The sequence below is a fragment of the Nonomuraea sp. NPDC004702 genome (assembly GCF_053601695.1).
Genome location: NZ_JBSGCE010000021.1, coordinates 1 through 111,828 on the forward strand (window position 1 = coordinate 1; position 111,828 = coordinate 111,828).

The 111,828-nt window shown below is 73.1% G+C and carries 106 protein-coding genes (1 of these 106 only partly in view); 64 read left to right on the plus strand and 42 right to left on the minus strand.

The features are described from left to right. The 5 genes from ACWEJ6_RS25355 to ACWEJ6_RS25375 all read left to right on the plus strand — a co-directional run. Positions 1 to 1,018: ABC transporter permease subunit (locus ACWEJ6_RS25355; RefSeq protein WP_452426600.1), on the plus strand; the 1,018-nt coding region annotated here is incomplete at its 5' end. A 4-nt stretch (positions 1,019 to 1,022) separates the two neighbouring features. Next, complete coding sequence (locus tag ACWEJ6_RS25360) at positions 1,023 to 1,853, plus strand: carbohydrate ABC transporter permease (protein ID WP_387655910.1); 831 nt, start codon at positions 1,023 to 1,025, stop codon at positions 1,851 to 1,853. A gap of 51 nt (positions 1,854 to 1,904) precedes the next feature. Beyond that, on the plus strand, positions 1,905 to 2,963 hold the full coding sequence (locus ACWEJ6_RS25365; protein ID WP_452426603.1) for a Gfo/Idh/MocA family protein: 1,059 nt from the start codon (positions 1,905 to 1,907) through the stop codon (positions 2,961 to 2,963). A 31-nt stretch (positions 2,964 to 2,994) separates the two neighbouring features. Continuing rightward, positions 2,995 to 3,852 carry a fumarylacetoacetate hydrolase family protein gene (locus ACWEJ6_RS25370; RefSeq protein WP_387680419.1) on the plus strand — a complete coding sequence of 286 codons (858 nt, stop codon included), beginning with the start codon at positions 2,995 to 2,997 and terminating at the stop codon, positions 3,850 to 3,852. Positions 3,853 to 3,964: 112 nt separating this feature from the next. Continuing rightward, positions 3,965 to 5,707, plus strand: a complete 1,743-nt coding sequence (locus ACWEJ6_RS25375) for a leucine-rich repeat domain-containing protein (RefSeq protein ID WP_452426605.1) — start codon at positions 3,965 to 3,967, stop codon at positions 5,705 to 5,707. A gap of 147 nt (positions 5,708 to 5,854) precedes the next feature. Here ACWEJ6_RS25375 and ACWEJ6_RS25380 read toward each other — a convergent pair whose 3' ends face one another. Further along, entirely contained in the window at positions 5,855 to 6,103 is a 249-nt protein-coding gene (locus ACWEJ6_RS25380) for a heavy-metal-associated domain-containing protein (RefSeq protein ID WP_452426607.1), read from the minus strand. Positions 6,104 to 6,252: 149 nt separating this feature from the next. Here ACWEJ6_RS25380 and ACWEJ6_RS25385 point away from each other — a divergent pair, with 149 nt between their 5' ends. From ACWEJ6_RS25385 to ACWEJ6_RS25430, 10 genes are all read left to right on the plus strand, one after another. Further along, positions 6,253 to 7,203 carry a helix-turn-helix transcriptional regulator gene (locus ACWEJ6_RS25385; protein WP_364341404.1) on the plus strand — a complete coding sequence of 317 codons (951 nt, stop codon included), beginning with the start codon at positions 6,253 to 6,255 and terminating at the stop codon, positions 7,201 to 7,203. An 81-nt stretch (positions 7,204 to 7,284) separates the two neighbouring features. After that, positions 7,285 to 7,638 carry a GntR family transcriptional regulator gene (locus ACWEJ6_RS25390; RefSeq protein ID WP_452426610.1) on the plus strand — a complete coding sequence of 118 codons (354 nt, stop codon included), beginning with the start codon at positions 7,285 to 7,287 and terminating at the stop codon, positions 7,636 to 7,638. Continuing rightward, positions 7,635 to 8,609: a hypothetical protein gene (locus ACWEJ6_RS25395; protein ID WP_452426612.1), complete on the plus strand. Its 975-nt coding sequence runs from the start codon at positions 7,635 to 7,637 to the stop codon at positions 8,607 to 8,609. The genes ACWEJ6_RS25390 and ACWEJ6_RS25395 overlap by 4 nt, the downstream gene beginning before the upstream one ends. Before the next feature lie 222 nt (positions 8,610 to 8,831). Next, positions 8,832 to 10,025 carry a cytochrome P450 gene (locus ACWEJ6_RS25400; protein ID WP_452426614.1) on the plus strand — a complete coding sequence of 398 codons (1,194 nt, stop codon included), beginning with the start codon at positions 8,832 to 8,834 and terminating at the stop codon, positions 10,023 to 10,025. A gap of 176 nt (positions 10,026 to 10,201) precedes the next feature. Further along, complete coding sequence (locus ACWEJ6_RS25405) at positions 10,202 to 10,978, plus strand: class I SAM-dependent DNA methyltransferase (protein ID WP_452426616.1); 777 nt, start codon at positions 10,202 to 10,204, stop codon at positions 10,976 to 10,978. Positions 10,979 to 10,997: 19 nt separating this feature from the next. Then, positions 10,998 to 11,816, plus strand: coding sequence for an alpha/beta fold hydrolase (locus ACWEJ6_RS25410; protein WP_452426618.1), 819 nt, complete (start codon positions 10,998 to 11,000; stop codon positions 11,814 to 11,816). Next, the gene (locus ACWEJ6_RS25415; RefSeq protein ID WP_452426620.1) at positions 11,813 to 12,286 is read left to right on the plus strand and encodes a GbsR/MarR family transcriptional regulator; all 474 of its coding nucleotides are present in this window, start codon (positions 11,813 to 11,815) and stop codon (positions 12,284 to 12,286) included. The genes ACWEJ6_RS25410 and ACWEJ6_RS25415 overlap by 4 nt, the downstream gene beginning before the upstream one ends. A 36-nt stretch (positions 12,287 to 12,322) precedes the next feature. Beyond that, on the plus strand, positions 12,323 to 13,420 hold the full coding sequence (locus ACWEJ6_RS25420) for a serine/threonine protein phosphatase (RefSeq protein WP_452426622.1): 1,098 nt from the start codon (positions 12,323 to 12,325) through the stop codon (positions 13,418 to 13,420). 57 nt (positions 13,421 to 13,477) lie between these two features. Continuing rightward, positions 13,478 to 13,678, plus strand: a complete 201-nt coding sequence (locus tag ACWEJ6_RS25425; protein WP_452426624.1) for a hypothetical protein — start codon at positions 13,478 to 13,480, stop codon at positions 13,676 to 13,678. Between the two features lie 137 nt (positions 13,679 to 13,815). Then, positions 13,816 to 14,340, plus strand: a complete 525-nt coding sequence (locus ACWEJ6_RS25430; RefSeq protein WP_452426626.1) for an RICIN domain-containing protein — start codon at positions 13,816 to 13,818, stop codon at positions 14,338 to 14,340. 656 nt (positions 14,341 to 14,996) lie between these two features. Here ACWEJ6_RS25430 and ACWEJ6_RS25435 read toward each other — a convergent pair. Further along, a complete protein-coding gene (locus ACWEJ6_RS25435) occupies positions 14,997 to 15,695 on the minus strand; it encodes a GbsR/MarR family transcriptional regulator (RefSeq protein ID WP_387680449.1) in 699 nt (232 codons plus the stop codon). 227 nt (positions 15,696 to 15,922) lie between these two features. Between ACWEJ6_RS25435 and ACWEJ6_RS25440 the strand changes: the two genes are divergently transcribed. The 3 genes from ACWEJ6_RS25440 (at position 15,923) to ACWEJ6_RS25450 (ending at position 18,717) form a co-directional block, all read left to right on the plus strand. Further along, complete coding sequence (locus ACWEJ6_RS25440) at positions 15,923 to 17,095, plus strand: serine hydrolase domain-containing protein (protein WP_452426628.1); 1,173 nt, start codon at positions 15,923 to 15,925, stop codon at positions 17,093 to 17,095. A gap of 70 nt (positions 17,096 to 17,165) precedes the next feature. After that, complete coding sequence (locus tag ACWEJ6_RS25445) at positions 17,166 to 17,588, plus strand: spore-associated protein A (RefSeq protein ID WP_387680455.1); 423 nt, start codon at positions 17,166 to 17,168, stop codon at positions 17,586 to 17,588. Between the two features lie 415 nt (positions 17,589 to 18,003). Then, positions 18,004 to 18,717, plus strand: coding sequence for an SDR family oxidoreductase (locus ACWEJ6_RS25450; RefSeq protein ID WP_452426630.1), 714 nt, complete (start codon positions 18,004 to 18,006; stop codon positions 18,715 to 18,717). Between the two features lie 122 nt (positions 18,718 to 18,839). On the opposite strand, the gene ACWEJ6_RS25455 is transcribed toward ACWEJ6_RS25450, so the two are convergent. Beyond that, positions 18,840 to 19,052 (minus strand): hypothetical protein, encoded by a 213-nt coding sequence (locus ACWEJ6_RS25455; protein WP_452426632.1) that lies wholly within the window; start codon positions 19,050 to 19,052, stop codon positions 18,840 to 18,842. Between the two features lie 49 nt (positions 19,053 to 19,101). Then, positions 19,102 to 19,554, minus strand: coding sequence for a hypothetical protein (locus ACWEJ6_RS25460; protein WP_452426634.1), 453 nt, complete (start codon positions 19,552 to 19,554; stop codon positions 19,102 to 19,104). On the opposite strand from ACWEJ6_RS25460, the gene ACWEJ6_RS25465 reads away from it, so the two are divergent. The 3 genes from ACWEJ6_RS25465 (at position 19,553) to ACWEJ6_RS25475 (ending at position 21,840) form a co-directional block, all read left to right on the plus strand. Further along, positions 19,553 to 19,897 carry a pyridoxamine 5'-phosphate oxidase family protein gene (locus ACWEJ6_RS25465; RefSeq protein WP_452426636.1) on the plus strand — a complete coding sequence of 115 codons (345 nt, stop codon included), beginning with the start codon at positions 19,553 to 19,555 and terminating at the stop codon, positions 19,895 to 19,897. The two genes, ACWEJ6_RS25460 and ACWEJ6_RS25465, sit on opposite strands and share 2 nt — an antisense overlap. Before the next feature lie 280 nt (positions 19,898 to 20,177). Then, a complete protein-coding gene (locus ACWEJ6_RS25470) occupies positions 20,178 to 21,377 on the plus strand; it encodes an MFS transporter (RefSeq protein ID WP_452426638.1) in 1,200 nt (399 codons plus the stop codon). Positions 21,378 to 21,417: 40 nt separating this feature from the next. Beyond that, positions 21,418 to 21,840, plus strand: a complete 423-nt coding sequence (locus tag ACWEJ6_RS25475; RefSeq protein ID WP_452426640.1) for a GlcG/HbpS family heme-binding protein — start codon at positions 21,418 to 21,420, stop codon at positions 21,838 to 21,840. 21 nt (positions 21,841 to 21,861) lie between these two features. Here ACWEJ6_RS25475 and ACWEJ6_RS25480 read toward each other — a convergent pair whose 3' ends face one another. Further along, on the minus strand, positions 21,862 to 22,797 hold the full coding sequence (locus ACWEJ6_RS25480) for an NAD-dependent epimerase/dehydratase family protein (RefSeq protein ID WP_452426642.1): 936 nt from the start codon (positions 22,795 to 22,797) through the stop codon (positions 21,862 to 21,864). A 288-nt stretch (positions 22,798 to 23,085) separates the two neighbouring features. On the opposite strand from ACWEJ6_RS25480, the gene ACWEJ6_RS25485 reads away from it, so the two are divergent. Both ACWEJ6_RS25485 and ACWEJ6_RS25490 read left to right on the plus strand, forming a co-directional pair. After that, positions 23,086 to 23,889, plus strand: a complete 804-nt coding sequence (locus ACWEJ6_RS25485; protein ID WP_452426882.1) for a GlxA family transcriptional regulator — start codon at positions 23,086 to 23,088, stop codon at positions 23,887 to 23,889. A gap of 9 nt (positions 23,890 to 23,898) precedes the next feature. Beyond that, a complete protein-coding gene (locus ACWEJ6_RS25490) occupies positions 23,899 to 24,321 on the plus strand; it encodes a hypothetical protein (RefSeq protein ID WP_452426644.1) in 423 nt (140 codons plus the stop codon). On the opposite strand, the gene ACWEJ6_RS25495 is transcribed toward ACWEJ6_RS25490, so the two are convergent. Beyond that, a complete protein-coding gene (locus tag ACWEJ6_RS25495) occupies positions 24,318 to 25,277 on the minus strand; it encodes a hypothetical protein (RefSeq protein ID WP_452426646.1) in 960 nt (319 codons plus the stop codon). The two genes, ACWEJ6_RS25490 and ACWEJ6_RS25495, sit on opposite strands and share 4 nt — an antisense overlap. 152 nt (positions 25,278 to 25,429) lie before the next feature. Here ACWEJ6_RS25495 and ACWEJ6_RS25500 point away from each other — a divergent pair, with 152 nt between their 5' ends. After that, positions 25,430 to 26,062 carry a TetR/AcrR family transcriptional regulator gene (locus ACWEJ6_RS25500; RefSeq protein WP_358297017.1) on the plus strand — a complete coding sequence of 211 codons (633 nt, stop codon included), beginning with the start codon at positions 25,430 to 25,432 and terminating at the stop codon, positions 26,060 to 26,062. 62 nt (positions 26,063 to 26,124) lie between these two features. Next, on the plus strand, positions 26,125 to 26,706 hold the full coding sequence (locus ACWEJ6_RS25505) for a DUF1707 SHOCT-like domain-containing protein (RefSeq protein ID WP_452426648.1): 582 nt from the start codon (positions 26,125 to 26,127) through the stop codon (positions 26,704 to 26,706). Between the two features lie 15 nt (positions 26,707 to 26,721). Here the strand turns inward: ACWEJ6_RS25505 and ACWEJ6_RS25510 are convergent, their stop codons facing one another. Then, positions 26,722 to 27,201, minus strand: a complete 480-nt coding sequence (locus ACWEJ6_RS25510; RefSeq protein WP_452426650.1) for a hypothetical protein — start codon at positions 27,199 to 27,201, stop codon at positions 26,722 to 26,724. A 26-nt stretch (positions 27,202 to 27,227) separates the two neighbouring features. On the opposite strand from ACWEJ6_RS25510, the gene ACWEJ6_RS25515 reads away from it, so the two are divergent. Both ACWEJ6_RS25515 and ACWEJ6_RS25520 read left to right on the plus strand, forming a co-directional pair. Beyond that, positions 27,228 to 27,536: a zinc-binding dehydrogenase gene (locus ACWEJ6_RS25515; RefSeq protein WP_452426652.1), complete on the plus strand. Its 309-nt coding sequence runs from the start codon at positions 27,228 to 27,230 to the stop codon at positions 27,534 to 27,536. 341 nt (positions 27,537 to 27,877) lie between these two features. Next, complete coding sequence (locus tag ACWEJ6_RS25520) at positions 27,878 to 28,120, plus strand: hypothetical protein (protein WP_452426654.1); 243 nt, start codon at positions 27,878 to 27,880, stop codon at positions 28,118 to 28,120. A gap of 48 nt (positions 28,121 to 28,168) precedes the next feature. Here the strand turns inward: ACWEJ6_RS25520 and rph are convergent, their stop codons facing one another. Beyond that, positions 28,169 to 30,775, minus strand: coding sequence for a rifamycin-inactivating phosphotransferase (gene rph / locus ACWEJ6_RS25525; RefSeq protein ID WP_452426656.1), 2,607 nt, complete (start codon positions 30,773 to 30,775; stop codon positions 28,169 to 28,171). Between the two features lie 607 nt (positions 30,776 to 31,382). Between rph and ACWEJ6_RS25530 the strand changes: the two genes are divergently transcribed. Genes ACWEJ6_RS25530 through ACWEJ6_RS25545 form a run of 4 tightly spaced genes read left to right on the plus strand, consistent with a single transcriptional unit; the run spans position 31,383 to position 34,774 of the window. Next, positions 31,383 to 31,913 carry an EF-hand domain-containing protein gene (locus ACWEJ6_RS25530; protein ID WP_387680491.1) on the plus strand — a complete coding sequence of 177 codons (531 nt, stop codon included), beginning with the start codon at positions 31,383 to 31,385 and terminating at the stop codon, positions 31,911 to 31,913. A 52-nt stretch (positions 31,914 to 31,965) separates the two neighbouring features. After that, entirely contained in the window at positions 31,966 to 33,036 is a 1,071-nt protein-coding gene (locus tag ACWEJ6_RS25535) for an isocitrate/isopropylmalate family dehydrogenase (protein ID WP_452426659.1), read from the plus strand. Continuing rightward, complete coding sequence (locus tag ACWEJ6_RS25540) at positions 33,033 to 33,863, plus strand: cysteine hydrolase family protein (RefSeq protein ID WP_452426661.1); 831 nt, start codon at positions 33,033 to 33,035, stop codon at positions 33,861 to 33,863. The genes ACWEJ6_RS25535 and ACWEJ6_RS25540 overlap by 4 nt, the downstream gene beginning before the upstream one ends. Continuing rightward, positions 33,818 to 34,774: a class I SAM-dependent methyltransferase gene (locus ACWEJ6_RS25545; RefSeq protein ID WP_452426663.1), complete on the plus strand. Its 957-nt coding sequence runs from the start codon at positions 33,818 to 33,820 to the stop codon at positions 34,772 to 34,774. Before ACWEJ6_RS25540 ends, ACWEJ6_RS25545 begins: the two co-directional genes overlap by 46 nt. A gap of 253 nt (positions 34,775 to 35,027) precedes the next feature. On the opposite strand, the gene ACWEJ6_RS25550 is transcribed toward ACWEJ6_RS25545, so the two are convergent. After that, on the minus strand, positions 35,028 to 35,921 hold the full coding sequence (locus tag ACWEJ6_RS25550) for a Gfo/Idh/MocA family protein (RefSeq protein WP_452426665.1): 894 nt from the start codon (positions 35,919 to 35,921) through the stop codon (positions 35,028 to 35,030). A gap of 620 nt (positions 35,922 to 36,541) precedes the next feature. Between ACWEJ6_RS25550 and ACWEJ6_RS25555 the strand changes: the two genes are divergently transcribed. The 3 genes from ACWEJ6_RS25555 to ACWEJ6_RS25565 all read left to right on the plus strand — a co-directional run bounded on the left by ACWEJ6_RS25555 (position 36,542) and on the right by ACWEJ6_RS25565 (position 39,721). Continuing rightward, the gene (locus tag ACWEJ6_RS25555) at positions 36,542 to 37,966 is read left to right on the plus strand and encodes an amidase (RefSeq protein WP_452426667.1); all 1,425 of its coding nucleotides are present in this window, start codon (positions 36,542 to 36,544) and stop codon (positions 37,964 to 37,966) included. A gap of 226 nt (positions 37,967 to 38,192) precedes the next feature. Further along, entirely contained in the window at positions 38,193 to 38,771 is a 579-nt protein-coding gene (locus ACWEJ6_RS25560) for an RNA polymerase sigma factor (RefSeq protein ID WP_452426669.1), read from the plus strand. Then, a complete protein-coding gene (locus tag ACWEJ6_RS25565) occupies positions 38,768 to 39,721 on the plus strand; it encodes a CU044_5270 family protein (protein ID WP_452426671.1) in 954 nt (317 codons plus the stop codon). Before ACWEJ6_RS25560 ends, ACWEJ6_RS25565 begins: the two co-directional genes overlap by 4 nt. Positions 39,722 to 39,821: 100 nt before the next feature. On the opposite strand, the gene ACWEJ6_RS25570 is transcribed toward ACWEJ6_RS25565, so the two are convergent. Further along, on the minus strand, positions 39,822 to 40,409 hold the full coding sequence (locus ACWEJ6_RS25570) for a TetR/AcrR family transcriptional regulator (protein WP_387680512.1): 588 nt from the start codon (positions 40,407 to 40,409) through the stop codon (positions 39,822 to 39,824). 114 nt (positions 40,410 to 40,523) lie between these two features. Beyond that, a complete protein-coding gene (locus tag ACWEJ6_RS25575; RefSeq protein ID WP_452426674.1) occupies positions 40,524 to 41,459 on the minus strand; it encodes a GNAT family N-acetyltransferase in 936 nt (311 codons plus the stop codon). A 231-nt stretch (positions 41,460 to 41,690) separates the two neighbouring features. Between ACWEJ6_RS25575 and ACWEJ6_RS25580 the strand changes: the two genes are divergently transcribed. From ACWEJ6_RS25580 to ACWEJ6_RS25590, 3 genes are all read left to right on the plus strand, one after another. Further along, positions 41,691 to 42,335: a CatB-related O-acetyltransferase gene (locus ACWEJ6_RS25580; protein WP_452426676.1), complete on the plus strand. Its 645-nt coding sequence runs from the start codon at positions 41,691 to 41,693 to the stop codon at positions 42,333 to 42,335. A gap of 98 nt (positions 42,336 to 42,433) precedes the next feature. Continuing rightward, positions 42,434 to 43,696, plus strand: coding sequence for an erythromycin esterase family protein (locus ACWEJ6_RS25585; RefSeq protein ID WP_452426678.1), 1,263 nt, complete (start codon positions 42,434 to 42,436; stop codon positions 43,694 to 43,696). A gap of 36 nt (positions 43,697 to 43,732) precedes the next feature. Then, complete coding sequence (locus ACWEJ6_RS25590; RefSeq protein WP_452426680.1) at positions 43,733 to 45,262, plus strand: FAD-dependent monooxygenase; 1,530 nt, start codon at positions 43,733 to 43,735, stop codon at positions 45,260 to 45,262. Positions 45,263 to 45,345: 83 nt separating this feature from the next. Here the strand turns inward: ACWEJ6_RS25590 and ACWEJ6_RS25595 are convergent, their stop codons facing one another. Continuing rightward, entirely contained in the window at positions 45,346 to 45,972 is a 627-nt protein-coding gene (locus tag ACWEJ6_RS25595; protein ID WP_452426682.1) for a TetR/AcrR family transcriptional regulator, read from the minus strand. Between the two features lie 96 nt (positions 45,973 to 46,068). On the opposite strand from ACWEJ6_RS25595, the gene ACWEJ6_RS25600 reads away from it, so the two are divergent. Both ACWEJ6_RS25600 and ACWEJ6_RS25605 read left to right on the plus strand, forming a co-directional pair. Beyond that, the gene (locus tag ACWEJ6_RS25600; RefSeq protein ID WP_452426684.1) at positions 46,069 to 47,238 is read left to right on the plus strand and encodes a cytochrome P450; all 1,170 of its coding nucleotides are present in this window, start codon (positions 46,069 to 46,071) and stop codon (positions 47,236 to 47,238) included. 129 nt (positions 47,239 to 47,367) lie between these two features. Further along, positions 47,368 to 48,522 carry a serine hydrolase domain-containing protein gene (locus ACWEJ6_RS25605; RefSeq protein WP_452426686.1) on the plus strand — a complete coding sequence of 385 codons (1,155 nt, stop codon included), beginning with the start codon at positions 47,368 to 47,370 and terminating at the stop codon, positions 48,520 to 48,522. Positions 48,523 to 48,567: 45 nt separating this feature from the next. On the opposite strand, the gene ACWEJ6_RS25610 is transcribed toward ACWEJ6_RS25605, so the two are convergent. Beyond that, positions 48,568 to 49,884, minus strand: coding sequence for a hypothetical protein (locus ACWEJ6_RS25610; protein ID WP_452426688.1), 1,317 nt, complete (start codon positions 49,882 to 49,884; stop codon positions 48,568 to 48,570). A 219-nt stretch (positions 49,885 to 50,103) separates the two neighbouring features. Here ACWEJ6_RS25610 and lgt point away from each other — a divergent pair, with 219 nt between their 5' ends. After that, the gene (lgt, locus tag ACWEJ6_RS25615; protein ID WP_452426690.1) at positions 50,104 to 50,940 is read left to right on the plus strand and encodes a prolipoprotein diacylglyceryl transferase; all 837 of its coding nucleotides are present in this window, start codon (positions 50,104 to 50,106) and stop codon (positions 50,938 to 50,940) included. 14 nt (positions 50,941 to 50,954) lie between these two features. On the opposite strand, the gene ACWEJ6_RS25620 is transcribed toward lgt, so the two are convergent. The 3 genes from ACWEJ6_RS25620 to ACWEJ6_RS25630 form a co-directional block, all read right to left on the minus strand. After that, complete coding sequence (locus tag ACWEJ6_RS25620; RefSeq protein WP_452426692.1) at positions 50,955 to 51,575, minus strand: DsbA family oxidoreductase; 621 nt, start codon at positions 51,573 to 51,575, stop codon at positions 50,955 to 50,957. Between the two features lie 131 nt (positions 51,576 to 51,706). Further along, positions 51,707 to 53,692: a right-handed parallel beta-helix repeat-containing protein gene (locus ACWEJ6_RS25625; RefSeq protein WP_452426694.1), complete on the minus strand. Its 1,986-nt coding sequence runs from the start codon at positions 53,690 to 53,692 to the stop codon at positions 51,707 to 51,709. 49 nt (positions 53,693 to 53,741) lie between these two features. Then, positions 53,742 to 54,872 (minus strand): ROK family transcriptional regulator, encoded by a 1,131-nt coding sequence (locus tag ACWEJ6_RS25630; protein WP_452426696.1) that lies wholly within the window; start codon positions 54,870 to 54,872, stop codon positions 53,742 to 53,744. A 132-nt stretch (positions 54,873 to 55,004) separates the two neighbouring features. Here ACWEJ6_RS25630 and ACWEJ6_RS25635 point away from each other — a divergent pair, with 132 nt between their 5' ends. Genes ACWEJ6_RS25635 through ACWEJ6_RS25665 form a run of 7 tightly spaced genes read left to right on the plus strand, consistent with a single transcriptional unit; the run spans position 55,005 to position 64,912 of the window. Further along, positions 55,005 to 56,282, plus strand: coding sequence for a Gfo/Idh/MocA family protein (locus ACWEJ6_RS25635; RefSeq protein WP_452426698.1), 1,278 nt, complete (start codon positions 55,005 to 55,007; stop codon positions 56,280 to 56,282). A 5-nt stretch (positions 56,283 to 56,287) separates the two neighbouring features. Continuing rightward, complete coding sequence (locus ACWEJ6_RS25640) at positions 56,288 to 57,583, plus strand: ABC transporter substrate-binding protein (RefSeq protein ID WP_452426700.1); 1,296 nt, start codon at positions 56,288 to 56,290, stop codon at positions 57,581 to 57,583. A 1-nt stretch (position 57,584) separates the two neighbouring features. Next, positions 57,585 to 58,535 carry a carbohydrate ABC transporter permease gene (locus ACWEJ6_RS25645; RefSeq protein ID WP_352360126.1) on the plus strand — a complete coding sequence of 317 codons (951 nt, stop codon included), beginning with the start codon at positions 57,585 to 57,587 and terminating at the stop codon, positions 58,533 to 58,535. After that, on the plus strand, positions 58,532 to 59,425 hold the full coding sequence (locus ACWEJ6_RS25650) for a carbohydrate ABC transporter permease (protein WP_358296950.1): 894 nt from the start codon (positions 58,532 to 58,534) through the stop codon (positions 59,423 to 59,425). Before ACWEJ6_RS25645 ends, ACWEJ6_RS25650 begins: the two co-directional genes overlap by 4 nt. A gap of 20 nt (positions 59,426 to 59,445) precedes the next feature. Continuing rightward, positions 59,446 to 61,791: a discoidin domain-containing protein gene (locus tag ACWEJ6_RS25655; protein WP_452426703.1), complete on the plus strand. Its 2,346-nt coding sequence runs from the start codon at positions 59,446 to 59,448 to the stop codon at positions 61,789 to 61,791. 21 nt (positions 61,792 to 61,812) lie between these two features. Then, complete coding sequence (locus ACWEJ6_RS25660) at positions 61,813 to 63,513, plus strand: glycoside hydrolase family 35 protein (protein ID WP_452426705.1); 1,701 nt, start codon at positions 61,813 to 61,815, stop codon at positions 63,511 to 63,513. Then, complete coding sequence (locus ACWEJ6_RS25665) at positions 63,506 to 64,912, plus strand: beta-N-acetylhexosaminidase (protein ID WP_452426707.1); 1,407 nt, start codon at positions 63,506 to 63,508, stop codon at positions 64,910 to 64,912. The genes ACWEJ6_RS25660 and ACWEJ6_RS25665 overlap by 8 nt, the downstream gene beginning before the upstream one ends. Before the next feature lie 9 nt (positions 64,913 to 64,921). Here ACWEJ6_RS25665 and ACWEJ6_RS25670 read toward each other — a convergent pair whose 3' ends face one another. From ACWEJ6_RS25670 to ACWEJ6_RS25685, 4 genes are all read right to left on the minus strand, one after another. Beyond that, on the minus strand, positions 64,922 to 66,214 hold the full coding sequence (locus ACWEJ6_RS25670; RefSeq protein WP_452426709.1) for an MFS transporter: 1,293 nt from the start codon (positions 66,212 to 66,214) through the stop codon (positions 64,922 to 64,924). Positions 66,215 to 66,369: 155 nt separating this feature from the next. Further along, positions 66,370 to 66,504, minus strand: coding sequence for a hypothetical protein (locus tag ACWEJ6_RS25675; RefSeq protein ID WP_387680559.1), 135 nt, complete (start codon positions 66,502 to 66,504; stop codon positions 66,370 to 66,372). Then, on the minus strand, positions 66,501 to 67,346 hold the full coding sequence (locus tag ACWEJ6_RS25680; protein WP_452426711.1) for an alpha/beta hydrolase: 846 nt from the start codon (positions 67,344 to 67,346) through the stop codon (positions 66,501 to 66,503). Before ACWEJ6_RS25680 ends, ACWEJ6_RS25675 begins: the two co-directional genes overlap by 4 nt. A gap of 32 nt (positions 67,347 to 67,378) precedes the next feature. Continuing rightward, on the minus strand, positions 67,379 to 68,818 hold the full coding sequence (locus ACWEJ6_RS25685) for an MFS transporter (RefSeq protein WP_452426713.1): 1,440 nt from the start codon (positions 68,816 to 68,818) through the stop codon (positions 67,379 to 67,381). 144 nt (positions 68,819 to 68,962) lie between these two features. Here ACWEJ6_RS25685 and ACWEJ6_RS25690 point away from each other — a divergent pair, with 144 nt between their 5' ends. Next, positions 68,963 to 69,565 (plus strand): TetR/AcrR family transcriptional regulator C-terminal ligand-binding domain-containing protein, encoded by a 603-nt coding sequence (locus ACWEJ6_RS25690; protein WP_452426715.1) that lies wholly within the window; start codon positions 68,963 to 68,965, stop codon positions 69,563 to 69,565. A gap of 24 nt (positions 69,566 to 69,589) precedes the next feature. Here the strand turns inward: ACWEJ6_RS25690 and ACWEJ6_RS25695 are convergent, their stop codons facing one another. Continuing rightward, positions 69,590 to 70,600, minus strand: a complete 1,011-nt coding sequence (locus ACWEJ6_RS25695; protein ID WP_452426717.1) for a hypothetical protein — start codon at positions 70,598 to 70,600, stop codon at positions 69,590 to 69,592. A 238-nt stretch (positions 70,601 to 70,838) separates the two neighbouring features. On the opposite strand from ACWEJ6_RS25695, the gene ACWEJ6_RS25700 reads away from it, so the two are divergent. Beyond that, positions 70,839 to 74,324, plus strand: coding sequence for a S8 family peptidase (locus ACWEJ6_RS25700; protein WP_452426719.1), 3,486 nt, complete (start codon positions 70,839 to 70,841; stop codon positions 74,322 to 74,324). A 4-nt stretch (positions 74,325 to 74,328) separates the two neighbouring features. Here ACWEJ6_RS25700 and ACWEJ6_RS25705 read toward each other — a convergent pair whose 3' ends face one another. Then, positions 74,329 to 75,300, minus strand: a complete 972-nt coding sequence (locus ACWEJ6_RS25705) for a helix-turn-helix domain-containing protein (RefSeq protein WP_452426721.1) — start codon at positions 75,298 to 75,300, stop codon at positions 74,329 to 74,331. Positions 75,301 to 75,364: 64 nt separating this feature from the next. Then, positions 75,365 to 76,273 carry a hypothetical protein gene (locus ACWEJ6_RS25710; RefSeq protein ID WP_452426723.1) on the minus strand — a complete coding sequence of 303 codons (909 nt, stop codon included), beginning with the start codon at positions 76,271 to 76,273 and terminating at the stop codon, positions 75,365 to 75,367. Positions 76,274 to 76,508: 235 nt separating this feature from the next. Between ACWEJ6_RS25710 and ACWEJ6_RS25715 the strand changes: the two genes are divergently transcribed. After that, positions 76,509 to 77,198: an NUDIX domain-containing protein gene (locus tag ACWEJ6_RS25715; protein ID WP_452426725.1), complete on the plus strand. Its 690-nt coding sequence runs from the start codon at positions 76,509 to 76,511 to the stop codon at positions 77,196 to 77,198. A 9-nt stretch (positions 77,199 to 77,207) separates the two neighbouring features. Here the strand turns inward: ACWEJ6_RS25715 and ACWEJ6_RS25720 are convergent, their stop codons facing one another. Further along, on the minus strand, positions 77,208 to 78,161 hold the full coding sequence (locus ACWEJ6_RS25720; RefSeq protein WP_452426884.1) for a helix-turn-helix domain-containing protein: 954 nt from the start codon (positions 78,159 to 78,161) through the stop codon (positions 77,208 to 77,210). 180 nt (positions 78,162 to 78,341) lie between these two features. Between ACWEJ6_RS25720 and ACWEJ6_RS25725 the strand changes: the two genes are divergently transcribed. Together ACWEJ6_RS25725 and ACWEJ6_RS25730 are read left to right on the plus strand one after the other, a co-directional pair. Continuing rightward, a complete protein-coding gene (locus ACWEJ6_RS25725) occupies positions 78,342 to 78,563 on the plus strand; it encodes a DUF3072 domain-containing protein (protein WP_364341312.1) in 222 nt (73 codons plus the stop codon). Between the two features lie 87 nt (positions 78,564 to 78,650). Then, positions 78,651 to 79,448 (plus strand): hypothetical protein, encoded by a 798-nt coding sequence (locus tag ACWEJ6_RS25730; RefSeq protein WP_452426727.1) that lies wholly within the window; start codon positions 78,651 to 78,653, stop codon positions 79,446 to 79,448. Here ACWEJ6_RS25730 and ACWEJ6_RS25735 read toward each other — a convergent pair. Beyond that, positions 79,435 to 80,880: a multicopper oxidase family protein gene (locus tag ACWEJ6_RS25735; protein ID WP_452426729.1), complete on the minus strand. Its 1,446-nt coding sequence runs from the start codon at positions 80,878 to 80,880 to the stop codon at positions 79,435 to 79,437. The two genes, ACWEJ6_RS25730 and ACWEJ6_RS25735, sit on opposite strands and share 14 nt — an antisense overlap. Before the next feature lie 213 nt (positions 80,881 to 81,093). Here ACWEJ6_RS25735 and ACWEJ6_RS25740 point away from each other — a divergent pair, with 213 nt between their 5' ends. Beyond that, positions 81,094 to 82,206, plus strand: a complete 1,113-nt coding sequence (locus ACWEJ6_RS25740) for an ABC transporter substrate-binding protein (RefSeq protein WP_452426732.1) — start codon at positions 81,094 to 81,096, stop codon at positions 82,204 to 82,206. A gap of 17 nt (positions 82,207 to 82,223) precedes the next feature. Here ACWEJ6_RS25740 and ACWEJ6_RS25745 read toward each other — a convergent pair whose 3' ends face one another. From ACWEJ6_RS25745 to ACWEJ6_RS25765, 5 genes are all read right to left on the minus strand, one after another. After that, positions 82,224 to 83,093, minus strand: a complete 870-nt coding sequence (locus tag ACWEJ6_RS25745; RefSeq protein WP_452426734.1) for a GNAT family N-acetyltransferase — start codon at positions 83,091 to 83,093, stop codon at positions 82,224 to 82,226. 64 nt (positions 83,094 to 83,157) lie between these two features. Next, positions 83,158 to 84,069, minus strand: coding sequence for a hypothetical protein (locus ACWEJ6_RS25750; protein ID WP_452426736.1), 912 nt, complete (start codon positions 84,067 to 84,069; stop codon positions 83,158 to 83,160). After that, on the minus strand, positions 84,066 to 85,106 hold the full coding sequence (locus ACWEJ6_RS25755) for a hypothetical protein (protein ID WP_452426738.1): 1,041 nt from the start codon (positions 85,104 to 85,106) through the stop codon (positions 84,066 to 84,068). Before ACWEJ6_RS25755 ends, ACWEJ6_RS25750 begins: the two co-directional genes overlap by 4 nt. Further along, positions 85,099 to 85,740, minus strand: a complete 642-nt coding sequence (locus ACWEJ6_RS25760) for an RNA polymerase sigma factor (RefSeq protein WP_452426740.1) — start codon at positions 85,738 to 85,740, stop codon at positions 85,099 to 85,101. Before ACWEJ6_RS25760 ends, ACWEJ6_RS25755 begins: the two co-directional genes overlap by 8 nt. 127 nt (positions 85,741 to 85,867) lie before the next feature. Further along, positions 85,868 to 88,135 carry a catalase gene (locus ACWEJ6_RS25765; protein ID WP_452426742.1) on the minus strand — a complete coding sequence of 756 codons (2,268 nt, stop codon included), beginning with the start codon at positions 88,133 to 88,135 and terminating at the stop codon, positions 85,868 to 85,870. 254 nt (positions 88,136 to 88,389) lie between these two features. On the opposite strand from ACWEJ6_RS25765, the gene ACWEJ6_RS25770 reads away from it, so the two are divergent. From ACWEJ6_RS25770 to ACWEJ6_RS25780, 3 genes are read left to right on the plus strand one after another with little or no spacing between them, the layout of a single operon-like run. After that, on the plus strand, positions 88,390 to 89,055 hold the full coding sequence (locus ACWEJ6_RS25770) for a hypothetical protein (RefSeq protein WP_452426744.1): 666 nt from the start codon (positions 88,390 to 88,392) through the stop codon (positions 89,053 to 89,055). Further along, positions 89,052 to 89,444, plus strand: coding sequence for a phage holin family protein (locus ACWEJ6_RS25775; RefSeq protein WP_358012454.1), 393 nt, complete (start codon positions 89,052 to 89,054; stop codon positions 89,442 to 89,444). The genes ACWEJ6_RS25770 and ACWEJ6_RS25775 overlap by 4 nt, the downstream gene beginning before the upstream one ends. Next, positions 89,420 to 90,094, plus strand: a complete 675-nt coding sequence (locus ACWEJ6_RS25780; protein ID WP_452426746.1) for a DUF3618 domain-containing protein — start codon at positions 89,420 to 89,422, stop codon at positions 90,092 to 90,094. The genes ACWEJ6_RS25775 and ACWEJ6_RS25780 overlap by 25 nt, the downstream gene beginning before the upstream one ends. Before the next feature lie 71 nt (positions 90,095 to 90,165). Here the strand turns inward: ACWEJ6_RS25780 and ACWEJ6_RS25785 are convergent, their stop codons facing one another. The 7 genes from ACWEJ6_RS25785 to ACWEJ6_RS25815 form a co-directional block, all read right to left on the minus strand. Then, the gene (locus tag ACWEJ6_RS25785) at positions 90,166 to 90,651 is read right to left on the minus strand and encodes an ester cyclase (protein ID WP_449923810.1); all 486 of its coding nucleotides are present in this window, start codon (positions 90,649 to 90,651) and stop codon (positions 90,166 to 90,168) included. Between the two features lie 57 nt (positions 90,652 to 90,708). Continuing rightward, positions 90,709 to 91,599 carry a LysR family transcriptional regulator gene (locus ACWEJ6_RS25790; RefSeq protein ID WP_452426749.1) on the minus strand — a complete coding sequence of 297 codons (891 nt, stop codon included), beginning with the start codon at positions 91,597 to 91,599 and terminating at the stop codon, positions 90,709 to 90,711. Between the two features lie 65 nt (positions 91,600 to 91,664). Next, positions 91,665 to 92,396, minus strand: a complete 732-nt coding sequence (locus ACWEJ6_RS25795; protein ID WP_452426751.1) for a class I SAM-dependent methyltransferase — start codon at positions 92,394 to 92,396, stop codon at positions 91,665 to 91,667. A 121-nt stretch (positions 92,397 to 92,517) separates the two neighbouring features. Continuing rightward, positions 92,518 to 93,294: a class I SAM-dependent methyltransferase gene (locus tag ACWEJ6_RS25800; protein ID WP_452426753.1), complete on the minus strand. Its 777-nt coding sequence runs from the start codon at positions 93,292 to 93,294 to the stop codon at positions 92,518 to 92,520. 86 nt (positions 93,295 to 93,380) lie between these two features. Then, on the minus strand, positions 93,381 to 94,640 hold the full coding sequence (locus ACWEJ6_RS25805) for an alpha/beta fold hydrolase (protein WP_452426755.1): 1,260 nt from the start codon (positions 94,638 to 94,640) through the stop codon (positions 93,381 to 93,383). Between the two features lie 78 nt (positions 94,641 to 94,718). Beyond that, a complete protein-coding gene (locus ACWEJ6_RS25810) occupies positions 94,719 to 95,372 on the minus strand; it encodes a response regulator (RefSeq protein WP_452426757.1) in 654 nt (217 codons plus the stop codon). Then, complete coding sequence (locus ACWEJ6_RS25815; RefSeq protein ID WP_452426759.1) at positions 95,369 to 97,276, minus strand: sensor histidine kinase; 1,908 nt, start codon at positions 97,274 to 97,276, stop codon at positions 95,369 to 95,371. Before ACWEJ6_RS25815 ends, ACWEJ6_RS25810 begins: the two co-directional genes overlap by 4 nt. Between ACWEJ6_RS25815 and ACWEJ6_RS25820 the strand changes: the two genes are divergently transcribed. Beyond that, positions 97,270 to 97,395, plus strand: a complete 126-nt coding sequence (locus ACWEJ6_RS25820) for a hypothetical protein (protein WP_452426761.1) — start codon at positions 97,270 to 97,272, stop codon at positions 97,393 to 97,395. The two genes, ACWEJ6_RS25815 and ACWEJ6_RS25820, sit on opposite strands and share 7 nt — an antisense overlap. Here the strand turns inward: ACWEJ6_RS25820 and ACWEJ6_RS25825 are convergent. Continuing rightward, positions 97,392 to 98,003, minus strand: coding sequence for a dihydrofolate reductase family protein (locus tag ACWEJ6_RS25825; RefSeq protein WP_452426763.1), 612 nt, complete (start codon positions 98,001 to 98,003; stop codon positions 97,392 to 97,394). The two genes, ACWEJ6_RS25820 and ACWEJ6_RS25825, sit on opposite strands and share 4 nt — an antisense overlap. Positions 98,004 to 98,077: 74 nt before the next feature. After that, the gene (locus ACWEJ6_RS25830; RefSeq protein ID WP_452426765.1) at positions 98,078 to 98,920 is read right to left on the minus strand and encodes a helix-turn-helix domain-containing protein; all 843 of its coding nucleotides are present in this window, start codon (positions 98,918 to 98,920) and stop codon (positions 98,078 to 98,080) included. A 91-nt stretch (positions 98,921 to 99,011) separates the two neighbouring features. On the opposite strand from ACWEJ6_RS25830, the gene ACWEJ6_RS25835 reads away from it, so the two are divergent. The 7 genes from ACWEJ6_RS25835 (at position 99,012) to ACWEJ6_RS25865 (ending at position 107,051) form a co-directional block, all read left to right on the plus strand. Next, entirely contained in the window at positions 99,012 to 99,449 is a 438-nt protein-coding gene (locus ACWEJ6_RS25835) for a hypothetical protein (RefSeq protein WP_452426767.1), read from the plus strand. A gap of 52 nt (positions 99,450 to 99,501) precedes the next feature. Beyond that, a complete protein-coding gene (locus ACWEJ6_RS25840; protein WP_452426769.1) occupies positions 99,502 to 102,297 on the plus strand; it encodes a LuxR C-terminal-related transcriptional regulator in 2,796 nt (931 codons plus the stop codon). A gap of 3 nt (positions 102,298 to 102,300) precedes the next feature. Further along, the gene (locus tag ACWEJ6_RS25845; protein ID WP_452426771.1) at positions 102,301 to 103,188 is read left to right on the plus strand and encodes an alpha/beta fold hydrolase; all 888 of its coding nucleotides are present in this window, start codon (positions 102,301 to 102,303) and stop codon (positions 103,186 to 103,188) included. Between the two features lie 180 nt (positions 103,189 to 103,368). Beyond that, positions 103,369 to 103,773 carry a YbaB/EbfC family nucleoid-associated protein gene (locus tag ACWEJ6_RS25850; RefSeq protein ID WP_452426773.1) on the plus strand — a complete coding sequence of 135 codons (405 nt, stop codon included), beginning with the start codon at positions 103,369 to 103,371 and terminating at the stop codon, positions 103,771 to 103,773. Next, positions 103,766 to 104,140 carry a hypothetical protein gene (locus ACWEJ6_RS25855; RefSeq protein WP_452426775.1) on the plus strand — a complete coding sequence of 125 codons (375 nt, stop codon included), beginning with the start codon at positions 103,766 to 103,768 and terminating at the stop codon, positions 104,138 to 104,140. The genes ACWEJ6_RS25850 and ACWEJ6_RS25855 overlap by 8 nt, the downstream gene beginning before the upstream one ends. 6 nt (positions 104,141 to 104,146) lie before the next feature. Continuing rightward, complete coding sequence (locus ACWEJ6_RS25860; RefSeq protein WP_452426777.1) at positions 104,147 to 106,663, plus strand: ADP-ribosyltransferase; 2,517 nt, start codon at positions 104,147 to 104,149, stop codon at positions 106,661 to 106,663. Positions 106,664 to 106,679: 16 nt separating this feature from the next. Continuing rightward, positions 106,680 to 107,051, plus strand: coding sequence for a hypothetical protein (locus ACWEJ6_RS25865; RefSeq protein ID WP_452426779.1), 372 nt, complete (start codon positions 106,680 to 106,682; stop codon positions 107,049 to 107,051). Between the two features lie 33 nt (positions 107,052 to 107,084). Here ACWEJ6_RS25865 and ACWEJ6_RS25870 read toward each other — a convergent pair whose 3' ends face one another. The 3 genes in view from ACWEJ6_RS25870 to ACWEJ6_RS25880 are tightly spaced (at most 55 nt apart) and all read right to left on the minus strand, a layout consistent with a single transcriptional unit that may run on beyond the window. After that, a complete protein-coding gene (locus ACWEJ6_RS25870; RefSeq protein WP_452426781.1) occupies positions 107,085 to 108,263 on the minus strand; it encodes an amidohydrolase in 1,179 nt (392 codons plus the stop codon). 55 nt (positions 108,264 to 108,318) lie between these two features. Next, positions 108,319 to 110,130 carry a S9 family peptidase gene (locus tag ACWEJ6_RS25875; protein ID WP_452426783.1) on the minus strand — a complete coding sequence of 604 codons (1,812 nt, stop codon included), beginning with the start codon at positions 110,128 to 110,130 and terminating at the stop codon, positions 108,319 to 108,321. Continuing rightward, on the minus strand, positions 110,130 to 111,828 hold the 3' portion of the coding sequence (locus tag ACWEJ6_RS25880) for an N-acetylglutaminylglutamine amidotransferase (RefSeq protein WP_452426785.1). It continues 89 nt past the right edge of the window; the window shows 1,699 of its 1,788 coding nt (coding positions 90-1,788); the start codon falls outside the window, past its right edge; the stop codon is at positions 110,130 to 110,132. The genes ACWEJ6_RS25875 and ACWEJ6_RS25880 overlap by 1 nt, the downstream gene beginning before the upstream one ends.

The window sequence follows — 111,828 nt, forward strand, 5'->3', positions numbered from 1 at the left end:
GGTCCCGGTGATCATGCTGACAGCGCTCGGCGAGGTGATCGACGTGGTGGTGGGTAGGGAAGTGGATCGCACCATGGCCGTCACGGTCACCACAGACGCCGGCCCGGCGACGCCCGCCGGCAGGCGACCCCGCCGGGGAGTCCGGCGGGGAGTCCGGCGGGGCGAGGTCCGCGGGATGCCGTACCTGCTCATCCTGCCCGGATTCATCTTCTACGCGCTGTTCGTCCTCGTACCCATCGCCGACACGGTCCGCCTGTCGTTCCTCGAATGGGACGGGCTCTCGCCGCAGACGTGGGTCGGGCTCGACAACTACCTCCAGGTGCTGACCGATCCGAACACCTGGACCTCGTTGCGGGTCTCGCTCGTCTTCGTCGTCTTCGGCTGCGTGCTGCCGGTGACGCTCGCCCTGCTGCTCGTCGGCATCATCGCGCGGACCAGGATCCGCGGGCTGAGCTTCTTCCGGTTCGTGTTCTTCCTGCCGTACACGATCGCCCTGGCGGTCGTCGCGATCGCCTGGCGCTGGCTCTACTCGCTGGACGGCTCGCTCAACGCGATCATCAAGGCCGTCCTCGGCGCCGACCTGGTGCGGCCGTTCCTCGGCGACGCCGGCCTGGCGCTGCCGGCCCTGGGCGTCGTCGCGTTGTGGGCGACGTTCGGCTTCGTCGTGGTCATGCTGCTGTCCGGCACGCAGCACATCCCGAAGGAGCTGTACGAGGCCGCGCGCATCGACGGCGCCGGGCCGGTGCGCGAGTTCTTCACCGTGACCCTGCCCGGCATCCGTCACGAGCTGCGCGTGTCGCTGGTGATGACCCTCACCCTGTCCCTGCGCATCTTCGACCTGCCCCTGATGGCGACGCAGGGCGGCCCCGGCTACGCCACCACCACGCCGTCGCTGATGATGTACCGCGACGTCTTCGTCAACGGGCAGATCGGTCCGGGAGCGGCCATCGCCGTGCTCCTCACCCTGGTCATCTTCATCGGCGTCGGCCTGGTCAACCGGCTCGTCAGATCGGAATAACACGATGGTCTCCCGCCGCAGCAACACCATGTCCTACGTGGTCCTGCTCCTGTTCGCGGCCTTCGCGATCTACCCCTTCATCTCCACGACGCTCGTCGCCTTCAACCCGCCGGACGCGTCCGTGAGCGGGCTGGCCTGGCCGAGCCGGTGGTCCCTGGACAGCTTCGTCAGCGCCTGGGACAACCCGGACGCCGGCATCGGGCGCTCGCTGCTCAACAGCGTCCTGCTGTCCGGGGTGGTGGTGAGCGTGTCGGTCTTCTTCTCGATCCTGACCGGCTACGCGTTCGGGACGATGCGGTTCCGCGGCTCGTCGCTGCTGTTCCCGCTGTTCGTGCTCGGGCTGATCGTGCCGTACGAGGCGACCGTCATCCCGCTCTACTACCAGTTCAGGGCCTACGACCTCATCGACACCTACTGGTCGATGATGCTGCCGTGCATCGGCGGCTCGATGGCCTTCGGCACGTACTGGATGACGTCGTTCTTCACGTCCTTCCCCCGCGAGCTGCTGGAGGCGGCGCGGACGGACGGGTCGAACCGGTGGCAGACGCTGTGGCGGGTGGTCGTGCCCACGGCCAGCTCGCCGATCTTCGCCCTGGCCACCATCCTGTTCATCTGGACCTGGAACAACCTGCTGCTCGCGGTCGTGATGATCTCCCAGCCGGAGCTGCGCATGGTGCCCGCCGCGCTCAACTTCTTCGTCGGCCTGCAGTACGGCAGCAACTACCAGATCACCTGCGCCGCCGCGATCATGGTCGCGCTGCCGGTGATGATCGTCTACTACCTCCTCCAGCGCCGGTACGGCGCCGACGTGCTCGCCGGCTCCCTCAAGGGCTGAGGCCCGGCGCCCACCAACCATCCATTCGTCACATCTCTACAGGAGAATCACATGTCAGTGTCGAAGCCGGGCGTCGGCATCGCGGGTCTCGGGCTGATCTCGAAGACGCACGCGGCGGCCTACCAGCGCATGTCCGACGTGGTCGACCTGGTGGCCGGCTGCGACGTCGACCCCGGGGCGGCGTCGGCCTTCACCGCCGAGTTCGGCGCCAAGACCTACACCGGGCTCCAGGACCTGATCGAGGACCCGCGGGTCGACGTGGTGGACCTGATCCTCCCCCACCACCTGCACCACGACGCCGCCATGGCGGTGCTGGACGCCGGCAAGCACCTGATCCTGGAGAAGCCCGTCGCGCCGACGTACGAGCAGTCGGTGGCCATCCAGCGCCGGGCGGCCGAGGCCGGCGTGCACTTCATGGTCGCGGAGAACAGCCGGTACATCGCGGCCTACCAGGCCGTGCACCGGCTGCTGAGCGAGGGCGCCATCGGCGAGGTGATCCACGCCAGGACGTACCTGCGCTCCAACGAGAAGGCCCACCTGTCGATGCCCGGCTACTGGCGGACCCAGTACAAGCTCGGCGGCGGCCTGGTCATGGACACCGGCGCGCACTCGTTCTACCTGCTCAAGTGGCTGCTCGGCGAGTTCGAGGAGCTGACCGGCGTCTCCAGGAAGGTGTTCCCGCTCGACAACGAGATCGAGGACACCGCCGAGGTGTACGGCCGCATGCGCAGCGGCGCCCACTTCTCGTGCGGCTTCACCTCCGTGTCGGAGGTCCCCCACAGCGAGCGCCTGGAGCTCTACGGCACCGAAGGGGGCATCCTGGTGGACCAGATGTCCGCCCCGGTGGTCAAGATCTTCCGCGGCCAGCACGACTACCAGGGCGAGGCGGTCGCCGGCGTGCCCTTCGGCCCCGACGCCTGGCACCCCGGCGGCTGGCACTACGAGTCCGTCATCACCGAGGTCACCGACTACGTGCGCGCCCTGGTGGAGGGACGCCCGCCGCTGATCGACTCCGGCGACACCGTGTACGCCATGCGCGTCGTCGAGGCCGCCTACGAGTCCATCCAGTCCGGGAAGACCGTCACCGTCCCGGCCGGCGCGCAGCTCTGATCCGCCCCCACAGCAGAATCTGGACCTCCCCATGAGACTCATGCGCATCGGCGCCGCCGGCGCCGAACGTCCGGTCGTCGCGATCGACGACGAGACCTACATCGACGTGTCCGACGTGGTCGCCGACTTCGACGGCTCCTTCTTCGCCGCCGGCCTGGACGGGCTCGCCGCGACGGTCGCCGACCGGGTGGCCGCCGGCGCGGCCCGCCGCTTCGCCGGTGAACGCGTCGGCGCGCCGATCGCCCGTCCGCACCAGATCCTGTGCGTCGGCCTCAACTACGCCGACCACGCCGCCGAGTCGGGCCAGGAGCCGCCGGCCGAGCCGATCGTGTTCACCAAGGCGCCGAACACGCTGGTCGGGCCCGACGACGACGTGCACATCCCGCGCGGCTCCTCGGCCACCGACTGGGAGGTGGAGCTCGGCGTCGTGATCGGCGCCCGGGCCCACTACCTCGAGAGCGACGAGGAGGCGCGCGCCGCGATCGCGGGGTACGTGCTGGTCAACGACGTCAGCGAGCGCGACTTCCAGCTGCGCCACGGCGGCCAGTGGGTCAAGGGCAAGTCGGCCCCGACGTTCAACCCGTGCGGCCCCTGGCTGGTCACGCCGGACGAGCTGGGCGAGGTGTCCGGCCTGGGCATGTGGCTCGACGTCAACGGGCGGCGCCGTCAGACCGGCTCGACGGCCCACATGTTGTTCGACCCCGTCTTCGTCGTGCGATACCTGAGCCGGTTCATGGCGCTCGAACCCGGCGACCTGATCAACACCGGCACGCCCGCGGGCGTCGGCATGGGCTTCGACCCGCCCGTCTACCTGCGGCCGGGCGACCGGATGGAGCTCGGCATCGACGGCCTGGGCCGCCAGAGGCAGTCCGTCGTGGCCGCCCCCTGACCGGCGGGGGCGGCCCGCCCTGAACGGTCCGGACGGGCCGCCCCCGCCGGCGCCTCACGACGGAGCTGGACTTCCCGTAGGGCTGTCACAGCGCGGACCTATGCTCGTCGCCATGTCGACATCCGCCACCCCCGCCTCCCTGTCCTACGCCGACGCCGACGCCCGTCTGAGCGGCGCGCTGTCCGCCGCGTTCGAGAGTGAAGGAGAGTCGTCCGACCATGTCAGCGTGCTGTTCTTCGACGGCGATCTCGCGGTCGACGGGGACTTCCTGGACGCCGTCAATGCCCTGCGAAGCGGGGACGACGAGGACGACGTCGAGCTGATCGTGATCACCGGCGATCTGACGGTCAACGGCCCGATCGCGCTCTATGAGGACCAGCCCGGACTCTACGTCGGCGGTCGCACCGAGGCCGAGACCCTGGAGGCCGGCGACTGCGAGATCTACATCCACGACGGCGCCTTCACGCACCTCGTCCACGGCTGTTACAACCACGGCCGGCTACGGACCGGGACCGTCGAGACCCCTTGGGTGATCGACTTCGATCACGCCATGGACGTGCACGCCGTCGGCGGGCGCTGGGTGGACAACTTCGGCGACGCCAAGAACGCCGACTACACCAAGCCGGGCATCGTCGAGGCGTTCGTGCCCGAGGTCGTCGACGCGGAGGACCGCTGTCTGGACATCGATGCGTTCCTGGATCGGCTGCGGGCCGGGCTGCCGGTCCTGCGGCCCGGAGCCCGGACGGCGGCCGAGTCGGCCGAAGCCGACGTGTCCCGGGCCCGGGCCGACCGGGTGGAGCACCTCGACCTGACCGGTCGCAACCTCAAGGAGTTTCCCGCCGAGGTGCTCCAGATGCCGTGGCTTCGTTCCCTGATCCTGGACGGCAACCCGATCGGCGAGCTGCCCGAGGCGCTCGGGACGCTCACCCGGCTGGAGCACCTGTCGGTGCGCAGATGCGAGCTGACCGCCCTGCCTGAATCGATCGGCGACCTGGCCGCGCTCCGGGTGCTGTGCGTCGCCGGCAACCGGGACCCGGACCTGGACACGGTCGAGTTCACCCTGCCGGCCGCCATCGGCCGGCTCACCGCTCTGGAGGAACTCGACATCTCCTACCTGTCCGTCTCCGTCGACACGGAGTCGGGGTCGGAGTGGAACCTGCCGGAGGTGACGCGGTTCGTCCTGCCGGACGCCTTCGGCGACCTGGTCGCGCTGCGCAAGCTGGTCGCCGACGGGACCGACGTCGTGTTCCCCGACACCGCGCACGGGCTGGCCGCCGTCGAGGAGGTGTCCATGACCGGCGGGAGCCATTACTTCCTGCGGACCTTCCCCGAGGCCGTCACCACCTTCCCGAACCTGCGCCGGCTCGACCTGAGCGGCAACTACTTCGACACCGTCCCCGACAGCCTGCTGCGGTTGACCCGCCTCGAAGAGCTCGACCTCGGCGACAGCCTCGGTCTGCTGCGCGACCCGCTGCCCGACCTCGGCCGCCTGCCCGCGCTGCGGGTCCTCGGCTTCGGCGGAGAAAGCCGCCGCGCCGGCACGCCCCTGCCGTCGCACGTTTTCCTGCGGGAGCTGTTCGCCATGGAGCTGCCCGGACTGGAGGAGCTCCGGATCAGCCGGTGGCAGCGGAACACCAAGCGCCTGAAGCTCAAGCCCGAGCACTTCGCCGGGATCGGGACGTTTCGTCGGCTGCGGATCGTCGACCTGAGGTTCAATCAGCTCAACGACCTGCCGGCGGATTTCGACACGCTCCCCGATCTGGCGGTGGCCAACTTGTACGGCAACCTGTTCCCAGGGGCGGTCCGCGACCGGATCACCGCCGCACACCCGACCGCCCAGATCGACTTCGAGTAGGCGCGGCCCGCACCCGATCCGGGCGGAAGCGGGGACGGCCGGCCCCCAGGCGGGGCACCCGAATCGCGCATCACTTGAGTCCCCACGCGCTGCACCGAGATCATCCCGGTGCAGCGCGATCAACGCGACAGGGTTCTCGAACACGCCCTAGGAACGCCAGCCGGGCAGGCGGTCGGTCTCGCAGCCGGCGTCCTCGATGGCCGCCACGATGAAACTCTCCTCGACCGGGCCCTCCGTGAGCACGCTCACCCGGCCGGCCGCCAGGTTCACGTCCACGCCCACCACCCCCGGGATCAGGGCCAGCTCCCGCTTCACCGCCTCCACGCACGTGGCGCAGCTCCCGGTGTTCAGTTCGGGGATGCCGTAGGTGACGAGGCTGTGGACAAGGGTGATCATAAGGTCCTCCGAAGTGCCGTACAGGGGTTGGGTATGGGGTCCGTTTCACCACGCCGTACCCTTTTCTGAGCTTGCCGCAAGGAGAGCGGCGACGACAGCGGATACGACTTCCCCTTCCCGCCATGGCGGGAAGCGGACAGGAGAGGGACGTGAGCGACGAGGCCACCGCCAGGCGGGTGTACACGCGGATGCGCCGGCACCGGGAGTCGTTCGGCGCGGCGGCCGCCGGGCTGGGGCTGCGCGGCGCCGAGGTTGAGCGGGCCCGCGACCGGCTGACCAGGCTCGGCCTGCTCAACCCCGGCGCCGAGATCGCCGTCGACGCGATGGCGGCGCTCAACCGCATGCTGCTCGGCGGCGAGGAGCTGCTCGGGATGCTCGCCGAGCAGCGGGCGGCCTCCAGGGAGCTCACCGAGCACTACCTGCGCCTGGACGGCGACCCCCAGGACGCCCGCGTCGAGTTCTTCCCCCGGTCCAACGTGGAGGCCCTGCGGGTGAAGCTGCGGGCGGCGACGGACCTGGCCCGCGAGGAGGTCATGGGCATGCACATGCCGCACGCCTGGGAGCCGGAACGGCTGCGGGACTCCCGCGCCGAGGACGTGCGCGCGGTGGCCCGCGGCGTGCGGGTGCGCATCATGCACGCCCAGAGCCAGCTGGCCCAGCCGGCGATGCGCGAGCACGTCCAGGGCATGCTGGAGGGCGGGGTCGAGGTGCGCACCATGCCGTTCGTCCCGGTACGGCTGATCATGCTGGACCGCGAGCTGGCCGTGGCCGAGGTGATGCCCGGCGACCTCATGGCGGGTGCGATGCTCATCGAGGGACGCGGGCTGGTCGCCTCCTACGCCGCGCTGTTCGACTACTGCTGGATGACCGCCTCCGAACCGGGCGACGTGCCCAGGGCGGCCGACGGCGAAGAGCTCAACGACCAGCAGCGGGCGGTGCTGCGCCTGCTGGCCACGGGCGCCAAGGACGACGCCATCGCCCGTGCCCTGGGCGTCTCGAACCGTACGGTGACCAGGGTCGTGGCCGAGCTGACCGCCCAGCTCGGCGCCGACAGCCGCTTCCAGGCGGGCGTCCGCGCCGCCAAGCTCGGCTGGATCTGAGCCGGGAAGGCCCTCTCCCCCGATCCGCGCGCCGGGCGGATCGGGCTCGTGAAACTCGCATTGTTCTATCAGGATTAGAACATGCTCTATCGCGTCGACCCGAGCAGCAGCACGCCGTTGAGCGAGCAGATCGCCGGATGCGTCCGCCGCGGCATCGCCGACGGGCTGCTGACCCCCGGCGACCGGCTGCCCTCCGGCCGCGACCTGGCCTTCTCCCTGGAGGTCAACATGCACACCGTGCTGCGCGCCTACGCCGACCTGCGCGACGAAGGACTGATCGAGCTGCGTCCCGGCCGCGGCGCCACCGTCACCAGGACGAACCCGCGCGAGCGGGCACAGCTCGTGCAGACCGTCCGGCACCTTGTCACCGTGGCCCGCCGCGCGGGCCTGAACCGCGACGAACTGATGTCGCTGGTGGGGAAGGAATTCACATGATCGGTAAGGTCCGACGGCTGACGGGCGCGGTCGCCCTGCCCGCGACGGTTCTGGGCGGCGCCGTGCTGACCGTGCTCGCCTGGCGTCAGCGGCTGCCCGCCGCGTTACCCGGCCGGAGCGGCGCGGCCCACGGCTCCACCGTCACGGTCGAGCAGTTGTCCACCCTGCTGCTCGGCGTCCCGGCGGCCGTCTGGCTGGCCGGGCTGGCCGGGTTCGTCCTGGCCGGTCGCGCGCCGGCCTCGCGCGCCCATGCGATCCGGACGGCGATCCTGGTCGCGGTCGTCACGATCGCCGTCGCGCCGGCCACGTCCCTGCTGGTCATCCTGCACGCGGCACTCGACGCCCCCACCGCGGCCCAGGCGGCTGCGCCCTCGCCGGCGGTGATGGGCGTGCTCGTCCCCGTGGCCACGCTCGCCGGCGCGTTCGCCGCCTTCCTGCTGGCCGGCCGCCGCACCCCCGCCGGCCGGGCCACCGGCGCCCCCGCCCCCGACGCTCCCCGGCTGCCGCTGCGCGGCCAGGAGAAGGTCTCCTGGCAGGAACGGCGCGTCATCCGGGCCGTCGACCTGGGCGTGGCCGCTCTCACGCTGACCGGGGCGGCCATGACGGCGGCGCTGGTCCTCACCGTCGGCCCCGCGGGCTGGGCCGGGGCCGCCGTCGTGGTCGTCGCCGTGGTGCTGCTGCCGATGCGCTCCTACCGGCTGGCCATCGACGAGCGCGCGGTGACCGTCGCGCTCGGCCCGATCAGCCGGGAGGTCGCGGTCGGCAGCGTGCGCCGGGCCGACGCGGTCGACGTCCCGGCGGATCGGTGGCTGCTGAACGGAGCCCTGCACGGCGCCGGGGCGGGCATGTTGCTGCTGCCCGGGCCCGCGCTGGCCCTGCGCCTGGCCGACGGCACCGACTTCCTGGTGTCCTGCCGTGACGCCCCCACCGCGGCCGGCCTGATCAACAGCCTGCGCGACCAGGCCGCCTGAGAGCGCCCGGGCCCGGCACGCCGGTGACATTGGTCAATGTGATCACGCTGATCCCATTGATCACTCGGCCACCGGCGTGCCGGGACCCGGCCTATACACTGCCGCTGTTCCTGGTTTTCGTGGCGCCCGGCCCGTCGTGGCCGTGCGGCACCGTTCTCCTGGGGGGCGCACCTGCGCCGCCTGCGTGTACACCCGATTCACGGATGGCATGGGGCAGGTGGGATGACGACGGTCGGGAAACCGGATCGGGTCGTGCCCGGACAGGGGCGGCCGTGGCCGCGCGGCGCGGCGCGGCACTACCGCCGCGATCCGCTGGGGTTCGTGGAGCGGGCGGCGGCCGCGCGCGGGCCGGTGTTCCGCCTGCCCGACGACGGGTCGCTCTGCGTGGCCGACCCGGTGCAGGCCCTGCGCATCCTGCACGACGAGGCGGGCGACTACGACGACGTGTCCGGGTTCTTCCACGTCGGCGGCGGGCTGCTCGGGCCGCGGGCGACGCAGGTGGCGATCGGCCGGGCGGCCCGCACGACGTTGCGCGCCCACGTGGCCGCCCGGCGCGAGCGGCTGCCCGCCGTCGTGGCGGAGCTGGGCGAGGTCAGCGAGTGGCCGTCGGCCGGGCGGGCCGCCGTGCACCGGTTCCTGGCCGACGCCCTGCTGCGGCCGGACAGCCCGCCCGCCCTGCGGGAGCTGATGGCGTACGTCGTGCGGCGCGAGGTGCTGATCCGTCCCGCCGGCCGGCTCGCGCGGTTGTCGCGGCGCGCCCTGTGGGCCCGCGTGGTGCGGACGCTCGCCGCCGAGGCCCGCGCCCGGCGGAGCGAACCGGGGAGTGAGGCGCGGCCCGGCGACCTGCTGGACGCCGTCCTGGGCGCCACCCCGCCCGGGACGCCCCACGAGCACGTGGCGCAGGTGTACCTGCTGCTCTTCCGCACCTCGATCGCGCCGGTGGGCCACGCGGTGGCCTGGGCGCTGCTGTCGGCGGCGGCCCACGGCGTCGACCTGGCCGCCGTGCCGCCCGAGTCGGCCGTCCGCGAGTCGCTGCGGCTGTGGCCGGTGGCCTGGCTGCTCGGCCGCCCGGTACGCAGGGCCCACCAGGTCGGCGGCGTGCCGCTGGAGCCGGGCGACAGCGTGTCCGTCTGCCCCTATCTGCTCCACCGCGACGAGCGGCACTGGCCGCAGGCCACCACGTTCCGCCCCGGCCGCTGGGACGGTCCCGAGCCGCGCGGCCCCTACCTGCCCTTCGGCGGCGGCCCGTTCACCTGCGCCGGAGCGGGCGTCGCCCAGGCGCTGGCCACCGACCTGCTGGCCGCCCTGACCGACGGCGCCCGCCTGGAGGTGCGCGGCGGCGCCGGGCGGCCGCACGTCGAGGGCATCATCACGCCGCCGTCCTTCCAGCTGCGCCGCACGCCACGCCAGACCTGACCACCAGCGGTTCGTCGAGGAAGGAGGTGATCTCCCATGAGGAAGCTGCTGCGCCGCGTCACCGGCCGCCGGGTCAACCGGCAGGCCTGGTACATCTGGTAACCGAGTCCGAGCGGCCGCGCCGGGCCGAGGGCCCGGCGCGGTCACCCGGCCCGCCGGCCGTTCAGGAGGCACGCATGTCGCATGTCGAGGAGACCCTGGCGGCCTACGAAGGCGTCGCCGCCCGCTACGACGAGCTGAACGCGCAGATGGACACCGAGGCGCTGGTGGACCGCTTCGCCGAGGCCGTGGAGCGGCACGGCAACGGGGGGCGGCGGCTGCTGGACGCCGGTTGCGGCACCGGCCGCAGCAGCACGGCCTTCAGCAAGCGGGGATTCGCGGTGACCGGCTACGACCTGTCCCCGGCGATGGTGGCGGCCGCGCGGCGGCGGCCGGGCGCCGACGGCATCCCGTTCCTGGTCGGATCACTCCTGCGCCCTCCGCCGGAACTGTCCGGCTTCGACGTGGTCGCCTGCGTGGACGTGCCCCTGACGTACCTGACGAGCGCCGGCCAGCTGCGGCAGGCGCTGGCGGCGGCGCGCGACCGGCTCGGCCCGGGCGGGCTGGTGGTCTTCGACCTGAACACCATCGGCTACTACCGGCGCACGTTCGGCGTCCCGGTGGTCGCCGACCGCGGTGACCGGTACGTGGCCTGGTTCGCGCACTCGCCGCGGATCGAGGCCGACGAGATGGTGATCACCCAGTTCGACCTGTTCGAACGGGCCGGCACGGGCTGGCAGCGGCTGTCGATGCGGCACGTGCAGCGCCACCACTCCGACCGCACGGTACGCCGGGCCGCCGAGCTGGCCGGGCTGCGCGTGGTGGCCGCGCACGGTCTGGTGGGCACCTCGGTGCGCGACCCGGCCGACGAGGAGGCCCACGACCGCATCCTGTACGTCGCCCGCCCCGCCTGACGTTCGCTATATTCAGAATATGGTGAATCTACCGTCCGTCCTCTCCCTGCGGGGTTGCGACCTGCGTTACGCCGACAGCGGGGGCGGCGGCGTGCCGGTGGTGTTCTCGCACGGCGCCGGGGCCGACCACGTGATGTTCGACGCCCAGGCCCGCCACCTGCGGGCCCGGGGGTACCGCGTGGTCACCTGGGACCTGCGCGGCCACGGCCTCTCCCGCCCGGCCGGCGGGCGCTTCACCGCCGAGCAGGCGATCGCCGACCTGTGCGCGCTGGTCGAGCACCTGGCGCTGGACCGGCCGGTGCTCGTGGGGCAATCCCTCGGCGGCAACCTCAGCCAGGCCGTCGTGCGGCGGCATCCCGGCCTCGCCCGCGCCCTGGTCGTCATCGGCGCCACGCCGAACACGGCGCCGTTGTCCTGGCGGGACCGCCTGCTGCTGAGGGCGGCCGCGCCGATGCTGACGATGATCCCCGCCAGAAGGCTTCCGCGGCTGATGGCCGACGCCTCCGCGACCACCCGGGCCGCCAGGGACGACGCCCGGCGGGCCTTCGGCCAGGTGCCGAAGAAGGAGTTCGTGCAGGTGTGGCGGGCCACCGTCGAGTTCCTCTCCCCCGACCCCGGCTACCGCACGCCGGTCCCCCTGTGCCTGATCCGCGGCGAGCGGGACACCACCGGCGACATCGCCTCGGCCATGCCCGGCTGGGCCCGCGCCGAAGGCGTCGAGGAGGTCGTCGTCCCCGGAGCGGGCCACATCGCCAACCAGGACGACCCGCAGGCGGTCAACGAGGCGATCGACGCGTTCCTGTGCGCGCTCCCGGCGCCGGGGCGGGCGCGGCGATGAGCGCGCGGCACACCTTCGTCACCTCGGTGGGCGACCTGCTGGCCTCATGGAACCTGCCGCACGCGACCGGGCGCGTCTACGGGCTGCTGCTCCTCACCGAGGAGCCGATCTCGCTCGACACCATCGCCGCCGAGCTGGAGCTGAGCAAGGGGGCGGTGAGCACCGCGGTACGGCAGCTCGACTCCTGGGGGCTGGCCAAGGTGATCCCGCAGCCCGGCAGCCGGCGGCTCCTGGTGGAGGCCACCGGGGGGATCGAGTCGCTGCTGGAGGCCAGCCAGACACGGGCCAGGACCCTGATCGCCGCCCTGCGCGAGGGCGAGGCCCTGGTGAACGCCGGGCCCGCGCAGGAACGGCTGCAGGACGTGATCGGGTTGTTCGCCGGTTATGTCGACGTCGGCGGGCAGCTGCTGGCCAGGCACCGGGAGCGACGCCCCGGATCCGGCACCGCGCGGCCGTCCTCCGCCGGGTAGGGTCTGCCCCACGAAGTCGATCAAGGGGGCCCGGCGGTGGAACTGCCAGACACGCGCATGGACATGTCCCGGGGCGAGCGGGCCCGAAGATACGGCGACGTCGCGAGCGCGCTGGCGTTGCACAGCGACCGGCAGCTCGGCCAGGCTCTGGAGCAGGCGCGGGTTCTGGGCGCGGGCATCGGCGGCACGTCGGTGCTGCTGGACGTCGAGGGCGTGCCGGTCTTCGCCAAGCGCATCCCGCTGACCGACCTGGAACGCCGGCCGGCCAACGTGATGTCCACCGCGAACCTGTTCGGGCTGCCGCCGTTCTGCCAGTACGGGGTCGCCGCCATCGGCACGCCCGGCTTCGGCGCGTGGCGGGAGCTCGCCGCCGCCGCCATGACGACCGGCTGGGTGCTGGCCGGGCACAGCGCCGCCTTCCCGCTGCTGTACCACTGGCGGGTGCTGCCGGGCGCGCCGCCGCCGACCGCCGAGCACGCCGACGTCGAGGCGGCCGTGGAGTACTGGGACGGGTCGCCCGCGGTACGGGAGCGCCTGCACGCCCTCGCCCGCGCCTCGGCCGGCATCGTGCTGTTCCAGGAGTTCATCCCCCACGACCTGAACCACTGGCTCGCCGCGCAGGTCGCCGCCGGCCAGGAGGCGGCGACGGCGGCGGCCGCCATGCTGGAGTCGTGCCTGCCGCGCGACGTGGCGTTCATGAACGGCCGGCACCTGATGCACTTCGACGGCCACTTCGGCAACATCCTGACCGACGGCGAACGCCTCTACCTCGCCGACCTGGGGCTGGCGACCTCCTCCCGGTTCGACCTGGCCAAACCGGAGATCGAGTTCCTGGAGCGCAACCGCACCCACGACACCGCGTACGCGCTGGCGCGGCTGGTCAACTGGCTGGTCACCGACGTCTGCGGGGTGCGGTCGCCGAGCGGCGCCGTCGAGGAGCGCAACGCGTACATCCGCGCGTGCGCCGAGGGCGCGGACCCCGCCGGCGCGCCCCCGGCCGTGGCCGCGATGATCCGCCGGTACGCTCCCGTGGCGGCGGCCGTGAACGACTTCCACTGGCACCTGTGGGGCACCAGCAGGACGACGCCCTATCCAAGCGAGAAGATCGAACGTGCCCTGAGCGCGATGCGCTGACGACCGGGGCCGAGGTCGCTGGTGACGACCCGGCCACCGGTGTCATACCGTCACATCATGGACGAGCACCGCCAGAGCATCCCCGACGTTCTCCGCCCCGTACGGGACGCCGCCGCGGCCCTGGGCGAAGACCTCACCGACCTGGGCGACGCGCTGCGGGCGTTGCGGCGGGTCGAGGTGGAGGTGGAACTGGCGACCGATCTGCTGATGCGGCAGTCCAACACGAAGGCGAACCAGGCCCGGCAAGAGACGTCCTGACCGGCCCGGCGAAGACGCCGCCGCGCTGGTTCCTGTCCTCCTGCTCGGTGGCGAAGCGCGGCTTCGGCGCCCTGGTCGGGACGCGAATAATCGCTCGGCAGGCTCAGGATGATCACACTAGACTGTCTCCCTCATTCTTGATCAAGAAGATGGAGGATGACATGTCTCGTCTTCGCGCGTTAGCGCTAACCGTCGTCGCGGGAGCCGTTCTGCTTCCCTCTCCCGCTCACGCCGCGTCCGTGAAGGGGGTGAAGCTCGTCAACGGCGCGTCCGGCCAGTGTCTCACCGTGGCCGCGACCGAAGTGAGGAAGAACGGCGCCCCGATCATCCAGTGGCCCTGCGACGGTTCCAGGCGCCAGCGCTGGTACGTCGTCAAGGATTCCGAGGGCGGCGTGAATTTCCGGAACGCGGTGTCCGGGCAATGCATGGCGATCGCCCATGGAACCACCAGGGAAGGCAAGCGGGCCATTCAGTGGCCGTGTTACCGGGGCAAGGCGCCGGAGCAGGTCTGGCGGACGAAGGCCGCGCGAATCAGGAATCTGGCCTCCGGCCGATGCCTGGCGATCGGCGAGGGCAGCAAGGCCAAGGGAGCCATCGCCATTCAGTGGCGCTGCTACGGGGGCAACGCCCCTGAGCAGGACTGGCGCATCCGCAAGAACTGACCCGGCCGGAAGAGCGGCAGCCGCGGCGATGCCCGCCCCGGGCCGCGCGACGTAGGACCCTGAGGTCGCGGACTTCGAGCCAGGCCAGGCTCGCGCTCCCGTCGAGGGAGGCGAGCCTGGCGCGCGCAGGAACGAGACGGGCCCCTGCCGTGCTCGCGCTTCGCAGCCCGCACGCCTGATCCGTGCCGCCCCCACCGCATGCTGGAGCGCACCGAGCCCCTCACCGACGCGGCGGCGGCCATGGGAGTCACCACCGCGACGTCGAGTTCTTCGGGCGGGACGAGATGGCGACCCGGCCGGCCCGGCGCATCGCGGAAGGGAGCGAACAGGCCGGGCCCGAGATCCTCGCCCTGCACCCGGCCGTCGGCGCCGAGGACTCGGCGATCGCCGCACGCTGGGAGCGTCCACCCGGACGGTCACGCGGGTGGTCGGTGAAGTCAGCACGCTGCTCGGCGCCAGGAGCCGCTTCCGGGCGGGCGTCCGCGCGACCCGGCCGGGCCGGCTCGATCAGCGCAGCCGCGAACGCGGGGTCGAGCCCGGCGCGGACGTCAGCGGATCCTGTCCACGGACACCGGCACCGCCGTCACCCCGGCGCGAACGTCGGCGGATCCCGGCCACGGACACCGGCACCGCCGTCACCCCGGCGCGGCCGCCGCTCAGCCCCGGCCGGACGCCTGCTTGGCGGCGTACGCCTGCCGCCACTCCTCGGCCGCCCGCAGCATGGCGTGGCCGACGTGGTCGAAGAAGTCGCCGATGTCCTGCAGCCGGGTCGCGGCGGGCGAGGCGGCTCCGAGCATCGCCGCGCCTTGGCGGGCGACGTCGGCCAGCAGCGCGTTCTGGCGGGCGCTGGCCGTCCAGCCGCGGAACCAGGCGTCGGCGTCGATGACGTAACGGTCGCGCCGCCGGCGCGGGTCGCGTTCGCGCCGGATCAGCTCCTGCCGTTCGAGCTCGCCGATCGCCTTGGAGACCGAGGCGGGGCTGACCTGGAGCCTGCGGGTGAGCTCGGCCGCGGTGAGGCTGCCGCTGTCGGTGAGGTAGAGGCTGGCCAGGACGCGGGCGGTCATCCGCGACAACCCGGTGCCGATCATCACCGTGGTGAACTCCTCCTCCAGATCGGTGACCGCCTTGCGGTCGCGCGTCCCGGAGGCCGCCGGACGCCTGCGGGCCCGGTCGCGGGTGGCCTGGTGCGCCTGGTCGGCCTGGTAGCCGTCGGGGCCGCCGTTGCGGGCCACCTCGCGCGTGACGGTGGACAGCGGCCGGTTGAGGCGGGCGGCGATCTCGGTCTGGGTCAGCCCTTCGGCCAGCCCCTCGGCGATCTGCCGGCGGTCCTGGTGGGTCAGCCTGCCTCCGGGCATCGGCGGCGCCTTCCTGGTCGTACGCGCAACGGACGGCTGCAGTCTTGCATTCGCCGCCATCTCATTGCAACTCAACCGACTTGCGTTCATCATCATGCCATTGCAATTACCACTGAATACCTAATGAACAGGCAGTTTTTCGTTGACGATTTAGCGAATGCAAGTTAGCTTTTCCATTGTCGCGAACGTCAGGAATCGCGCCGCCCACCCCTAGACAAGGAACCGACGTGACCGCATCCCAGTCCGCAAAAGCGGCGGTGCTCACCGCCGCGACCCTGGCCGCCACGGCCCTGCCCGCCGCCGCGTCCCCCGCTCCCGGGCATGCCGGGGTGCAGCAGGTGCTCGACCGGACGGTGGCCGCCAGGCTCGCCCCCGGCATGGTCGCCGACGTCCGCGACGGCCGCCGCTCCTGGTTCGGCTCGGCGGGCGTGTCCGACACCGGGACCGGACGCGAGCGCCGGCAGAACGAGCGGTTCCGCATCGGCAGCGCCTCCAAGGCGTTCACCGCCACCGTGGTGCTCAAGCTCGCGGCCGAGGGGAAGCTGAGCCTCGACGACACCCTGGACAGGCACCTGCCCGGCCTGTTCGACGGCAGCGCCTACGAGCCGGGCGAGATCACCATCCGGCAGCTGCTCAACCAGACCAGCGGCATCTTCGCCTACACCGACGACGAGAAGTTCTTCGGCACGGGCGGCGGCGCCGAGTGGTTCAAGCACCGCTTCGACACCTACACCCCCGAGCAGCTGGTGAAGATCGCCCTGGCCCACCCGCCCACCGGCGAGCCGGGCCGGCGTTTCAAGTACTCCAACACCAACTACATCCTGGCCGCGATGATCGTCGAGAAGGCGACGGGCCGGACGTTCGAGCAGGAACTCAACCGGACCGTCATCCGCCCCCTGCGGCTGAACGGCACCTCCCTGCCCGGCGCCGACCCCGGGATCCGGGGCCCGCACCCCGTGCACTACTCCATCCTGTTCTCCCGCGACCCCCAGCCGACCGTCCACGACGCCACCCGGATGAACCAGTCCTTCGCCTGGGCCGCCGGCGGCCTCATCTCCACCACCACCGACCTCAACCGGTTCTTCGCCGCCCTGTTCGGCGGGCGCGTCCTGCCGGGCGCGCAGTTGCGCGAGATGCTCACGACCGTCTCCACCGAGGGGGCGGGCTGGATCCCCGACACCCGGTACGGCCTGGGCGTTTTCGAACAGAAGCTGCCCTGCGGCACCAGCGTGTGGGGCAACGGCGGCGCCACGTACGGATCGTGGAGCTACAGCATGGGCACGCGCGACGGCAAGCACCGCCTCACCACGCAGGTCAACGGCGACTGGGCGCCCCTGAGCGTCTTCAACGACGCCCTGGCCGCCGAGTTCTGCCCCTCCACCGCCGCTTATGGATCTTGAGACATTCGAACATATGGTAAAAAAAGGGAGTTAGATCATGACCGAAACGCCAGCAGATTGAAGGATGCCTGTGCTCAGGAAGACCCTCACGGCCGCCGCGTTCACCCTCGTCGCCGCCACCTCCCTCATGGCGATCCCGACGGCCGCCAGCGCGGACGTCTACTGCGGCGACGGCTACAAGGTCGTTCACCAGAGCGAGATGCACAACTACACCAAGGTCTGGGGAACGGTGTACCTCACCTACAACAGCAGCACCGGCAAGAACTGCGTGACGGTCGTCAAGAGCAACTACGTCGGCACCAGCACCTGGACCAACGTCACGCTCACCGTCCAGGGCGGTAGCAGCTACGGCGTGAGTGAGACCGTCAAGTACTACGGCGGCCCGGTCTACGCCAGCGCCAAGGGCGCCTGCGTGAAGTACTCGGCCGTCATCGAGGCCCCCAGCGGCGCCCGCGCCATCGGCGGACGCTCCACGTGGGGCAACTGCGGCTGACCCGAACGGACCCGATCCGTCCACGCGGAGCACGGCCGCCCGGATCCTGAACCCCGGACGGCCGTACCGCCCCAACACCAGGCCCCCCAGTCACCAGGGCCACCGTCCTCAGGTCCGCAGTCATGGCCTCGATCATCGGGACGGGCAACGAGCCCTTGGACGCGCTCTCGCAAGCCCCCGTCGCTCTCCCGGCGAACGACAAACCCCGGCCCGGCCAGACTCGTGACGACGCCGGGTATCGGCGTGATCTACATCATGCGGACGGAAACCGGGCCGCAAACGGGTGTGAACACGCCCAAGCGAGCATCAACAGCGCCGTTCCCGCGCGCGGCAGGGGTAGGCATTCTGAGAGCCGTAGCAGGTGGCGCGGCTTGCCGAGCAGGAGCGAATTTCATAGCCGTCCCCTGGAGACGTCATGACACAGCCCGCGCAGCAACAGCAGCCTCCCGGCAGCACGGGCAAGATGAATCCGACGCCCGATCACGGTGAGCGGAGCCATCGGGGCTCGGGACGCCTGACCGGCAAGGCGACGATCGCCACGGGCGGCAGCAACGCCGCGTACCAGATGACCCGCGGGTCGCTGGAGGAGATCCCGGACGAGGGCTGGGACCACACCCTGGCGACCGATCCGTCCGCGTTCTTCCACCTGGCCAAGGCCGCCGTGCCGCACATGCGGCCCGGCTCGGCGATCATCGCGACCTCGTCGGTGAACTCCGACAACCCGCCACTCGCCCCCTCCGAGGCCGGGCCGCCGGTCCTGTCTATGCTCAAGCCCATGGCACTGGAATGGGAACAGATCATCGTCGACGCCGCCGACCCTGTCGCTCTCGGGCGCTGGTGGGTCGAGGCTCTCGGCTGGGTCGTGGTCGACGAAACTGAGGAAATCATCGAGATCCGGCCTGAGCCGGACCGGATGCCGGGGCTGCTCTTCGTGCCTGTCCCCGAGGGCAAGACGTCGAAGAACCGGCTCCACCCCGACTTCCGCCCCGACGACCAGGAGGCCGAGGTCGCCCGGCTGCTCTCCCTCGGCGCCCGGCGCGTCGACGCCGTGCAGGACGAGCAGCACTGGGTGACCCTCCTCGACCCGGAGGGCAACGAGTTCTGCGTCCTGGGTGAGCGGAAGAGCTGAGCGGAAGCACTGAGCGGAGGCCGGCAGCTGTTCGAGGCCCCGAGTCGTACGGCGGACCTCGAACCCCCTCGACGTTGCAGCACGTCAGAGCGCTCAGAATCCACCCACGGCCGGAGTTCCCGTCATCTCGGCGCGGCCCGGGACCGGCCGCCCGGCGCTCGCCGGGCGGCCGGTCGCAGTTCCGACACGACGCTGCCCAGGATGACGGCCTCGTCGCCGTCGATGTCGCCGCGCGCGGCGTTACGTGGTTGGGGGACGACGTCGCCGCCCCCTCGCCGGAACGCCTCGACGGCGTCCTTCTCCCGGAGGTGGCCCCAGCCGCCAACCAGCGACATGGCCCTGGTCGCAGAGGTGCCGGTGCGCCGAGGTGGAAGCGGTGCGCCGTCATCTCGGCCAGGGTGGCGCCAGGGGTCGGCGGCTGGCCATGACGCAGCCGACCACGACGAAGACGGTGTCCATCGCGCCGGCCATGCCGTCCAGCACGGGCCGGGCCAGGCGGGTGTCGAGATGGTCGAGGTAGGAGGTGTTGTTGAGGTCGACGCCGGATCCATCGTGCAGGCCGGTGATCTGATGCTGTGCACTGGGATCTGCGGTCACCGCGGGGTCGTGCAGGGCTGATTGGAACGCCGGGGTGTTTTCTGTCCGGCGAAAGGCGGCGGTGATGCGGTCCTCGGTGAGAGCGAACAGGAGCGACAGGTAGATCGCGGTTCCGGCGGTGCCGCCGAGTTGCCGGAAGAATGTGTAGGAGGCGCTGGCGGCGCCCATGGTGCCCGTGGGCGCGGACGCCTGGACAGCGATCAGCATGACCTGGAAGCACAGGCCGATGCCCAGGCCCATGCTCGACCGGCAGCCCACGGGACGGCCGGCCACCCTGGGCCCGGACGGCACACCACACGTGCGCCCGCCGAGCTTCCGCCTGAACCGGGACGCAACCATCGATCCGGGTGGACCATGGGTGGCCCGCACGCAGCGCCGGCGCAACATCCAGACCAACCCGCGAGTGAGCCTCGTCATGGACGACATGACGCCCGACGACCCCGATGCAATCAAACCCGGCATGGGCCGGGGCGTGGAGATCCGCGGCCGGACGGAAACCCTCGCCGTCGACCACCCACCCGGCCCGCAGGGAACGGCCGCGCCAGAGATCATCCGCAGCCATCCCGAACGGATCCTCAGCTGACACATCGCCCCGGCCGCGCCCGACGGCCGCTCGGTCGACCTTCCCCGGAAAGACTCTGACTCGCGAGGCAGCCCAGCCTCCGTCACCCCTTCTCCGGGCGTGGCGGGTCGGGTGACCCCGGACCGAGACGCCCGGGGCCCCGACAGGCGGCACCCCAGGCGCCGCGACCCCCGCGAGATCAACGCGCCCAAGCCGAATGCCAGCGTTTGCCCTTATAGCGCGTGTGCAACTATTGTTGAAGCCTGCAAGAAGCAGTAGCAATAGTAAGAAGGGTCGCGCGATGCCTCTCGCACTCCTCGCCCTGGCCATCGGGGCCTTCGGGATCGGCACCACCGAGTTCGTGATCATGGGCCTGCTGCCCGAGATCGCCGGCGACTACGGTGTCTCCATCCCCACCGCCGGCCTGCTGGTCACCGGCTACGCGATCGGCGTGGTCATCGGCGCGCCGCTGATGACGGCGCTCGGCACCAGGATCAGCCGCAAGACGATGCTGCTCGTGCTGATGGGCCTGTTCGTGATCGGCAACCTGCTGTCCGCGCTGGCGCCCGGGTTCGGCGTGATGCTCGGCGGCCGGATCGTGGCCTCGATGGCCCACGGCGCGTTCTTCGGCATCGGCTCGGTGGCCGCCGCCGGCCTGGTCGCCCCGCACAAGAAGGCCGGCGCCATCGCCACCATGTTCACCGGCCTGACCGTCGCGAACGTCGTGGGCGTGCCGCTGGGCACCTTCATCGGACAGGCGGTGGGCTGGCGCACCACCTTCGCGATCGTCGCGGGGCTGGGCCTGGTCGGCCTGCTCGGCATCGCCGTGCTCGTGCCCGCCATGCCCCGGCCCGAAGGCACCCGCCTGCGCCCGGAGCTGACGGCGTTCCGCAACCCGCAGGTGCTGCTCGCGATGGCGATGACCGTGCTCGGCTTCGGCGGCGTCTTCGCCGCGATCACCTACGTGGCGCCGATGATGACGCAGGTGGCCGGCTACTCCGCCGACGCCGTCACCTGGCTGCTCGTGCTGTTCGGCGCCGGCATGTTCCTCGGCAACCTGCTCGGCGGCCGGTTCGCCGACCGCGCCCTGATGCCGCTGCTCTACACCACCCTCGGCGGCCTCGCGGTCGTGCTGGCGCTGTTCACCCTGACCGCGCACGACAAGGTCGCCGCCGCGGCGAGCATCTTCCTGGTCGGGGCGCTGGGCTTCGCCACCGTGCCGCCGCTGCAGAAGCGCGTCCTCGACCAGGCGCACGGCGCGCCGACGCTGGCCTCCGCGGTCAACATCGGCGCGTTCAACCTCGGCAACGCGCTCGCGGCCTGGCTGGGCGGCCTCGTCATCGCCGCGGGCCTGGGCTACACCGCGCCGAACTGGGTCGGCGCCCTGCTCGCCGCCGCGGCCCTCGCCCTGGCGTTCTGGTCCGCCGCCCTGGAGCGCCGCGCGCCCGCGCGTGAACCGGCCGGCGCCGCCGTCCCGGTTCCCGCCCTCGTCCACGACTGACCGCCTGACTGCGCGTCCGTCTCACCTCAGGAGAATCATCATGAACGCCACCACCCTCACCCCGCTGACCACCGCCGACGCCGAGGTCCTGATCTCGGCCGCCCGCGCCGCCGCCGAGACGGCCGGGGTCGCGGTCAGCGTCACCGTCCTCGACGCCGGTGGTCACCTGCTGGCCTTCCGCCGCGACGACCGCGCCGTGCTGATCTCCGGCGAGACCAGCACCCGCAAGGCCTACACCGCCCTCCAGCTGAACGCCCCGACCGCCGACCTGGTCGACCTGGTCAAGCCCGACGGCCCGTTCCACTCCCTGCCGACCGCGCTCGACCGGCCGCTGCTGTTCATCGGCGGCGGCCTGCCGATCCACCGCGACGGCCGCCTGATCGGCGCGATCGGCCTCGGCGGCGGCGCCCCCGAGCAGGACCACGGCTTCGCCACCGTCGCACTGGAGGAACTCCCCCGCTGACCGCGCGGTTCGCGGGCCGGGTCAGCGGGCGGTCTGCACGCTCCTCGCCGCGGCGGCCATCTCCGTCAGGACGTCGTCCACCGGTGTCGCCACGACGCCGAGGATCTCGACCGTCGAGGACGCGTCGAGCACGTTGGGCCGGTCGTACAGGTACAACATCTCGGGGAACTCGGCCATGATCGAGTCGGTGCGCCCGATCTCCGCCAGCTCGCGCAGGGACATGCGTCCCAGCCGTGGCGCGGGCGCCTGGGCGGCTCCGGCCAGGCGCAGGGCGAGCCCGCGCACCGGGAGCTCGCTGGTGGAGGGTACGTGCCAGGCCCGTCCCCAGGACGCCTCGTTCCCCGCGGCGGCGACGAGCGTGCGGGCCGTGTCGCCGGTGTAGGACCAGCTGTGCGGCGCGTCCAGATCACCGGGATAGGAGACCGGCGCGCCGGCCAGCACCTGCGCCCCGACCATGAGCGTGAACGGCGAGTACGCGCCGGCGCCGAGGAAGTCGGCGGCCCTGACCTCGGTCACCCGCACCCGGCCCGCCTGGTGGGCGGCCAGGGCGTCCTGCCACATCCGCGCCCGGACCTGCCCCTTGCGGCTGGTCGGCGCCATCGGCGCCCCGTCGGCGACGGGCCCCTCGACCGGCCCGTACCCGTAGGTGTTGCCCAGCATGACGTAATCGGCGCCGCTGCGCCCGGCGGCGGCCAGCAACGCGGCGGCCAGCGGCGGCCACTCGGCCGGCCAGCGGTCGTAGGGCGGCATCGCGCAGTTGAACAGGACGGCTGCTCCCTCGGCCAGCTCCGCCAGCCGGTCGGCGTCGCCGGCGTCGGCGGGCACGCGTTCGATCCGGGGATGGACCGGGCCACTGCCACTCCGGGTGACCAGGCGGACCTGCTGCCCGGATTCGGCCAGCAACCGGGCGGTGGCCGATCCGGTGGCTCCGGCGCCGACGACGACATGAAAAGACACGATCTTCTCCAAGGACAGGGGACAGTGACACCGGTTGTCCACCCTGTACCGACGGCGATCAGTACGATAGTGGCCCGAATGCCAAGTATCTGGAGGTTCGGGCCATGCACCGGGTGGCCGTCATCGCCGTCCCGCCGGCCACGACGTTCGACCTGTCCATTCCGGAGCTGGTGCTCGGCGAGATGACCGTGGACGGCCGACCCGGCTACGACGTCCGGATCCGACCCCGACCCCGGCCCCGTCGCCACCGGCGGCAGCCTCCACGTCACCGTCACGCACGGGCTGGAGATCGTCGAGGACGCCGACACCGTCATCGTCACCGGGACGGGCGCCCGCGACGACGTCGACCCCCGGGTCCTGCGGGCCCTGCGCCGCGCGGCGGAGACCGGCAGGCGCGTCGCCTCGATCTGCACCGGGGCATTCGTCCTGGCGCGGGCGGGGTTGCTGGCGGGCCGCAGCGCCACCACGTACTGGGCCAGGTCGGAGGAGTTCCGCCGCCGCTTCCCGTCCGTCGACCTGCGTCCTGACGTGCTCTACGTCGAGGACGGCAACATCTGGACCTCCGCCGGCCTGTCCGCCGGCATCGACCTGTGCCTGCACATGGTGCGCGGCGACTACGGCGCCGCCGCGGCCAACGCCGTGGCCCGGCTGGTCGTGGCCGCGCCGGTGCGTCCTGGCGGGCAGGCCCAGTTCATCGCATCCCCGCTGCCGCCCGAGACCGGGCTCTCCCTCGCCGCCACCCGGGCATGGGCGCTGGAGCGGCTGCACGAGCCCCTCACCCGCGCCGACCTGGCCGCCCACGCCCGCACCAGCGTGCGCACGCTGACCCGCCGCTTCCACGCCGAGACCGGCCACAGCCCGCTGCAATGGCTGCTCCATCAGCGGGTGGAGCAGGCCAGGGAACTGCTGGAGAGCACGGACCTGCCCATGGGCCAGGTGGCCCAGCTCAGCGGCCTGGTCACCACGGACTCGCTGCGCCAGCACATCTCCCACCGCACCGGCCTCACGCCCACCGCCTACCGGGCGGCCTTCACCCGCGGAACCACGTCCGGCGCGCCCAACGCATTGCACCAATCGACGCAAAACCGGTAGCGCGCCCGTATGGCGAGGCCGAGATCGTTCGACGAGGACCGCGCCCTGGATGAGCTCGCCGGGTTCCCCTCCGGAGCCGTCCCGCTGTTGCTGGTCGCGTACGGCGCGGCCACCGTGGTCGGCAACCACGTCGTCGGACGCCTGGCCGACCGGCACACCGTCCGCGTCCTGCTGTCCGGGCTGGTCCTCAACACGATCTTCCTGGCCGGGTTCGCGCTGCTCGCCCACCTGAGCGTGCCCGGCTCGTCGGTCGGCGGGCTGGTCATCGACGGCTTCGGGCTGCGCGCTCCCCTCTGGCTGGGCGCCGGGCCGGCCGTGCTCGGAGTGGTGTCCCTGCTGCCCGAGCTCGGCCGCCGTACCGGGGCGCGGTCATCGGCGCCGGGCCGCGTCGCCCCCTGCCTGGCCTCGCCCGCCGGACAGGAGCGTCCCTAGGAGAACCAGCTTCCGCCGAGTTCCTGGACGGCCTTGCTGCCCTTGGGCACCAGCACCGCCTCGCTCAGCACGTTGTTGACGCTCTTGGCGTCGTTGAGCAGGGCGAACAGGAAGAACATGCCGCCACTCGCCGTACGGAAGCCGAAGACGGAGCCGCGGCCGGCGAAACCGACGTACATCCCCTTGTTGACCCGGGGGAACGCCTTGCGGCTGTAGCTGTCCCTGGCCAGGCGGTAGCCGGAGTCGCCCTCCTTGTTCCTGTCCCCGTTCCAGAAGTTGCGGTACTCCTCGGCCACGGCGGCCGCCATCGCGTCGTCCATATCCGTGATGTAGCCGTCGGCGTCCAGCAGCGGCTTGGGCATCTGCTGTCCCCAGTGCAGCGGGGTCGCGACGGCCAGCCGGAAGGACTGCCCGGGAGAGCGCAGGAACGCCAGCACGTGCGGGCGGCTGTGGCCCTTGGTGTCCCGGTAGGTCGCCTTCGCGATGAACCAGTCCCCGGCCGGTGGCTGCCGCTCCGGCCGGGGCACATAGATCGTCGGGGTGCCGGTCGGGTTGATCGGTTTGTGCGCCGGCTTCCATCCGAAGCCTTCACGACTGCGTTCCAGGACGCCCTCGTACAGGGCGCCTTCGACGAACAGCGCGTCGAGCCGGGCGTTCGACCGCCACCACTTGCGCTTCTTGATCGCCGCGTTGTACGCGGCCACCCACGTGCGCATGGCCGTCCGGGCCTGGGCGACGGTCAGGGCCGGCGCGGTCGCCGAGGGAGCGGGGGTGGCGCTCGCGGACGGCGTGGCGTCCGACGACTGAGACGGAGACTGAGACTGAGACGGCGAGGTGGCGGACGAGGCGGCCCGGCTCGGCGTCGGCGGGTCGGCGGGGCGATAGGGCAGTCCCGGGATCGCGCCGCAGCCGGCCAGGCTCAGCACGAGAGCCACGATCAGCGGTAGTGCGCGCACCGACAACTCCCCCAAGACACCGCAAAGACCTGACAAACAAGAACATATCGGATGCGTCCCGCCGCGCCGGTATCCCCGCAGCTCACCCGGCACGCGCGGACCGGCACCCGCGAACCGGCCCCTATGGACCGGCGGACCATACACTGCCGGTCATGCCACCCAGACGCAGGCGCAGCCCTGCGGAATCACGTGCCGAGCTGCTGGCCGCCGCGGCCGAGCTGATCAGGGAACGAGGTCCGGACAACGTCAGCCTGCGGCAGATCGCCGAGGCCGCCGGGGTCGCCCACGGGCTCGTCTCCCACTATTTCGGCACGTACGCCGTCCTGGTCCGGGAGGTGCTGCGGGCCGAGAACGACCGGATCGAGGCCCGCGTACGCGAGCGCATCCAGGCCGAGGACGGCGTGCCCACCGCGGCGGGAATGATGGACGTGCTCTTCGACACCCTGGCCGACGAACGTTATCTGCGCCTTTTCGTCTGGACCGAGATGCACGCCGACTACCGGGGCGCCGCGCGGCCGGAGCTGGTGGAGCTGATCGACACGATGGAGGCCGGGATCCGCGCCGCGCTCGCCGGACGGCCCGCGCCCAGCCGGTCACGCATCGAGGCGGTCGTCCTGGTGGGACTGTCGGCCGCGTACGGGTTCGCGATCGGCGGCCGGTCGTGGCTGGCGGGCCTGGGCCACGATCCCGACGACCCGGCCCGCGAGGCGGAGTTCCGCGTCCAGCTCGCCCGGATGATGGGCGCCCACATGGTGGAGGAGTCCGGGCTGGAGCCGTCCGGCTGACTTGTTCTCCACTTGGAGAATAGGATGGTCCCGTCACTTCGACCACACGGACAGGACCGCCCATGCCCGAGCACCCCGACCTCATCCCCGCCCGGCCGGTACGCCCCTCCGACGAGGACCGCGAGCAGGCGGCCCGGCGACTCCAGGAGGCCGCCGCCGCGGGCCGGATCGAGCTGGCCGAACTGGACCAGCGGCTCGGCGAGATCTACACGGCCCGCACCCAGGGCGAGCTCGCGCACGCGGGCCACGACCTCCCCGAACCGGCCCGGACGGACTCACTTGTGGTCCGGGACGAGCCCCACTCGCGCTTCGCCTTCAGCGTGTTCGGCTGGTTCAGCCGCAAGGGCCGCTGGATCGCCCCGCGCGTGTTCACCTCCCTGTCGGTCTTCGGCGGCGGCGAGATCGACCTGCGCGACGCCCGCTTCGCCGGCCGGGAGATCCGGGTGCGCGCCTTCGCCCTGTGGGGGTACACCGAGGTCGTCGTCCCCGACGACGTCGAGGTGGAGGTCAAGGGCCTCGGGCTGTTCGGCGCGTTCGACCGGAGCGCCGTCAACAGGAGGCAGGGGGCGCCGCGGGTGATCGTCAGCGGCCTGGCCCTGTTCGGCGGCGTCGGAACGAAGACCAAGCGGCCCGCCGCCAGGTGAACCGCCCTTCGCCGGTCAGAGGCGGGGGATCTCCACCTCGCGCACGGCCGACAGCGCGGCCGGCGGGAAGTCCGGCCAGTGCGGCCCGTGATGCCCCTCGCCTTGGAGGTGCTTGTCGGCGAACGCCTGGGCGGCGGCCAGCACGTCCGCGACCTGCCGCGCGGTGAGCCTCCCGGACGTCAGCGCCTCCCCCAGCTCGTGCAGATCCAGCACCCGGTACGGAAGCCCGGGCGGGCCGACGACGAAGTCCACGTAGTGGTCGGCCACCCGGACCGTGTCACCGCTCTCCCGGATCCCGACCAGGTCGATGTACCACCAGCCGGCGCGCTCCGGCCCGAACACCACGGGCTGGTGGAGTTGCGCGCCGGGACGCACGTACCTGCCCTCCGGGATGTCGAACTCGTACGCCGCCACCCGCCCCACCCGGCCCCCCGGGCACGGCAGCTCACCCCGCACAACGGTGACCCGCTCCTGGAGAGTTCGGCCCGCGCTCACACGGCGGATCGTATCGGGGCCGGCCGATGCTGTCGGCACGGCGCCTGGGCGCCGAGCAGCTCATCCCGATGGGACGTCACCCGGCCCGCACCGACGTCGTGGCCGCCCGCGGCGCGGAGGGCATCGAGCAGGTACGCGACCTCACCGGCGGCGACGGCACCCACGCCGTCCTGGAGGCCGTCGGCACCATGCCCGCCTTCCGGCAGGCACTCGGGGTCGTCCGGCCGGGCGGCGTCATCAGCCGCGTCGGCGTCCCGCAGTACGACGACGCGCCGATCGGCATGGGCAGCCTGTTCCGCCACAACCTGCGCCTGGCCGGCGTCCCGGCCAGCTAGCGGGACATGGCCGACCGCAAAAGCCTCAAAGTCCTCATCAAGCTCTGACCTGTCGAAGCTCACCCGAGGCGCCGGCCACGCCGGAACGCCACCCGCGGGCGAAGCCGCTGCCAAGCGGGAGGAAGGAAACAACCCCGCGAGGAACGATCCTCAGCCCGCCAGGCCACCCCGCCCGTCCCTCCCCCGCGCACGGTCGCCATACTGCAGAAGGCGCACGGTGAAGAGCCCCCTGGTGGCCTGAGCACAGACCACCACGGCACCTCCCGCCGACCCGGTGCTCCGGAGCCGCCGTCGGCCCGGAGCACCCGCGCCCACGACATCCCCGACGTCGGAAGGCCCTGATGACAGCCGACCAGCCCATCTGCTGCCCCACCTGCAAGGGAGTCCTCCCCGGCCGGCAGCCCAGCGACTACACGGCCGCCCGCGGACGCCTCGTCGTCGTCAACGGCTACTGCCAGGGCCACTGCCCGGCCCCCGAACAGCGGCCCCGCCTCCAGGCCCCCGCGGAACACCTCGCGGAACACCCCGCACCCGCCGACCACGGCACCCGGCAGCCGCTCAACGTCCCGGCGCCGGCACTCTGACCCCGGCACACGGGACGACCCCAGCACACGAGACCGAGCCGCCGCCGCTCAGTCAAGGAGCTCCACGTACCCGTCGGTCCCGTGAACGCGGATCCGCTGCCCGTCCCGGATCAGCCGGGTGGCCCCCTCCACCCCCACCACCGCCGGCAGCCCGTACTCCCGCGCGATCACCGCTCCATGTGTCATCAGGCCGCCCACCTCCGTCACCAGCCCGGCGATGCCCACGAACAACGGGGTCCAGCTCGGGTCGGTGAAGGCGGTGACCAGGATGTCACCCGCCGCCAGGTCGGCCCGCGCCATGTCCAGCACCACCCGGGCACTTCCCTCGACGGTTCCTGCCGACACCGCCAGACCGGCCAGCGCCCCCGGCGGCACGTCCTCGCGCTGGTACCGGCCGGCGAGCACCTCGCCGTCCGACGTGAGCACGCGCGGCGGGCGCAGCGTCTCGTGCCACCGGAAGTCCTCCCGACGCCGCAGGACGAGCTCGCCGTCCGCCTCGCCCGTGCGCACGACCTCCTGCAGTTCCTGGAACCGCAGGAAGAAGACGTCCTCCCGGTCCCGCAACACGCCCGCCCGGACGAGCCGATCGGCCTCCCGCCACAACGCCTGCTTGTAGGCCAGGTAACGGCAGACCATGCCGTACTTGGGGAACTCCCGATAGCCCGCGAACGTGCGCACCCGGGCGATCATCCGCTCGGTCTCCGCCGCCTTCCGCTCCCCGTCGGGCAGGGTCCGCAGGCGCGCCAGCACCTCCCGCTCCTTGCGCAGAGCCTCCTGACGTCCCTGCTCGAAACGCCGCGCACCGGCACCCGCCTCGAAATTCCGGACATTGCCGAGAATCACCGGAACAAGCATGGCGGGCCGCTCACTCCAGCGCGTCCGGGTGATGTCGATCTCCCCCGCGCAACGCATGCCGTACTGCTCCAGGAAGCCCCGGACGGCCTCGGCGGCCTCCCGGCCGCCGGGCAGCTCGCCCAGCTCCTCCAGGAAACCGTCGCCCTCCCGCTCCTCCGCCGCCACCCGCTGCAGGAATTCCACCACCTCCGCGTGCGGACGGATCACGTCCGCCACGTCCAGCAGCGCCAGCCCCATCTCCGACGTCACGTTGTGCGGGACGGACTGCGTCAGCACATCGGCCGCGTTCCGCTCCCCCAGCCACTCCTCCAGATGATCGTTCAGCCACCAGGCCGCCTCCATCCCCGCCATGATCGCCTGGAAGCTCCGCGGGCCGAACAGCAGACGCCGCAGCTCCGCGATGTCCGCCAGGATGAACTCGAACAGCTCCGGCCCGGACAGCTCCTCGATGCGGCGCCGCAACGCCGCCACCGACTCCCGGCCGTCCCGGACGAGCTCGGCGACCAGCTCCGGATCGGCCTCGATCGGCGCGGGCGGAGCAGCCGCGGGCGCGACACCCGACTCCTCCTCCGGCACCGCGCGGATGAAGTCGCCACGATCCACCACCGTCTGCAACGCGTCCCGGATGAGCGGATCGGACTTCCCCAGCGTTCCGATGAGGTTCGCCCGGCCCGCCGCCGTCGCCAGGACCGGGGCCACGTCCACGAACAGCCGCCCGCCCGCCTCCGCCATCGGCCGCGACGTCGTCAGCTGCCAGAAGGACAACCCCAGCGGCTTCATCGCGTCGGTCATCATCTGCTGATGCCCCACGGAGACATAGACGTGGTTGTCCTGGTCGCCGGCGACCGGAACCGGGAACAACGTCGTGATCGGCCGGCTCTGGACGACATGGAACTCCTCACCGGCCAGACACCACTCGATGTCCTGCGGCCGGCCGAACCACGCCTCGATCCGCCGCCCCAACCCCACCAGACGAACCACCTGCTCATCGGTCAGAGCCCGCCGGACCGACCGCTCGGCCTCGACCGGCCCCTCCTCGGTGCCGCCCGCCGGCGACGCCCGCACCACCCGCGCCTTGGCCCCGACCGACACGTCCACGACCCGCTCGTCCCGCACCGTGTAGACGTCCCCCGCGACCACGCCTGAGACCAGCGCCTCGCCCAGCCCCCACACCGCCTCCACGACGGCGGCCTTGCGGTCCGACGTCACCGGATCGGCGGTGAACAGGACCCCCGCCGCCTCCGGGAACACCATCCGCTGCACGACCACCGCCATCCGCACCCCACGGTGCTCGAACCCGTTACGACGCCGATAGACCACCGCCCGCTCCGTGAACAGCGACGCCCAGCACCGCCGCACGTGCCGGAGCACCTCCGCCGGCCCCACGACGTTCAGGTACGAATCCTGCTGCCCGGCGAAGGACGCCGTCGGCAGGTCCTCGGCCGTCGCGCTCGACCGCACCGCGCAGGCGGCCTGCTCGCCGAGCCGGGCCAGCGACGCCCCGATCGCCGCCACCACGTCGTCGGGCACCGGCGCGCCCTCGACGACGGCGCGGATCTCCGCGCTCAGCGCGCGGACCGCCGCACGGTCGTCCGGGTCCACCTTCGACAGCAGGTCGAGCTGGGCGTCGAACGACGGCACCGCGGAGACGACCCGCTGGAAGGCGTCGGTCGTGACGCAGAAGCCGTCCGGCACGCGGACGCCGTCGATCCGCGAGAGCTCGCCCAGGGCGACGCCCTTCCCGCCGACGTCCGCGAGGTTCGCCGCGTTGATCTGCCCGAACTCCAGCACGTAACCCAATTCCGTCGCTCCATCCTTCGTCGGGGTTGGTTCGCAACGGGCAGTATGAACGACTTCTCGAGGTCTCATGAGGGGCGGGGATCCGCTATAAAGTGAAAGTGAGGGGACGTTTCCCCAGCATCCTGCCCGACCGCTGATCCCGGCCGGTCCGACGGGCCGTTCGAGCCAAGATCATATTCGCACCTGGACAGCGCCTTTACGTTGTAGATCAATAGTAGCGCGCCGGGACGAGACGGTGGCGACACGCCCTAGCGCGCGCAATCACCAAAAAGCCGATAAGGCTACCCCCATCCGGGACGCCCCTCCCCCCACCATCACCCAGAGACATGAAAAACTAGCGTCCGGGATACGGAAGCACAGCGCCCTCGAAGCGGGAGTCGCAAATCCCCATATAACGGGAAATATCCCCAGCTTCCCGGCGCTCCCCGCGCGTGACGGGTTCGGGAATCACACGAGTTCTCCGCCTTTGTCACCCAGCGAGGCTTTCTGGCGAATTATTCCAAATGCGGGATTTTGCGTTTCCCTCGCCGCCAAAGAGCTGGTCACCCACGCGCCAGGTTCCGTTATAGAGTCTGCACCCGGACCCCGCCGAAGAAAGGTGACAGGCATGCAAGACGCGGCCATCGACCGAGTAAAACTCATCTTCACCCTGTTCGACGCCGACGGCACCGGTTACCTTGAGGCCGAAGACTTCGACCGTATGGCCAACCGTGTATTGGCGGCGTCCCCTCGTTCCACGGAAGCCGCCAAGAGCGCGATCAGTGACGCTTTCCGCCGTTACTGGACAACTCTTGTCGAGGAACTCGATTCAGACAAAGACGGCCGCATCAGCTTCGAGGAGTACAGCGCGTGCGTCCTGTCCCCCGAACGCTTCGACGACGCGCTGACCGACTTCGCCGAGGCGCTGGCCGAGCTGGGTGACCCCGACGGCGACGGCCTCATCCACCGCACCGATTTCATGGCGCTCATGACCGCCATCGGCTTCAAGCGGCGCAACGTCAACACCCTCTTCGACGCGTTCGGCCCCTCCCAGGACGACCAGGTCAAGGTCCCGGTCTGGGCCGAGGGCATCAAGGAGTACTACAGCCCCGAGAAGGCGGACATCGCGGGCGACCTCCTGCTCGGAGAGTCCAGCTGACGGCCGCCACGAGCCGGCGCGTCCGGCCTTCGACGACGAAAAGGGAGCAGTAGTGGAACCAGTCATCGGACTTGCCATCGGCCGGGGGACGGGCCCCGAGCTCGCGGCCGTCTTCGAGCGGGTGCTGGCCGGGATCGCCGACGCCTGCGGCACGAAGGTGGCCCTCACCCGCTCTGAGCGGATCTATCACTCCTACGTGTCCTTGAAGGCCGGCGCGGAGGCCGAGGAGATCCGCGAGAGCACGCGGCAGGACGCCGACCACTACACGCGCTTCTGCCGCTCGCTGGCGGCCGCCGGCGTCCCCGCCGTCTTCCGTACGGCGATCAACGCCCAGTCTCTCTACCTGGTCCGCCAGCGCCTGCAGGCGGTGAAGGTCGACGCCATCACCACGGCCGGGGCGTCGCTGCTGCTGGTCAGAGACCAGGCCCAGGGCTTCTACACCGGCGAGAACGTGCATCTTCCCGGCGCGCTCGTCCGCACGATGACCTTCAGCAGGGAGATCACCGAGAAGGTCATCGCGCTGGCCGTGCGCCGGGCGCGCCAGGAGTGGCCCGACGGCCGCATCGACGAGATCGTCATGGCCTACAAGTTCCACCTGCTCGACGGGGCGCTCGACGAGTGGGTGGCCGAGAGCGCCGCCCGCCACGGCGTGCAGATCGGCCTGTTCCAGCCCGACACCGTCAACCGCAACCTCATCGAACGCGGCCCCCGCCCCCGCACGGTGATCATCGCGGGCAACGAGTGGGCCGACATCATGCACGTGGTGCTGCTCGACCGCTTCGGCTCCGAGCGGCAGGAGAACCGCTGCACCGAGAACGTCTACCTGCATCCCGACGCGCGCGGCCTGGTCGAGTACCAGACCGTGCACGGCTCCGCCGACGATCTGGCGGGCACCGGGAGGGTCAACCCGGTGGCCACCGTCCGGGCCGCGGCGGCCATCGCCGAGCGGCACGCGGGGTGCGCCGGAGCGGTGCGGATGGTCGAACGCGCCCTGATGACGCTCGACCGGCACGGCGTCGCCACCCCTGACGCCGGCGGACGCCACTCCACCACCGGCGTGGTCGACGCCCTCCTCGACGCCCTGGAGCCCGTGGCCCGGCCGGTCTCGATGGCGGACTCATGACCGACGAGCAGCCACAGCCCCAGAAGGAACGTTCCATTCTGGTCATCGGGGAACACCAGGAACGTGCCACCGTCCCGGCCGCCGAGGAGCACCGGCCCGTCCAGGAACGTGCCGGCCTGGCCGCCGAGAAGCGCTCGCCTGTCACCGAGCGTGCGGCTCTGGTCGTCGTCGATCTGCAGAACGACTTCTGTACCGGCTCCACCGCCCGTGCTCGTTACGCCGGTGACCCGGCGGCTCTGGAGACGGCCGCGGCCAACACGGCCACAGCCCTCGCATCGGCGCGAGCCCGCGGCATGGACGTGGTGTTCGTCCGCTTCGTCGGTGACGCCGAGCATCAGGGGCCGAGCTGGCGGCGGCGCGACCTCGCCCAGGGCAAACCCCTCAAATGCCTCGAAGGCACCTGGGGCGCGCAGTTCCACAAGGTCGAGCCCGCGCCCGGGGAGCCGGTCTTCACCAAGTGGGCCTGCTTCGACGCCTTCCTCAGCGAGGGCTTCGAGCGGCACCTGCGCGGGCGCGGCATCGTCCGCCTGGTGTTCGCCGGCCTGTACACCGACGTCTGCGTGGACAGCACCGCCCGCACCGCGTTCCAGAAGGGCTTCCACATCACGGTGCTGACCGACTGCACCGCCAGCCGCTACCTGCCCGACTCGGAGATCCTGCGCTTCATGGCCGCCCTCTACGGCGCCCATCTCACCTCCCACGACGTCCCCGGCTCGTGGATCCCGGAACAGGAGACCGCCGCGGTGTCAGCGGACGGTCGACCGGCCCGAGAGGAGCGCACGTGCCGGACAACCGACAGCTCGAGATCGACAGCGGCGTCGGCCTGACCGCGCTCATGGTCGCCGCCGCGCGGGCGATCGAGACCCACCGCCCCGACTCCCTGGCCGTCGACCCCTACGCCGAGCACTTCGTCCGCGCCTCCGCCGCCTCGGCCGCCTGGCCGACCCGTCCGCAGGACGTGCCCGGCGGCGACGCCAACCCTCTGTGGGGCAGGCTCGGGCGCTACTTCGGTCTGCGTACCCGGGTCCTCGACGACTTCCTGCTGCGCGCGGCCAAGGCGGGCATCCGGCAGGTCGTCCTGCTCGGCGCGGGGCTCGACAGCCGGGCTCTGCGGCTCGGCTGGCCTCGGGGACAGGTCGTGTACGAGATCGACCGGCCGGGTGTGCTGGCGTTCAAGGAACACGTGCTCGCCTCGCTCGCCGTCGAGCCGTCTTCCTCGGTTCGGGGCGTCCCGGCGGCACGGCGCCGGGTGGTCGCGGCGGACGTGGGCGACGACTGGGCCGGCGCGCTGCTGGCCGCGGGCTTCGACGCGAACGCGCCGACCGCCTGGCTGGCCGAGGGGCTGCTGCTCTACCTCGATCCGGAGGTCGAGCGGCGGCTTCAGCGGACCATCGACGTCCTGAGCGCCGAGGGGAGCGTCCTGGCGTTCGAGGCGAAGCTCGGGCTGGGGTCGCCGGCGGTCCGCGCCAACCCGGTCTACGCGGCGACCAAGGCGCAGATCGGCGTGGATCTGCTCGCGTTGTTCGACCGGAAGCCGCGTCCTGACTCCATCGGGCTGCTGAGGCGGCGGGGCTGGTCCGCCACCGTCCGCACGCCCTTCGACTTCACCCGTCAGCACGGTCGAGGCCCCCTCCCCGAACCGGACGACGCCTTGGCCACCAACCGCTGGGTGTTCGCCGACAAACCACGACAGAGCCACGTCTTGGGCGTCTCCGTCCCCACGTTCCGCGACTGCTGACGGCCGGCTCCCGGGCCAGCCACGAACAGACGGCGAGGCCCCCTTGGCTGCCCCGACCGGTGGCGATCGCGAACGGTCGGAGAGCGGGGCGGCCCAGGGGGCGGGGCCGCGAATGGTGCCATGTGTGACTGTCGGGGCGCTGGTTCGGCTCAGGGCCGGGGCGCTGGTTCGGCTCAGGGCCGGGGCGCTGGTTCGGCTCGGTGGCGGGGCTTGGTGGTTGGTGTCTGGGGGCGGTTGATGGTCGGGGTGGTGCTCAGGTGGTGGGGGCGTGTTCTCGGGCTGAGATTAGGATGTCGAGGATTGCGAGGGTTTCGGCCCATGGCACTGGGTTCGGGGCGCCGTTCACCATGCTGAGGAACGCCTCCATCGTCCGGATGTATCCCAGGTTGTGGACCGGGTCGGGGCCGCTTTCGATCACGATCGACTCGCTGCCGTGCCGGCCGTGGAGGGTCACCGTGTAGGCGTTGTCGTCCGAGACGCCCAGGATCTCCACCGTTCCGACGATCCCGTTCGCCCACTGCAGTGCCAGGACGCCGGTGTCCTCCGACCTGAGTGTCCGGTAGTGGCGTCTGGTGCCGGCTGCGCCGACCAGGCGCACGTCCGGGCCCAGCAGGGCGACCAGCGGTTCGACGCCGTGGATGCCCATGGTCACCATCGTCCCGCCGCCCTCGCCGGGAGTGTCCTGCCAGGCGTTGTAGCCGTCGGCCCACTGGCCCACGTCGTGCCGGACCGTCGCCCGTACCGACAGCACGTCCTGCGCGTCGGCGCGGAACTCGGCGAGTGCGGGCGCGAAGCGCAGCACCGAGCCTGACATCACCCGATGGTGCACCGGCAGCCGGCGCAGGGCGTCGAGCTGCTCCCTGGTCGCGGCGGCGGGCTTGTTCACGAAACACGGCACGCCGGTCTCCAGCACCCGGGCGAGGGCGGCGGGCACGTGCGGGTTGGGCAGCGTCAGCACGACGCCGTCCGGGTTTCCCGTCAGCAGCTCGTCGAGGTCGCCCGCGGCCTTCGCCGCGGGATGCTCCTCGGTGAAGCGCCGCAGCCGCTCGGCGTCGGGCTCCCAGACGGTCAGCTCGGCGTGGCGGGTGAGGGTGCGGGCGTCGGTGTACGGATGGCTGGTGGCGAGCCCGGCGAGCGCGATGCGCACAGCTTTCCTCCAAATGGGCGATATTTCAGGAAATGATCCACATCATGTCAGGACCATGGGAACCGCTCCGGCCCCCTCAGGGGCGAACCACTCCTGCGCCCCAGGGGCAAACCCATCCCTGGAGCAGAAGGACAACCCCGCTCCCGATCCCCCAGAAGCTGACCCGCTCCTCGATCTCCGGTTCGGGAGCGGCCGTGGAGATGGCGGGCCAGGGGCGTGCCGCGGGGCCCGGAGTTTGTGCTTTCCGGTCGTAGTCCAGGGGGTGCCGGGTGCTGCTCGGCGTGGACGGGCAGTTGGGGCCGGCCGTCCTGGTCTCCGGTTCCGGAACGGCCGTGCAGCAGGGCCGCCCGTAGTTTGTGGTTTCCGGTCGTAGTCCATGAGGGTGCTGCTCGGTGGGGGCGGGCAACTGTGCAGGGAGGCCATGAGTCCCTGGTGAAAACTCGGTGGACCGGACGGACGGTCGCTGCGAGCATGGCCGGTGATGTACCGAGCGTAGGAACACGTCGATCACCGGCAGGGGGACGGCCCAGGAGCCGTCGCTCCCTTGTCGGCAGCTCTCTGACTCTTCCCTCAGACGATCGACGTACGGGCGCCCGAGCGCGCCCGGAGAAGGACTTTCCATGGACATCCATGAGTACGCCAGGTACGACGCCACCGGCCTCCGCGACCTGATCAGGACGGGCGAGGCCGACGCCGGCGAGGTCGAGGCGGCGGCCCGCCAGGCGCTGGCGCAGGTCGACGAACACGTGAACGGGCTGGCGCTGCCGGTGTTCTCGCCGGCGCTCGACCACGCAGCCGACGGCCCCTTCGCGGGGGTGCCGTTCCTCATCAAGGACCACGGGCCGGTGGCCGAAGGGGTGCCGTTCACGCTGGGCAGCCGGGCCTATCCCGGCGTCCTCGCCCGGCGCGACACCGACCTGATGACGCGGTTCCGCGCCGCCGGACTGGTCACGCTGGGCCTGACCACGGTGCCCGAGCTGTGCGTCAGCTTCACCACCGAGCCCGTGCGCTACGGGCCCGTACGCAACCCCTGGGACCTCGGCCGGACCGCGGGCGGGTCGAGCGGCGGCGCCGCGGCGCTGGTGGCGGCCGGTGCTGTGCCGGTCGCGCACGCCAGCGACGGCGCCGGCTCGACCCGCGTCCCGGCCGCCTGCTGCGGGCTGGTCGGGCTCAAGCTGAGCCGTGGGCGCGGCCCCTGCGGCCCGGACGCCGGCGAACCGGTGCTCGGCATGGCGGACGAGTTCGTGCTCACGCGCACGGTCCGCGACGCCGCGGGCCTGCTGGACGCGGTCCACGGGCCGGGGATCGGCGACAAGTACACCGCGCCTTCCCCGCGCGGGCCGTACGCGCGGGAGCTCGTGACGGATCCGGGCCGGTTGCGGGTGGCGCTGACCACCACCTCCTGGATGGGCACGGACGTGGACCCGGAGGTCGCCGCGGCGGCGGTCGCGACGGCCCGCGTGCTGGAGCAGGCGGGGCACGTCGTGGAGGAGGCGGGCCCGGCGGTCGACCGGGAGGACGCCATGAGGGCGTGGATCATCGAGGCCGTCGGGGTCGCCTCCCCGTGCCTGCTCGCGCCACGGCAGCCCGACGAGGCCAGGATGGAGGCGGTCTCGCGGGAGTTCCTGAAGGCGGCCAGGCAGGCCACCGCGCTGGACATGCTGGCCGCCTTCGACGCCCAGAACCGGATCACCCGATCGGCGGCGGCCTTCTTCGCCGGGTACGACCTGCTCGTCACGCCCACCCTGGGCCGTCTGCCGGTGCCGCACGGCACGTTGCGGTACGACGATCCCGGTCAGACACTGCGGGGATGGCTGGAGACGTTGTCCTGGTTCGGGCCGTTCACGCAGTTGTTCAACACCACCGGGCAGCCGGCGATCAGCCTGCCGCTGGGGCAGAGCGCGGGCGGGCTGCCCATCGGCGTGCAGGTCGCCGCCGCCTACGGGCGCGAGGACCTGCTGTTCCAGGTTGCCGCGTACCTGGAACGGGCGATGCCGTGGCGGGACCGGGTTCCGCCGATCTTCGCGGGCGGCCTGCCCGGGTGACGGGGAGGCGGCCGCTCTGAGGCGGTGGGTGCGGGCGGCTCGGCTTCGAGCGGGGGCATGGTCATGCCCGGTCGAGGTCGTAGCCGCCCGTGCCGCCCTTTCAGGCCGGTTCCAGGGCCGTCGCGAGTGCACTGTGGGGTGCCCGCGAACGGCCGCGTCGCGTGAACTCGATCGCCGGCTCGGGTGAAAGACGGGCGACACCACTTCCTTGCAAAGGCTCAACCACATGCCGCCCAGTACAACGCTGTCCGACGCCGCCCTGATCGAACGGTCGTGGCGAGATCCCGAGGACTTCGCCTTGCTGTTCGACCGGCACGCACGACACATCCACCGTTATGTGGCCCGCCGGCTCGGCGACGACACGGCCGACGACGTCGTCTCCGAGACGTTCCTCGCGGCGTTCAGGCAGCGCCGGGACTACGACACCGCCCGTCCGGAGGCTCTCCCCTGGTTGTACGGCTTCGCGACCAACTTCGTCCGCCGGCACCAGCGCGCCGAGATCAATCGTTACAAGGCGTACTCGAAGGTGGGCGCGCTGCCCGACGCGGACGACGCCGCCGAACAAGCACTTGAGCGGGCGAGCGCGCAGGCCGTACGCCGTCCGCTCGCCCGGGCGCTGGCCTCGCTGAAGGCCCGCGACCGGGACGTCCTCTTACTCGTGGCCTGGGCCGACCTCAGCTACGAGGAGGTGGCCGACGCCCTGTCCATCCCGATCGGAACGGTTCGTTCCCGCCTCAGCCGCGCGCGGGCCATCGTCCGCGACGTCCTCGGCAGCATCGACCCCACGATGGAGCAGACCTCATGAACGACCAGACCGACCTGACCGAGCTGCGTGACCTGTTCGCCGACAAGCCGTACCCGACGGCGGATCGCCTCGCCCCCGCCCGTACCGCGCTCCTGGCCGAAGCCCGTACGAAGCGCCGGTTCCGGCCGGCCGGGCCGCGGCGTCTGGTGCCGGCGGCGGGCCTGGTCGCGGCGATGGCCGCGGGGGTGATCGTCGTCCAGACGGTCAATTCCTCCGCGCCCGCGAGCGCCGCCGAGGTCCTGCGGCTGGCGGCCGAGGCCGCGACCGCCGCGCCCTGGCCGCAACCCCGTGACGACCAGTACCTCCACTACGAGCGCATCGCGGAGTCGTACAGCGAGAAGGGGGTCCGCAACGTCGTTCCGCGGCACAACACGGGTGAGGTCTGGGAGTCCGTGGACGGCTCCCGCACAGGGCTCCACTGGCACAAGCCGGCGAAGACCGTCCCCCGAGGGGGCGAGTACAAGGAGCTCCTGGTCCGGTGCCCCGAACGCGGCTTCGGGCGTCCCACCTACGCCGACCTGCGCGAGTGGCCGGTGGACCGGGAGCAGCTCCGGCGCAAGCTGGCCGAACTCGGCAACGAGATGGTCGCCGGCAAGGACCCGGCGACCCGGACCTGGTACGGCGTCCGCTCCGTGCTCGGCAGCCCGGTCCCGCCCAGGCAGCAGGCGGCCGTCTTCGAGATCGCCGCGACCCTGCCGGGCATCGAGATGGAGGAGCTCAAGGACGCCACCGGCAGGCCGGGCATCGCAGTGACCCGGGTGGACAACCTGGGGCCCGGGGGTACCGTCTCCCGGGAATCGCTCATCTTCGACAAGACCTCCTACGTCCTTGTGGGCGGGCAGGACTTCGTGCCGGGGCAAGGCCGTGAAGTGTGGTCCGTCACCCGTCCGCAGCCCACCGACGCCCTCCCGGCCTGGTCCAAGACGGTGAAGCGGAAAGGCTGCGCCTGAGCCCGCGTCCGGCGGACGGCAGATGGACCGCGTCGGCTGCTCCTCTCCGCCCTGCACTCCGTAGGGAGTACAGGGCAGGTCGCCGGGATGACGTGGGACGTCAATGGGCGCGGGTGGGGCCGATGCCGGTGAAGAGGGCGTCGAGGATCCGGTCGACGTACTCATGAGTCAGTGGTTCCTGTGTGATCAGGAGCTGGAAGTACAGCGGGCCGGACAGGATCGCCATCGCCAGGGTGAGGTCGAAGGCGGGCGACAGCTGCCCCTGGTCGCGGGCCGCCTTCAGGCGGGCGACGGTCTTGTCCGCCTGTGGGGCGACGAAGCGTTCGTTGAGCGCGGCGGCGATCTGGGGATCGTGCTGGGCCTCGCCGATCAGGGCCTTGAACAACGGGCCGACGGGTGGCCCGGCCAGCAGATCAACGGCCGAGTGGATCTGGGCGCGCAGGTCGGCCACGATGTCGCCGCTGTCGGGGTAGTCCAGGGCAGGCCCGTTCACCGACAACAGCGAGTCGAACAACAGGGCTGCCTTGGACGGCCATCGGCGGTAGATGGTCTGCTTGCTGGCGCCCGCTCGGGCGGCGACCGCCTCCATGCTCAGTTTGGCGTAGCCGATCTCCTGGCCGAGCTCCAGCGTGGCCCGCATGATGGCCTCGGTCCGGTCGGCACCGCGACGGTGGGGCGTGTCGGTCATGCCGACACCTTATCGGTACGGCGCGTTCCGTACGGGCGGAGGACTGCGGGGCCCAGACTCCGGCGCGGGGTCCGGCTGGGCGCGTGCCCGCCCTGTCCGGCGCCGAGCGGCCGATCAGGTATGGGACGGGGGTGGGGACAGGACCAGGCGGATGGCGAAATTGCGGTAGCCGGCGCGTTCGAAGGCACGGGCCATCGGGACATTGCCCGCGTCCGTGTCGGCGACGATCCGCTGCACGCCGCGTGCCGCGTGGTTGCGGGTGATCTCGCCGAGCAGGTCGTTCACGTAACCCCGGCCGCGGTGCTCGGGCACCACCCCGAGGTAGCCGACCACCGGGCCGCCACCGTTCGCCGACGGCAGCGCGACCCCGGCCAGCTCGCCGTCCGCGGTGTAGGCCAGGCGCCACCAGGAGCGCTCACCGGGCATGGAGCGGTAGCCGGCGACGTCCTGGCGCGCCTGCGCGTCCGGGTCCATGGTGACCAGGGCTTCGCGGGTGTGGTGGTCGAGCGTGCCGACGGCCACCCGGCGGAACGCCGCGACGAACAGCTCGTCGTCGTCCTCGCCGCGGAACTCCAGCCGGCCCGACGGTTTGGGCACCCCGGCTTCGGCGGTCCACTCGTAGCGCAGCCGTTCCAGTTCCTCGGTCAGCCCCGCGCGGCCCGCGGCCGTCCGGCGCCAGGCGATCGCGGCCGCGGACGTGGGGTCGTCGCGCCAGCCGTTGGAGACGAACACGTGGTAGGCGGGCTTGTCGTCGTAGGCGGCGTGGGCGTGGCCGAGCAGGTCGGCGGCCAGGCCGATGGGGTCGTCGACCGAGGGGTGGACGTAGAGGCAGTCCAGCGCGAGAGGCTTGCCGGCGTCGGGCGAGCCCCACCACACGGCGCGGGCCAGGATCTCGCCGTTCTCCTCGGCGATCCAGATCCACGCGTGGCGGTAGTCGCCGGATTCGAGGAAGGACAGCAGCCGGTCAGGATGGGCCCAGCTGATGCCCTCATCGACGGCGCAGCCGAGCAGACGGTCGAGATCACCCTCGACCGCGGGACGAAAAATCACAGATCCTCCAGAAAGTGGAAGCGGACCCGGTGGGCGCCCGTTGGGTGCGGGACATCTCGGTCGTCCCGCACCCGGCGTGCCGGTTCCGCCGACACCATATCGGTACGGAACGTTCCGTACTTGACAGCGGACGTCCACCTTGGACATCATCCTATCGGTACGGAACGTTCCGTACACATAAGCAGAGCAGACCACACCGCCACCACCTCACGAGAAGAAGACGATCGCGTGATGCCCGTCCCCCCTGACCCGACCGTGCTGCACCCCATGCCCGATCAGCCCCGGGTCGTGCTGCTCAAGCCCCTGGTCACCTCACCGCTGATCGACGTCGGCGAGTTCTCCTACTACGACGACGCCGATGATCCGACCGCCTTCGAGACCCGCAACGTGCTGTACCACTACGGCCCGGAGAAACTGATCATCGGCAAGTTCTGCGCGCTCGGTGAGGGCGTGCGGTTCATCATGAACGGCGCCAACCACCGCATGGACGGCCCCTCGACCTTCCCTTTCCCCATCATGGGCGGTTCCTGGGCCGAGCACTTCGGCCTCGTCACCGGCCTGCCCGGACGGGGTGACACCGTGGTCGGCAACGACGTCTGGCTCGGCTACCGGTCGACGGTGATGCCCGGCGTCCGCATCGGCCACGGAGCGATCATCGCCTCCGGCGCCGTGGTCGTGGACGACGTGCCCGACTACGGCATCGTCGGCGGCAACCCGGCCAGGCTCATCCGACGTCGCCACAGCGACGCCGACATCGCCCGCCTCCTCGCGCTGGCCTGGTGGGACTGGCCGCTGCAGCACCTCACCCGGCACGTCGCCACGATCATGTCCGGCAGCGTCGCGGAGCTGGAGGAAGCGGCGGCCCGCGGGCGCTAGGACGCGCCACCGGGCTCCGGTGACGCCTCCGCCCACGGTGTCACGCGCCTCCATCTGTCGTTCCTTCACCATTCCACGATCAGAATCGAGCTGTCCTCATGCCCGCTTCGTCCCGCCCCGACCCGTTCGCCGACTGGCTTCGCGGCCACGCCGTCCCGCTCACCTACCTCGACCCCGAGGCTCCGCTCGACGACCTGGAGCCGTTGCGCGGCCTCGTCGGCGACGCGCGCGTCGTCGCGGTCGGCGAGAACTCCCACTTCATCACCGAGTTCTCGGTCATGCGCCGGCGCATCCTGCGGTTCCTGGCCGAGCGCTGCGGCTTCACCGTCCTGGCCTTCGAGTACGGATTCAGCGAGGGCGTCCCCCTGGACGCCTGGGCGCAGGGCGAAGGCACGGACGACGAGCTGGCGGCCCGGCTCGCGACGGCGATCCCCGTGGGGGTCGAGGAGCCGCTGCGCTGGATGCGCCGGCACAACGCCTCGGCGGCCGAGCCGGTGCGTTTCGCCGGGATCGACATCCCGGCGGCCGGCGGGTCCCTGCTTCCCGCCCTGGCCCCGGTCGCCGACTACCTGCGCCAGGTCGATCCCGAGACCCTCCCGGTGATCGAGGAGGCGATGCGGATCGCCGGGTCGTTCGCCGGCGCCTCCGCGGCCTCGGCCGCGCCGGCCTGGACCCGCCTGGCAACCGCCGAGCAGGACGCTCTCAGCGCGCTCCTGATGCGGCTGCTCATGCGCTTTCGCGCCGTGGAGGTGTTGTACCTCTCCCGTGCCGACCGGCCCAGCTACGACCTCGCCCTGCGCCGCCTTGAGGCCGCCTGCAGCGCCGACTACGGCTTTCGCGCCATGGCCGGTCTGTACGCCGGCACCGGCCTGACCGCTGACACCTCGGCCAGGGACGTCTACATGGCCGGGTCGGTCCAGTGGCACCTGGAACGTTCCGGCCCTGAGGCCCGCATCGTGCTGGCAGCCCACAACGCCCACATCCAGAAGACGCCGGTCTCCTTCAACGGCCGGCTCACGGGGCTGCCCATGGGGCAGCACCTGCACAACCGCCTGGGCGATGACTATGTCGCCCTCGCCCTGACCAGCCCCGCCGGACACACCGCCGACATGCGCCCCGACGAGAACGCGCGCTTCGGCTTCGCCGTCGACGACACCGCGCTGCAGCCGCCCGAGCCGGGCAGCGTCGAGGCCGCCTTCGCCGAGGCCGGGCTCGGGCTCAGCATCGCCGACCTGCGCCAGGCGCGCGGGATCGCCGGTCCCGACCGCATCCGGATCCAGAGCGCCTACGTGCACACCCCCGTCCTGGAGGCGTTCGACGGCGTCCTCAACACCCCGACCTCCACCGTCGCCGACCTCTGAAAACCGACACGCGACAGATCGTAAGGAAAGTGACCGATGAAGAACGCCGACGTGATCATTGCGGGGGCCGGACCGGCCGGCCTCATGCTGGCGATCGAACTGAGCCTGGCCGGGGTGCGGCCGCTGGTGCTGGAGCGGCACCCGAACCGCCGCGACACCCCCAAGGCCGGCGGCCTCGGCGGCCAGATCCTGGAGCTGCTGCGCTACCGGGGCCTGCTGGAGCGCTTCCAGGCTGCCTGCCCCGGCCCCGCCCCGGCACCCCGGTTCCCGTTCGGCGGGGTGCATCTGGACTTCACCCGGCTGGCGGACCCGCCGCTGCACGCGCTGCCGCTCCCGCAGCAGCACCTGGAACGGCTGCTCGACGAACGCGCCGGCGAGCTCGGCGTGGACGTACGCCGCGGGCACGAGGTGACCGGCGTGAACCAGGACGACGCCGGGGTGAGGGTGGACGTGCGGGGCCCGGACGGACCGTACCGGGTCAGCGCCCGCTACCTGGTCGGCTGCGACGGCGCGCGCAGCCGCGTCCGGGACTGGGCCGGCATCGGCTTCCCCGGCACCGTCTACCCCGAGGTCAACCGGCTGGCCCAGGTCACCCTGACCGACGAGGTCACCGTGCTCGGCAACGGCGATCTCGACGTCCCCGGCTTCGGCGTGATCCGCGCCGGTTTCACCCGCACCGACCACGGCCTGTTCGGCCTCGGCTCCTCACCCGGCGCCCCGAGCGTCTCCCTCTACACCATCGAGGACGAGACCACCGACTACGACGACGACGTCCCGATGACCCTGACCGAACTGCAGGACAGCATGCGCCGCGTGCTCGGCGTGCACCTGCCACTGGCGGGATCGACCCGGCTGTCGCGCTTCACCTTCAAGGCCCGCCAGGCCGAGCGCTACCGGGCCGGGCGCATCCTGCTGGCCGGGGACGCGGCGCACCTGTTCCCCGCCACCGGCGTGGCGCTCAACGCCGGCCTGCTGGACGCGGTCAACCTGGCCTGGAAACTGGCCGCCGACCTGCACGGCCGGGCGCCGGACGGCCTGCTGGACACCTACCACGCCGAACGCCACCTCGCCGGCGCCCGCACCATGCTGCACACCCGCGCCCAGGTCGCGCTGCGACGCGGGCACGACGCGGCCGCCGAAGCGCTCCGGGAGATGGTCCAGGAACTGCTCACCGACGAGCAGCCGTTGCGGCGCATGGGAGCCATGGTCGCCGGCGCCGACATCCGCTACCCGATGCCCGGCCCGAACCCCCACCCCCTGGCCGGAACGTTCGCACCCGACCTCCCGCTGCACACCGGCCAGGGAACCACCTGCGTCGCCGAACTCCTGCACCCCGCCAGGCCCGTCCTCCTCGACCTCGCCGACCGCGCCGACCTCCGCGAGGCCGCCCGCGCCTGGGGGCAGCGCGTCGACGTCCACACCGCCAGGACCGACCGGCGACCGTCCGACGCCCTGCTGATCCGCCCCGACGCGCACGTCGCCTGGGCCGCGTCCGTCGACGAACCCGCCGACACCGCCGTACCGACGCTGCACGAAGCACTCTCCACCTGGTTCGGCACCCCCTGACGTGGACCGGAAGCCGACCGGATGCGGGCAGGTCCGTACCGGTCGGGCAGGGAGCCACGTCAGGGGCCGCTGGAACCAGCGGATCAGGAATCCGGTGACCCGCTCGCGGTCGCGGACGCCGGCCGCTCCCGCCCGGCCGCGCCGACGAGCGGGAGGACGACGTCGTCGACGATCGAGGCGATCACGTCGTCGGCGAGCGGCAGGCCGCCCAGGACCACCTCGTTGCGTGCCAGGTCGAAGGGCAGCCGGAGCACCCGGGCAGGAAGGTCGGCGGTGGGGATCTCGCCGCGCTCCGCGGCGCGCGCCAGGACGGCGGCCATCGCGTGCCCGGCCGTGGAGCGTGCGATCCACGCGCGCACCGCGGCAGCGGCGTCCGGGTCGCGGGCCGTTTCCGCGAGCAACCCGGCCAGCACCTCGCCGCGGACGGCGCCGAACCCGTTGACGGCCTTCCGCAGCAGGTCGATCAGGTCCGGGCGCAGGCCGCCGGTGTCCGGCACCGCGGCGACGGGCGGCGCGGCGCGTTCCATGGCCGCGAGCGCGAGCTCGGCCCGGGTGGGCCAGCGCCGGCTGAGCACCGGGCGGCTGGTGCCGGCCGCCGCCGCGACCGCCTCGAAGGTCAGCCTGGCGTATCCGGCCTCGTGCAGGATCTGCCAGGTCGCGTCGAGGATGGCGTCGTCCAGTCGCTGTCCCCGTCGGCGCGTGGGCGTCATCGGACCACTCCTTAAGATGCACTTCGAATCTTATCTGTGCTAGCGTGCGAGGGTGCAATTAGATACATTGTGCATCTTACGGAGGATCAGCAGATCATGACGGAACCCGCCACCGGCGGCCTCCCCGGCCTGCCGGCCGCCAAGTCCTGCCCGTACCTCCCGGCCGACGGCCACGGCCCCGGCCCTGTCACGAAGGTCCGGCTGCCCGACGGGCGCCAGGCATGGGCGGTGACCGGCTACGCCGAGGGCCGCGCCCTGCTGGCCGACCCCCGGCTGACCGCCGACCGCGCGCACCCCGGCTCGCCCCTGCCGCTTCCGTTCCCATCCGGCCCGCGCACCCGGCCGATGTTGCTCGGCGCCGAAGGGAAGGAGCACCAGCGACAGCGCAGAGCGCTGATCTCCGCGTTCACCGTCAGGCGCGTCACGGCGCTGCGTCCCCGGCTCGAACACCTCGTGCACGAGCGGCTCGACGCCCTGCTGGCCGCCGGGCCGCCCGCCGACCTGGTGGCCGGCTTCGCCCTGCCGGTGCCCTCGCTGGCGATCTGCGAGCTCCTCGGCGTCCCGTACGAGGACCATGCCTTCTTCGAGCGACAGGCCAGGCTCCGGCACGACGCCGAGCAGGCCCCGGCGGCCATGGCGGAACTCGGCCGCTATCTCGAAGCCCTGGTGCGGGCCAAGCAGTCGGCCCCCGGCGACGGCCTGATCGACGCCCTGCTCGCCCATCAGGCCGAGCAGGGCGCGACCGACCTGGACGAGGTCGCCGGGCTGGCGCTCGTCCTGCTGATCGCCGGCCACGTCACCACCTCCAGCATGATCTCGCTGGGCACACTCGCGCTGCTCGAACACCCCGAGCAGCTCGCCGCCGTACGCGACGGCACGCCCGCGTGGCCCGGCGTCGTGGAGGAGCTCCTGCGGTACGTCGCCGGCGAGGGCACGCTCCCCCGGGTGGCGATCGAGGACGTCGAGATCGGCGGGCAGCTCATCCTCGAAGGCGACGGCGTGCTGATCGTCACCTCCGTCGCCAACCGCGACGAGGCGCTGCTCGACCGCCCCCTGGAGCTGGACGTGCGGCGGCCTGCCGGACGACACCTCACCTTCGGCCACGGCGCCCACCAGTGTCTCGGGCAGAACCTGGCCCGCGCCGAGCTGGAGACGGCCTTCCGCGCCCTGTTCACCCGCATCCCCACGCTCACCCTGGCCGCACCGGCCGGCGAACTGACCACCACGCGCGGATCGGGCCTGGAGAGGCTGCCCGTCACCTGGTGACGGACTCCGTGGACCGGCCCGGACTACTCCCGGCGTCGTAGCCGGCCGCGCACTGGTCCCCTGGCGGTAGCGGCAGGTCACTCCGCCGGCAGGACGCCACCGGACGGCGGCGCGACCATCATGGCGGGCATGAGATCAGCAGTGAATGACCGGGAGAGGTCGGAGGTCCTGGGTTCCGCGCTGGACGGCGTGCGCCGCGCGGGCGTGCCGGGCGTGTACGCCGAGGTGCGCGACGCCGGCCGGGTGTGGCAGGGCGCCGCCGGGGTCGCCGACCTGGAGACCGGCCGTCCCGTCGAGCCCGGGATGGCGCAACGGGTCGGCAGCATCACCAAGACCTTCGTCGCGGCCGCCGTCCTGCAGCGGGCCGAGCGGGGCGACCTCCAGCTCGACGCGCCGATCGGCCGCTACCTGCCCCGGCTGGTGCCGGGCGGGCGCGGGCAGCGGATCACCGTCCGGATGCTGCTCAACCACACCAGCGGCATCGCCGAGTACCTTCCCGCCGCGTTCCCGTCACTGGGCGGGTTCCCGTCCCTGCCGGACGTCTCGCCGGAGAGCCTGGACGGCAACCGGTTCACGTACTTCCCGCCGGCCGAGCTGATCAGGATGGGGCTCGCGGCGCCTGCGACCGGCGAGCCCGGCGGCTCTCCCGGCGTCTACTCCAACACCAACTACATGATCCTCGGCCGGCTTCTGGAGCACGTGACCGGCGCCACGGCCGAGGGGTACGTCACCCGGCACGTCATCGAACGCGCCGGGCTGCGCAACACCGCGTTCCCCGGCGGACCGAGGATCGAGCAACCGCACCCGCGGATCTACGAGTCGTTCTTCGGCATGATCGACCCGCCCCGCGACTACAGCGTGTACGACATGTCCTGGGTGCGGACGGCGGCCTCCCTGGTGTCCACCATGGAGGACCTCAACACGTTCTTCGGCCTGCTGCTCGGCGGTGAGATCGTCGGCCTGTCCATGCTGGCGGAGATGCACCGCACGGTCCCGGTCCGCGCCCACACCGGGGAGATCATCGACTACGGCCTCGGCCTGCAGAAGGTCGAGATCCCGGGAGGCGGCACCTGCTGGGGCCACGGCGGCACGGTCTGGGGGGCCACGACGATGTCGCTGACCCGCGACGACGGCAGGCGGCAGATGTCCATCACGACGAACCTGGCGAGATGGAACAGGCCGGACGCGTCGGGCAGGCCCCGGCCCCATCCGATCGACGCCGCCCTGGCCGCCTTCAGCCGGCAGGTCATGGGTCCTCGCGGCAGAGGCGGCAGCCGTGCGTGACCGAGCCCCTGCCGCCGCCCGCCGTGACCGGACGCGGGGGCGCGGTCAGTCCGCGCGCCGGTACCGGAAGTCGTCGAAGTAGTCGCGAAGCCGCTTGTCGTGCCTCTCCACGGCCCCCGGATCGACGATCCAGAACGCGTACGCCTCCGCGAACAGCTCCCCCGCCGAGGTCTGCGCGTACGGGGTGAGGTCCTGCCGCACGTTCTGCTTCTTCACGAACACCACGAAGTCGCGCAGGCACGGGGTGATGTCGTTCCCCTGCGGCGTCTTGTACTTCGCCCGCCAGCGGGCCTCCAGGATCTGCGCGTCGCACCACCGGACGACCTCGTCCCGGTAGGTCTGCCAGGTCGTCTGGGTGACCTTGGCCGTCACGTCCCGCTTGAGCTGCTCGAAGGCGCTCTCCTGCTGGTAGAGGCCCTTCTCGCCGGCCTCGATCCACTCCTGGGCCTTCTCGATCGCGTCGAGCAGGGCGTTGTACTCGGCCTTGGCGCCGGCGCCCGTGAGCGTGGGGCCGAGCTCGTTCAGCGCGGTGTTGTCGGTTCTGAGCTGGAGGGCCTCGATCACCGTGTCCTGCGGGACGCGCTCGGCCGGGCGGTACCGCTGCCCGCCGACGCTCTGGACGGCCCAGGCCGCGTTGTTCCGGGACTCGGTCCGGCACGCGGCGCTCTCCACGACATGGCCGACCTCGTGCAGGATGTCACGCACGCTCGGCGGGCAGGCGCGCGTGGAGGCGCCGCCGTAGAAGCCGGTCCCGTCGTCCCGGAAGATCGCGTCGGTTATCTTGAGCGTGCCGAGCGATCCGGACCAGGGGCCTCTTTCGTAGACGAACTTGCCCTTGTTGTGACCGTCCGCGCCGGCGAACTCCCGCACCCGCTGGATCTCGATGCCGCGCAGCGCGGACCGGTCGGGGGCGGGGACGAGCCGCAGCGCTTCGTTCAGCTTGACCAGGTGCTCGACGGTCCAGGGGCCGGTGATCGCCGCGAGTTCGTAGGTGTTCGTGAGTGACTGCGTCAGCTCGTTCAGGTCGCGGCTCGGCGGCTCGGCACCGGCCGGCAGGCCGCGCCCGACCAGGGTCGCGGTCGCGTGGCGGCCCTGGCCGTAGGCGAGGATCACCTGGCCGACGGTGGTATCCGTGAGGGGCAGGATCTGGTGGTTGGTCTGGGGGGTGTACTCCTGGGGAGCGTACGAAGCGAGCAGCCACGTCAGGGCGTGCCGTTCCGGATCGGTCAGCTGCCCGTCCGGGAAGGTGACGGTCGCCGAGGCGAGGCCGCGCTGCCTGACCGCGGCCGCGGCGACGTCGGCGTTCAGAGGCTGCGGCAGCCGCAGGTCCTGGAGTTTCACGAACGTGTAGTCGATCGGCATGGGGTCTCTCCTCCTGATCCCCGCACCCTGCGCCGGGTGCCCTGCCCTGTCCCGGAGCAGCCCTGAGCCGGTTCTGATACGGTCCGACGCCTTTACAACGTAGATTCCTTACGTCCGGAGAGAGAGCAGGCCGCCGGTTGCTCGCGGGGTGGTCGCGGATGGCTCGCGATCAGGTCACGGGAACGGCCTCGGGGCCGTCGGTCGGCTAGCGTCACCGGCATGCCCCTCGCCTCGATTCCCAGCCCTTCCCAAGGGGTCTGGTATCTCGGGTTCGTGCCGATCCGGGCCTACGCGTTGTGCTTCATCGTCGCCATCGGGTTCGGCATCTGGCTGAGCGAGCGCCGCTGGCGCGCCCGCGGCGGCGAGCGGGGCACGATCGGCGACATCGCGATGCCCGCGGTCATCTTCGGGCTGGTCGGCGGCCGTCTGTACCACGTCCTCGTCGACTGGCAGACCTACTTCGGCCCGCGCGCGATCAAGGAGCCGTACCAGGCGCTGTTCGTCTGGGAGGGCGGGCTCGGCATCTGGGGGGCGGTCGCCCTGGGCGGCGTGGGCGTGTGGCTGGCCTGCCGCCGCCGGGGGCTGCCGCTCGGGCCGGTGGCCGACACGATCGCGCCCGGCATCGCGTTCGGGCAGGCCATCGCCCGGTGGGGCAACTGGTTCAACCAGGAGCTGTACGGCAGCCCGACCACCCTGCCGTGGGGCCTGGAGATCGACCAGGCGCACGGCGGCCTGCCGGGCACGCTCTACCACCCCACGTTCCTGTACGAGTCCCTGTGGGACGTGGCCCTCGGCTTCGCGCTGATCCTGGCCGGCCGGCGGCTGCGGCCGGACCGCGGCCGGCTGTTCGCCCTCTACGTCGCCGGTTACACCGCCGGACGGTTCTGGATCGAGGGGCTGCGCATCGACCCGGTCGGCGGCGTGGACCACGCGGTGACGCTGCTGGGCCTGCGGATCAACCAGTGGACCTCGATCGTGCTGTTCGCCGGTGCGCTGATCTTCCTCTGGGCGACTCGCCGCAAGGAGAACGAACCGGCCCTGGAGCACAGCGCCTGACGGCCACGACGGCGTCAGCCGGTCAGGGCGCCGAGCAGCCGTCGCAGGTCGGCGACCGGCTGGACCCCGGAGACCGGCGGACGGCCGTCGATCACCAGGCTGGGCACCCCGGTGACGCCGTGCTCGGCCGCGCGGCGGCGGTCGGCGCGCACCTGCTCGGCGTACGCGTCGCCGGCCAGGACGGCGCGCGCCTCCGCGCCGTCCAGCCCGGCCTGAGCGGCCAGCCGCCGCAGGACCTCCGCGTCGGCCACGTTGAGCCCTTCGGTGTGGTACGCGTGCAGCAGCGCCTCCAGCATCTCCTCGGCCCGGCCGCGGGCCGCGGCCAGCTTGACCAGCCGGTGGGCGTCGAAGGTGTTCACCGGCCGGGCCAGGTGCAGGTTCAGCTCCAGGCCCTCGGCCGCGCCCACCTCCCGGATGTGGGCGACGCGGACGGGAGCCTGCTCCCCCCACCAGCCCGCCATGGCCTCGGCGGCGGTCGGGCCGGGGGTCCGGCCCTCGTCGGGCGCGAGTTCGTGGCTGCGCCAGACGATCTCGACGCCGTCGCGGGCGGGGTGCCCGGCCAGCGCGCGGGACAGGCGTCGCTTGCCGATGTAGCACCAGGGGCACAGCACGTCGGCGTAGATCTCGAGCTTCATGAACGTCCTGTCCTGATCGGGAAAGCGGTCGGGGGGCCAGGACATCGTGCAATCTCAACCGCGCTTGAGGTCAACCCGGCGGCGGGAGGCCGCGCCGGGAGTCCCGGCGCGGCCTTCGGCGAGGGACGGGTTCAGCGGGTCGTGATCTCGCTGACGGACAGGTTGCCCCAGGTGTGGTTGGCGGCCTTGACGACCAGGCGCACCTGGGTGGTGGTGACCGGCGCGGGCAGCGGCACCGACCGCCGCTCGACCGTGGCGGTGTTGCTCGCCCAGCCGATCGCCGCGCCGGCCGTCCGGGTCACCCAGGCCGCGCCGTCCCAGGTCTGGACGTCGAGGGAGGTGATGCCCTGGCCCTGGCCGAAGTGGGTGGCCAGCACGACCTCGCCGACCGTCCTGGGGTTGGGGAAGGTGAGCGTGATCGTGCCCGGATAGGTGACGCCGGAGGACGGGCTGGCCCAGGTCGTGTAGTCCCAGCCGTCGGTGAGGGCGGCGGGGGTGGTGCTCTGGCCGTCGCCGAAGGAGGTGGTGACGGTCGCGGCCGGCTCGGACAGGCCCGCGCCCGCCGTCCGCTGGACCGCGCCGAGGTCGGGCATGCCCGAGGGCAGGGCCGTGCCGGAGACGTCGCGGCCCCCGTCGGAGGCGATCTCCAGGCCCTGCCGCAGGACCGGGGACGACGCCGTCGGGAGGTAGCCGGACAGGTCGGCGAGCGTGGCGGCGGCGCCGGGGGCGGTCAGCAGCGGGTTGCCGGACAGGGCCGCCCGGTCGCCGCCGGGGACCGGCCCGGAGTAGTACAGGTTGCGGTCGTACTGCACGGCGCCGCCGTCGTTGTAGGGCAGGTTGGCGCCGTTGTGGATGACGTTGTTGCGCAGCCGGACGTTGCTCACCGAGCTGCTCCACACCTTCACCAGGCTGAACGAGGCCCGGTCCGGATGGTTCTGGATGAACGGCGTCAGCGGGACCCAGATGGTGTTGTTGTAGGCGTCGATGTTCCTGGTGTTGGTGGAGAAGGCGAAGACCTGGTTGGCGTCGTTCTGGCTGACGTTGTAGCGGATGGTCGCCTCGGCCGGTCCGGTGCCGGTCGAGACGGCGATGAAGAAGCCGCCCTCGTTGTCGTGGCTGAAGTTGTACTGGACCAGGCTGCGGTGGACGGAGGCGTCGGCGTCGAAGGCGTTGCCGTCGCTGGCCAGGCCCCAGTACTTCGTCCCGGACACCTCGTTGAACTGGACGACGGTGTCGTCGGCCCCGGCCCACCAGATGCCGACGTTGCCGTGGTTCTGGGCGGTTCTGGCGACCCGGTTGCGTTCGATGAGCGCGCCCTGGGCCTGCATGACGGTGATGCCGCCCGCCGAGATGTCGTGCACGTCGTTGCCGCGGACGACGACGCCCGTGCTCGGCGTCCAGGGCCGGTAGTCGGCGGCGGGGATGCCCATGAGGTCGCTCCACAGGGACGTCCAGCCTTCGCGCTGCATCCACTGCGACCAGGTGACGATCCCGTACGAGCGGGAGTCGGCGACCTCGTTGCCCTCGATGAGCAGGTCCTGGTAGTAGGTGGCGGTGTTCTTGCCCAGCGCGCTGACGATGATCCCGCCCGCCGACGGGTTGGAGGACTGCGATCCGGAGGCGGCGCCCTGGATGGCGTGCACGTAGTTGCCGCGCACGGTGATCCGGGGGACGGCGCCGAGGTCGGTCGCGGTGACCGCGATGCCGATGCGCGGCGTGCTCCCCGACCCGGTGTTGGTCACCTCGAAGCCGTCCAGGACGACGTCGTGCAGGTCGGCGAGCTTGACGGCCGCGTCCACGACGCCGCCGCCGGCGATGGACGGCCGGGTGCCGGCGCCGTAGGAGGTGAAGGTGACCGGGCTGCCGGCCGAGCCCGAGCCGCGCGGCGCGAGCCGTCCGGTCCACTGCCCGCCCGCCTTGAAGCGGACGGTGTCGCCGGGCTGGAAGGTCTGGGCGTTGACCTTGTCCAGGGTCCGCCACGCGGTGGACGGTGAGTGCCCGTCGGCCGCGTCGTTGCCTGCGGGGTCGACGTAGTAGGAGGTGGCGGCGTAGGCGGGGGCGGGCGCGGCCACGAAGGTCAGGACCAGCGCGGCGCACGGTAAGAGAACTCGGAACACGGCAACTCCTGGGGAGAGGTGACGGTCGGGCGCCCGAGTTACTAATTAATCAAGGTTTAATATCTTGCCTGAAGAGGGTCAGGTCAAGAGGGAGATCCACGTCGTAGAGAAGCTCGTCCACGTGGTTGAGCGCGTGCCGTACGGCGCCGAGCACGACGGCCTGGTCGGCGAGGGTGGAGATCTCCAGGGCGGGCGGTTCGAGGCAGAGCGGGTCCAGGTGCCGGCGCAGCGGCTCCATGAGCACGTCGCCCGAGCGCGAGACGCCGCCGCCCACCACCACCAGGTCGGGGTCCACGGTCAGCACGATGGCGGCGATGCCCTCGGCCAGGTCGTGCGCGTACTGCTCGACCGCCCACCGGGCGGCGGGGTCGCCGTCCCTGGCCGCGGCGAAGACCAGCCCGGCCACCTCCTCCGGCGCGGCGCCGGGGGCGAAGCGCGCCAGGTGGTCGGGGGCGCGGTGCCAGCCGACCAGGTGCAGCGCGCCGATCTCGCCCGCCATGCCGCGGCCGCCGCGGTGCAGCTCGCCGCGCACCAGGATGCCGGCGCCGGTGCGCACGCCCGACAGCACGAACACCACGTCGTCCACCTCGCGGGCCACCCCGGCCCACCGTTCGGCCAGGGCGGCCAGGTTGCAGTCGTTCTCCACCAGGATCCGGCAGGGATAGTCGCGGCCCACCTCCGCCGCCAGGTCCAGGCCCGTCCACTCGGGCAGCCCCACGCACAGGCGGACCGTCCCGGACGGGCTCACCACGCCGGTGGTGCCCACGGCCACCGACAACACCTGGTCGGCGGTGACGCCGGCCTCCCCCAGCGCGGCCGCCATCGTCGCGCGGACGGCCGCCAGCCGCTCGGCCCTGCCGTAGTCGGCCTGCACGCGGGTGAAGCCGAGGCCGACTGGCTCGCCCTCCAGGTCGGTCACCTGGGCGCGGACGCTGGAGGAGCCGATGTCGACGCCGACGACGTAACCGGTCGTGGCCCGGAACCGGTAGAGGCGGGCCGGGCGGCCCATCTGACCGGCCTCGGGGGCGACCTCCTCCAGCCATCCGTGCCCGTGCAGCTCCTCGACCAGGCCCTCCACGGTCGGCCTGGACAGCCCGGCGCGGCGGGCCAGGTCGGTGAGCGGGACGACGCCCGCCGCGCGGATCGCCCGCAGCGTCGCGATCATGTTGATCCGCCGCAAGCGATGTGCGTCGCTTCCTTGGAGCGCGACCTTCCGCATGGACCCCCCTTGACAGTGCTGCCTGGCGACCAATACAAACAGGGACTAATAAAAACAGCTTTAATTACTAAGTGGCAAACCGGAAGGACATCGATGTCGGAACCCGTCGTCACGCTCGCCGTCGCGGGCGCGGGGCTGCGGAGCACGCTGTACGCCCGCCGGGCCCTGACGACCGGCCGCGCGAGGATCGTGGCCGTCGCCGAGCCTGATCCGCGACGCCGCGCCGCCTTCGCCGCCGAGCACGGCATCGCGCCCGGCAACGTCTTCGCCGACTGGGCCGACCTCGTCGCGGCGGGCCGGCTGGCCGACGCCATGATCATCGGCACCCAGGACCGGATGCACGCCGAGCCCGCCGTCGCCGCGGCCGACCTCGGCTACCACATCCTGCTGGAGAAGCCGATGGCTCCGACCGAGGAGGAGGCCGCGCGCATCACCGAGGCCGCCGAGCGCAACGGGGTCATCCTGGCCGTCTGCCACGTCATGCGGTACACCGACTACACGCGGGCCCTCAAGGCGCTCGTCGACCGGGGCGCCGTCGGCCAGATCATGAACATCCAGCACCTGGAGCAGGTCGGCTGGTGGCACCAGGCGCACTCCTTCGTCCGCGGGAACTGGCGCAACGAGGCGGAGTCGGCTCCGCTGCTGCTGGCCAAGGCCTGCCACGACCTCGACTGGATGGCCTACATCAAGGGCAGTCTGCCGCACCGGGTGTCCTCCTTCGGCGATCTCGTCTATTTCCGCGAGGAGCAGACCCCGGCCGGCGCCACGGCCAACTGCCTCGACTGCCCGGTGGAGGCCACCTGCCCGTACTCGGCCAAGCGGCTCTACCTGGGCTGCCTGGGCGACCCGGACAAGGAGTGGTGGCCGCTGTCGGCGGTCACCGCCGACCACACGGAGCGGGGCGTGCTGACCGCCCTGCGCGAGGGCCCGTACGGCCGGTGCGTGTTCGGCTGCGACAACGACGTGGTCGACAGCCAGGTGGTGAACCTGGAGTTCGCCGACGGCGCCACCGCCTCGTTCACCGTCACCGCCTTCGCCGCCCTGGAGCACCGCAAGACCCGGATCTTCGGCACGCACGGCTCCATCGAGGGCGACGGCGTGCGACTGCGCCTGCACGACTTCCTCACCGACCGGATCACCGAGATCGACACCCGGACCGGCGCCGGGGCCTCGATGGCCGGCGGCCACGGAGGCGGCGACGACGGCCTGATGGACGCCTTCCTCGACGCCGTGGCCTGCGGCGACCCGGCGATGATCCGTTCCAGCGGTCACGAGAGTTTGGCCACGCACCGCGTGGTCTGGGCGGCCGAGCGCGCCCGCCTGTCCGGCACGGTGATCACTCTCGCCGAGCCCTCCCCCCTTGAAAGGTGACAACCATGACCAACGTCCTCTCCCGGACGGCCGCGCTGGTGGCGGTCGGCGCGCTCGCGTTCGGTGTGACCGCGTGCGGCAACAAGAACAGCGGCGGCCCGGCCGGGCAGTCCGAGCAGAAGTCCCTCGTCTACCGCTCCTCCTGGGGCGAGCAGGAGCCGCAGGCCAAGATCTTCAAGGCGATTCTGGACGACTTCGCCAAGCAGAACAACGTCAAGGTGGACGCGAAGTTCGTCGGCCGCAAGGGCACCGAGAACCTGCCCACCGAGATGGCCGCCGGCCAGGGCCCCGACCTGTTCGACGTCGCGACCGACAACCTGCCCGGCTGGCGGGCCCAGAACCTGAACGCCCCGCTGGACGACCTGCTCACCAAGCAGGTGCCCGGCGAGGGCAAGACCGTCGGCGACGTGCTGCCCGACTCGGTCCGGCAGGCCGCCTCCGACGACAAGGGGCTGGGCTTCCTCCCGCACACCGTGATCTCCACCGCCGTCTGGTACGACGCCGCCAAGCGCCCCGAGCTGGCCGCCAACCCGCCGCGCAGCTGGGCGGACCTGATCGCCTTCCTCGACAAGGAGAAGGCCGCCGGCCGGACCGGCATCGGCCAGGACGGCACCATCCCCTTCTACAACGTCTACTGGTTCTACTCGGCCCTGGTCCGCGCCAACGGCGCCGGCAGCCTGCTGGCGCTGTCGAAGGACGCCGCCGCCTGGGACAAGCCCGAGGTGCTGGCCGCCGCCAAGCAGGTCGAGCAGCTCACCAAGGGCGGCTACTTCCAGAAGGACCACATGGCCACGAAGTACCCGGCCGCGCAGGACGACTGGGCGCAGGGCAACTCCGCCCTGAACATCAACGGCACCTGGCTGGCCAGCGAGGTCAAGGCGAAGACCCCGGCCGGCGCCAAGATCCGTTCCTTCCAGCTCCCGGCCGGCGGCAAGGACTCCGTCGAGGTCGGCGCGCTCGGCTGGGGCGTCAACGTCAAGGGCAAGAACGTGGAGACGGCCAAGGAGTTCCTGGCCTTCGCGCTGCAGAGCAAGTACCTGAGCCGCATCTCCACCGAGGCGCTCAACATCCCCTCGCGCCCCGACATCCCCGCCCCCGACTTCCTGGCCGACGTGCAGAAGGCGATCGCCGAGGCGCCCGCCGTGCACAAGACCTACGACACCCTGGCCGCCGACAAGGCGTACTGGGTGGACCTCCTGCTGCCCCTGGACGACCAGCTCCTCGCGGGCAAGATCGACGCCGCCGAGTTCGTCGCGCAGGGCAAGAAGAAGACCGCCGACTACCTCGCGAACAAGGGCTGACATGGCATACGGCTCCCTCGTTGCGGAGACGGCGCTCCCGTCGCGGGATCCGTACCGCGGCAAGATCCTGCGGCCGGCGCGGGAACGGGCCTTCTGGCCCTTCCTGCTGCCCGCGCTCGCGCTCTACACGCTGCTGTTCGTGCTGCCCTCCTTCTACGGCGTGTGGGTCAGTCTGTACCGCTGGGCCGGGCCGGGCGCCGAGATGGAGTGGCGCGGCCTGCGCAACTACCAGGCGCTGCTGCGCAACGACGCGTTCCTGCAGTCGTTCGCCAACACCTTCCTGCTGGCGGTCGCGGGCGGCGCGCTGGTCTTCGGGATCACGTTCCTGTCGATGATGGCGCTGCGCCACCTGAAGGGACGGGCCTTCATCCGGTCCGTCGTCTTCCTGCCGATGATCATCTCGGCGATCGCGGTCGGCGCCGCGGTCGGGTTCCTGCTCAACCCCGGCGGCGTCGTCAACCAGGTGCTGGGCTGGGCGGGCATCGACGGGCTCCCCTGGCTCGGCCCCGACCTGGTCTTCCGGTGCGTCATCGGCGGGCTGGTCTGGTCCTCCACCGGCTTCTACATCGCGCTGATGATGTCCGCCGTGGACGGCATCCCGCCCCACCTGTACGAGGACGCGGTGCTCGGCGGCGCGACCAAGTGGGAGCAGTTCCGCCACATCACGCTGCCGCTCACCTGGGACGTGTTCGCGGTCGCCGCCGTGTTGTGGGTGGTCAACAGCCTCAAGGTGTTCGAGATCGTGATCGCCTTCACCACCGGCGGCACGCCCGGCGCCCCGCCGCTGCAGGCCAGGACCGTGGCCGTGCAGCAGTACACGGTGATCACCGGGGGCGGCGTGCCCGAACTGGGGTCCGGCGCCGCGATGGGGGTGGTGGTGACCCTGATCACCATCGTGCTGATCGTCCTGGTGCGCCGCATCACCCGCCGAGAGAGCGTGGAGCTGTCATGACGACCGTCCCGGTGAGGCGTCCGCTGGCCCGGCTGCTGGGCGACCTGCTGCTGCCCCGGCTGACCGCCGTCGCCCTGTGGGCGTGGGTGGTCTTCAACCTGGCCCTGGTCGCCTGGGTCGGCCTGCAGTCGCTGAAGTCCTCCGGCGAGGTGTGGCTGCACCCGTTCGCGCTGCCTGACTCCCCCGCCTGGGAGAACTACGACTCGGCCTGGCAGGCCGGCCAGTTCTCGATCGCCGCGCTCAACAGCGTCGTGCTGACCGCGCTCGGCGCGTTCCTCATCGTCGCGATCGCGGCGCCCGCCGCCTACGCGCTGTCGCGGTCGTCGCGGCGGATCGCCGGGCCGATCACCGGGTTCTTCGCGGTCGGGCTGAGCATCCCGCTGCAGACCATGGCGATCCCGATCGTGGTGGCCAAGCTGTCGGTCTACACGTTCATGGAGGACTGGGTCACCGGCTGGTGGGACAACCGCATCACGCTGCTGGTGTTCGAGGTCGTCCTGTCGCTGCCGTTCGCGGTGTTCGTCCTGACCGGCTACTTCCGGTCGCTGCCCAGGGAGGTCGAGGAGGCCGCCGAGCTCGACGGCGCCGGGCCGCTGACGGCGTTCGTCCGCGTGATCGCGCCGCTGGCCCGGCCGGGCCTGACCACCGTGCTCGTGCTCAACGTGATCGGCCTGTGGAACTCCACCCTGCTGGTCCTGCTCATCACCCCGCTGCCCGAGGAGCGCACGCTCCCGGCGGCCCTGCTCAACCTGTACTCGACCATGCAGTACAGCTCCGACTGGGGCGGCCTGTTCGCCGGGATCGTGATCCTCATCTATCCGATGGTCATCCTCTACATCTGGCTCGGCCGGCGGGTCGTCGAAGGCATGACGGCCGGTATCGGCAAATGACCTGGAAAGGACGCCCGCTCTTGCGCGTCATCGTCACCGCTTTAACGTTGTTCGCCGGACTCCTGGCCGCCACCCCCGCGCAGGCCGCGACCGGCACCACCTACTACGTCGACGCCTCGGCCGGCAACGACGCCGCCGACGGGTCGAGCCCGGCCACCGCCTGGCGGAGCCTGGACAAGGCGAGCGAGTTGCGGCTCGGCCCCGGCGACCGGCTGCTGTTCCGGGCCGGGCAGCGCTGGACCGGCCGGCTCACCCTGAAGGGCGCCGGCGCGCCCGGCGACCCGGCGACGGTCGGCTCCTACGGCCAGGGCGCCAAGCCGCTGATCGAGGGCGGCGGGCTCGACGGCGCCGCCGTCACGATCGCCGACGTGCACGACTTCGTCGTGGACGGCCTCCAGGTGACCAACAGCGACGGCCGGGCCGTCTACCGCACCGGCGTCAACCTGTACGCCAAGGACTCCGGCAAGCTGGCGAACGTCACCCTGCGCAACCTCGACATCCACGACGTGGACGGCGCCGGCGGCCACAGCGTCGCCACCGCCGGGCTGCTGGTCTCGATCAGGGGCAACCGCACGCCGACCTGGTTCGACCGGCTGGTCATCGAGGACAACGAGATCTCGAAGATCGGCTCCTACGGGATCATCATGTGGTCCACCTGGTCCCGCCGCAACGGCATGACCAGCCTCTACCCGGTCGAGACCGGCATCCCCGACAGCGAGGTGGTCACCTGGACGCCGAGCACGGGCGTCGCCATCCGCGGCAACCACGTCCATGACGTGACCGGCGGCGGCATCACCCCGATGCACACCAAGGGCGCGCTGGTCGAGGGCAACAAGGTCGAGCGGGCGGTGACCGGCCGCACCAAGCCGACCGGCGGCAACGTCGGCATCTGGTGGCAGGGCAACGACGACCTCGTCGTCCAGCGCAACGAGGTCAGCGGCACCGGGTTCAACGGGCCGGGCTCCGACGGGCACGGCTTCGACTCCGACGCCGACAACAACCGCAGCATCGTGCAGTACAACTACAGCCACCACAACGACGGCGGCTTCTTCATCGCGGTGTCCTTCGCCGGCGCGCCCACCCGCGACACCGTGGTCCGCTACAACGTCAGCGAGAGCGACGGCTACGAGGTGTTCGGGCTGTCCACGGCCACCCACGGCACCGACATCCACCACAACACCGTCTACGCCGACGGCCGGGTGGTCGAGGTGAAGCCGCCGCTGGCCGGGGCCGGCAAGTATCCCCTGGGCAAGGTCGTGCGGATCTACAACGACGCCGCGGGCGTCACGGTGCGCGACAACGTGTTCCTCAACGCGGCCGGCGCCGGGTTCGACGGCAAGAACGGCGCGATCTACGACCACAACCTGTACTGGGGCACGCCGCAGCCGCCGACGGGGCCCGACCACAAGGCGATCGTGGCCGACCCGCGGCTGGCCTCGCCCGGCTCCGGCGGCCTGGCCGGATACCGGCCGCTCGACGGCTCGCCGGTGTTCGACGCGGGCGTGAGCGTGCCCGCCGTCTCCGACCTGGCCGGCACGCCCGTCCCGGACGCGGCGCCCGACCTCGGGGCCTACCAGCGGGCCGTCCCGCTCCCCGAGGTGAGCAGCACGTTCACGCCCAAGGGCCGTCTGGAGCGGCTGGCCGACCGTGACCCGGACACCTTCTGGCAGAGCGTGCCCAGGCCGCGGTTCCCCGGCACCGTCGACCTGACCTACGCCGTGCCGCGCACCTTCGGCCGCGTCGAGGTGAGCGGCTCGCCCGACATCGCGTTCGACGTCCAGACCTCCGCGGACGGCCGTGCCTGGCAGACCAGGGCGAGCGGCGCGAAGCAGGCGGTGACGCTGCCCGAGGAGGTCACCACGCGCCGGGTGCGGCTGGTCGTCACCGGCGAGGGCCGCTTCCGGATCGGCGAGGTGCGGCTGAGCGTGCCCGCCGCCGCCGAGCCGTACCTGCCGCCCGGCGGCGTGCCGGTGGCCACCTCGTCGTTCGTGTCGGCGTCCGCGCTGGAGAACCTGATCGACGGCGACCCCGGCACGCCGTGGGCCTCGGCCTCGACCGGGGTGACCTTCCCCGGCGACATCACCGTCGACTACCGCACGCCGCGGACCTTCTCCGAGGTCACCCTGCACACCGCCTGGGCCAAGGGCCAGGGCATCACGGACGTCTCGCTCCAGACCTGGGACGGCGACTCCTGGGTCACCCGGGTCGACCACCATCTCATCGACTGGCCGTCCAGCAGCGCCACCGTCGAGACCAGCACGATGCGGCTGCCCGCGCCGGTGTCCACGCAGAAGATCCGGCTGATCGTCCACAAGGCGAACCTCGAATGGGGCAACCTCGCCCTCTACGAGATCGTCACCCGCTGACCGGATCAGGAGAATGAAGGCATGACTCAGGTGCTGTCGGGAGCGATGCATTACTTCCGGGTCCTTCCGGAGCAGTGGCGGCAGCGCCTGGCCATGCTGCGGGCCATGGGCCTGGACACCGTCGAGACGTACGTGGCCTGGAACCTGCACGAGCCGCGGCCCGGCCACTTCGACTTCACCGGCCGGGCCGACCTGGGCCGCTTCCTGGACCTGGCGGCCGAGGAGGGGCTGCGGGCGATCGTGCGGCCGGGGCCCTACATCTGCGCGGAATGGGACAACGGCGGCCTGCCCTGGTGGCTGCTCACCGACCGGGACGCCGCGCTGCGCTGCCACGACGAGACCTTCCTCGGCCACGTCGGGCGCTTCTTCGACGAGGTGATCCCGATCGTCGCCGCCCGGCAGGCCACCCGCGGCGGCAACGTGATCATGGTCCAGGTCGAGAACGAGTACGGCTCCTACGGCTCCGACCGGCGCTACCTGGCCTGGCTGGCCGACGGGCTGCGCGAGCGCGGCCTGGACGTCCCGCTGTTCACCTCCGACGGCGCGATCGACCACATGCTCACCGGCGGCACCCTGCCGGGCGTGCGGGCGACGGTGAACTTCGGTTCCGACCCCGAAGGCTCCTTCGCCGAGCTGGCCCGCTTCCGGCCCGAGGACCCGCCGGCGTGCATGGAGTTCTGGAACGGCTGGTTCGACCACTGGGGCGACACCCACACCACCCGGGACGCCGCTGAGGTGGCCGGCATCCTGGAACGCATGCTCGCCGCGGGCGCGTCGGTCAACCTCTACATGGCCCACGGCGGCACCAACTTCGGCACCTGGGCCGGCGCCAACCTGGGCGGCGACCTGCAGGACGGCGCGTACCAGCCGACCGTCACCTCCTACGACTACGACGCCCCGATCGACGAGCGGGGCGCGCCGACCGAGAAGTTCTGGGCCTTCAGGAAGGTGCTGGCCGCCCACCGGGAGGGCCAGGTGCCCGAGCCGGAGCCGCTGCCGCCGACGCTGCCGCCCGCCGCCGTCGAGCTGACGCAGTCGTTGCGGCTGTTCGACGCGCTCCCGCCGGTCGCGGCCCGCTCGGCGCGCCCGCCGACGTTCGAGGAGCTCGGGCTGGCCCACGGCCTGGTGCTGTACCGGGCCACCGTGCACGGGCCGCGGGGGCCGTACGAGCTGCACGTCGACGGCCTGGCCGACCGGGCCCACCTGTTCGTGGACGGCGAGCCGGTGGCGGTGCTCGAACGGGACCGGCTGACCGGCGTGCCCGTCGCGGTGCCCGGCCCGTCGGCGGTGGTGGAGCTGCTGGTCGAGTCGATGGGCCGGGTCAACTACGGCCCCCGGCTGGGCGACCGCAAGGGCATCGTCGGCGGCGTGCGGCACGAGCGGCAGTACGTGCACGACTGGGAGGCCGTGCCCATCCCGCTGGACGACGTGTCCGGGCTGCCGTGGGGCCGTACCGGCGCGACGACCGGGCCGGTCTTCCACCGCGGCACGCTCACCGTGGCCGAGCCGCGCGACGCCTACCTGGCCCTGCCCGGCTGGACCAAGGGGTACGTCTGGGTCAACGGGTTCTGCCTGGGCCGCTACTGGGACCGGGGCCCCCAGCGCACCCTCTACCTGCCGTGGCCGCTGCTGCGGGCGGGCGGCAACGAGCTCGTCGTCCTCGAACTGGACGGCTGCCGGGAGCCGGTCGTGGAGATCCGCGAGGAGGCCGGCCTTGGCTAACCCGTGCCCGGTCGTCGTGCCCCGCCTGCAGCAGTGGGACGGCGGCGCCGGCGTGCTCCCCCGCACCGCGCTGGCCAGGGTCGTGAGCGGCGAGAACGCCCTGCGTGACCGGCTCGTCCGGGAGATCGGGCAGGTCACCGGCCTGACCCTGGCCGCGGCCGGTGGGCCGGCGGGCGCCGGTGACGTCGTCCTGACCCTCGACCCGGCGCTGACGTGCGAGGCGGGCGGCGCCCGCTTCGCCGAGGAGGGCTACCTGCTCACCGTCACCGGCGAGCAGGTCCGGATCTCCGCGCCCACGCCCACCGGCCTGTTCTACGGCACGCGCAGCCTGCTGCAGATCCTGCGCACCACCGTCGAACTGCCGGTGGGCGCCGCCGCCGACTGGCCCGACTACCCGGTGCGCGGCTTCATGCTGGACGTGGGCCGCCGCTTCTTCACGCCGGGCTTCATCCGCGAGCAGCTGGCCGTCATGGGCTGGTTCAAGCTCAACGAGCTGCAGCTCCACCTCAACGACAACGGCTTCCTGGCCCCGGACGGAACCTGGGCGGAGGTGCAGGCGGGCTTCCGCCTGGTGCCGGAGGACCCCGCGCTGGCCGGGCTGGCCTCGGCCGACGGCGCCTACGACCGGGCGGACTGGGACTCCTTCGAGGAGACGGCGGCGGCCGAAGGCGTCACCCTGGTCCCCGAGATCGACGCGCCCGCCCACTCTCTGGCGTTCGTCCGGTTCCGTCCCTCGCTCGGGCTGGGCGACGACCACCTGGACCTGTCGAAGCCGGCGGCCACGCAGTTCGTCAAGGACGTGTTCACCGAGTTCGTCCCCTGGTTCCGCGGCCCGCACGCGCACTTCGGCGCCGACGAGTACCTGGCCGACGAGCCGCGTTACCGGGAGTTCTTCAACGCGATGGCGGCCCACCTGCGGGCGCTGGGCAAACGTCCGCGCGCGTGGGGGAGCCTGACCAGGATGGCGGGCGGCGTCCCCGAGGGCTACGACCGGGACGTGGTGATCAACTGCTGGGCCACCGTCTGGTACGGCCCGCACGAGGCCGGGCGGGACGGCTACTCCTTCGTCAACACCAGCGACTCCCTGCTCTACATCGTCCCGGCCGCCACCTATTACCACCCCGACGGCCTGGACGGCGAGTACCTGTACGACCACTGGGCGCCGCACGTCTTCCCCGACGGCCAGAGCGTGGCCCCCGGCGATCCGCGGCTGCTGGGCGCCATGTCGGCGGTGTGGAACGACATCACCGCGGCGCCCTACACCGAGGACGACGTGCGCGACCTGGTCGAGCCCACCTTCGCCGTGCTGGCCCAGAAGATGTGGAGCGGCGCGGGGGGCATGCCGTACGACGCCTTCATGGACGCCGTACGGGAGGCCGGCGAGCCGGCGCGCCCGTAGCGGCTCCGCTCACCACGTCAGGCCGGCCGGGATGATCTTCCTGATGCCCGCGACCGGCAGGACGGTCAGGAACGACGCCACCGCCCCGATCCCCATGGCGGCGGCGATCCCGAACCGGGCCCCGAGCCAGCCGGCGAGCAGGCCGCCGATCGGCAGCGTGCCCCACACGAAGAAGCGCACGGTGGCGTTCATCCGGCCGAGCAGGTGTCTCGGGCTCAACACCTGCCGGAGGCTGACCTGCGTGATGTTGAAGACGAGCGCCGACGCCATCAGCCCGAACTCCGAGACGATCACCAGGGCCAGCCCCAGCCCGGGCGCGTCGGCCGCGACCATGGCTGCCACCGGGGCAAGCAGGCAGAACAGCGACGCCGACAGCAGCCCGGCGACGATGAGCCGTCCGCCGTCGACCCGCCGCCGCAGCAGGGGCGTCACCGCGGCGCCGGCGACGCCGCCGACCGAACCGGCCGTCATCACGATGCCGAGCACGAAGGCGTCCATGCCCAGGTTCCTGAGCACCAGCAGGGGGATCAGGGTGGCGACCACCGCGGCGAACATGCCGGAGAAGACCATCGACACGACCAGCCTGCGGATCACCGGTTGGGTCCGGACGAAGGCCAGGCCCTCCCCGATCTCGGAGAGCAGCCGGCGGCGCGCGCCGGAGGGCTCCCTGGAGCCGCGCTCCGGCTCGGCGTCGCGGGTGAGCGCGAGGGCCAGGAGGCTCACCAGGTAGGAGCAGGCATCGGCGAACAGCACGACCGGGACGCTGACGAACCGGGTGAGCAGCCCGGCCAGTGAGGGCCCGAGACTGGTGGCCACCTGAGCGGTCGTCTCCAGCCTGGCGTTGGCCTTGCTGATCTCGTGATCGGGCACCAGGACGGGCACGTACGACTGGTAGGCGACGTTGAAGAACACCGTGCAGACGCCGACGACGGTGGCGACCACGTACAGCACCCAGATGCTGAGCGTGCCGGTGAGCCACGCGACGGGGATCAGGGCGATCGACACCGCGCGCACCAGGGCGGAGACCATCATGGTCCGGCGTTTGCTCCACCGGTCGACCAGGGCCCCGGCCGGCAGCCCGAGCAACAGGAAGCCGAGCGACTCCGCGGCCGTCAGGACGCCGAGCTGGCCGCTCGTCGCCACGAGAAGCTGCACGGCCACGACCGGGATGCCGAACTCGCCGATCCTGCCGCCGATCTGGGACATCGTCTGACCGGCCCAGAAACGGCGGAAGTTCACGCTGCCCACCGGGGACCGCAACGGCTCGGCGGGCGCCTCGTTCTGGGGTGGGGCGTGGTCCATGCTGCTCTCTCTCCGGAGGGGTCGCGGGTAGTCTGCCCCACGTCCCCGCCGGAGTCGACACGCCCCCCTCCGGGGGCGGGCTCCCTCAGAGGTGGACGGCGGCACGGTGGCGCCCCGCAGGTGCGGATGGTGGAACCCGGCGCCGTAGTGGGCGGTCAGGGTGATCGGCGCGAGGCCCGACGGAAGGCGTCCTGCTTGCCACGGCGGGTGACGTGGCCGGCGTGGGTGCCGTCGCGCAGGTCGGCGAAGTGGCGGACGAGCGCCTCAAGGGGGGCGGGGGGAACGTTCATCGGTGGTCCTCTCGATGGTCGGACGGGTCCGGCCCGCGCAGGGCCCGCGCGAGCAGCCGGAGAAGGGGACGGCCGGGGCGCAGCACGTCGCCGTGGACGGCGCCCGGCGGGCGGAGCAGCCGCGCCGGGACGCCGTCGGCGCGCAGCCGCCGCGCGTAGGACTCGACGTCGTCGTGCACGGGGTCGTCGCGGCCGACGGCGAGCACGGCGGGGGCCACCCCGGCCAGGGTGGGCGCCTCCCAGTGCGTGGTGTACAGGCGGGTGCCGTCGGCGTCGCGGACGGCGGCCGGCCGGTCGCCGCGCCAGGCGCGCCAGGCCCGGCGCAGCGGCTCCGCCTGCGGGAACGCCGACGGCGAGCGGTAGTAGGAGGCGCCGGCGCAGGCCGGGTCGAACGGCGGGTAGGCCAGCACCTGCGCGGCCAGCGGCAGCCCGCGGTCGCGGGCGGCCAGGGCGGCGACGGCGGCGAGCGTGCCGCCCGCGCTGTCGCCGCCCACCGCGAGCGGCATCCCGGCCGCCTGGCCGTGGGCCCAGGCGAGGGCGGCGAGGACGTCCCGCACGGCGCCGGGATGGCGATGGCGCGGCGCGAGCCGGTAGTCGACGCTGATCACCGCCCAGCCGGACCAGGCGGCCAGGGCCGCGGTGGCGTCGTGCCAGCCGGCGGCCGAGCCGCGCTGCCAGCTGCCGCCGTGCGCCCAGACCAGCAGCCCGGCGGGCGGCAGGCCCCGCGGCCGATGGACGCGGACCGGCACGGGAGGCGAGCCGGGAAGGACAAGACGTGACCACGACGGCTCCCGGCGTCCGCCGGTCACGGCGATCACCGCGCCACTGGGCTGAGGATCCATGAGGTGCTCCGCGACGAGAGAGGGAGGGCGGGTCAGGCGTTCGCACGGTCGCGCCGGCCGCGCAGGAAGATCGCCGCGACGAGGACGCCGAGCAGCACGAGCGCGGCGTTGACCGCGATCGCGACGGTGACGCCGTGCAGGACGGCCGCGCCCGTCACGGCCCCGGCCGTCGCGGCGGTGACGATCGCGGACATGATCGGGGTGCCCATGGTGATGCCGATCTGCTGGGACATCGAGGCCAGACCGGTGGCCAGGCCCTGCTCGCGGTCGGGCAGGCCGGTGGTGGCGGTGACCATGAAGCCGACGATGACCAGCATGTTCCCCACGCCGCCCAGGAAGGTGGCGGGCAGCAGCAACGCCATCGAGCCCGAGGTGCCCCCGAGGAGCAGCAGCGCGCCGGTGCTGACCGCCTGCAGCAGCCCGCCGCCGACCAGCACGGTCACGGTGGAGGCGCGGGCGATCGCCTTGGGGGCGAGCAGGCCGCCGGCCACGGTGCCGAGACCGAGCACGCCGAACGACAGCCCGGCCGCCAGGGCGGTGAAGCCGAGGGTCTTCTGCAGGTAGAGGGTGAGCAGGTACACCAGGGACGTCTCGGTGACGAAGGCCAGCAGGCCGAGCAGGTTGCCCCAGGCCACGGTCGGCTTGCGCAGCACGTGCAGCGGCACGAGCGGCGCGGCGGCGCACCGCTCGACCAGGTGGAACAGGCCGAGCAGGACGGCCCCGCCCAGCACCCCGGCCAGGGCGAGGGGGTGGGTCCAGCCGTGCTCGCCGGCCTGCGTCAGGCCGTAGACGACGCCGAGCAGCCCGAGGGTCACGCTGAGCGCGCCGGGCAGGTCGAGCCGGGGACGGTCGGCGGGCCGGGACTCGGCGATGACCGCGGGCGCGACGATGAGCACGGCGAGGGCGACGGGCACGTTGACGAAGAACGCCCAGCGCCAGGAGAGCAGGTCGGTCAGGACGCCGCCGAGCACGGCCCCCGCGGTGAACCCGGCGGACATCAGGGCTCCGTTGAGCCCGAGCGCCTTCTGCCGCAGCGGCCCTTCGGGGAAGGACGTGGTGAGCAGGGCGAGCCCGGCCGGGGTGGCCGCGGCCGTCGCGAGGCCCTGGGCGATGCGGGCCACGATGAGGACGTCGGGGGTGGGGGCGAGCCCGCCGGCGAGCGAGGCCGCGCCGAGCAGCGCCAGGCTGCCGAGGAAGATGCGCTTGCGGCCGACCAGGTCGCCGATGCGGCCGAAGAAGAGCGTGAAACCGGCCGCGCACAGGGCGAAGGCGGTGGCGATCCACTGGAGGCCGGACAGGGAGAAGCCGAGGTCGTCGCCGATGGCGGGCAGGGCCACGTTGAGGATCGAGAAGTCGACGGCCAGCATGAACTGGGCGACCAGGAGCACCGCGAGGACGAGGCGCAGGCGGCCGGTCAGGCGCCGTGGCGGAGCCTGGGCGGCGGACGTGGGCAGGGGTGTGGTGGTGGTCATGGCAGGGCTTTCTCTCGGGCGTGCCGATCGGGCATGCCATCGCAAACGGTTCTTTAGTTCCGTTAAGATGCGAGAACAGTAGCACCGGAATCAGCGTTAAGGGAACTACGGTTCCAATAAGGGTTCGAACGAGGAGGAGTCCGTATGGCCGCCGTGCCACCGCCGGGTGCCGTCCGTCCCGGTGGGCGTACCGCCCGCGTCCGCGAGGCCGTTCTGCGGGCCGCCGGCGACACCCTGGTCGAGAAGGGCTTCGCCGGGCTCGACCTCGCCGACATCGCCCGCCTCGCGGAGGTCGGCAAGACCACCGTCTACCGCCGCTGGGGCACGCCCGGCGCGCTCGCCGCCGACCTCCTCAAGGACATGGCGGAGACCTCGCTGCCCCGCGCCCGCAACGGCGACGTGCGGGCGGACCTGCGCGACAACGCCCGCCTGGTCGTCAAGACCCTCACCGACCCCCGCCAGGGACGCCTGTTCAAGGCGCTGATCGCCGCCTCGCTCTGCGACGGGGAGGCCGCCCGGGCGCTGCACCGTTTCTACGCCGTCCGCATCGAGGAGTGGGCCGGCTGCGTCACCGACGCGATCGGGCGCGGCGAGCTGCCGCCCGGCACCGACCCGCGCCGGGTGATCGCCGCCGTGTCCGCGCCCCTGTACTACGCGCTGCTCAACACCGGGGAGGCCCTCGACGAGGCCGCCGCCGACCGGGCCGCCGCGGCGGCGCTGGCCGCGGCCCGCGCCGGAGCCCTGTGAGCCCTGTGAGCCCTGTGAGCCCTGTCAGATCTTGAGCTCGGCGTAGACGGTGTCGAGGTAGCCGGTGAAGTCCGCGGTGTACTCCCGGTACCGTCTCCGCCAGCGCTCCAGGTCGGCGGCCGACACCGCGGAGCCGAGCACCGCCGTCAGGTGGGCGATGAGGAAGGTGTCGTCCTGGCCCGCCTCGAACCGCACCCGGCTCTCGACGATCTCGAACCTGCGCATGAGGTCGAGGCGGAGCAACTGGTAGAGGAAGGACTCGGCGGCGAACCTGAGCGACTCCGGCATCTCCTTGGAGATCGACTGCGGGCCGTGGTACCAGGACAGGTAGATGGCGTCGTCGAAGATCTCGAACCGGTAGGTCGCGGTGTCCTCGATGTAGGCCAGGTCCACCGGGCAGATGTGCCGGTAGTCGAACAGCGCGACCGTGCTCATGACGAGCTCCTCGCGCAGCTCCTCCGACAGGGTGGAGTTGTCCTTGCCCGCCAGCCTGGCCCAGCTGGTGCGGTCGGTGGCGCGGCGCGAGATGGCCAGCTTGTCGCCGGGGTTGAGCATCGCGACCCGGACCTGGTGGGGGAAGTGGCGGGACCTGGTCAGCCGGGCCGACACGTAGCGGGCGCTCGGGCCGCAGAAGGCGTAGAACCCGGTGGCCTCTAGGCTCGCGGTCACGTCCTTGTTGAAGGCGTCCCCGTACGTGCCGTCCACCGGGTCGAAGGACGGGTAGACGGCCGTCGGCATGAACCCCTTGTGCATCGAGGCCACCTCGGCGCGCAGCCCCGTGGCCAGGTCGTCCAGGTGCTGGGCGATGTTCTCCTCCATGCTGCGCTGCTGCACCTGGGAGCTCAGGACGGAGAACACGACGGCGAAGGCGACGGATGCGATCAGGTTGAGGCCGATCGAGGAGAGCACCGCCGCCCTGGTGAGGTGCGGGTCGAAGAACAGCATGAGGACCGCGGCGAGCAGCGTCACCGCGCAGGAGAGGCCGAAGGCGTACCAGCTCAGGGTGTTGCGGAGCTTGCGCGGGGGCGTAGGCATGCACAGATCTCGCTTCGTCGCCGAGTGTCGCCACGATCCCCGATCCCGTTCCATGCTAACCGCACCGCCGGCGCTGTGTCGTAATCACGACATGGCAGACAAACGGCACGGGTGACACCTGGCGCGCCGCGTGTCCGATCACCCACTCTCGTGTGCACTGGTTGTTGCTACGAGAGGTTTCACCCCCATGCACTGGTCCGCCCATGTGACGGTGGCAGGAGTCACCACCGCCGCCCTGTTGAGCTCCCCGTTATCGGCGGCCTCGGCCGCGGCCGAGCCCGCCGGCGGGAGCGTCCACCGCGTCACACTGATCACCGGGGACGTGGTGACCGTCAGGCAGGCCGAGCCGGGCAGGCAGGCGGTGGAGGTGAAGCCGGGGCCGGGCCGTGAGCGGATGGCGTTCAGCACCACCGAGGAGAACGGCGAGCTGCGCGTCCTGCCCAAGGACGTCGTGCCCCTCCTGGCGGCCAGGCGGCTGGACCCGGCCCTGTTCTCGGTCACCCGGCTGATCGCCCAGGGGTACGACGACGCCAGGTCGGACAAGCTGCCGCTGCTGTTCCTCTACGACGGCGCCGCGCCGAAGAGCGCGTCCGCGCCCGAGCTGGAGAGCGTCAACGGCCGGGTGGTCGCCGCCGACAAACGCACGATCGGCGGGTTGTGGAAGTCGCTCGACGGGCAGCGGGCCACGCTGTCACAGGGCGTGTCGAAGATCTGGCTGGACGCCAAGGTCAAGGCCACCCTCGACCACAGCGTCCCGCAGGTGGGCGCGCCGGAGGCGTGGCAGGCCGGGTTCGACGGCAAGGGCGTCAAGGTCGCCGTGCTGGACACCGGCGTCGACGCCACCCACCCCGACCTGGCCGGACGCGTCAAGCAGAGCAAGGTGTTCACCGGCGAGCCGAGCGTCCAGGACGGCAACGGGCACGGCACCCACGTCGCCGCCACCATCGCCGGCGGCGACGGCAGGAAGGGCGTCGCCCCCGGCGCCGAGCTGATGGTCGGCAAGGTGCTCGGCGACGACGGCTCGGGCACCCTGTCCGGCGTCATCGAGGGCATGGAGTGGGCCGCCGCCGAAGGCGCGTCGGTGATCAGCATGAGCCTCGGCGGCAGCCCGACCGACGGCACCGACCCGCTCAGCGAGGCCGTGAACACCCTCACCGAGCGCACCGGCGCCCTGTTCGTGGTGGCGGCGGGCAACGACGGCGCGGCCTACTCCATCGGCACGCCCGGGGCGGCGACCTCGGCGCTGACCGTCGGCGCGGTCGACGGCAAGGACGCCCTCGCGGAGTTCTCCAGCCGCGGCCCGCGCCTGGACGACGCGCCCAAGCCCGACCTGACCGCGCCCGGCGTGGCCATCGTCGCGGCCCGCGCGGCGGGCACCAGCATGGGGGAGCCGGTGGACGAGCGTTACACGGCCGCCTCCGGCACCTCGATGGCCACGCCGCACGTGGCCGGGGCCGCCGCGATCGTCAAGCAGCGCCACCCCGCCTGGACGGCCAGGCAGATCAAGGACGCGCTGATCGGCTCGGCCAAGCCCATCCCCGGCCAGCAGATCGACGACGCCGGCGCCGGCCGCCTGGACGTGGCCCGCGCGGTGCGCCAGGGCGTGACCGCGACCGGCGTGGTCGACCTCGGCAAGCATCAGAAGGACCAGGGCCCGGCCACGGCCGAGGGCACCATCACCTACGCCAACGGCACGGCCGCCCCGGTCACGCTGCAGCTGGCCGCCACCCTGGACAAGGCCGAGCTCAGCGCCGCGTCCGTGACGGTCCCGGCGGGCGGCACCGCCGACGTCAAGGTCACGGTGGACCTGGCCGAGCTCTCCTTCGGCCGGTACGGCGGGCTGGTCACCGCCACGGCGGGCACGGAGCAGGTGCACACCACGCTGGCGCTGACCTGGAAGGGACCGCAGCACAAGGTCCACTTCACCGCCGTCGACGCCGCGGGCAGGCCGACCGGCGCCGACACGCTGTCGATGTTCGGCGCCTCCCAGCAGGACGACCTGTTCACCTGGCTGCCCCAGGAAGGGCTGACCGTGGAGGTGTCCGAGGGCACCTACATGACGCAGTCGCTCAACCTGGGCGGCGGCTGGGGCCGCACCCACCCGCGGGACGGCATGGTCGTCATCCCCGAGCTCAAGGTCGACCGCGACCTGGACGTGGTGCTCGACTTCCGCAGGACCACCCCGGTGACCATCAGGACCAAGGAACCCGCCGAACAGGTGGGCATCTACACCTACTTCACCCATCGCGCGTTCGGCTCGCGCAAGATCTCCCAGGGCGTCATGAACTTCGACGTCATCGAGGGGCTCAACGTCTCGCCGACCCAGCCCGTGCGGGACGGCTCGTTCGAGTTCGCCTCGCGCTGGCAGCTCGTCGCGCCGAAGCTCACCGCCCGCGTGCCCGGGTCGGGCGAGCCGTACCCGATGGGCTTCCTGGGCCGGTCGCCGGCCGTGGACGGGCGGCACATGTGGCGGCTCGCCGACGGGGCCGCCGGGTCCAAGGGCAAGGCCGCGGTCATCCGCAGCGAGGACATCGACTGGTCCGACCCGTCCGGGGCCGCGATCAAGGCGGGCGCGGTCGCCGTGATCCTGGTGCTCTCCCCCGACGACGCGTTCGGCCACGACTGGAAGCCGGTCGGCGCCGACCTGCCGATCCCGGCGCTGGTGGTCGCCAGCGACGACGGGCAGCGGATGCTGGAGCGGATGAAGAAGGGCAACGCCAAGCTGGAGGTCACGGGGCAGATGGACTCGCCCTACCTCTACGACGTCATGCAGGTCTCCGACGGCCGGGTGCCGGACAAGATCGTGCATGAGGTGAACGACGGCAACACCGCCCGGGTCACCACGACCTATGCCGACAACGGCGGCTTCGGCTGGGCCAAGGAGCAGCGCTTCGGCTGGCGTCCCTGGCAGTCGTACGCGCTGGGCCAGCAGATGGAGACCCAGCGGATCGTCAGGACGCCGCTGCGCCGCACCGAGTACGTCAGCGCCGACGGCTCCTACTGGCAGCACCTCGTCAACCACCAGTACGTCTGGGACGAGATGGGCCGGCTGCTCGACGGCATGACCGAGCAGCCGCGCACCTACCAGCCCGGCGCGCGGATCAGCGAGAGCTGGCACGCCCCGGTGGTCCGCCCGGCGATCCCCGGCTGGCTCAAGCCGTCCACCCGGGAGGGCGACACGATGGAGATCCGCGTCCCCGAGTTCGTGGACTCCTCCGGGCACGTCTCCCGCGCGGGCGTCGACAACGACACCGCCTCGGCCCGGTTCTTCCGCGACGGCGCGCTGGTGGCCGAGCGCGACGCCGCCTGGGGCGCGTTCCCCGCGGCGCCGCAGGAGGCCGCCTACCGGCTGGAGCTGTCCACCAGGCGCACCTCGGAGGAGTGGACCACGGCCACCGCGACCGAGACGGCCTGGACGTTCCGCTCCAAGCCGGGCGACCGGGTGCTGCCGCTGCTGCAGGTCGACTATGACGTGCGCCCGGAGCGTCCCGGTCTGGTGGGCTTCGCCGTACGGCATCAGGAGGGCGTGACCGGGGTGCGCGCGAAGGACCTGAAGCTGGAGCTGTCCTACGACGACGGCGCGACGTGGCGGCGGCAGCCGGTGATCCCGCTCGGCGGCGGCCGCTACGACGTGATCGTGCTGCGCCCGCACCCGTCGCTGCGGGTCACCGCCACCGACTCGGCCGGCAACACGGTCCAGCAGACGGTGATCAGGGCCTACTGATCGGTCAGAGCCAGTTCTCGCGGGCGGCGTGCCAGGCCAGTTGCATCCGGGTCTGCGCACCCGCCCGCTCCATCAGGTAGGCGATCCTGCGCTGCACCGTCCGCTGGGAGATCTTGAGCTGGGTGGCGATCGACTTGTCCGGAACACCCGCGACCAGCAGCGACAGCAGGTAGAGATGGTCGGCGTCGAGCGGGCTGCCCGGGTTGGTGAGGCTGACCGGGGTGGCCCGCTCCCACAGGGTCTCGAACAGGGCCTTGAGGGCGTCGAGCAGGCTGCTGGGCCGGATCAGCGCGGCGGTGAGCTGGGTCAGGCCGTCGGTGTGCTGGATGAGCGGGAGCACGCCGAGCTCGCCGTCCGCGATGATCATCCGTACCGGCAGGACGGGCAGCGCGCGGGCCTGCTCCCCCAGCGTGATGCCGTCGGCGAGGTTGACCAGCATGCCGGGTTCCTCCAGCAACGCCCCCTCGTAGATGACGCGGTAGCCGACGCCGCGCCGCAGCGCCGCGAGCTCCTCGCCGTTCTCCTGCGAGCTCATCGCCACGTGCCCGGCCCGGCAGAGGCTGAGCACCTCGTGCCGGGCGCCGTCCTGGAGCAGCCGGAGCTGCTCGCGCAGCGCCGCCCGGCTGGTGATCACCTCGATGAGCTGCGCGGCCTCGCGCCGCCTGGCGTGCGCCAGGTACTCCCCCGTGAGCTGCTCCATGGCGTGCCGCGCCCGGTCGACCTCGGCCTGCCGCCGGTGCAGCCGGGCCGCGAGCGCGACGTCGGGGGCGACCGCCGTGAACCGGCCGGGCTCGCCGGGAACGGCGCGCGCCAGGCCCTTGGCCAGCAACGAGCCGAGCGCCTGCCGCGCCACCTCGGCCGGCACGCCCAGCTCCTCGGCCAGGGCGTCGGACTCCACCTCGGTGGTCCTGACCAGCAGCCGGTAGGCGGCCTCCTCCTCCGCGCCCAGCCCCGCCGCGCTCAGCACGTGCCGCACACGGCCCGATCCAGATTCACCCGGCCATTGTAGGGAGCGGCCGCCGGGGCGACGGCCGGGCCTGTCACGTCACGAGCTCGGTGCGCAGTTCGTGGCTGTCGTCGGGGAGCCGGGCCTCGTAGAAGACGCGGTGGGCGCCGTCGGGGAGCGGGAGCACGTCGAGGTAGCGGACGTCGGCCACCGGCGGCCCGTCCACCTGCGTCAGCAGCGGCGCTCCGCCGGCCCCGGTCGCGCCGGCGGGCGTGGCGAGGCCGGTGCGTTCGCGCCAGTTCTCCGCCGCCGAGGCTCGCCCGTCGTAGCAGGCCCGGCCGTCGGGCAGGACGCTGGTCAGCCGGGCGCCGCGGGCGTCCCACGAGCCGGGGCGGCCGGTGAGGACGGTGCCGTGCGGCCGCCAGTTCAGCCCGTCGTGGCTGGTGGCGTACGCGGTGCTCATCCGGTCCTCCGCGCCGGGCGTCTCCAGCGGGTGGCAGCAGATCCAGGCCCGCCAACCGGTGCCGTCGTACCGGATCACCGGGTCCTTGACGCCGGTGCGGGCGTCGCCGGTGAGCACCGGCCGGACGTCCGCCCCGGCCAGGCCCTCCGGGGACGCCGCCTCGACGACGCCGATCCACCAGTGCCTGGTCCCCGGCGTGGCGCAGCTGACGTACAACCGCCACCGGCCGGACGGCAGGCGCACCAGGGCGGGGCGCTCCACCATCGCGGCGCCGAAGCGGCCGCGCGGCAGGACGGCGACCGTGGTGAACCGCTCGCCGTCCGCGGAGCGGGCCACCGCGTTGTGGTCCTCGCCGCCGGCGCGTACGCGGTAGGCCAGGACGTACGTGCCGTCGGCGTCGAGCGTGGCGCTCGGCGCGCCGGCCCAGTGCTGCGGCCCGCGACCGGGCGCCGGAACGGCGACGGCGTGACGCTCCTTGCCCAGGCCGGGCAGCGGGAAGGAGGGCACGAGCGGAGAACGGGGGTACGTGCTTGCGGTCATGGTCCGAGTCTGCGCGGGAGGGGGATCGCGAGGCAGTGGCAGCACTGCTCATATACGGGAATTTCCTGCCATACTCGGTGACCGGGATCCGGCACCCTCGACGAAAGGGCGACATGACGGCACGATCGGCACGACAGCCCGTTCTGACCCGCGCGGGCAGAGCGGCGAAGGGGCCGGTTCGTCCCGGCTGCCACCTCCCCACGGCGGGCGCGTCCGCCCGGCGCGGACGGTCGTCGTGACCGCGGGCCTCGACGCGCCCGACCGGCGTGGCCGCACCGGCCTGGACCAGGCGGGACGCGACCTGACCGGCAACCCCCGGGTGCGGGTGCGCGACGTGCGGCTCCTGGCCTGCAACTGGTACGTCCTGCGCACCACCACCTTCGACTACCAGCACGCCGACGGCCGCTGGAGCACCCAGCAGCGGGAGACCTACGACCGCGGCAACGGCGCCACCGTGCTGCTGTACGACCCCGCCCGCCGCACCGTCCTGCTGACCCGGCAGTTCCGCTACCCCGCCTACGTCAACGGGCACCCCGACGGGATGCTCCTGGAGACCGCGGCCGGGCTGCTGGACGACGACGCGCCGGAGGAGGCGATCCGGCGCGAGGCCGCCGAGGAGACCGGCCACACCGTCGGCGAGGTCGAGCCGGTCTTCTCCGTCTACATGAGCCCGGGGTCGGTGACCGAACGCCTGCACTTCTACGCCGCGCCGTACAACGCCGCGACCCGCACCTCGGCGGGCGGCGGGGTCGCGGCGGAGGGCGAGGACATCGAGGTCGTGGAGCTCGACTTCGACCACGCCCTCGACCTGATCCGGCGGGGCGAGATCGCCGACGCCAAAACCATCATGCTGCTGCAGTGGGCGGCGTTGAGCGGCCCCTTCTCCCCCGCCCGCACGCCGGACGGGCCCGTGGCGCGCCTGTAGGGGCCGGCGTCACGGAAGGCGGCGGAAGGCGCGGCGGTAGGCGGCGGGGGCGACGCCGCGCCGGGCGGCGAAGTGGTGGCGCAGGGTGTCGGCGCCGCCGAACCCGGCTCGGACGGCCACGGCGTCCACGCTCAGATCGGTGGTCTCCAGCAGCTCCTCGGCCAGCTGGAGGCGGCGTTCGAGCAGCCAGCGGTGCGGGGTGGTGCCGGTCAGGTCCTTGAACCGCCGGGCGAACGTGCGCGGCGACATGGCCGCGCGCGCCGCGAGCGCCTCCACCGTCAGTGGCCGGTCGAGGTGCTCCTGGATCCAGTCGAGCAGCTCCGCCAGTTCGTACGGGGTGCGCCGCGGCGGCATGGGCGCCTCGACGTACTGGGCCTGCCCGCCGGCGCGATGGGCCGGTACGACCAGGCGCCGGGCCAGGGCGTTGGCCGTGGCGGCTCCGTACTCCAGCCGGATGAGGTGCAGGCAGGCGTCGATCCCGGCCGCGGCTCCGGCGCTGCTGAGCACGGGGCCGTCCTCGACGTACAGGATGCCGGGCTCGACGGTGATCCGCGGATGACGGCGGGCGAGCAGGTCGGCGAACTGCCAGTGGGTGGTGGCGCGCCGGCCGTCGAGCAGCCCGGCGGCGGCCGGCAGAAACGCGCCGGTGCAGACGGTCAGCACCCGGGCGCCGCGCCCGACCGCCTCCCGCAGCGCCGCCAGCAGGGCGGCGGGGACGGGCGCGTCGAGCCGCGGCCAGGCCGGGACGGCCACCAGGTCCGCCTCGGCGAGCCGGTCGAGCCCGTGCTCGACGTGGACGGCGAACCCCGAGGTCGTGGGGATGGCGCCGGGCTCCGCCGCGCAGACCGCGAAGTCGTGGACGGGCAGCCCGTCGTCGGTGCGGTCCAGCCCGAACACCTGGCAGACGATCCCGAGCTCGAACGCGGCGACCAGGTCCCCGACCACGGCCGCGACCCTGCGCATCACGCCCGCCAGTATGGCAGGAACTTCCCGGACCCGGGCATTTCCGCCGCGCGGTCAGGTGAGTGCCCGCACTGCCCGGACAGAGCCGCCGGACCACCGGCGGACGACCTCGCGTTTGCGGCGCGCTTCCTCGGGCATGGCGTGCTGACCCAGGAGAACGTGAGTTCGAGGAGAGTCAGCATGAGTCACGGACCGGTGGAGAAGGACCCCGACGAGTGGACGACCGGAGACGAGCCCATGACCGGCCCGCAGGAGTCCTACCTGCACACCCTGGCCAGGGAGGTGGGCAGGGAGGTGCCCGGCGGGCTGAGCAAGGCCGAGGCGTCCCGGTTGATCGACGAGCTCCAGGAGAACAGCGAGCGCCTGCGCGCCTCCGGCGCCCCGCCGGAGGGCGCCGGCTGATCCGCCGGGCGCTGGCCCGCGAAGGGGAGGCGGTTCCCCCTCGGGAGGGAGATCGGGGGCGGGCCGCGCGGCCTACCGTGGGCGGCCATGAGATCACTCACACGGCCCGCGCTGCTGGCCGCAGGCTGGACGGCGGCGGCCGCGCTCGTGCTGGTGGCGCCGGGGAACCTGGTCATGCGGCTGGCGTTCGGCAAGCTCGACGACCCCGCGCTGGCCCGGCAGTCGCTGTCCGCCGCGCTGGGGGTGCTGCTGGCGCTGGCGGCCGTCCGCTTCGGGACGCGTACCGCCGCGCGGCCGCACCGGCGGCGGGCCGACGGGACGGTCCGGCCTGCCCGCTGGGCCAGGGCGGCGACCTGGACGGCGGCCGTCCTGCCGGTGCTGGGCTTCTCGGTGCCGCACCTGCTGTGGGGGCTGGGCCTGCCGCTGGGCGTGGCGGAGAGCTCCCGCGCGGGCCTGGCGGAGCTGGGCGGCTCGGCGGTGTTCTGGGTGCTGCTCGTCGCCGGGCCGGTGGCCGGGGGCCTGCTCACCCTGGGACTGATCGCCCGATGGGGACAGATCGTCCCGCGCTGGGTGCCCCTGGCGGGAGGACGGCGGGTGCCGCGCGCGCTCGCGGCGGTCCCGGCGGCGGCCGTGGGCATGCTGGTCGGCCAGTACGGCGCGATGATGACGAGCTGCCTCGCGTTCGGCGTCACCCGCGGGTGCGCGCCCGGCGGCGGCGCCGAGGTCCTGGACGGGAGCTGGGGATTCGCCGGGACCTACCCGGTCTTCCTGCTCTGGGGGACCTCGCTGCTGGCCGCCGCCGCCGGTTACCTGGACACGACCGCGCGGACGCCGGTCAGCGGCTCAATCAGCGGCTCAATCAGCGGCTCATTCAGTGGCTCATGACGTGCCGGCGCTTCGGGGGCTTGCCGTAGCCGAGCAGGCCCATCATGCCCTGCTCCTGGTGGTAGAGGTTGTGGCAGTGGAACATCCACTCGCCGGGGTTGTCGGCGTGCACGTCGATGCTGATCCGCTTGTACGGCATGACGTTCACGGTGTCCTTCCGCGGCCCGCCGCGCTCGGTGGTCCGGACCTGGAAGGTGTGGCCGTGCAGGTGCATCGGGTGCCACATGTGCGTGTCGTTGTGCATGACGATCCTGATCGTCTCGCCCCGCTCGACCCGCAGGCGCAGCGGGTCGTCGGCGAGGTGCCCGTTCATGGGCCACTCGCTGCCGGAGGTGCCCTGACGCCAGCCGAGCGTGACGGTGACCGTCCTGGACGGCGGGCGCAGCTGGTCACGGCGGCGCGCCTGGAGGTCCTGGTAGGCGAGCTGCCGCCGCTGGAGCTCCGGCACGGCGCCGTCCGGTGACGGCGTGCGGGCGCTGGGCGAGGTGCGCACCACCGCGAACGCCCGCCCGGCCTTGCCCTCCGCCATCGCCATCAGCGGGAACGCCCCCGCGTCGAGCGTGACGACGAAGTCGTAGCGCTCCCCCATGCCGATCACGACCGTGTCCACGGTGACCGGCTTGACCGGGAAACCGTCGGTGTGGGTGATGGTCAGGCGGTGGCCGCCGAGCGCCACCCGGAAGGCGGTGTCGGCGGCCGCGTTGATCACCCGGAACCTGGCGCGCACGCGGGGACGGCTCATGAAGATGGTGGGCTCGTCGGCGGTACGGCCGTTGACCAGGTAGTACGGGTAGCGCGCGTGCCCGGACGTGCCGCCGAGGACGTGGCTGCTCAGGGTGTCGTCGTGCGGGGTGGTGCTCAGCGCGCGCAGCGTGTCGTCGGGCGTGCCGTTGACGCCGTCCTGCCAGTCGTCGAGGACGACCGTGAACTCCTGGTCGTACCCGAGCGGCTCGTACGGGTCCTCCACGATCAGCGGGCCGTACAGGCCGCGGTCGCTCTGCATGCCCACGTGGGAGTGGTAGAAGTAGGTGCCCGGGTCGGGGACGGTGAACACGTAGTCGAACGTCCCGCCGGGCCGGGTCGGCCGCTGCGAGAGGCCGGGCGCGCCGTCCATGTCGGCGGCGATCCTGATGCCGTGCCAGTGCACGGTGGTCGGCGCGGGCAGGTCGTTGACGAGCCTGGCCCGTACGGTGCCGCCGGCCGTGGCCCGGATGGTCGGGCCGGGCAGCAGACCGTCGTAGGCCCAGGTGGACACCGTCCGTCCGCCGAGGGACACGGTGGCGGGCGCGGCCCGCAGCACCCTCCTGCCGGCCGTCTCGGCGGCCCTCCCCGCCGACGGCCCCGCGGACGGCCCCGCGGACGCTCCGGCGGCGGCCGACGGAACGGCGCCCAGGGCGGCGAACATGCCGCTGACGAACAACCTGCGGGACACGGTCCCACGCGAATCAGTCACTACGGATCCCCCTCATCCATCTCGCAAAATAACGGAGAGTCACCGTGGAAGGACGACGCCACGCGCGGCGGGCGGTTCAAGATCGCCGTACTCCGGCCGGGGACGGCCCGAACCCCGGCCCCGGCGCCGTCGCGACGCCGCGATCCCGGCATACTGGGCCATCGGATCATCACGTCCAGGGAGATCATGCGCATGAGCACGCCGTCGTCGCAGCCGGGGGCCGAGCGGGCCGGCGGGCCGTCCGTCCGGATCGGCGCGCTCGTCCCGCTCACCCCGCCCGGCTGGGTCGAGGCGGGCCGCCACCTGCTCGCCGGGCTGGAGCTGGCCGTGCGGGACGTCAACGACGCCGGCGGCATCGGCGGCCGGCCCCTGGAGCTGGTGGTCCGGGACACCGCCGCCGACCCGCGGAAGGCGGCGGCGGCCGTGGACGAGCTGGCCCGGCTCGGGGTGGCCGCGCTGACCGGCGAGTACCACAGCGTGGTCGCCCGGACCGCCGCCGCCCGCGCCGAGGCCGTCGGCCTGCCGTTCCTCTGCTCCTCGGCGGTCCTCGACGCGCTCACCGAAGAGCCCGCGACGTGGGTCGCGCGCCTGGCCCCCGCGCAGTCGCGCGGGTGGCGGATCTTCGCCGACTTCCTTCTGGGCGCGGGCCACGGGCGCGTCGCGGTGGCGACGCAGCCGAGCGTCTACTGGGCGTCGGGGCTCGGCGTCCTGCGCGACCACCTCGCCGCCCGCGGCGGCACGGTCACCGAGCTGGACATGACCGCGCTCACCCCCGCGGCCGTGTGCGACGAACTCGCCCGCGACGGCGCGACGGCGCTGCTTCTCCTGGTCGGCCACCCGGAGCCGGCGGTGCCGATCGTGCGGGCCGTGCGCCGCGACCGGCGCCTGGCCGGGACCCTGATCGGCGCCCCGGCCGGGCAGCCGGAGTTCCCGGGGTGGGCCGAGTCGCTGGGCGACGACGGCGCCGCGATCCCGTTCCTGCGCTACCTGCCCGAGAGCCCGAGCCCTCTGGGCGTACGGGCGGCGGCGGCCCTTCGCGAGCGGCTGGCCGCGACGCCGTCGTTCGTCGCCTTCGAGGGCTACGACACGGTCACCGTGGTGGCCGAGGCGCTGCGGTCGCACGGCGTGGACCGGGCGGCCGTCGCCGGATCCTGGCCGCACGTCGCAGTCGAGGGCACCCGGGGGCCGATCCGGTTCTCCCGCGCGCCGGGCATCGGCGTCTGGCAGTGGGCCTGGCCCCCGATCCAGGTCGCCGACCGCGACCCGGCGAACCCGGCGCACTTCCGCACCCTGCACACCGCCTGACCGCCGCGCGGGACGCCTCAGGAGGGGTGGCGGGACACGTCGTGCCTCTCCGTCAGCCGTTCGAGGCCGGCCGACCGGTAGGTGGCGACGGCACCGGCGTTGGAGCTCGGGCAGCACACGAGCACGCTGGACGAGCCCGCCTCCCGCAGCGCGTGCGCCGCGGCGACCGTGATCGCCCGGCCGTGCCCGCGCCCCCGGTGGTCCCGGTGCACCCCCATCGGCTCGATCAGCCCCGGCCTGCCCGCACCGGCCGACCAGACCGCCACGGCCGCCACCGCCGCGCCCTGGTCGTCGCGGGCGAGCAGGCACCGCGCGCCGGCGTACGGGACGCCCGCCGCCATCGCGTGCCAGCGCTCCTCGGTGAAGGTCGAGCCGTCGAACGACGCCCGGATGACGGCGGCCCACTCGGGCGCCTGCTCCGGCCCCACCCCCTCGACGTGCACGCCGGGATCCGGGACAGGCGCGCCGAGGTCGCGCCCGAGCACCGTCCACGGGTCGTCGGCCGCCCAGCCGTCCTTCAGCAACAGGTCCCGCACCAGCGCGCCCGGCGGCGACTCGACGTACACCCGCCCTTCGGGCAGCACTCCGCGTGCGGGCTCCGACACGTCGCCGGCCACCCGGCGGGCCAGCTCCTCGTCCTGGGCCGCCCCCGGCGCGAACGCCAGCCGCAGCAGGTCGGCGCCGTCCAGCAGCCCGGCCGCGACGACCTGCCCGGCCCGGCTCCAGGTCAGGGTGGCCGCCGCCGTGCGCCCCGGGCCGAACCGCCAGAACCATCCCAGGTCGCCCGGATGCAGTTGCACGGGCTCTCCTTCGCGCTGCCACTCCCCCAGCAGCCGCACCACGTCGCCGAGCCCGTCGATCCCCGGCCTGCCCGTCTCGATCGTCATCCCCCGATCACACACCACCCCGCCCGCCGTCCGCACCCGGTTTTCCTGCGGGCCGGCAGGGCGGCTAGGGAATCCGCGGGGCCGCGAGCCGGTCGTCGGTCCAGGCCGCCGTGATCGTGGTGACGCCGGTCTTGCCGAGCACGGGCTTGCCGCCGTCCTTGAGGTCGGTGTACTCGGCCAGCACCGTCATGGCCGTGGTGTCCACGACGTACTGCTGCCGCAGCACCGCGCCCTTGCCCGCGAGGACCGGCAGCGCCAGCTTCCGGCCGGAGCGGCCGAGCGGGTCCTTGGCGTCGCCGAGGTCGTCCACGCCCTTGGTGGTCCTGAGCACCTGGTAGGCGGCGGCCCTGACCTTGTCAGGAGCCGGGACCGCGTACAGCAGGGTGACGGCCTCCTCGGCGACGTACCGGTCGCGATGGTCCAGCCAGTCCTGCTTGCGCGCCTTCGGGTCGGTGGTCGTGGCCTCCTGCGCCGCCTTGTCGATCCAGGCGTCGACGTCGGCGGTGAGGTACGCGCGCAGCCCCTCGGCGTCCGCGGGCAGGGACTGGAGCTGCTGGGGGCTCACGTACTTCTCGTCGCCCAGCCGGAAGCCGGGCGGGCGCTGCTCGGCCACGAGGGTGCCCTTGCCGGGGGCGGTGGACAGGCGGATCTTCATGCCCTCCGTCCGGTACGCCCAGCTCGTCGGCGAGCCGTCGGCGCGCCAGGCCGCCTCGTCCTTCGCGGTCGCGGGCCTGGCGCCCAGGTCGCGGTACCCGCTCCAGCCCTTGCCGTCGGGCGAGGACCAGTGGGTGCTGACGTTGCGCTGGGTCAGGTGGTAGCCGCTGCCGACCGCGCGGGGATGGACGCTGGTGCGGATCGACTCGACCCGCCAGTACGCCCCCTTGGGCGCGTCGGCCGAGGCCGGGACGGCGGTGGCGGCGGTACCGGCGGCCAGCGCCGCCAGACCGGCGGCGGCGAGGGCACGGGTGTGTCTCATCGGTTCTCCTTCAAGGGGTTGACGTCCGCCCAGCGGCTGTCCTTGATCGCGATGTACGTCAGGAGCAGGCCGTCGGCGGTGGAACGGGTTTCGACGGAGAGCGGGCTGCCGGAGACCGGGTCGATCACCAGCCGGGTCCTGGCCGCGCCCGGCCGGGCGGTCGGGGCGAACTCGCCGGCGTCGTACTCGACCGCCCGACCGGCGCGGCCCAGCACGTCGGTCACCGGCCCGACGGCGGTGACGCCGGGCAGGGAGGCGAGCAGCCGGTACGCGGCGGCCCTGGTCCGGCTCGTCACCGGCGCGAACAGCAGCAGCCGCGCCGCCGCGTCGACGGTCGCGCGGTCGTCGGCGCCGAGGTACGTCCTCAGCGCCTCCGGCGTGTCGGGCACCTCGCCGGCCTTGGTCAGCGGCCTGCCCGCGGTCAGGACGCGGAAGTCCCAGTCCTCGGTGGACCAGGTGCGCGGCGGGCCGGGCCGGGCCCGCACGACCCCGGTCCGGCCGTCCTTCGCCGGCTGGTCGAAGGTCCAGGACGTGGGCGAGCCGTCGGCGGCCCAGGCGGCCTCGTCCTGCGGTGTCGCCGGCACGATCCCCTGCGGGACCTTCCGGTACCAGGTCAGGCCCTCGGGGTCGGCCGGGATCCAGGTCTCGACCGACTCGCTCTCCCGCAGCACGTACCGGCCGCCGGGCTCGTGGAACTGGCGGCCGCGCACCTCCGTGCCGCCCCACCAGGCGCCCGCGTCCGGCAGCGCGGCCACCGAGTCCGCCGCGACCAGCAGGAACCGTTTGCCGTCCGCCTGGGTGAGCGCGGCCGGGCGGGCGGGCCCGTCCGGCGGGGGCAGGAGCCGCGGGACGGCGATCGCGGCGGCGGCCGCCGCGGCCAGGAGCACCGCCCACGCGCGCCGCCCTGTGGTCCGGCCCGCCGGACGGCGGCGTTCCCTGGCGACGGCGGCGTCCAGCCGGGCGCGGCCGGCCCGCTCGATCTCGGGTCGCAGCGGCGGTGCGGGCAGCAGGTCCCGGACCGCCCGGTAGTCATCCATCCGAGCCTCCGTGCAAGGGGTTGACGCCGCCGAGGGCGGCCCGAAGTCTTCTGCGCACCCGCGACAGGCGCGAGCCGACGGTTCCGTACGGGATGTCGAGGGCCTGGGCGACCTCTTCATGGCTGAGCTCGGCCAGCGCGCTGAGCAGCAGCACGTCCCGGTCGCCGTCGGGCAGCGCGCGCAGCTCGGCGGCGAGCCGGCCCTGTTCGCTCTGGGCGTCCACGCGGATGACGACGCGCTCCTCGTGGCCGTGCTCGGGCTCCTCGTGCGCGCCCGCGCTGCGTTGCAACGCGGCCAGCCGCCGGGCCTCGGTGCGCCGGTGCAGGGCGATCAGGTTGCCGGCGAAGCCGTACAGCCAGGGGCGGACCGTGCCGCGCCGGGGGTCGAACGTCGCGCGTTTGCTGAAGGCGGCCAGGAAGACCTCGGCGGTCAGGTCGTCGGCGGCCTGCCGGTCGAGCCGGCGGCCCAGGTAGGCGTGGATCTCGCCGACGTACCGGTCGTAGAGCTCGCCGAACCGCTCGGGGCGGCGGCGCGAGAGCTCCAGCAGGGCCTCGTCGCTGATCGCCGCCGGCGGGCCGGTGCCGTTCCGGACCGTCGGACGGGCCGTCGAATGGGCCGTCGAATGGGCAGTCACACCCCTACTCCACCGGTGGGGCGATCTGCTTTCACGGCCGGGGTGGCGGCATCGCGCCCGGCCGGAACACGCGTCGCGCGCCGCGACATGGCGTCGCGGCGCGCGATGGGCGGGCGGTTCTCCTGGCTCAGGCCACGTCGGGGTGCACGCGGAAGCGGTCCCAGACCCGGTGCAGGGGCAGCAGGGCGAGCACGTCGCGCAGCACCCCCTCGCCGTCCTGGCCGGTGACGACGCCCGGCGCCTGCGCGGGGATCCCCGCGGCCTGCAGCGCCTGCGCGGCCGTGCCCCAGCCGCCCACCGCCTTGGCGTGCCGGTACGCCTCGCCGACCAGGAGCAGCACGCGCGGGTCGACCGGGGTGCCGCCGTCGCCGGCCTTGGCGTCGCGGGCGCCGTACGCGTCGTCGCCCGGAGCGGGCGCCCCGGCCAGCAGCACGGCGTCGAACTCGACGGAGCGGGCCGTGGCGAAGGTGCGCTGGACGGCCAGCGTGCCGCCCAGCATGCCGCCCTTGGGCGCGATGACGAGCGGCGTCATCCCGCCGTCGAGCACGGCCTGGCGGACGGCGCCCACGACGCCGAGGTCGCTGGTCTCGTCCGCGACGATGCCGATGATCCGGCCGTCCAGCGGCCACTCCCGGCCGACCTGCGACAGCGCCGGGCTCGGCGCCGGGTCGGCGAGCGGCACGGTGGGCTCGGGGGCGGGCAGCCCGAGGCCGTCGGCGACCTCCCGGCACAGGACCGGGTCGATGTTGGCCAGCACCCGGAGCTGGCGTTCCTTGACCGCCTGCTCGTAACACTTGCCCAGCTCGAAGGTGTAGGCGCTGATCAGGTGCTCGCGTTCGACCGGGGACAGGCTCAGCCAGAACAGCCGCGGCTGGCTGTAGTGGTCGGAGAAGGTCGCAGGCGCCTCGCGCACCTTGCGTCCGGCGACCTCCAGCGGCACCTCGACGTAGGCGCCCTGCCCGGCGCCGGCCTGGAAGGGGCAGCCGCCGTCCAGGGAGTTCGGCCGGTACGGGGCCACCCCGCGGTGGACGGCCGTCTGGTGGAAGCCGTCGCGCAGCATGTCGTTGACCGGCGCGTGCGGCCGGTTGATGGGGATCTGCGCGAAGTTCGGGCCGCCCAGGCGGGTGATCTGCGTGTCGAGGTAGGAGAACAGCCGCGCCGCCAGCAGCGGGTCGTCGGTGATGTCGATGCCCGGCACGAGGTGCCCGACGTGGAAGGCGACCTGCTCGGTCTCGGCGAAGAAGTTCGACGGGTTGGCGTTGAGCGTCATCAGGCCGACCGGGTGCACGGGGGCCAGCTCCTCGGGCACGATCTTCGTCGGGTCCAGCAGGTCGATGCCCTCGAACATCTGCTCCGGCGTGTCCGGGAAGACCTGGATGCCCAGCTCCCACTGCGGGTGCGCGCCGGCCTCGATGGCGTCGGCGAGGTCGCGCCGGTGGAAGTCGGGGTCGACGCCGCCGGCGATCTGGGCCTCCTCCCAGGTCAGCGAGTGCACGCCGAGCTTGGGCTTCCAGTGCCACTTGGCCAGCGTCGTCTCCCCCGCCGCGTTGACCAGGCGGAAGGTGTGCACGCCGAAGCCTTCCATCATGCGGAACGAGCGCGGGATGCCGCGGTCGGACATGTTCCACATCGTGTGGAAGGTGGCCTCGGTGTGCAGGGAGACGAAGTCCCAGAACGTGTCGTGCGCGCTCTGCGCCTGCGGGATCTCCCGGTCGGGATGCGGCTTGCCGGCGTGGATGACGTCGGGGAACTTGATGCCGTCCTGGATGAAGAAGACCGGGATGTTGTTGCCGACCAGGTCGAACACGCCCTCGGCGGTGTAGAACTTGGTGGCGAAGCCGCGGGTGTCGCGGACGGTGTCGGCCGAGCCGCGCGAGCCGAGCACGGTGGAGAAGCGGACGAAGACCTGGGTCTTGGCGCCCTCGGCGAGGAAGGCCGCCTTGGTGATGTTCGAGGCGGTGCCGTACGCCTGGAACACGCCGTGGGCGGCGGCGCCGCGGGCGTGCACCACCCGCTCGGGGATGCGCTCGTGGTCGAAGTGCATGACCTTCTCGCGCAGGTGGTGGTCCTGCAGCAGCACCGGGCCGCGCGGGCCGGCCTTCAGCGAGTGGTCGGTGTCACGCAGCCGCAGCCCCTGGGCGGTGGTCAGGTACTCGCCACCCTGCGCCATCTGGTCCTGCGAGGCGCCGGTCGGCTGCCCGGTGGGCGAGACGGTCTCGGGCCCGGTCTGGTCCGGCTTGGGCGGCAGCGGTTCCCGCGGTTCGGTCGGCTCCTCAAGCTCGGGCGGCAGGCTGTTGGGCACGCCTGGGATCTCGGCCGGCTGCACCGCGTCGTGATCGGTGACGGCGCCGACGACCTTCTCCACGGCGGACTTGAGCGGGTGCGACTCGTTCATGCTTGGTTCCTTAGGAAGGGCCACAACGGATTGACCAGGTCTGGCGCCTCCCTACCCACGCTCAGCCGTATAACGCGAATAGTCGCACTTCAGGGCGGTTCGCGACCCCGCGCGAACACGCTCGGAGCGCCATCGGAGCAGCGCGGGACGCCGATCCCCTTTTCACGTTCTTTGCCCTGCGCTGGGGTGTTTTTGGTTTGGCGAAGGCCGTCCGGGTAGCCACAGGCGGCATCAATCCCACGAGGAGGGCACCCATGAGTGAATACCCGACGGGGACCGGCCAGGAGGGAACGCTCCATCAAGGCAAGGCCGCCGCGCAGGAGGTCGCCGGGACCGCCAAGGAGGCCGGCGTCCAGGTGGCCGGCGAGGCCAGGGCCCAGGCCAGGAACGCCGTCGACGAGCTGCGCGACCGGGTGCGCGCCCAGTCCGAGCAGCAGAGCAGGCGTGCCGCCCAGAGCCTGCGGGAGTGGTCGGAGGACCTGTCGGCCATGCACGAGCAGGCCAAGCCCGACTCGCCGGTGACCAACGTCGTACGCCAGGCCGCCGACCAGGGCCGGCGCGCGGCCGACTACCTCGACAGGCACGGCCTGGCCGGGGTGGTCGGCGAGGTGCAGAGCTTCGCCCGCCGCCGCCCGGCCGCGTTCCTGGCCGGCGCCCTGGCCGCGGGCTTCCTGGTGGGCCGCGTCATCAAGGCCTCCGGCGACAGCTCAGGGACGGCCTCCCAGCCCGCGGTCCCGCCGCCGCCCGCCGACCCCACCCTGCCGAGCGTCGCGCAACCCGGCACGGCGCCGCCGCAACCGCTGCACCGGCCGCTCGGCGACCCCCTCGGGCAGGACGACACCCGCCCGGTGCCGCCGCTCACCACGCCACCGGCCGCCCCGGCCGCTCCCGCCTACGGCGCCGGGAGTGACCTGCCATGACCGCGCAGCCCGAGGAACCGACGCTCGGCCAGCTGGTCGGCGAGATCGGCGAGGACATCTCCAAACTGTTCCGCCAGGAGGTGGAGCTGGCCAAGATCGAGCTCCGCCAGGAGGCGACCAAGGCGGGCAAGGCGGCCGGGATGCTCGGCGGCGCCGGCTTCGCCGGTTACATGATCGCGCTGCTGGTGACCCTGGCCGTCATGTTCGGCCTGGGCGAGGTGATGGGCCTGGGCTGGGCCGCGCTCGTTCTCGCGGTCGTCTGGGCGGTCATCGGCGGAGTGCTGTACGTCAACGGGCGCAACCGGCTGCGCGAGATCAACCCCAGACCCGAGCAGACCATCGAGACGCTCAAGGAGGACGCGCAATGGGCACGCGACCTGAGGAAGTGAGAAACGAGATCGCCGCCACGAGGGCCGAACTCGCGGCCGACGTGGACCGGCTGGCCGACCGGACCAGCCCGGCGCGGATCGCGCGCCGCCGTACCGAACGGGTGCGAGAGGCGGCGCGCTCGTTGCGGGAGCGGGTGATGGGAACCCCCTCCCACGGCGCGTCCCATGCCGCCGGCCGGGCGCGGCACGGCGTCGCCGCCACCGCCGGCTCGGTGGGCGAGGGGGCGCACCAGGCCGGCCACGCGGTGCGGGAGGGCGCCCACCAGGCGGCCGACACCGTGCGGCACGGCGCCCACGTGGCGGCCGAGACCGTACGGGCCGCGCCGGAGCAGGCCAGGCGGAGCACCCAGGGCAACCCCCTGGCGGCCGGACTGATCGCCTTCGGCGCCGGTCTGCTGGCCGCCACGCTCATCCCCGCCACCGAGGCGGAGGAGCAGGCCGTCGGCCAGCTCCGCGAGCAGGTCGGCGACGTGCTGGAGCCGGTCGTGGAAGCCGGCCGCGAGTCGGCGCAGCAGCTCGGCCAGGACGCCAAGGAGCTGGCGGGGCAGGCCGTCCAGCAGGTCAAGGAGAGCGCGTCGGAGGCGGCCGCCGCCACCGCCGACCAGGCCCGCGAGCAGGCCCGCCAGGTGGGCGGACACCGCTCCGGCTGACGCCCGGCCGGACGTGCCCAGGCCCTCACAGCCGCGTCAGGCCGTGAGGGCCTGCGCCGTTGTCCGGCGGGTCACCTGGCGTCCCCGGCCTCCTCCGTGGCCCCGGTGTCCGGGGGCTCGAAGGCCAGGGGCAGGCACAGGCCGATCTGGGAGTAGATCTCCAGCTGGTCGTAGTAGAGGCGCTGGCTGGAGACGAGCCCGTCGCGCAGGTCCCAGAACCAGCAGGCCCGCACGGTGATCTGGCGGCCGGTCGCGGCCAGCACCTCGCCCCCGACCGTCAGGTAGGGGCCGGAGTGCGTCCCGGTCGCCGTCAGCTCGGTGGCGATCGTGTCGCCCAGGGCGACGGTCTCCCACAGCGTGAAGTGCAGGTCGGGAAAGCCATCCCAGATCTGGGTGAAATAGGAGGCGATCTCCTCACGACCGCCCGCCTCCATCTCGGGGCTCACGACGACCGCGTCCGGCGCGTAACACCGCGACACCGCCTCGACGTCGTGCGCGTTGGCGGCGCCGATCAGCCGGTGCACGATGTCGTCCGTCGGCGGCGGCACCTCTTCCATGCCAGGGACCGTACCCGGACCAGGGCAGCGCACCGCCAAACGGTCGTCAGCAGCGGCTCATGGATGGGTGGCCGCCGCCGGGGCGGCGGGCGTCCGGAGGGTGCGCAGCTCGCCGAGCAGGTCGCGGATCAGCGCGGAACCGGCCAGTTCGCGGGTGGTGACGTAGCCCACCCGGCGGCGGGGGGCGCCCTCGCCGAGCCCGGCCGTGGCGACCCTGGCCGGGGCGTCCACCGTGGACAGGCGGGGCACGATCGCCGCGCCGAGCCCGTGCCCGACCATCGACATGACGACGCCGTCGTCCTCGACCGTGATGTCGCCGGGCGGGATCCACTCCTGCGCGGCCAGCCAGCGCCGGGTCTCGCCCGAGCAGTTCTCGTGCCAGTCGATCATGGGGAGCGACCGCGGGTCCGGATGCCCCAGCGGATGGGCCAGCACGTACGGCTCCTCGTACAGCTCCTTGCAGACCAGGCCGTCCACGTACATCGGCAGGGTCAGGACGCCCACGTCGGCCCGGCCGTCGGCCACCTCGCCGGCGATGCCCCTGCCCAGGTCCGGCACGACGCGCACGTCCACGGTGACCTTGGGGTGCCGCCGGCCGAACCGGACCAGCACGCGCGGCAGCAGGTGGAAGGCGGCGCTGCGGAAGGCGGCCAGCCGGATGGTCCCGGTGGCCTCGCCGCGGGCGGCGGTGCGCGTGTCGGCCCGCATGACCTCCATGAGCCGCAGGATGTGCCGGGCGTGCCCGACCGCGGCCCGCCCCGCCGCGGTGGCCCGCGCGCCGGCGCGGCCCCGCTGGAACAGCACGGCTCCCATCTTCCGCTCGGCGGCGCGCAGGGCGTGCGAGACGGCCGACTGGGTCAGCCCCAGCCGTACGCCGGCCGCCGTGACGCTGCCCTCGCCGTCGACGGCGACCAGGACGCGCAGTTCCGCGGGAGTGAGATCGTCCACGGCGGCGACAACGGACGAAGACCTCTCACGCATTCCGCGACCGCCGAGGACGGCCGCCGGTCCGGCTACGCGATCAGCAGGCGGAGGCCGAGCTCGGCCTCGTCGAGTTCGAGCAGGTCCCGGTTGCGTGCGGCCCACCGGCCGGAGGCGAGGTCGGCACGCAGGTCGCGCACCGCGCGCCGCTCGACGTCCGGCCCGAGCCTGGCCCAGACCGACATCCCGCGGCGGACGTCCTCCTCCAGGTACGCCTCCGGCCGGCGCCAGAAGGCCTCGAACAGGCCGTCGGCGCAGTCCCACGGGATGGGCACGGGTTCCAGCCGGGCCCCGATCGCCGCCGCCAGCTCGGTCACCGAGGGCCGGCCTGCCACGAGACCAGCGACCTCGGGCAGGTAGTCGCGGGACAGCCAGAACCGGTCGCGCCAGCCGGCGTCGCCGGTGTCGTGGGTGAACACCACCACGCGCCGGGCGACCCGCCGCATCTCGCGCAGGCCGCCGAGCACGTCCGGCCAGTGGTGGACCGACGAGACGGCCATGGCGGCGTCGAAGGACCGGTCGTCGAACGGCAGGCGCTCGGCGGACCCGGCCAGGCACGGCGCCGCCTCCGCCGGGCGCTGCGAGCGCATGAGCGCCGACGGCTCCACGGCCAGGACGTAACGATCGGGCGGCTCGTAGGACCCGGTGCCCGCGCCGACGTTCAGCACGGTCCGGGCGTCGCCGAGCGCGGCCCAGATGCGCGCGGCGATGCGCGGATCGGTGCGCCGCGTCCTGGTGTAGGCCGCTCCGATGGTGTCGTACAACGGCGCTCCGGACATTCGGCACCGCCTTCCCGGCCGTCACCGTCCGACGGGAGGCCGCTTGATCGTTGTTTTCGCGTCGATCGGCAGGTGAAACCTCTTCACGGCCCTGGCTCGGACGTCCTCACAACCGCCGGACGCGCAACACGGCGGTCAGCATCGGCAGGGTGAACTCGCCGTCGGCGGTCTCGGGCCGGCCGGCGAGGTAGGCGCGGATCCGGCCGAGCCGGGCCGCGCGTTCCCCTTCGGGCATGACGAGCATGCCCGCCCTGGTCGCGAGCGTCTCGGCGAGGGAGTCCGCGGTGCGGCGCTGGCCGTGCGGGAACTGCTCCTGCTCCGGCGTCCCGAACCGCGGCGCGCCCGACCTGGGCAGGTGCATCCCGGCCGTCTCGGCGCGCCAGGCGGCGGGCGTGTCGCGCGGGCCGACCGCCTCGCCGCCGCCGGCCCGCGCGAGCCCGGCCACCCAGTCGACGCCGTCGTCGAGCACGTTCCACAGGCCGGCCAGGACGCCGCCGGGAGCCAGGACCCTGGCGATCTCGGGCCCCGCGACGGCCATGTCGAACCAGTGCATGGCGTTGCCGGCCAGCACCGCGTCGACGGACGCGGCCGGCAGCGGGATCGCCTCGGCGCTGCCCGGCAGGGCGCGGACGTCCGGCAGCGCCCGGCGCAGCTCGGCCAGCATCGCCGGGTCGGGCTCGACCGCGACGACCTCGACGCCCAGCTCGACCAGCGTCGCGGTCAGCTTGCCGGTGCCGGCGCCGAGGTCGAGCACCCGAAGCCCGGGCGCCGTCTCCAGCGCCCAGCGCACGGCGGCGTGCGCGTAGTCCGGCCGGTGCTCGGCGTACGCGGCCGCCGCGGCTCCGAATGACGAGCTGTGACGTAGCCGTTCGTCCGGCTCCACGCGCTCTCCTTCCCCGCCCCGCCGTCCGGCGGAGCCCTGAGTCACCCGCATCCTAAGATCACCGATCCCGGAACGCGCGGCGACGTCTAGGAGCGGGCGGGGTCCGTGGCGCCGGTGTAGGCGGGGACGGGCAGCGGGCGGTCGAGGAGGAAGGCGCGGATCAGGCCGCGGTAGAGGTCGGGACGGCCGTTGGCGATCGAGTGGCCGGCGCCCGGGACGTACACCAGGGTCGAGTCCGGCAGGGTGCGCCGGTAGTCGTAGGTGACCTCCCACTTGAGGTAGTCGCACTGCCCGCGCATGATGAGCACCGGCACCCGTACCCCGCGCAACCGGGGCCGCGGGTCGGGCACGGCGGCGGCGTCCTCGGCGGTGACCTGGTTGCTGTAGAAGCCGGGCAGGTTCCCGTGCACGGGGGCGGGTTTCGCGTCCGCGCAGCCCGTGGCGTCCTTGGCCACCAGCAGCAGCGCGCGCATCCGGGCGTCGGCCTCGGCGTCGGGCACCAGCGCCCGTGCCGCGGCCGGGTTCACCCCCAGGAGCAACGACTGGACCAGCATGCGCGGGGAGCTCGTCAGCGCGTCGGCCTGGGCCTGGAGGGCGGCGGGCAGGCCGTCCCACGGGCTGCCGACGCCGCCGGGGAAGGCGGGCTCCCAGATCGCGCCCGGCGAGGTGAGCACGGCCTTGGCCACCCGGTCGGGGTGGGCGGCGAGGTAGGCGGCCGACAGGGTGCCGCCCCACGACCTGCCCACCAGGACGATCTTCGGGGCGCCGATGGCCTGGCGGACGGCCTCCAGGTCGGCGACGTGGCGGGCGACCGTGTACCCGGCCGGGTCGGCCAGCCGGGTCGAGCGGCCGGCGCCGAGCTGGTCGTAGGCGTAGACGTCGAACCCGGCGGCGGCCAGCTCCTCGCCGCCCTCCGGCAGCCCCTCCCCTGGCGTGCCCGGCCCGCCGTGCAGGAAGATCACGGGCGGGCGGCCGGCCGTGCCGGATCCGGCGAGCTTGACGTAGGCGAGCCGGGAGCCCGTCGGGAGCTGCCAGTACGCGACCCCGGCGGGCGTCGCGGCCGGCGGCGGGACGGGGAAGGGCCGGAAGGCCGCCAGCCCGGCGAGGGCGGTGACCGCCACGGTGTTCACCACCACGTAGGGCGGCACCAGCCGCGGCAGCCCCAGCAGGCGGAGCGCGGGACGTCCGAGCAACCAGGAGACGGCGGCGACGGCGAGCACCCCCGCCCCCGCGAACAGCGGCACGGCGGCCGTCACGGCCGCCACGAGCAGGAAGACCAGAGCCCCGGCGGCGACCGCGGCGATCTCGGCGCCCACCAGCAGGATCGCGCCTGACACACGTTTCATGTGCCACAACGTTAGGAACGCGCGTGCCGCGTCTCCTCCTGCCGGCGACCGAACCGTGCCCCCGCCACGCGGCGGGGGTCAGCCGGCCCCGGGACGGATCAGGCCGGACTCGTAGGCGTGGATGGTCGCGTGCAGCCGGTCGCGCACGCCCAGCTTGGCCAGGATCGCCGCCACGTGATCCTTGACCGTGGCCGGGCTGAGCGCCAGGACGGCGGCGATCTCGGCATTGGACAGCCCGCGCGCGACGTGCCCGAGCACCTCGCGCTCGCGGGCGGTGAGCCCGTCGGGCCGCGCGGGCGGGCCGGGGTCGGCGGCCGCGGCGAAGCGTTCGAGCAGCCGCCGGGTGATCACCGGGTCGAGCAGCGCGTCGCCGCACGCGATCACCCGCACCGCGTCCACGACCCGCGCCGGCTCGGCGTCCTTGAGCAGGAACCCGGACGCGCCCGCGCGCAGCGCGCCGAACACGTACTCCTCCAGGCCGAACGTGGTCAGCACGACGATCCGGGTGCCCGGCGTGCCGGCGGTGATCCGGGCGGTGGCGGCGAGCCCGTCCAGGCCGGGCATCCGGACGTCCATGAGCGCCACGTCCGGGCGCAGCTCGGCGGCGAGCGCCACGGCGGACTCGCCGTCGGCGGCCTGCCCGACCACGTCGAGGTCGGGTTCGGCGGCCAGCACCGCGGCGATCCCGACCCGGACCACCGCCTGGTCGTCGACGACGATCACCCTGATCATCTGGGCAACCATACCCGCACGTCGTCCGGGCCGCCGGTGGCCAGCGTCCCGCCGTACCCGTCGGCCAGGGTGTGCAGCCGGCGGCGGGCGCGCCGGGCCGCCGTGCCCTCGACGAGCACGCCGTCGGGCAGGTACGACACGGTGATCCGGTCCCCGGCCAGCTCCTCGACGGCCCGGAACACGCCGACCTCCAGCTCCGGCGTCAGGCCGTCAGGGTCGCCGACGTGGCGGACGCCCGACTGCCGCCGGGCGGCCAGCAGCTCCAGCCCGGCGAGCGTCGGCGGCGGGCCGTCGGATCCGGCGGGGCGGCGCAGCTCGTCCAGCAGCCGCCGGAGCGCGTCGATCGCGGCGCGGGCGGCGTCGCGCACCGCTGCCAGGTCGCCCTTCCCGGCCGCCGCGACGACGGCGTCCGCGTGCCGGGCGGCCGTGCTGCGCAGGCCCTCGACGATCCGCTCGCGTTCGCCGCGCGCCACGTCCGCCAGCCGGCCGGCCAGCAGGTCGCGTTCGGCGGTCGCGGCCGCCCGCCGCCGCGCCCGCGCCCGGCCGACCAGGACGCCCGCCGCCCACGCCGGAGCCGACAGGAGCGCCACGGCCGTGGCGAGCACCGCCCAGGCGGCCGTCCGGTCACCGGCGATGCCCGGCCCGAGGGCCAGCGCGAGGCCGCCCACCAGGCCGACGGCGAGGATCGCGAGCACGCCCCGGCGCCTGGGGTGGTGGGCGCCGAAGGCGTAGAGCTGGGCCAGCTCCACCCACCACGCCCAGAGGAACAGGTCGCCCGCGGGGGTCGGGGTCAGGCCCGCCATCGCCACCGGATGGATCGACAACATCGCGGCCAGGCTCCACGCGGGCCGCCGCACCCGCCACCACAGAGGCAGGGCGTGCAGGACGAAGAGGGGGCCGAGCACGAGGAACTCGCGCGGCGCCGGAGTGCCTCCCGGCAGCAGGCTCGCCCCCATCGTCAACGCGACGGCGAGCCCGGCCAGCGCCGCGTCCCAGGCCCGCCGCCCGCGCCACCACGCCCGCCGGAACGGGGGCGGCCCGGCGGGGGCGGGGAAGGCGGCCCGGACCGTCCAGCCGCCGGCGTCCGGGCCCGCCGTGAGCGTGCCGCCGCAGGCCGCCACGGTCGTGGCCAGCCCGGACAGGCCGTGGCCGGTGCCCAGGTCGTCGTGCTCCCGCGCGCCACCGGTGTCGCGCACCTCGACGGTGAGCCGGCCGGGTTCGCCGAGGACGGCGACGTCCACCCGGGCGCCGCCCGCGTACCGCGCGGCGTTGGTGAGGCCCTCCTGGACCACCCGGTAGGCGGCCGCCGCGACCTCGGGCGGGGCGGCGGCGGCCGTCCTGCGGTAGCCGACCCGGTCGGGGTCCGCGCCGTGCCCGGGCCGGCCGGCGACCAGGGCGTCGATCGCCGGCAGGTCGCGGACGGCCTCCCGCGCGCCCGCCAGTTCGGCGCGGGCCAGGCGGGCGGCGTCCCCGGCGTGGCGCAGGGCGGACTCCCGCATCGCCGGGTCGGCCACGTGCAGCGCGGACGCCGCGGCCACCGCGATGCCGGTGAGCCGGTGGGCGGCGGTGTCGTGCAGTTCGGCGGCCATCCTGAGGCGCACGGCGTCCGCCACGGCCGCGGCCGCCCGCGATCGCGCCGCCCGGTGCGCGGCCAGGGCCGCCCGCCGCGTCCGGCCCCGCCGGTGCGCCCGCCCGAACGCCCAGACGACCGCGCCCACGCCGCCCGCCACCAGCGCCACGCCCGCCAGCGCCTGCGGCGGCCAGCCGCGGGCCGCCGCGACGGCCGTCGCCGCCGCCACCAGGGCCGCGACGGCCGCGATCGTGATCCCGGCCGTGCCGCGGACGGCCGCGCCGTACAGGAGGGCGACGCCGACGAGCGCGCACCACAGCAGAACGGATGTCACGGCGTCAGGCTAGCTTCCGCGGCTCGGCCGCGATCCTGGCCGACCGGCGGATGAGCCATCCGTCGCTGGACGGGTCGGCGTTCCGCGGGGACCTCGCGCGGATCGTCGGCCGCGACTAGCGGCGCACCTTGTACCGCAGGTGCAGCACCCCCTCGCCCTGGACGACCACGTGCGGGTCCGCCAGGAGGTGCTGCCCGGCGACGCGGCCGAAGTAGGGCTTGCCGGAGCCGAACACCACCGGCACGACGTCCATCGCCACCTCGTCCACCAGACCGGCCGCGAGCAGCTGGCCGCCGACGTCGCCGGCGTTCACGCTGACGACCCGGTCCCCGGCCAGCTCCTGGGCCCGGGCGACGGCGGCCGTCACGTCGGCGGCGAAATGGTAGGACGCCTCGGGGTGCCAGCCCTCGGGCTTGGGCCGGTGGGACACCACGACCACGTGCTCCCCCGCCGGCGGCCGTCCTTCCCAGCCGTTCACCAGGTCGAACAGGGTGCGGCCCATGATGATCACGCCGACCGACTCCCAGATCGGCCGGACGTACTCCGCCGACGCCTTGGAGACCCTGAAGCGGCCGCCCGCGCCGGAATGGTCGTAGTCCGGGTCGTCGCCCGGCGTGAGCGGGGTGTCGCCGTTCCAGTACCAGTCGTGCAGGGGGCCGACGTCGTCGTTGCCGTCGGCGATGAAGCCGTCCACCGACACCGCGCTGTTCATGATCACTGCGCCCACGGGGTCTCCTCGGTCCTCGTCAGAAGTACGCCTGCGATCCTGCCGTCCCGGAGGGCTGCCGGGCTTGTAGAAAATCAATCGGCGGGCATCGGGCCGTCGTCCGGCGGGAAGCCCGGCTCGGCGGGGAACCGGCGCCGCAGGGCCAGGTACTCGGTGGGGGTGTGGCCGGTGAAGTCCTTGAACTCCCTGCTGAAGTGGGCCTGGTCGAAGTAGCCCGCCGTGTGGGCGAGCGCCGTCCAGTCGACCGGGCGCGACGCGTCCACGGACAGGATCAGCCGGGCGAAGCGGTAGATCCGGGCCACCCGCTTCGGGGTGACGCCGACATGGGACTTGAACTGCGCGGCCAGGTGGTTGCCGCTCACCCCGGCGGCGTCGGCCAGCGCGCCGACCGGGACCGCGCCGTACGTGGCCGCCAGGCGGCCGCCCGCGTGCCGGACCAGGTCGAGGTTGCGCGACGCCGTCCCCTCGAACCGCGCCCGCAGCTCCTCCTCCACCACCCGCAGGACGCCGGCGGCCGAGGCGAGGTCGCCGGCCCGGTCGCGGATCCGGTCCAGGGACCGCTGCCAGAGGGCGTCGGCCGGCACCCACCGGTCGCGCAGCTCGCCCGCCGGCACGCCGACGAACGGCGTCATCCCCCACGGCTTGAAGTGCACCCCGACCAGCCGCACCCGGGCGGGGTACTCGTAGCGGAACCGCCTGGTCCACATCCCCATGAGCCAGCCGTCGGCGAACACCGCCGGCGGCACGGAGGGGTCGGAGTCCCACAGGCGGGCGGGGTCGCCCAGGTTGACGAACAGGTGTCCCGACGGCATCGGCGGGACGTTCATCAGCCGGTGTCGCGGCACCCCGGTCAGGCAGTAGATGTCGTCGATGAACCGGTCGAGCGGCGGCGCGGGCACCCGTCCGACGTATTCCATGGGACCAGTGTGGCCGAGGTGATCGGGGCCCTGCACCGAATCTTCACCTCGGGTGCGCATCGGCCGCAAACCGGTCTGCTTCGATGTCGGCGTGACCGATCGGAGCGGGCCGTCGTCCGGGGCCGGGGATGTTGGTTGGGCCTTCGGCTGCGCGTTCCCGGCCGTCGCCGCGATCGCGTGCGCGACCGCGGGCACCTGGTACGAGACATCCTTGGTGGCGCACGCGCACGTCTACTGCGCGGGTGACCTGAGCGCGGGTGAGGGCTTCGCCGGCGCCGTCTGGGTGCTGAGCAGGTTCGTGCTCTTCCCTGCCGTGTCGGCCGGATCGGCGCTGCTGTCCTTGCCGGTCCAGTTGCTCGCGCGGTTGCCGTGGGCGGCCGGGCGGCTGTGGCCGCAGCTCCTCCTGACGGTGCTCGCCCTCGCCGTCACGGTCTCCGGGCCGGTCGCGCTGACCGTGTACGACGTGGCCACCCAGGGCACCCCCGGCGACTGCGTCGTGCCCTGGTGGCCTGCGTGGCTGCCCGCGTAGGGACGGTCTCCGGGGCTCGGCGGGCCGGGCCGCGCGCCTAAGGTAGGGGCTTGTGCTCTACGGCAGATCTGCGGAAATCAGCGTTCTCGACGAGGTGATCGCGCGCGCCCGCGACGGCGCCGGCGGCGCGGTGGTGTTGCGCGGCGAGGCGGGAGCGGGCAAGACGGCCCTGCTCGACGCGGCGGCCGCGCGCGGCGGCGCGATGCGGGTGTTGCGGCTCACCGGCGTCGAGTCGGAGTCCGACCTGGCGTTCGCGGCGCTGCACCAGCTTCTGTGGCCGGTGGCCGGTTCGCCCGGCGCGCTCGACGCGCTGCCCGAGCCGCAGCGCCTCGCCGTCCGCGCGGCCCTGGGGCTGGCGGCCGGGGGCGCCGGTGACCGGTTCCTGCTGGCGGCCGGCGTGCTCTCGCTGCTGGTCGAGGCCGCCGCGCCGGACGGGCTGGTCTGCGTGGTGGACGACTTCCAGTGGGTCGACCGGGCCTCGGCCGACGCGCTGCTGTTCGCCGCCAGGCGGCTCGCGACCGAACGCGTCGCGATGCTGCTCGCGGTGCGCGGGGACGCCGCGGTCAAGGGCGTGCCGCTGACGGTGGAGGTGCGCGGCCTGGCCGAGGCCGCCGCGGACGAGCTGCTGGCGTCCCGCCACGGCGCGCTGCCCGTCCAGGTGCGGCGCGAGCTGGTCACGCTGACCGGCGCGAACCCGCTCGCCCTGCGCGAGATCGCCGCCCGTCTGACGCCCGCCCAGCTCGCCGGACGCGAACCGCTGCCCGACCCGCTGCCCGGCGGCGCCCGGCTGTTCGGCGACCGGGTGGCCGCGTTGTCCGCCGCCGCCCGGCTGGCCGCCCTGGTCGCCGCCGTGGAGGGGGACCTCGACGTGGTCCTGCGCGCCACCGGCCGGCTCCTCGCCGAACGCGCGGGCCGACCCGGCACGCGGGACGACCACCCCGCGCCGACCTCCACGGAGGCATCGGTCTCCGCGAAGACATCGGCTTCCACGGAGGCGAAGTCGGAGGCAGAGGCGGAGGCGGAGGCCGGGCGGGCGGCGTTGGCCGAGCTGGAGGAGGGCGGGCTGGCGGAGGTGTCGGGCGCCGGCGTGCGCTTCCGCCACCCGCTGATCCGTTCGGCGGTGCACGAGGCGGCCGCTCCGGCCGAGGTGCGCCGGGCGCACGCCGTCCTGGCGGAGCTGACCGCCGACGACCGCCGTGCCTGGCACCTGGCCGGAGCCGCCCTGGGCCAGGACGAGGAGGTCGCCGCCGCGCTGGTGGCCGCCGCCGGCCGGGCCCGCGACCGCGGCGGGTACGGCGCCGCCGCCACCGCCCTGGCCAGAGCCGCCGAGCTGACCCCCGAGCCGCGCGAACGGGCCGTCCGGCTGAAGGACGCCGCCGTCGCGGCCTGGCTCGGCGGCCGTCCCGGCCAGGCGGAGTCGCTGCTGGCCGAGGCGCGCGAACGGGCCGGCGGCGACGTCGCCGTGACCATGGAGATCGCCCAGCTCCGCGGCCGGTTCGAGCTGAACTCGGGCAACGCCGCCGAGGCCGTGCGGATCCTGGCGGCGGGCGACAGCCTGGACATGCTGGCCGACGCCTCCGAGGCGGCCGCGTACGTCGGCGACACCGCGATGATCGTCGAGCTCGGCCGCCGGGCCGCCGCGCACCCGGAGGGCTTCCTGCGGGACACGGTGGCCGGCATCGGCCTGACCCTGGGCGGCGACGCCGCCGGGCCCGGCCTGCTGCGCCGGGCGCTGGCGCGGGCCGGTGAGCTGGCGGATCCGGCGGGCCACCTGTGGGCGGCGGCCGCGGCCAGCCAGCTCGGCGAGACGGACCTGGCCGCCGAGCTGAGCGACCGGGCCGGGCAGGTGGCCAGGGTGTCGGGCATGGCGGGGCAGTTGCCGGTCGTGCTGGAGTTCGTGGCGACCGCCGAACGGCTGGCCGGGCGGCTGGCGCGCAGCCAGGCCCTCTCGGAGGAGGGCCTGGAACTGGCCCGCGAGGCCGGTTACGAGAACACGGTGGCCGCGCACCTGGCCAACCTGGCGGTCGTGGCGGCGCTGCGCGGCGAGGAGGACGACTGCGAGCGGCAGGCCCGCGCGGCGCTGGCCATCGCCGTCCCCCATCGGGTGGGGCTGCGCGCGGGGGTGGCGGCGTACGCGCGGGCGATGCTCGACCTGTGCCTGGGCCGGCACGCGGCGGCGCGCGACCGGTTCGCGGCCATCGCCGCGGCCGGGCCGGGCACCGGGCATCCGGCGGTCGTCTGGCGGACGACCCCCGACCGCGTCGAGGCCGCCGTCGGAGCGGGCGACGAGGCGGGCGCGCGGGCGGCGCTGGAGGCGTACGAACGGGGGTCGCGGCACGCGGCGACGCCGGAGTCACGCGCGCTGCTGGCACGCTGCCGGGGCCTGGCCGAATCGCGCGAGGACGCCTTCGAGGAGGCGCTGCGGCTGCACACCAACCCCTTCGAGGCGGCCAGGACGGCCCTGCTGCTGGGCGAGCGGTTGCGCCGCGGGCAACGTCCGGGCGAGGCGCGGGCGCATCTGCGGATGGCGTGGGAGACGTTCGAACGGGCGGGCGCGCGGCCGTGGGCGCGGCGCGCGCAGGAGGAGCTGCGGGCCGCCGGCGAGAGCGGGCAGGCGCCGCCCGCGGCCGTGCTCGACGCGCTGACCCCGCAGGAGTTGCGCATCGCGGGCCTGGTCGCCGACGGGTTGTCGAGCAAGCAGATCGCCGCCCAGCTCTTCCTGAGCCCGCGGACGGTCGAGTACCACCTGTACAAGATCTATCCGAAGCTCGGCATCGGCTCCCGTACTGATCTGGCGCGGCTAGTAGTTCTACAGAAGGCGCCCGTGGCCGGGCCGGGCAAGCTTTGAGGCATGCAAAACGTGAACATCTGGAGTGAAGAGTTCGGCGCCGCCACCGACGAGCCGATCCTGCTGATCATGGGTTCGATGTCGCAGGGCGTCCTGTGGCCGGACGAGTTCGTCGGGCTGCTGACCGCGGGCGGCCGCCGGGTGATCCGGTACGACCACCGTGACACCGGCATGTCGGACACGGTCGACTTCGCGGCGCACCCGTACACGTGGGACGACATCAAGGACGACGTCTACCGGGTGATGGACGCGCACGGCCTGGACAGCGCGCATCTGGTCTGTCACTCGGCGGGCGGGCTGCTGGGGCAGTTCGTCGCGGTGGAGCGGCCGGAGCGGGTGCGGTCGCTGACGGTCATCGGCTCCTCGCCGCTGGGCGGCCGCGAGGGGCAGGTCATCATGCGGGCGCTGCTGGGCCAGCCGCAGCCGGAGGGCAGCCTGCCGGTGCCGCTGCCGGAGTTCGTGGCCTTCTACCAGACCCTGATCGCGTCGCCGCCGCCGCAGGACCGGCGGGCGGCGATCGAGGGCATGATCGCCGAGCAGCGTCTGCTGCACGGGACCGGGCTGCCGTTCGACGAGGACGCGGCGCGCCGGTTGCAGGAGCGCATCTACGACCGGGCGCGCGACCTGTCGGCGACGGTCAACCATCGGCTGGCGGCGGGCGCCAAGCCCGATTTCGAGCCGGTGGGCGTGCTGCACCAGGTCAAGGCGCCGACGCTGGTGATCGAGGGCACCCACGAGGTGGCCAAGCCGGGTCATGGCGCGCTCATCGCCGAGCAGGTGCCGGGGGCGCGGCTGATGATGGTGGAGGGCCTGGGGCACACGCTGCCGCCGGAGGTCCACGAGGAACTGGCCACCGCCGTCCTCGCGCACACGACCCCTCGCGATCGCTGACCGGCGGGCGGGCCCGCGCGAGGCCGGCTGACGCCCTCTCGGCGGCCCGCCGGCCCGCCGGTGGGCGGGTTTCGGATGGCCTGAACTGCTCGTTTTCCGTCCGTAAAGAGATTTAGTACGGTAGGGCCTCCGCGTTGCAGCTGTGGCAGAAGCAGGCCCCTGGTACGAGAGGTACGCCGTTTGAGCGACGAGTTCGGGCTGACAGTCGAAGCGTTGGCCAGGGAGTACAACCGGCAGGCCCGCGAGCTGCGGACGGCGTACGGCAAGCTGTCGGAGCTGGTGGCGACCGCGCAGAGCCGCGACGGCCTGGTCAGTGTGACGGTGGGGCCGCGCGGTCAGGTGCAGGACATCGCGCTGGACCCCCGGGTGTATCGCAGGCTCGCGCCGTCCCAGCTCGCCCGCTCGATCATGGAGCAGATCGGCGCCGCCACCGAGCAGGTGGCGGACCGGACGAAGGAGCTCATGACGCCGTTCATGCCGCAGGGGCTGCCTCTGGAGGAGGTGCTGGGCGAGGGGGCGGGCATCGAGTCGTTCCTGCCGAAGCCCGTGCGGCTTTCGCCGGAGGACGGCGCGGCGCATGAGTGACACCCGCGGCCAGGGATACAAGGCGGTCTTCAGCGGTCTGCGGCAGCGTTCCGCGCAGGCCGACGCCAGCGCCGACGCCCTGTGGGACCTGCGCACCGCGTTGGGCACCGTCTTCTACCGCGAGGGCAACCCGCTGGGCGACGACCACTACGGCAGAGAGCTGGAGAACAACCGGTACAGGATCGAGGACGGCATCTTCACCGCCTTCGACGCCTACATCCAGGCAGTGGAGGACGTTCGGGACGGGCTCCGGGGCAACGCGAGGAACTACGAGGACGCCGAAGGCCCGGACACCCAGGGCGCCGGGTACCAGGCCCCGCCCCTCGACGGCCAGGCGCCGTCTCCGCCGAGTCTGCCGGGGATGTGAGCCTCCTTGGGGTTCGACGGTTTCCTCGTCCCTGACTGGGCGAAGCCGTTCATCGGCTACGCCGTCGGCATGGACTGGCCCGAAGGTGACGAGGACGGCTGTTTCCGGCTCGCCGACGCGTGCGCGTCCACCGCGCGGGGCGTCCTGGAGGCGCGGGGCGTGGCGGTCTACACCCGGCTGGGCGACGACTGGGACGGCGACGCGCTGCGGGAGTTCGTCACGTACGTCCAGGAGGGGCCCGATCAGATGCTGGCCGAGCTCGTCAAGGAGCTCGTCTCGGCCGCCCTCCACTACAACGATCTCGGCGTCCAGGTGCAGTACACCAAACGGATGATCGAGGTCTCGGTCTGGTTCCTGATCCTTCAGCTCATCTGGCTGCTGGCCGCGGCGGCCGGCCCCTGGGGACCGGCCGCCATGGCCGTGGCCGGCTCGCGGATCCAGCTCACCCGGCTGGCCATCGCCCAGCTCGGCAGGCGGCTGCTGATCAACATCGGGCTGTTCGGCGGCCTGATGGGCGGCATGGACCTCGGGGTCCAGGCCACGCAGTCCCGGCGCGATCACGTCGACTGGGACCAGGTCATGACGTCGGCCGGCACGGGCGCCCTCCTGGGCGCCTTCCTGACGGGCTTCACGGGCATCCTGCCCCCTCGGTCGATGCTCGGGTTGATGGGCCGTTCGGGCCTGGCCGGCATGGCCACGGACGTGACCACGCAGCTCGCGAGCGGGCAGCCGTTCGACCCGGACAGGTTGCTCAAGAGCCTCACCTCCGGCGTGCTGGGCGGCGCGGACGCGCACTGGGCGAGCTGGAGCCCGGGAGCGCACGTCAAGGCCGACGCCGGGCCGCCGGTGAACTCCCCGGTGGATTCGGCGGTGAAGTCGGCGGTGAAGTCCGGCGTGGACGCGGGTTCCGCCGCCACGCTTCCCCCCGAGTGGCTGAACAGCGCGTACCACTCCTACGACTACCAACCCCCGTCGTACTCGCCGCCCCACTACGCGGACGGTTCGGCGGGGCACTGGCCGGAGAGCACCACGCTGGCCGGCGCGGCGGCCAAGCAGGACCCGTCCTTCGGCGGCGGGCACGACTTCGACGCCCTCCTCAACGACGTGCGGGCCGCGGACGGGCCCGCCGCCTCCCACGCGGGCGGGGGCGTCCTGCCCGGCGGCGGCGCCAAGCCGCAGGGACCGTTCCGGATCCTGGAGAACCCCGGCAAGTCCGGCGACGGCTACGTGAGCGGCGGCCAATGGGGCAAGTACGGCGCGGCGGGCGTGCTGATCCGGGGCATCGACCCGCACGGCGAGCCGCGCTACCTGCTCATGCAGCAGAGCGAGCTGGTCTCCAACGCCGGCAAGTGGCAGCTGCCCGGCGGCGCGCTCGACAGCCTGGAGAGCCCCGTGCACGGCGCCGCCCGGGAGATCAGCGAGGAGCTGGGCGTCGACCAGGTCTACCTGGACGAGCTGCGGCTCAAGGGCGAGCACGCCGTGCACGTCGGGGACGACGGCTGGACGTACACCAACCTGGCCGCCGACGGGCCGATGTTCGCTCCGAAGCTCGACATGTTCGAGACCAGCGGCGCCCAGTGGTTCACGCTGAAAGAGCTCACCTCGATGGCGAACGGCGACAAGCTGCACCCCGCCCTGGCCAAGGCGCTGCCGGACATCCTGGGCCTCTACCACCAGGACGCGGGACCGTCCGCCGCCCCGCCGAAGGACCACTACACCGCGCCGGACACGGCCGGCCGGGTCAGGCCCCCGGTGGACTTCGGCGCGCGCTCCGGCGACCTGTCCCCCTCCCCCCTGCCCCACGGCAAGGGCAGCGCGCCGCCCGCGTACTCGGGGCTGGTCGCCGACGGGCCGAACCCGTCGCTGGGGCAGACGATCCGCCGTACCGAGTCGGGCCTGTACTACACCGGGCCCGCGTCGCACGTCCCCGTGGACGCGCCCTTCGGCTCCCGTGTGGTCTCGACCTCGTTCGGCGAGGCCGTCTGGTCGGACGTGTCCGCCGGGCTGTCCGAAGCCGAGCGCGCGGCGGCCAAGGAGTACTCCGAGGGCGGCTACCTGGGGATGAACGACTACCTGCGGTACGGCGACTCCTCCATCGAGGGCCTGACGCCCGAGGAGGTCGCCAAGAACAAGGCACGTCTCCTCGCGGAGATCGAGCTGCTGCAGGAGATCATGGAACGCCGGCCGGTCCCCGAGACGATCGACGTGTTCCGGACGCTGCGGCTGACCCCGAAATTGTTCACCGTGCCCGTCCAGGAGCTGGCGGGAACCGTGCAACGCGACCCCGCCTTCTTCTCGACGAGCATCGGCGAGGGGCCCGCCTCCCCCGGGGCCGGGCACGTGGAACTGCACCTGCGCGTGCCCGAAGGCACCCCTGCCTTCTACCTGGACCTGATCAGCCGGCACCAGGAGAGGGAGCTGCTCCTGGGCACCGGCGTATCGTGGTTCGCCGAGGACGTGCAGCGCAAGGACGGCCGGTGGCACGTCTACGGCTGGGTGCTGCCGCCGGAGGCAGACGGCTGACGGGAAGGACGAAGAGGTGTCGCTGAAGGACCAGCCCGAGTTCCGGACCGTCCACGCCCCGGACGCCTACCCCCGCACGACGGCGTCCGCTGTCCGCTACGTCCCGGTGCTCAAGGACGGCGCCGTGATCGGCTACCTGTGGGCCGCCGCCACGGACGACGCGGCCCAGTACGTGCCGCGCGAGCAGGCCGGTGACGCCGCCTTCGACGCCGCCGTGGTCTGGACCCGGCGGCTGCGCTGGGCCAAGGCCAACGGCGTCGCCCCGCTGGAGGCGCTGCGGCACTGGGCGGGCGAGGCCGAGGACGCCCGCGCCGGCCAGGTTCCGCTGCGGCAGCCGTTCGAGCTGCCGTCCCTGCGCGCGCTGGAGGAGCTGGCCGCGGCCGCGTGACGTCCCGCCGCACGGCCGCCCGCGGGCCGGGCCTCACCGGGCAGGCGCCGCGGGAGCGCCGGCGGGCAGGGCGCGGCGCGCCAGCGTGACGTAGAAGTCCGTCCCCGTCCGCAGGACGGCGTCGTTGAAGTCGTACTCCCTGCTGTGCAGCGGGTCGCCGCCCCGGCCGGGTTCTGTGCCGTTGCCGAGGAAGACGAAGCAGGCCGGTACGGCCCCGGCGAACACGCCGAAGTCCTCGCTCGGCATGACCGGCGCGCAGTCGGGGTCGACGCCGTCCTCGCCGGCGACCGCGACGGCCGCCTCGACCGCCGCGGCGACGCAGGCGGGGTCGTTGACGGTGGGCGCGAACTCGTGGGTGTAGGTGACGGTGCACGTCGCGCCGTGGGCGGCGCCGATGCCCTCGCAGAGCCGCCGGATCCGGTCTTCCAGGAGCGCGGCGACGGCGGGGTCGAAGCTGCGGGTGTCCCCTCTGATGACGACCTCGCCGGGGATGGCGTTGCGCGCGCCGTCGGTGCTGATGTCGGTGCAGGACACCACGGCGGGCAGCGCGGGGTCGACGTTGCGGGCGACGACCGTCTGCAGGGCCAGGACGATCTCCGCGCCCACCACGATCGGGTCGACGACCATGTGCGGGCGGGCGGCGTGCCCGCCGCGGCCCCGGATGCGGATCTCGAAGTTGTCCTCGCCGGCCATGATGCTCCCGGCGCGGGTCAGGAAGTGGCCGGCGGGGACGCCGGGCCAGTTGTGCAGTCCGTACATGGCCTGGACCGGGAAGCGGGCGAGCAGGCCGTCGTCGAGCATGGCCCGCGCGCCGCGGCCGGGCTCCTCGGCGGGCTGGAAGACGAACCGGACGGTGCCGTCGAAACCGCCCTCGGCGGCCAGGACGGCGGCGGCGCCGAGCAGCATCGCCATGTGCCCGTCGTGGCCGCAGGCGTGCATGAATCCGGGGTTGCGGGAGGCGTGGGCGTGCGTGCCCGGCTCGTCGAGCGGCAGGCAGTCCATGTCGGCCCGCAGCCCGACGGCCCGGCCGGCGCCGCCCCTGGTCAGGGAGGCGACGACGCCGGTGCCGCCGACGCCGGTGACGACGTCGAGGCCCGCCGCCTCCAGCGCCGCGGCGAGGTAGGCGCTGGTCGCGTGCTCGGCGAAGGCCGGCTCGGGCCGCCGGTGCAGGTCGTGCCGCCAGGCGCGTAGCCGGGAGTCGAGGTCGGTCACGAGCGGGTCCTTCCGTGCCGGTGGGGCACCATGATGGACGCGTCCGGCCGCCCGATCAATGCGGGGCGGGCCGCAGGTGCTCGTCGAGCCAGTTCAGCACCTTGGAGACGAGGCTGATGCGGTTGGCGCGGTTGCGGAACTCGTGGCCTTCGTCCGCGAAGAGCAGCAGGTCGCAGGGCACGCCGCGGGCGCGGGCCGCCCCGAACGCCTGCCGGGCCTCGTGCACCGGCACGTTGGTGTCCTGGGTCCCGTGCACGACCAGGAGCGGGGCGGCCAGCCGGTCGAAGGCGCGCAGCGGGGACAGGGCGTGCAGCAGGTCGCGGTCGGCCTCCGGGTGCCCGTACTCGGACACCGCGGCGGCGGCGATCCACGGTTCGGTACGGGCGTAGAAGGTGGCGAAGTCCGCGATGCCGCTCATGTTCACGCCCGCGCGGAAGAGGCGCGGATGGGTGACGAGGGCGGCCAGGGTCAGGTAGCCGCCGTACGACCAGCCCATGCAGGCGAGCCTGGACGGGTCCGCCGCGCCCGTCCGCACCAGCGCGGCGGCGCAGTCGGCGACGTCCTCGACCGCGCGGAAGCGCAGCCCCAGGTCGTCGGCCTGGCGGAAGGCCCGCCCGTACCCGCCCGAACCGCGCACGTTGGGCGCCAGCACCCCGATCCCGGCGGCCAGGAGGTTCTGGTAGAGGGGGTTGAAGGTGGGGCGTTCCTGGTCCTCCGGCCCTCCGTGCAGCGACACCACGAACGGCGCGGGCCCGTGGACGTGCGCCGGGCGGTAGAGCCAGGCGGCCAGCTCCAGCCCGTCGCGGGCGGGGAAGCGCAGCAGCTCGGCACCGGTCGCGACCGGGAGCCGCCCGGCCCCGGCGGCGTACCGGTACGTCCCGGAGGTCAGGTCGCACAGCAGCACGTGCGAGGGCTCCTCGGGGCTCTCGGCGGCGAGCACCGCCGTGCGGCCGTCCCAGGCGACCCGGACCGAGGTGACCACGTCGGCGGGCGGCGGCGGAAGCGGCCTGACGTGCGCGGCGGGCAGTTCCACGACGTCCAGCGCCGAGCGGCCGTGCTCGTTCCACAGCAGGACGCCGCGGCGGCCGTCGGCGCTGAGCGCGAACCGGTCCAGCTCGGCGTCCGGCCGCTCGGCCAGCACGACGGGATAGGCGTTGCGCCGCACCGCCAGCAGCGCGGCCCGGTCGCGGCCCGCGTCCGACACCAGGTAGGCGATCTCGCCGTCGGGCGACAGGACCCCCTGGTCGGTCGAGCCGGGCAGGCCGGGCAGCAGGTCGCGCTCGCCGCCCGGCGGGTGACCCGGGACGGCGTCGGCCGCGTACATCCGGCGCAGGCCGCGCGGCCCGCGCCGGAGCAGCATGCGCGCGTGGTCGCGGCTGACCGCGGCCGGCCACAGCAGCTCGCCTGCGGCGATGACCTGGCGGGCGCCGGTGACGGCGTCGGCCAGCTCGGCCCGGGTCAGGCCGGCGGCGGAGGTCTCGGCCACCAGGACGGACTCGCCCCGGCCGGTCCAGCGGACGAGCGCGGCCGACCCGTGCGGCGGGACGGCGAGCGGCCGCAGCTCGCCGCCGTGCGGGCGCACGGTCCACACCTGCGTGTGCTCGCCGCCGTCCGGCGCCACCAGGACCGCCAGGTGTTCCCCCGTGGGCCCCCAGCTCACGTCCACGACCGGGTGGTGGCCGGTGTCGACCGGCCACGCGTCCAGATCCGCGCCGAGCGGCTGGACCCACACCCGGGGCACGCCGTCCTGGTCGCCGACGAAGGCCACGGCGCTGTTGTCGGGCGCCAGCGCGGGCCTGCGGCAGTTCCAGGCGCGCAGCGCGGCGGCCGACGGCAGGTGCGACAGGTCGCCGAGGATGTCCGGCATCACATCTGGTGGGCCTGGAGCCACAGTTCGAGCAGGCCGATCTGCCACAGCGTGTTGACGCCGGTCGTCGCCCTGTCGGACTCGGGGTCGGCCAGCAGCCGCCGTACGAACTCGGGACGGAACAGGCCCCGCGCGCGGGCGGCCTCGCTGGTGAGGGCGTCCCGGACGAGGTCGAGCAGGGGCCCTTCGACGTGCCGGACGGCGGGCACCGGGAAGTAGCCCTTCGGCCGGTCGACGATCTGCGCGGGCAGCAGCCGGCGGGCGGCGTCCTTGAGCACGCCCTTGCCGCCGTGAGCCAGTTTGAGCCCGTCGGGGCAGGCGGCGGCCAGCTCGACCAGGTCGTGGTCGAGGAACGGCGTGCGGGCCTCCAGCCCGTGGGCCATGGTCATGTTGTCGACGCGTTTGACCGGGTCGTCGATCAGCATGGCCGTGGTCTCCAGGCGCAGCACGGCGTCGAGCGCGGTGTCGGCGCCCGGCCGCGCCACGTGCTCCCGGACGAAGTCGCCGCTGACGTCCCGGTCCAGCAGGTAACCGGGGGCCAGCACGCCGGACAGCTCCTGGTGCGGGCGGTCGGCGAACTCCCTGCAGTAGACCTCGGCCGCCCGCTCGCGCGGCACGTCCGCCAGCGGCGGGAACCAGCTGTAACCGGCGAACACCTCGTCGGCGCCCTGGCCCGACTGCACGACCTTCACGTGCCGGGCGACCTCCTGCGACAGCAGGTAGAAGGCGACGCAGTCGTGGCTGGCCATCGGCTCGCTCATGGCGCCCACCGCGCGTTCCAGCCCGTCCAGCAGGCGGTCGCCGGGGATCCGGATGCGGTGGTGGTCGGTGCCGAACCGGCCGGCGACCAGGTCGGAGTAGGCGAACTCGTCCCCCTGCTCGCCGCCGGCCGCCTCGAAGCCGATGCTGAACGTGGTCAGGCCGCTCTGCCCCTCCTCGGCCAGCAGCGCCACGATGAGGCTGGAGTCCAGGCCGCCGGAGAGCAGCACGCCGACCGGCACGTCGGCGACCATCCGGCGGCGCACCGCCGTGCGCAGGGCGTCCAGGGTGGCCCGGCGCCACTCCTGCTCGCTCAGCCCCGCGTGCTCGGGCATCGCGGAGCGGGTGTAGGGCGGGTCCCAGTAGCGGTGGTCGGTGCTCGTGCCGTCCGCCTCGACGACCCGCACGGTGGCCGCCGGCAGTTTGCGCACGCCCGCGAGGATCGTGCGCTCGCCGGGCACGAGCGAGTGGAAGGTCATGTAGTGGTGCAGCGCCACCCGGTCGATGCCGGTGTCCAGGCCGCCGCCCGCGGCCAGGGCGGGCAGCGTCGAGGCGAAGCGCAGGCGGCGGGCGTCGTGGCTGACGTACATGGGCTTGATGCCGAGCCGGTCGCGGCCGAGCACCAGCCGGCCGCTGTCCCGCTCGTGGATCGCGAAGGCGAACATGCCCTTGAAGTGTCCGACGCACCCGGCGCCCCACCGGTGGTACGCCTTGAGCAGCACCTCGGTGTCGGAGGTGGAGTAGAACCGGTAGCCCGCGCCGCGCAACTCCTCGCGCAGCTCGCGGTAGTTGTACAGGCAGCCGTTGAACACCACCGCCAGGCCGAGCCCGGCGTCCACCATCGGCTGGGCCGCCTTCTCCGACAGGTCGATGATCTTGAGCCGCCGGTGGCCCATCGCGACGGGCCCCTGCGCCCACAGGCCGGAGCCGTCCGGCCCG

Bases quoted from the DNA above. Each gene is read 5' to 3' on its own strand.
- ACWEJ6_RS25360 (WP_387655910.1), top strand. From the start codon at position 1,023: ATGGTCTCCCGCCGCAGCAACACCATGTCCTACGTGGTCCTGCTCCTG.
- ACWEJ6_RS25365 (WP_452426603.1), top strand. From the start codon at position 1,905: ATGTCAGTGTCGAAGCCGGGCGTCGGCATCGCGGGTCTCGGGCTGATC.
- ACWEJ6_RS25370 (WP_387680419.1), top strand. From the start codon at position 2,995: ATGAGACTCATGCGCATCGGCGCCGCCGGCGCCGAACGTCCGGTCGTC.
- ACWEJ6_RS25375 (WP_452426605.1), top strand. From the start codon at position 3,965: ATGTCGACATCCGCCACCCCCGCCTCCCTGTCCTACGCCGACGCCGAC.
- ACWEJ6_RS25380 (WP_452426607.1), bottom strand. From the start codon at position 6,103: ATGATCACCCTTGTCCACAGCCTCGTCACCTACGGCATCCCCGAACTG.
- ACWEJ6_RS25390 (WP_452426610.1), top strand. From the start codon at position 7,285: ATGCTCTATCGCGTCGACCCGAGCAGCAGCACGCCGTTGAGCGAGCAG.
- ACWEJ6_RS25395 (WP_452426612.1), top strand. From the start codon at position 7,635: ATGATCGGTAAGGTCCGACGGCTGACGGGCGCGGTCGCCCTGCCCGCG.
- ACWEJ6_RS25400 (WP_452426614.1), top strand. From the start codon at position 8,832: ATGACGACGGTCGGGAAACCGGATCGGGTCGTGCCCGGACAGGGGCGG.
- ACWEJ6_RS25405 (WP_452426616.1), top strand. From the start codon at position 10,202: ATGTCGCATGTCGAGGAGACCCTGGCGGCCTACGAAGGCGTCGCCGCC.
- ACWEJ6_RS25410 (WP_452426618.1), top strand. From the start codon at position 10,998: ATGGTGAATCTACCGTCCGTCCTCTCCCTGCGGGGTTGCGACCTGCGT.
- ACWEJ6_RS25415 (WP_452426620.1), top strand. From the start codon at position 11,813: ATGAGCGCGCGGCACACCTTCGTCACCTCGGTGGGCGACCTGCTGGCC.
- ACWEJ6_RS25425 (WP_452426624.1), top strand. From the start codon at position 13,478: ATGGACGAGCACCGCCAGAGCATCCCCGACGTTCTCCGCCCCGTACGG.
- ACWEJ6_RS25435 (WP_387680449.1), bottom strand. From the start codon at position 15,695: ATGCCCGGAGGCAGGCTGACCCACCAGGACCGCCGGCAGATCGCCGAG.
- ACWEJ6_RS25450 (WP_452426630.1), top strand. From the start codon at position 18,004: ATGACACAGCCCGCGCAGCAACAGCAGCCTCCCGGCAGCACGGGCAAG.
- ACWEJ6_RS25455 (WP_452426632.1), bottom strand. From the start codon at position 19,052: ATGTCGCTGGTTGGCGGCTGGGGCCACCTCCGGGAGAAGGACGCCGTC.
- ACWEJ6_RS25465 (WP_452426636.1), top strand. From the start codon at position 19,553: ATGCTCGACCGGCAGCCCACGGGACGGCCGGCCACCCTGGGCCCGGAC.
- ACWEJ6_RS25460 (WP_452426634.1), bottom strand. From the start codon at position 19,554: ATGGGCCTGGGCATCGGCCTGTGCTTCCAGGTCATGCTGATCGCTGTC.
- ACWEJ6_RS25470 (WP_452426638.1), top strand. From the start codon at position 20,178: ATGCCTCTCGCACTCCTCGCCCTGGCCATCGGGGCCTTCGGGATCGGC.
- ACWEJ6_RS25475 (WP_452426640.1), top strand. From the start codon at position 21,418: ATGAACGCCACCACCCTCACCCCGCTGACCACCGCCGACGCCGAGGTC.
- ACWEJ6_RS25490 (WP_452426644.1), top strand. From the start codon at position 23,899: ATGGCGAGGCCGAGATCGTTCGACGAGGACCGCGCCCTGGATGAGCTC.
- ACWEJ6_RS25500 (WP_358297017.1), top strand. From the start codon at position 25,430: ATGCCACCCAGACGCAGGCGCAGCCCTGCGGAATCACGTGCCGAGCTG.
- ACWEJ6_RS25505 (WP_452426648.1), top strand. From the start codon at position 26,125: ATGCCCGAGCACCCCGACCTCATCCCCGCCCGGCCGGTACGCCCCTCC.
- ACWEJ6_RS25515 (WP_452426652.1), top strand. From the start codon at position 27,228: ATGCTGTCGGCACGGCGCCTGGGCGCCGAGCAGCTCATCCCGATGGGA.
- ACWEJ6_RS25520 (WP_452426654.1), top strand. From the start codon at position 27,878: ATGACAGCCGACCAGCCCATCTGCTGCCCCACCTGCAAGGGAGTCCTC.
- ACWEJ6_RS25530 (WP_387680491.1), top strand. From the start codon at position 31,383: ATGCAAGACGCGGCCATCGACCGAGTAAAACTCATCTTCACCCTGTTC.
- ACWEJ6_RS25540 (WP_452426661.1), top strand. From the start codon at position 33,033: ATGACCGACGAGCAGCCACAGCCCCAGAAGGAACGTTCCATTCTGGTC.
- ACWEJ6_RS25555 (WP_452426667.1), top strand. From the start codon at position 36,542: ATGGACATCCATGAGTACGCCAGGTACGACGCCACCGGCCTCCGCGAC.
- ACWEJ6_RS25560 (WP_452426669.1), top strand. From the start codon at position 38,193: ATGCCGCCCAGTACAACGCTGTCCGACGCCGCCCTGATCGAACGGTCG.
- ACWEJ6_RS25565 (WP_452426671.1), top strand. From the start codon at position 38,768: ATGAACGACCAGACCGACCTGACCGAGCTGCGTGACCTGTTCGCCGAC.
- ACWEJ6_RS25570 (WP_387680512.1), bottom strand. From the start codon at position 40,409: ATGACCGACACGCCCCACCGTCGCGGTGCCGACCGGACCGAGGCCATC.
- ACWEJ6_RS25580 (WP_452426676.1), top strand. From the start codon at position 41,691: ATGCCCGTCCCCCCTGACCCGACCGTGCTGCACCCCATGCCCGATCAG.
- ACWEJ6_RS25585 (WP_452426678.1), top strand. From the start codon at position 42,434: ATGCCCGCTTCGTCCCGCCCCGACCCGTTCGCCGACTGGCTTCGCGGC.
- ACWEJ6_RS25590 (WP_452426680.1), top strand. From the start codon at position 43,733: ATGAAGAACGCCGACGTGATCATTGCGGGGGCCGGACCGGCCGGCCTC.
- ACWEJ6_RS25595 (WP_452426682.1), bottom strand. From the start codon at position 45,972: ATGACGCCCACGCGCCGACGGGGACAGCGACTGGACGACGCCATCCTC.
- ACWEJ6_RS25600 (WP_452426684.1), top strand. From the start codon at position 46,069: ATGACGGAACCCGCCACCGGCGGCCTCCCCGGCCTGCCGGCCGCCAAG.
- ACWEJ6_RS25605 (WP_452426686.1), top strand. From the start codon at position 47,368: ATGAGATCAGCAGTGAATGACCGGGAGAGGTCGGAGGTCCTGGGTTCC.
- ACWEJ6_RS25610 (WP_452426688.1), bottom strand. From the start codon at position 49,884: ATGCCGATCGACTACACGTTCGTGAAACTCCAGGACCTGCGGCTGCCG.
- lgt (WP_452426690.1), top strand. From the start codon at position 50,104: ATGCCCCTCGCCTCGATTCCCAGCCCTTCCCAAGGGGTCTGGTATCTC.
- ACWEJ6_RS25620 (WP_452426692.1), bottom strand. From the start codon at position 51,575: ATGAAGCTCGAGATCTACGCCGACGTGCTGTGCCCCTGGTGCTACATC.
- ACWEJ6_RS25635 (WP_452426698.1), top strand. From the start codon at position 55,005: ATGTCGGAACCCGTCGTCACGCTCGCCGTCGCGGGCGCGGGGCTGCGG.
- ACWEJ6_RS25640 (WP_452426700.1), top strand. From the start codon at position 56,288: ATGACCAACGTCCTCTCCCGGACGGCCGCGCTGGTGGCGGTCGGCGCG.
- ACWEJ6_RS25645 (WP_352360126.1), top strand. From the start codon at position 57,585: ATGGCATACGGCTCCCTCGTTGCGGAGACGGCGCTCCCGTCGCGGGAT.
- ACWEJ6_RS25650 (WP_358296950.1), top strand. From the start codon at position 58,532: ATGACGACCGTCCCGGTGAGGCGTCCGCTGGCCCGGCTGCTGGGCGAC.
- ACWEJ6_RS25660 (WP_452426705.1), top strand. From the start codon at position 61,813: ATGACTCAGGTGCTGTCGGGAGCGATGCATTACTTCCGGGTCCTTCCG.
- ACWEJ6_RS25670 (WP_452426709.1), bottom strand. From the start codon at position 66,214: ATGGACCACGCCCCACCCCAGAACGAGGCGCCCGCCGAGCCGTTGCGG.
- ACWEJ6_RS25675 (WP_387680559.1), bottom strand. From the start codon at position 66,504: ATGAACGTTCCCCCCGCCCCCCTTGAGGCGCTCGTCCGCCACTTCGCC.
- ACWEJ6_RS25680 (WP_452426711.1), bottom strand. From the start codon at position 67,346: ATGGATCCTCAGCCCAGTGGCGCGGTGATCGCCGTGACCGGCGGACGC.
- ACWEJ6_RS25685 (WP_452426713.1), bottom strand. From the start codon at position 68,818: ATGACCACCACCACACCCCTGCCCACGTCCGCCGCCCAGGCTCCGCCA.
- ACWEJ6_RS25690 (WP_452426715.1), top strand. From the start codon at position 68,963: ATGGCCGCCGTGCCACCGCCGGGTGCCGTCCGTCCCGGTGGGCGTACC.
- ACWEJ6_RS25695 (WP_452426717.1), bottom strand. From the start codon at position 70,600: ATGCCTACGCCCCCGCGCAAGCTCCGCAACACCCTGAGCTGGTACGCC.
- ACWEJ6_RS25710 (WP_452426723.1), bottom strand. From the start codon at position 76,273: ATGACCGCAAGCACGTACCCCCGTTCTCCGCTCGTGCCCTCCTTCCCG.
- ACWEJ6_RS25720 (WP_452426884.1), bottom strand. From the start codon at position 78,161: ATGCGCAGGGTCGCGGCCGTGGTCGGGGACCTGGTCGCCGCGTTCGAG.
- ACWEJ6_RS25725 (WP_364341312.1), top strand. From the start codon at position 78,342: ATGAGTCACGGACCGGTGGAGAAGGACCCCGACGAGTGGACGACCGGA.
- ACWEJ6_RS25730 (WP_452426727.1), top strand. From the start codon at position 78,651: ATGAGATCACTCACACGGCCCGCGCTGCTGGCCGCAGGCTGGACGGCG.
- ACWEJ6_RS25740 (WP_452426732.1), top strand. From the start codon at position 81,094: ATGAGCACGCCGTCGTCGCAGCCGGGGGCCGAGCGGGCCGGCGGGCCG.
- ACWEJ6_RS25745 (WP_452426734.1), bottom strand. From the start codon at position 83,093: ATGACGATCGAGACGGGCAGGCCGGGGATCGACGGGCTCGGCGACGTG.
- ACWEJ6_RS25750 (WP_452426736.1), bottom strand. From the start codon at position 84,069: ATGAGACACACCCGTGCCCTCGCCGCCGCCGGTCTGGCGGCGCTGGCC.
- ACWEJ6_RS25755 (WP_452426738.1), bottom strand. From the start codon at position 85,106: ATGGATGACTACCGGGCGGTCCGGGACCTGCTGCCCGCACCGCCGCTG.
- ACWEJ6_RS25765 (WP_452426742.1), bottom strand. From the start codon at position 88,135: ATGAACGAGTCGCACCCGCTCAAGTCCGCCGTGGAGAAGGTCGTCGGC.
- ACWEJ6_RS25770 (WP_452426744.1), top strand. From the start codon at position 88,390: ATGAGTGAATACCCGACGGGGACCGGCCAGGAGGGAACGCTCCATCAA.
- ACWEJ6_RS25775 (WP_358012454.1), top strand. From the start codon at position 89,052: ATGACCGCGCAGCCCGAGGAACCGACGCTCGGCCAGCTGGTCGGCGAG.
- ACWEJ6_RS25780 (WP_452426746.1), top strand. From the start codon at position 89,420: ATGGGCACGCGACCTGAGGAAGTGAGAAACGAGATCGCCGCCACGAGG.
- ACWEJ6_RS25785 (WP_449923810.1), bottom strand. From the start codon at position 90,651: ATGGAAGAGGTGCCGCCGCCGACGGACGACATCGTGCACCGGCTGATC.
- ACWEJ6_RS25805 (WP_452426755.1), bottom strand. From the start codon at position 94,640: ATGAAACGTGTGTCAGGCGCGATCCTGCTGGTGGGCGCCGAGATCGCC.
- ACWEJ6_RS25810 (WP_452426757.1), bottom strand. From the start codon at position 95,372: ATGATCAGGGTGATCGTCGTCGACGACCAGGCGGTGGTCCGGGTCGGG.
- ACWEJ6_RS25820 (WP_452426761.1), top strand. From the start codon at position 97,270: ATGTCACGGCGTCAGGCTAGCTTCCGCGGCTCGGCCGCGATCCTGGCC.
- ACWEJ6_RS25830 (WP_452426765.1), bottom strand. From the start codon at position 98,920: ATGGAATACGTCGGACGGGTGCCCGCGCCGCCGCTCGACCGGTTCATC.
- ACWEJ6_RS25845 (WP_452426771.1), top strand. From the start codon at position 102,301: ATGCAAAACGTGAACATCTGGAGTGAAGAGTTCGGCGCCGCCACCGAC.
- ACWEJ6_RS25855 (WP_452426775.1), top strand. From the start codon at position 103,766: ATGAGTGACACCCGCGGCCAGGGATACAAGGCGGTCTTCAGCGGTCTG.
- ACWEJ6_RS25875 (WP_452426783.1), bottom strand. From the start codon at position 110,130: ATGCCGGACATCCTCGGCGACCTGTCGCACCTGCCGTCGGCCGCCGCG.